The sequence below is a fragment of the Actinoplanes cyaneus genome (assembly GCF_016862095.1).
Classification (GTDB): domain Bacteria; phylum Actinomycetota; class Actinomycetes; order Mycobacteriales; family Micromonosporaceae; genus Actinoplanes; species Actinoplanes cyaneus.
The window spans coordinates 1-113,020 of record NZ_BOMH01000028.1 but is presented as its reverse complement, the minus strand read 5'-3'; the positions used below and the strand labels follow the sequence as shown (position 1 = coordinate 113,020).

The following is a 113,020-nucleotide window of genomic DNA, read 5'->3' as shown; positions in this document are numbered from 1 at the left end:
TCGTCGGGATCAGCGGCATCGACACCCGCGCGCTCACCCGCCACCTGCGCGAGCGCGGCGCGATGCGGGTCGGCATCTCGTCGGTCGAGCTGGACCCGAAGGCTCTGCGGGAGCGGGTCCTGGCCCAGCCGCAGATGCTCGGCGCCGACCTCTCCGCGCAGGTCACCACCGGCGAGCGCTACACCGTCCCGGCGCAGGGCGAGCACCGCTACACGGTCGCCGCGCTGGATCTGGGCATCAAGCGCAACGTCTCCCGGCGGCTGGCCGCCCGCGGCGTGACCACGCACGTCTTCCCGGCCTCGTCGAGCATCGAGGACCTGCTGGCGGTCAGCCCGGACGCGGTGTTCTTCTCACCCGGCCCGGGTGACCCGGCCACGGCCGACGGCCCGGTCGCGCTCGCGCAGGAGGTGATGCGCCGCGAGGTGCCGTTGTTCGGCATCTGCTTCGGCAGCCAGATCCTCGGCCGAGCGCTCGGCTTCGGGACGTACAAGCTGGGCTACGGCCACCGTGGCATCAACCAGCCGGTGCTCGACCGGACCACCGGCAAGGTCGAGGTGACCAGCCACAACCACGGGTTCGCCGTCGACGCCCCGCTGAACAAGGTGATCGACACCGACTTCGGCGGCGTCGAGGTCTCGCACGTCTGCCTCAACGACAACGTGGTCGAGGGGTTGCGCGGCATCGAGGTGCCCGCCTTCACCGTCCAGTACCACCCCGAGGCCGCCGCCGGCCCGCACGACGCGGACTACCTGTTCGACCGGTTCGTCGAGCTCGTGGAAAAGAAGGGCTGAGAACAGTGCCGAAGCGTGAGGATCTCAAGCACATCATGGTGATCGGGTCCGGCCCGATCGTCATCGGCCAGGCCTGCGAGTTCGACTACTCCGGCACCCAGGCGTGCCGGGTGCTGCGCGCCGAGGGGCTGCGCGTCTCGCTGGTCAACTCGAACCCGGCCACGATCATGACCGACCCGGAGTTCGCCGACGCCACCTACGTCGAGCCGATCACCCCGGAGTTCGTCGAGCTGGTCATCGCCAAGGAGCGCCCGGACGCGATCCTGCCGACCCTGGGCGGCCAGACCGCGCTGAACACCGCGATCGCGCTGCACGAGAGCGGCGTGCTGGAGAAGTACGGCGTCGAGCTGATCGGCGCCAAGGTCGACGCCATCCGCAAGGGCGAGGACCGCCAGCTGTTCAAGGAGATCGTCGCGATCGCCGGCGGGGAGACCCCACGCTCGCGGGTCTGCCACTCGATGGACGAGGTCCGCGAGACGGTCGCCGAGATCGGGCTGCCGGTCGTCATCCGCCCGTCGTTCACCATGGGTGGCCTCGGCTCCGGCATGGCCCACTCGCCGGAGGACCTGGAGCAGATCGCCGGCGCCGGCCTGGCCGCCTCCCCGGTGCACGAGGTGCTGATCGAGGAGAGCGTGCTCGGCTGGAAGGAGTACGAGCTCGAGCTGATGCGCGACAAGCACGACAACGTCGTGGTGGTCTGCTCGATCGAGAACATCGACCCGATGGGTGTGCACACCGGCGACAGCGTGACCGTGGCCCCGGCCATGACGCTGACCGACCGGGAGTACCAGAAGATGCGGGACCTGGGCATCGCGGTGCTCCGTGAGGTCGGCGTGGACACCGGCGGCTGCAACATCCAGTTCGCGATCAACCCGGACGACGGCCGGATGATCGTGATCGAGATGAACCCGCGGGTCTCCCGCTCCTCGGCGCTGGCGTCGAAGGCCACCGGCTTCCCGATCGCCAAGATCGCCGCGAAGCTGGCCATCGGCTACACGCTGGACGAGATCCCGAACGACATCACGCTCAAGACGCCGGCCGCGTTCGAGCCCGCCCTCGACTACGTGGTCGTGAAGATCCCGCGGTTCGCGTTCGAGAAGTTCCCGGGCGCGGACAAGGAGCTCACCACCACGATGAAGTCGGTCGGCGAGGCGATGAGCCTGGGCCGCAACTTCGCCGAGGCGCTGAACAAGGCGATGCGCTCGATGGAGACCAAGGCCGCCGGCTTCTGGACCGCCCCGACCTTCGAGAACGTGGACGAGGCCCTCGAGGCCCTGAAGATCCCGCACGACGGCCGGCTCTACACCGTCGAGGCGGCGCTGCGGCTCGGCGCGACGGTCGAGCAGGTGCACGCGGCCAGCGGCCGGATCGACCCGTGGTTCCTCGACGAGATCCAGGCGCTGGTGGACCTGCGCGCCGAGATCCTGGCCGCGCCGGTGCTCGACGAGGAGCTGCTCCGCAAGGCCAAGCGCTCCGGGCTCTCCGACCTGCAGCTCGCGGCGCTGCGCCCGGAGCTGGCCGGCGAGGACGGCGTGCGGGCGCTGCGGCACCGGCTGGGGGTGCGCCCGGTCTACAAGACCGTGGACACCTGCGCGGCCGAGTTCTCCGCGAACACGCCGTACCACTACTCGTCGTACGACTCCGAGACCGAGGTCGCGCCGAGCGACCGGCCGAAGGTGCTGATCCTGGGCTCCGGGCCGAACCGGATCGGGCAGGGCATCGAGTTCGACTACTCCTGCGTGCACGCCGTCCAGGCGCTCCGCGGGGTCGACTTCGAGACCGTGATGGTCAACTGCAACCCGGAGACGGTCTCCACCGACTACGACACCGCGGACCGGCTCTACTTCGAGCCGCTCACCTTCGAGGACGTCCTGGAGGTCTTCCACTCCGAGGACAGCTCCGGCAAGGCGGCCGGCGGTCCCGGCGTGGTCGGCGTGATCGTGCAGCTCGGCGGCCAGACCCCGCTCGGCCTGGCGAACCGGCTCAAGGCGGCCGGTGTCCCGATCGTCGGCACCTCGCCCGAGTCGATCGACCTCGCCGAGGACCGGGGACTGTTCGGCGCGCTGCTGGCCGAGTACGACCTGCGCTCGCCCGAGCACGGCACCGCCACCTCGTTCGACGAGGCCAAGGCGATCGCCGACACGATCGGTTACCCCGTGCTGGTCCGCCCGTCGTACGTGCTGGGCGGCCGTGGCATGGAGATCGTCTACGACGAGCCCACGCTGCGCGGCTACATCGAGCGGGCCACCGAGATCTCCCCGGACCACCCGGTGCTGGTCGACCGCTTCCTGGACGACGCCGTCGAGATCGACGTGGACGCGCTCTGCGACGCGACCGGCGAGGTCTACCTCGGCGGCGTGATGGAGCACATCGAGGAGGCCGGCATCCACTCCGGCGACTCGGCCTGCTCGCTGCCGCCGATCACGCTCGCCGCCTCGCACCTGGCCGAGGTCCGCCGCTACACCGAGGCCCTGGCCCGGGGCATCGGCGTGCGCGGCCTGATGAACGTGCAGTACGCGCTGAAGGACGAGACCCTCTACGTCCTGGAGGCCAACCCGCGCGCGTCGCGGACCGTCCCGTTCGTCTCCAAGGCGACCGGCGTGCAGCTCGCCAAGGCGGCCGCCCGGATCATGCTCGGCGCCACCATCGCCGAGCTGCGCGCCGAGGGTCTCCTGATCGCGGACCGGGACGGCGGGTCCGTCCCGGCCGGCGCGCCGATCGCGATCAAGGAGGCGGTGCTGCCGTTCAAGCGGTTCCGCACGCTCGCCGGCAACAACGTGGACAGCCTGCTCAGCCCGGAGATGAAGTCGACCGGCGAGGTGATGGGCATCGACACCGGGTTCGGCCAGGCGTTCGCCAAGTCGCAGGCCGCGGCGTACGGGTCGCTGCCGACCAGCGGCAAGATCTTCGTGTCGGTGGCGAACCGGGACAAGCGGTCGATGATCTTCCCGGTGAAGCGGCTCGCCGACCTCGGCTTCACGATCGTCACCACGGCCGGCACCGGCGAGGTGCTCAGCCGGTACGGCGTGGACTGCGAGGTCGTCCCGAAGCACTACGAGAGCGCCGGCAAGAACGCCGTCGAGCTGATCCTGGCCGGCGAGATCGCCCTGATCATCAACACCCCGCAGGGCTCCGGCGCCAGCGCCCGCCAGGACGGGTACGAGATCCGCAGCGCCGCCGTCACCGCCGACGTCCCGTGCGTGACCACGGTGCCGGGCGCGGCCGCCGCGGTGATGGGCATCGAGGCCCTGATGCGCGGCGACCTGGCCGTCCGTCCGCTGCAGGACCTGCACAAGATGCTCCGGGGCACCGAGTGAACCTCTTCCGCAGCGCCGTCCGGCCGGTCCTGTTCCGGCTGGGCGGCGGTGACGCCGAGGCCGCGCACGAGTGGACCCTGCACCGGCTGGCCTCGATGCCGCCGGCCGCCCGTGAGGTGATGCGCCGCCGCTACGCGTTCTCCGCCCCGGTGGAGGCGTTCGGCGTCCGCTTCCCGAACCGGGTCGGCCTGGCCGCCGGCATGGACAAGAACGGCCTGGCACTGCCCGCCTGGCCGGCCCTCGGGTTCGGTTTCGTCGAGGTCGGCACGGTCACCGCGAAGCCGCAGCCGGGCAACGACAAGCCGCGTCTGTTCCGCCTGCGCGACAGCGAGGCGATCATCAACCGGATGGGCTTCAACAACGCCGGCGCGGCAGCTCTCGCCGAGCGGCTGGCGGAGTTGGGTCCGATCGGTGTGCCGCTCGGCGTCTCGCTGGGCAAGTCCAAGGTCACCCCGCTGGACGAGGCGGTCGGGGACTACCTGGAGTCGTACCGGCTGCTGCACCCGTACGCGGACTACATCGCGGTCAACGTCTCCTCGCCGAACACGCCCGGCCTGCGCAGCCTTCAGGACCGGGACTTCCTGACGACGCTGCTCAAGGAGCTCGGCGGCCCCGTCCCGGTGCTCGTCAAGATCGCTCCGGACCTGACCGAGCCGGCCATCGCCGAGCTGCTCGAGGTGTGTCTGGAGCACGGCGCGGCGGGCCTGATCGCCACCAACACCACGCTCGCGCGCGACGGTCTGGCCCCCGGTGACCAGCACCTGGCCGCCGAGACCGGCGGGCTGTCCGGCAAGCCGCTCACCGAGCGGGCCCGTCAGGTCGTGGAGTTCGTCCACGACGAGACCGGCGGCCGGCTGCCGATCGTCGGGGTGGGCGGGATCATGTCGGCCGACGACGCCTCCCGGATCCTGGACGCCGGCGCCACGCTGGTGCAGCTCTACTCCGGCTTCATCTACAAGGGGCCGGACCTGGTGAAGGCGGTCGCACAGGGCGCCCGCCCGGCCCGGGCGCACGCGGCGCGATGATCCCGGCCGGGCGCGAGGACCTGATAGCGCTCGACCGGGCGCACGTCTGGCACCCGTACGGCCCGATGCCCGGCCGCAGCGACCCCTACCTGGTCCAGAGCGCGGCCGGGGTCCGGCTGCGGCTGGCCGACGGCCGGGAACTGGTCGACGGCATGTCGTCCTGGTGGGCGGCGGTGCACGGCTACCGCCACCCGGTGCTGGACGCGGCGCTCGCCGAGCAGGCCGGCCGGATGAGCCACGTGATGTTCGGCGGCCTCACCCACGAGCCCGCGATCACGCTGGCGAAGACCCTTGTCGATCTGACCCCGCCGGGCCTGGAGCACGTCTTCCTGTGCGACTCCGGCTCGATCGGGGTCGAGGTCGCGATCAAGATGGCGCTGCAGGCCCAACGGGCGCTCGGCCGCCCCGGCAGGCAGAGGCTGGCGACCTGGCGTGGCGGGTATCACGGGGACACGTTCCACCCGATGAGCGTCTGCGACCCGGTCGGTGGCATGCACGCGCTCTGGACCGGGGTGCTGCCCGCCCAGGTCTTCGCCGGTCCGCCGCCCGCCGAGTTCGATCCCGTCTACGCCGAGTCACTCAGAAGCATGATCTCGGCGTACGCCGATCAGGTCGCCGCCGTGATCGTCGAGCCCGTGGTCCAGGGCGCCGGCGGGATGCGCTTCCACCATCCGGAGTACCTGCGGGTGCTGCGGGAGGCGACCACCGAGCACGGCATCTTCCTGATCTTCGACGAGATCGCCACCGGCTTCGGGCGGACCGGTCGCTTCTTCGCGGGCGAGCACGCCGGCGTGAGCCCGGACATCCTGTGCCTGGGCAAGGCGCTCACCGGTGGCTACCTGACGCTCGCCGCCACGCTGTGCACTCCCGCGGTGGCCGGGGCGATCTCGGCCGGTGAGGGCGGGGGACTGGCGCACGGGCCGACGTTCATGGGCAATCCGCTCGCCTGCGCGGTCGCCAACGCGTCCCTGGGGCTGCTGGCCGACGGCGGGTGGGCGGATCGCGTACGGCTGATCGAAAACGGTCTCAGGAGCGGTCTGGAGCCGCTGCGCGATGCTCCGGGCGTCACTGATGTCCGCGTCCTGGGCGCCATCGGCGTCGTCCAGCTCGACCACGACGTCGACGTTCCCCGCGCCACCGCGGCCGCCGTCGCGCGGGGCGTGTGGCTGCGGCCGTTCCGGGACCTGATCTACACCATGCCGCCGTACGTGACCGACGAGACGGACGTGGCCCGCATTACCGCGGGAATCGCCGCCGCGGTGGCGGCCGGCTGACACAGAAGGAGTGAGCGCGACATGGAAACGTTCGGCGAACGGCTGCACGCGGCGATCGAGACCCGGGGACCGCTGTGTGTGGGCATCGATCCGCACGCGGGTCTGCTCGCCCGATGGGGCCTTACCGACGATGTCGCCGGCCTGGAACGCTTCGCCCGTACGGTGGTCGAGGCGCTGGCCGATCGGGTGGCGGTTCTGAAGCCGCAGTCCGCGTTTTTTGAGAGATTTGGGTCACGTGGCGTCGCGATTCTTGAGTCAACTATCCGACAGTCCCGGGAGGCCGGGGCGCTCGTCATCCTCGATGTGAAGCGGGGCGACATCGGCTCGACGATGGCCGCGTACGCCTCCGCGTACCTGGATCCAGCGAGTACTCTGCGCGCCGACGCGATTACTGTGAGTCCCTACCTCGGGGTCGGCTCGTTGCGGCCGGCTTTCGATCTCGCGACCGCCACGGGGGCCGGAATTTTCGTTCTCGCGCTGACGTCGAACCCGGAGGGCGCTTCCGTCCAGCACGCCGTCGGCCCAGGTGGGAAGACCGTCGCGCAAACCGTCATAGATGAGATTTCCCAGCTCAACGCGGGTATGAGCCCTCTCGGAAGTTTCGGCTTGGTGGTCGGCGCGACGATCGGGAAGACCGGCCACGACCTCGCCGGCGTCAACGGCCCGCTGCTCGCGCCGGGCCTCGGAGCGCAGGGCGGGACTCCCGATGACCTGCGTTCCGTCTTCGGCGAAAGCCTGCACAACGTGTTGCCGTCGTACTCACGCGAAGTCCTCTCGGAAGGCCCGGAGATCGCCGGTCTGCGGGCCGCCGCGGACCGTGTTCTGGACGACTGCCGAGCCGCGCTCGGGTGAAACAGCCTGCGTAGCGGGCCGGGCGCCGGGGTACCCCCACGTTGCCGAACGCGCCGATGACCGCTAGTTTTCCCGGCGCCGGGAACCACATGCCCCTTTGGTTCCCTGGCACACCACGTTTCACAGAAGCGCCGGTATTGAACTACCGCCGCGATAGGGACCTGAGGAGAACTGGTGCCGCTCCCGTCACTGAGCCCCGAGCAGCGCGCTGCCGCGCTGGAGAAGGCTGCGGAAGTTCGCAAGGCTCGGGCTGAGCTGAAGGAACAGCTCAAGTCCGGCAAGACCACCCTCGCCGCCGTGCTTGACCGCGCGGAGGGCGACGAGGTCGTCGGCAAGCTGAAGGTCTCGGCCGTGCTTCAGGCGCTGCCGGGCATCGGCAAGATCCGCGCGACCCAGATCATGGAGAAGCTGAAGATCGCCGAGAGCCGCCGGCTCCGGGGTCTCGGCGACCAGCAGCGTAAGGCCCTCCTGGGGGAGTTCGCTGCGAACTGACTCATCGGCTCGTGTAGGAATGAGCCGTGAGCATGGATGACGACGCGCGCCCGGCAGCACGCCTCACCGTCCTGTCCGGCCCCTCCGGGGTCGGCAAGGACAGCGTGATCGAGCTGATCCGGGCGCGCTCGCCTTGGATCCGGTTGTCGGTGTCGGTCACGACACGCAAGAAACGCGACTACGAGACCGACGGCGAGCACTACCACTTCGTGACCCGGTCCGAGTTCCAGCGCCTGATCGATGGCGGACAGCTGCTGGAGTGGGCGGAATTCGCGGGCAACCTCTACGGGACGCCCCGCGCGCAGGTCGAGGGCTGGCTCCAGCAGGGCCGGCCCGTTTTGCTGAAGATCGACCTGCAGGGCGCCCGCCAGGTGCGGGCCTCCTCGCCGGACGCTCAGCTGGTGTTCCTGGCTCCACCGAGCAAGGAGGAGCTGCAACGCCGCCTGATCGGCCGGGGCACCGACGACGAGGAGACGATCCGCCGCCGCCTGGCCCACGCCGACGAGGAACTGGCCGCCGAGGCCGAGTTCGACTACACGGTCGTGAACGACTTCGTCGAGCGTGCCGCCGACGAGCTGGTAGGCTTGCTCGGTTCGTCATTCTTAGCGCCAGCTAGCATTAAGGAATTCTGAAAAGTGGGAACTGTCGCGAACCCCGAGGGCATCACCAACCCGCCGATCGACGAGCTGCTCGACAAGACCTCGTCGAAGTACTCGCTGGTGATCTTCGCGGCCAAGCGCGCCCGCCAGGTCAACGCCTACTACAGCCAGCTCGGTGAGGGTCTGCTCGAGTACGTGGGGCCGCTGGTCGAGACCACGCCGCAGGAGAAGCCGCTGTCGATCGCGATGCGCGAGATCAACGCGGGTCTCCTGACCGCAGAGCCGACCGACCACCCCTGAGCCGAACGCCTGGATGCCCTCAGTTCGCGGAAATCGCGAGCCGGGGGCATTCGCATTATTTGCCGGTCCGGGGGTGGCTCCCGCGAAGCAGCGGGTGCTGTCGCCCGTCGTGAACCTGGAGTCGTGACGTGACCGAAGTCGTCCTGGGTGTGTGCGGCGGGATCGCCGCCTACAAGGCGTGTGAGCTGCTGCGCCTGTTCACCGAGTCGGGGCACGGGGTCCGCGTCGTGCCGACCGCCTCGGCACTGAAGTTCGTCGGCGCGCCGACCTGGGCCGCGCTCTCCGGCCGCCCGGTCGCCACCGAGGTCTGGGACGACGCGCACGAGGTCCCGCACGTGCGGATCGGCCGGGTCGCCGAGCTGGTCGTGGTCGCCCCGGCCACCGCCGACATCCTCGCCAAGGCCGCCCACGGGATCGCCGACGACCTGCTCACCAACACGTTGCTGACCGCGACGTGCCCGGTCGTCTACGCCCCCGCCATGCACACCGAGATGTGGGAGAACCCGGCGACCAGGGCCAACGTGGCGACTCTGCGCTCGCGTGGCGCGCTCGTCATCGAGCCGGCCGTGGGGCGGCTCACCGGCAAGGACACCGGCAAGGGCCGGCTTCCGGAGCCTTCGGCGATCTTCGAGTACGCGCTGGGCGTACTGAGGAATGGCCTGAAGAAAGATCTTGAGGGCCGGCACGTGGTGGTGACCGCCGGCGGGACGCGTGAGCCGCTCGACCCGGTCCGTTTCCTCGGCAACCGCTCGTCGGGGAAGCAGGGTTACGCCCTGGCCCGCGCCGCGCTCGCCCGGGGCGCCCGGGTGACTCTCGTCGCGGCGAACGTGACGCTGCCCGATCCGGCCGGCGCCGAGCTGATCCGGGTGGGCACCACCGAGGAGCTGCGCAAGGCCACGGTCGAGGCGTTCGCCTCGGCGGACGTGGTGGTGATGGCCGCCGCGCCCGCGGACTTCCGACCCGCGACGGTCGCCGATCAGAAGATCAAGAAGTCCGACGACGGTACGCCGGCGCCGATCACCCTGGTCACGAACCCGGACATCGCCGCGGAGCTGGGCGCCGCCAAGCGTCCCGGGCAGGTGCTCGTGGCGTTCGCCGCCGAGACGCACGACGCGATCGAGCACGCCCGGGTGAAAATGGTAAGAAAACGGGCAGACCTCATCGTCGTCAACGAGGTGGGCGTCGATCGCGTCTTCGGCCAGGATCGGAACACGGTCACGGTGCTGGGCGCGGACGGTCTCACCGAGGCCCACGACGAACTCTCCAAAGACGATGTGGCGGGTAGGATCCTCGACCACGTCGTGGACCGGCTCGATGCCCAGGTCGGTGACGGTCAGCCGCTCTGATTACACTTCCGCGTTACCTGTTTTCGACAACTGAGGAGCACCGTGGCACGCCGCCTGTTCACTTCCGAGTCGGTCACGGAAGGCCACCCGGACAAGATCGCTGACCAGATCAGCGACGGGATTCTCGACGCCCTGCTCGCGCAGGACCCGCGCAGCCGTGTCGCGGTCGAGACCCTGATCACCACCGGCCAGGTGCACGTAGCGGGCGAGGTCACCACCCAGGCCTACGCCGATATCCCCAGCATCGTGCGCGACACCATTCTGCGGATCGGTTACGACTCGTCGAAGAAGGGCTTCGACGGCGCGTCCTGCGGCGTCTCGGTCTCCATCGGCTCCCAGTCGCCGGACATCGCCCAGGGCGTGGACAGCGCCATCGAGCTGCGCGAGGGTGACTCCGAGCACATCCTGGACCAGCAGGGCGCCGGCGACCAGGGCATGATGTTCGGCTTCGCGTGCTCCGAGACGCCCGAGCTGATGCCGCTGCCGATCGCGCTCGCGCACCGGCTGGCCCGCCGCCTGTCGGTGGCCCGCAAGGACGGCCTTATCCCGTACCTGCGCCCGGACGGCAAGACCCAGGTCACCATCGAGTACGACGGGCTGCGCCCGGTCCGCCTCGACACGGTCGTCGTCTCCTCGCAGCATGCCGCGGACATCTCGCTGGACTCGCTGCTCACCCCGGACGTGCGGGAGCACGTGATCAACCCGGAGCTGGAGGGCCTCGGGATCGACACCGAGGGCTACCGGCTGCTGGTCAACCCGACCGGCCGCTTCGAGATCGGTGGCCCGATGGGCGACGCCGGCCTGACCGGCCGCAAGATCATCGTCGACACGTACGGCGGTTACGCCCGGCACGGCGGCGGCGCGTTCTCCGGCAAGGACCCGTCCAAGGTCGACCGTTCCGCGGCGTACGCGATGCGCTGGGTCGCCAAGAACGTCGTCGCCGCGGGCCTGGCCGAGCGGTGCGAGACCCAGGTGGCGTACGCGATCGGCAAGGCCCACCCGGTCAGCCTGTTCGTCGAGACGTTCGGCACCGAGAACGTCCCGGTCGACCGCATCGAGAAGGCCATCAAGGAGGTCTTCGACCTGCGCCCGGCCGCGATCATCCGCGACCTGGACCTGCTGCGCCCGATCTACCAGCAGACCGCTGCGTACGGCCACTTCGGCCGTGAGCTGCCGGACCTGAAGTGGGAGAGCACCGAGCGCGCCCAGGACCTGAAGAACGCCGCTTCCTGACCCACCCGCATACGCAAAACGGCGCCCATCGACGGGCGCCGTTTTGCGTTGCACCCCTCAGCACCAGCTCGGCTTGTCCGGCTGGTGTTGACGGTTGTGTTGGCGTCGTGTTGCAGCCGTGAGTGCCAGCTCGCGCTGCTCGGCTGGTGCTGAGGGTTGCTTCGGTGTGGTTTTGCAGCCGTGAGTGCCAGCCGACCGCGTACCCCCCAAATCGAGAGCGATGTGAGCGGACCGGAACGGGCCCCGCGGCCGCGACCGACAACGGCGATCGCCCGGCGAGCGAACGGTGACCGGCGGCGGGCATTGGATGGCGGCCGGAGCCGTGACCAGCGGCGGATGGTGGCTGGGAAGCAACGAACGGTGACCGGCGGCGGGTAGTGGGTGGCGGCCGGGGCGGTGACCAGCGGCGGATGGTGGCTGGGAAGCAGGGACGGTGACCGCCGACGGGCAGTGGGTGGTGGCTGGGGGAGACCGGCGGCGGACGGTGGCTGGGGAGTTGGCTGGCTCACTGATCGGGGCCGCGCCTGATCTCCGCCCGGAAGTTGTCGGAGGGGCCGGGCAGAATGTTCGGCGATGGGTGCCAGGGGTGTGCGAGCGGAACGAGAGCCGGCAGAGCGTCTGCCGGTGGCGCGAGTGTGTGTCGACGTCCAGCTCCCGCATCTGGATCGCCCGTTCGACTATCTGGTCCCGAGCGCGGATGACGAGGCCGCGCAGCCGGGCGTCCGGGTCAAGGTGCGCTTCGCCGGGCAGCTGGTGAGCGGGTTCCTGCTGGAGCGGGCCGAGGCCTCCGATCATCAGGGCAAGCTGGCCTATCTGGAGAAGGTCGTCTCCGCCGAGCGGGTTCTCGACCCGGAGATCGCCCGGCTGGCGCGCGCGGTGGCGGACCGCTATGCCGGCAGCCTGGCCGACGTCTTGCGTCTGGCGGTCCCTCCGCGGCACGCCCGGGTGGAAACGCAGTCGATCAAGGCCACCGGCTCGGGGGAGCGCGCCGACCCGGCGGATGACGGTGTGCCCGACGCGCCCGGAGAGTCCGAATTGCCGGCGCGGGAGGAACCCGGCACCGGGTCATTCACGGGGGAAGGATCAGGCCCGGCCGCGGCTGATCGACCGGTGTCAATGGTGGCGGACGAATCCGGGTCGGCCGCGCTGGATGGGCCGGGGTCGGCCGTGGCGGACGGATCAGCGTCGGGGCCGGTCGCGGCGGAGGGATCGGTGCCGGTTGCGGTCGACAGATCCGGGTCGATAGCGGTGGAGGGCCCCGGGCCGGCCGTCGCAGACGGATCCGGCCAGGTCACCGCCGCGCTCAGTGGTGACGCGCCCCCGGAGTTCCGGCCCCCGGCACCCGGCGGCTGGGATGCGTATGCGACCGGCCCGGCCTACCTGAAAGCGCTGGAGGAGGGCCGCCCCGCCCGGGCGGTCTGGTCCGCCCTCCCGGGGGAGGACTGGCCGGCCCGGATCGCCGAGGCCGCCGCCGCCACCGTGCGCGGCGGCCGTGGCGTGGTGATCGTCGTCGCCGACGCGCGGGACCTGGACCGGGTCGACCGGGCGCTCGGCGCGGTGCTGGGCGAGGGCCGGCACGTCGCGCTGAACGCGGCTCTCGGCCCGGCCGAGCGTTACCGGCGGTTCCTGGCGGCGAGCCGCCACCAGGTGCCGGTCGTCGCCGGGACCAGGGCCGCGATGTGGGCCCCGGCGCGTGATCTCGGGCTGGTGGTGATCTGGGACGACGGGGACGACCTGCACGCGGAGCCGCGCTCGCCCTACCCGCACGCGCGGGAGGTGCTGCTCACCCGCTCGCAGCTGGCGGATTCGGCCGCGCTGGTCGGCGGCTTCGCCCGTACCGGGGAAGGTCAGCTCCTGCTGGAAACCGGATGGGCGCGGGAGATCGTGGCCGAGCGTGGTGTCCTGCGGCGACGGCAGCCGGCCATCTCGCCGACCGGGGACGATCCGCAGCTCGCCCGCGATCCGGGCGCGGTGACCGCCCGCCTGCCGAGCCTGGCCTGGCTGACCGCGAAGCAGGCGCTGGAGGCGGGGCATCCGGTGCTGGTCCAGGTGCCGCGGCGGGGCTATCTGCCGTCGGTGGCGTGCGCCGAGTGCCGCACCCCGGCGCGCTGCCCGCACTGTTCCGGGCCGCTGGGTCTGCAGGGCGCGCACGACGTGCCGATCTGTCACTGGTGCGGGCGCGGCTCGGCGGCCTACGAGTGCCCGGCCTGTGGCGAGCGGCGGCTGCGCGCCTCGGTCGTCGGCGCCCGGCGCACGGCGGAGGAGCTGGGTCGCGCGTTCACGGGTGTGCCGGTGCGCACGTCCGGACGGGACGAGATCTTGGACACGGTGAAGGGCACCCCGGCGATCGTCGTGGCGACCCCGGGCGCCGAGCCGGTGGCCGAGGGGGGTTACGGGGCGGTGCTCCTGCTCGACACGTGGGCGCTGCTGAGCCGGGCCGATCTGCGCGCCGCGGAGGAGACGATGCGCCGCTGGCTGAACGCGTCGGCGCTGGCCCGTCCCGCCGGGCAGGGCGGCCGGGTGATCGTCGTGGCGGACGGCTCGCTGGCCCCGGTACAGGCCCTGCTCCGCTGGGATCCGGGCTGGTTCGCCGCCCGTGAGCTGGCCGAACGTCGCGAGTTGGGCTTCCCGCCGGCGGCCCGGATGGCGAGTGTGACCGGCCCGGCGCCGGCTGTCGCCGAGCTGCTGACGATCGCCGATCTGCCGGACGGCACCGAGCAGCTCGGCCCCGTCCCGGCCCGTGACGACCAGGAGCGGATGCTGCTGCGGGTGTCCCGTTCGCGGGCCGCCGGCCTGGCGCACGCGCTGCACGTGGCGGCCGGGGTGCGCAGTGCGCGTAAGGCCGCGGTCGCGGTCCGCATCCAGGTGGACCCGGCCGAGCTCTTCTAGGTCCGTAGACTGTTCGGCAGCCGTTTTTTCATAGTCAGGAGTTCCGCCGAGTGACTGTCCAGCCCATCCGTCTCTTCGGCGACCCGGTGCTGCGCACTGAGGCCGACGCGGTTGTCGACTTCGACAAGGAACTGCGCAAACTGGTCAAGGATCTGACCGACACGATGCTCGACGAGGGCGGCGCCGGCCTGGCCGCCCCGCAGCTCGGCGTGGGTCTGCGCGTGTTCACGTTCGACGTCGACGACGTGGTCGGGCACATCGTCAACCCGGTGCTGTCGTTCCCCGACGAGGAGGAGCAGGACGGGCCCGAGGGCTGCCTGTCCATCCCGGGGGTCTACATCGACACCAAGCGCCGGCAGAACGTGGTGGCGAACGGTTTCAACGAGCACGGCGACCCGATCCAGCTGGTCGGCACCGGCCTGATGGCCCGCTGCGTGCAGCACGAGACCGACCACCTGGACGGTGTGCTCTTCCTGGACAGGCTGGACTCGGCCGCCCGCAAGGAAGCGATGAAGCAGATCCGCTCCGCGGAGTGGTATGACGCCGCGAAGCCCCCGACGGTCAAGGAGAGCCCGCACGGCCGGGGCATCTTCGGGCTGGGACGGTGAGCTGATGCGCCTGGTCTTCGCCGGCACGCCCGAGGTGGCGCTGCCCAGCCTGGACGCGATCGCCGCCTCCGGTCACGAGCTGCTCGCCGTGGTCACTCGGCCGGACGCCCCGGCCGGTCGTGGCCGTCGCCTGCTGCGGTCCCCGGCCGGCGCGTGGGCCGACGAGCGTGGCATCGAGGTGCTCACGCCGGAGAGACCGCGCGAGCCCGAGTTCCAGGCTCGGTTGCGCGAGCTCGCGCCCGACTGTGTCCCCGTCGTGGCGTATGGGGCGCTGGTTCCCCCGTCCGCGCTGGAGATCCCTAAGCACGGCTGGGTGAACCTGCACTTCTCGCTGCTGCCGGCCTGGCGTGGTGCCGCGCCCGTGCAGCACGCCGTCCTGCACGGCGACGAGGTGACCGGCGCGAGCGTCTTCGAGCTGGAGGCGGGCCTGGACACGGGTCCGGTCTACGGCACGCTCACCGATCAGATCCGCTTCAACGACGCGTCCGGTGACCTGCTGGGCCGGCTTGCCCACGAGGGTGCCGGCCTGCTCGTCGCGGTGCTGGACGCGATCGAGGCGGGCACCGCCCGGGCGCACCCGCAGCCGCACGACGGGGTCAGCCTGGCGCCGAAACTCACCGCCGAGGACGCGCGGGTCCGCTGGACCGATCCGGCGTTCGCGGTGGACCGGCGGATCCGGGCGTGCACCCCGGCGCCGGGCGCGTGGACGACACTGCGCGACGACCGGCTGAAGCTGGGCCCGGTCCGGCCGATTGCGAACGCGCCGCACCTGGAGCCGGGCGAGTTGCGGGTCGAGCGCACCCAGGTGCTGGCCGGCACGGCGACGACGCCGGTGCAGCTGGGTGAGGTCCGCGCGGCGGGCAAGAAACCGATGGCCGCGACCGACTGGGCGCGGGGAATGCGTATCGAAGCAGGGGAGCGGCTGGCGTGATCGACTGCACCGCAGCGGAGCAAGAGCCAGAAGAGCACGCCGATGGAGGCCCTCAGTGACCGAGCACAGGGCTTCACGGCCGCACAGCGCAGGCCCCCGCCGGCCGTCCGGGCCGGGCGATCATCGTGATCAGCGCAGCGGCCGGGCGCCGCGGGCCGGGCGGCCGCCGTCCGACCCCGCGCGCCAGGCGGCGTATGAGGCGATCGCCGCCGTCAACCGCGACGACGCGTACGCGAACCTGGTCCTCTCCGACATCCTCGACGGGTTCGGCCTGCACGGGCGGGACGCGGCGTTCGCCACCGAGCTGACCTACGGGACGCTCCGCGCGATCGGCACCCTCGACCTGATCATCGCGCAGGCCGCCGGCCGTGAGGTCGCGCGGATCGACCCGCCGGCCCGGGACGCGCTGCGCCTCGGGGCGTACCAGTTGCTCTACACCCGGGTCCCGTCGCACGCCGCTGTCAACCAGACCGTCGACCTGGTCCGCTCGGTGGCCCCGGGCGCGTCCGGCTTCGCGAACGCGGTGATGCGCACCATCTCCGAGACGACCCTCGACGCGTGGCTGGAGCGGGTCACCCCGAAGTACGAGGACGATCCGGTCGGCAGCCTCGCGGTGCAGCACCACCATCCGCAGTGGATCGTGCGGGCGTTCGCCGAGGCGCTCGGCGGCGACCTGGAGGAGACCGCGCGCCTGCTGATCGAGGACAATCAGCCGCCGGCCGTGCACCTGTGCGCCCGTCCGGGCCGGTCCGACGCGGTCGAGCTGGCCGACGAGGTCAACGGCGTCCCGGGCGCCTTCTCGCCGTACGCGGTGTACCTGAACGGCGGCGCCCCGCGTGACCTCGCGGCGATCCGCGACGGCCGCGCCCACGTCCAGGACGAGGGCTCCCAGCTCGTCGCCGCGGCCCTGCTCGCCGCCCCGGTCGAGGGCCGCGACACGAAATGGCTGGACCTGTGCGCCGGCCCGGGTGGCAAGACCGGCCTGATCGGCGCGATCGCGGCCGGCCGTGGCGCCGAGGTGACCGCCGTCGAGGTGGCCGAGCACCGGGCCCGCCTGGTCGAGCAGGCCACCGAGGGCATGCCGGTCACGGTCTTCCCGATGGACGGGCGTTCGGTCGGCCGTGACCCGGACCTGCCGGAGGAGGCGTTCGACCGGGTGCTGGTCGACGCGCCGTGCACCGGGCTGGGCTCGCTGCGCCGCCGTCCGGAGTCGCGCTGGCGCAAGCAGCCGGCCGACCTGCCGCCGCTGACCCGGCTGCAGCGGGAGCTGCTGGTCGCGGCCTTGCGCGCGGTCCGCCCCGGCGGCGTGGTGGCGTATGTGACGTGTTCCCCGCACATGGTCGAGACTCAGGTGACGGTGAGCGAGGGCGCCCGCCGCAGCGGCGTCGAGGTGGACTTCGTCGACGCCCGCCCGCTGCTGCCGCCGGGCATGCCGGGCCTGGGCGCCGGCCCGACGGTGCAGCTGTGGCCGCACCGCCACGGCACCGACGCGATGTTCCTGGCGGTCCTGCGCCGCACGAGTTGACCGGTGGAGAGGGCCGCCTTCGGGTGGCCCTCTCCCGGCGGGGTCATACACTTTTCCGGTGACGTCATCGCCGATCATCGCGCCGAGCATCCTCGCCTCCGACTTCTCCCGGCTCGCCGAGGAAGTGCACGCCATCGAGGGGGCGGCGGACTGGGTGCACGTGGATGTCATGGACAACCACTTCGTGCCGAACCTGACGCTCGGCCTGCCGATCGTGCAGAGCCTGCGCAAGGCGACCACGATCCCGTTCGACGTGCACCTGATGATCACCGACCCGGAGCGCTGGGCGCCGGGTTACGCGGAGGCGGGGGCGTACAACGTGACGTTCCACGCCGAGGCCTGTGACAACCCGGTGGCGCTGGCGAAGACGCTGCGCGCGGCGGGCGCCAAGGCCGGCCTGGCGATCGACCGGGACACCCCGGTGGAGCCGTACCTGGAGTTGTTGCCCTATCTGGACACGGTCCTGATCATGACGATCAAGGCCGGCTTCGGCGGGCAGAAGTTCATGCCCGAGATGCTCGACAAGGTGCGTGACGTGCGCCGGCGCATCTCCGTGGGCCACCTCGACATCCGGCTGGAGGTCGACGGCGGCATCGCGGCGGACACCATCGCCCAGGCCGCCGAGGCGGGTGCGGACGCGTTCGTGGCGGGCACCGCCGTCTATGGGGCTGCCGATCCGGCCGAGGCCGTGCGTAAGCTTCGTGCACTGGCCGCCGAGCGCATGGGGAACTCGATGTGAGTACTGCCGAGCCGGGGCCCGTGGTCGACGACCTCGGGCTCGACGCCGAGGAGCAACGACCCGACCTCATCCTGGTCGTCGACGACGATCAGGACATCGCGAGCTTCGTCGAGTTCAACCTCAAGGTGCACGGCTTCGAGGTGATCCGCGCCCGGGACGGGCAGGAGGCGCTCGACCTCATGGAGGATCACCGCCCCGACCTGGCCGTCGTCGACTGGATGATGCCGCGGATGGACGGCGTCGAGCTGATCCGCGCGCTCCGCGCCGACCCACTGACCTCCGCGCTCCCGGTGATCATGCTGACCGCCAAGAGCATGACCGGCGACAAGGTGGTGGGTCTCACCACCGGCGCCGACGACTACCTGACCAAGCCGTTCGACACCGCCGAGCTGATCGCCCGGGTCTCCACGACGCTGAAGCGCAACAAGGAGTTCCGCGAGGTCTCGCCGCTGACCGGCCTGCCCGGCAACGCCCGCGTGCGGCGTGAGATCGCCGACCGGATCCGCAACGGCGGGGACTACTCGGTCGGTTACATCGACATCGACCGGTTCAAGAGTGTCAACGACGTCTACGGCTTCGACCGCGGCGACGAGTTCATCGGTGCCATGGCCCGCAGCCTGCAGCGCGCCAGCGCCTCCACCGGCAAGCCGTCGATCTTCCTGGGCCACATCGGCGGTGACGACTTCGTCTTCATCTGCCACCCGGATCAGGTGCTGCCGCTCACCAAGAGCATGGTGACCGATTTCGAGTCCGCCGCCGACCGGCTCTACGACCAGAAGGACGCCCAACGCGGCTACATCGAGGTCCCCGACCGCCGCGGCAACAAGCAGCGCGCCGCCCTGGTCACGCTCTCGATCGGTGTCGCCCAGGCCACCGCCGGCGGCCGCCAGTTCGCCGACCCGCGCATGGTCATCGCGGTCGCCTCGGAGATGAAGAAGGTCGCGAAGTCCCAGCCGGGCTCCTACGTCGCGATCGACCGCCGCCGGGAGACCGAATAACCCGGAGATCAAGGTCAAGATCTTCCTTGCCTGCCTCCGCTGTGGTCCGGACCGTCGCTCCCGCGGGGACCCTTCCGGGCCGAGCAGGGCGCTGGCGCGCCCAGAACGCTCAGCCCTCCAGGGCGGCCTCCGTGGCGGGGCACGGTCAGAGCAGAAACCCCGTCCACCCCGGTCCCGGCGTGGTGCGGTCGACGGCGTCCGCCTGGATGGCCGACCCGGACCGCAGCGTGGCCGGCCGGATCGACCCCGCCGGCAGGCCCCGCCCGTCGAAGCCCGCGGCGAAGGCGGTGGTCCCGGCGGCGGCGCGGCTCCCTCTCCCGGCTGGCGCTCATGGTCGTTATGAGGCACGAATAACGACCATGAGCACCAGCCGGAGACCGCGAGCCGCGCCGCTGGCCGATCCCGGAGCGCGGCTCGCGGCCCGTCGCCTGGGGCGCGGCTTGTTGCGTGGGGCGCGGCTCGCGACCCGTCGCCTGGGGCGCGCTTCGCGGCTTGTTGCGTGGGGCGCGGCTCGCGGCTTGTGCGTGGGGCGGGGCTTGTCGTCTGGGCGCGCGGGTCGCGGGATCGGCGTGCTCGGGGTCAGGCGGGGCGTGGGGCGTAGGCCGGGACGTACTCCTGGGCGGTCAACGATTGGATCGCGGCTATCAGGTCGTCCGTGAGGCGGCGCGCATCCAGGGCGGAGTTCACCTCGACCGGGATCGGCGGCCCGAAGGACAGGCTGATCGGGTGACGCCGGGGCAGGCGCCGGCCGGCGGGGCGGACCTGGTCGGTGCCACGGATGCCGACCGGCACGACCGGGACGCCGGCCTGCGCGGCGAGCCGGACCGCGCCGGTGCGCCCGCGGTAGAGCCGGCCGTCCGGTGACCGGGTGCCCTCGGGGAAGACCGCGACCAGGCCGCCGGCCCGCAGGATCGGGATCGCCGCGTCGAAGGCGGCCAGCACGGCCCGCCCGCCGGCCCGTTCGACGGGGATGGCGCCCATCCCGGTGACGACCCGCCGGGTCAGGTTCCCGCGGACGCCGGGCGCCCGGAAGTACTCCGCCTTCGCCCAGAACGCGATGTGCCGTGGCGTGTTGACGCCGAGGAAGAGCTGGTCGGCGATGGCGTGGTGGTTGGAGCACAGGATCGCGCCGGTGTCCGCCGGGATGTTCTCCAGCCCGGTGACGGTCGTCGGCCAGAGCGTGCGCAGCAGGGCGCCGATGGTCCGGTGGGCGCCGGCGTAGAGGGGCGGCATGCGGGTCATCGGGAACCTTCCGGGCCGAGGTGCGCGGTCAGGGTGGCGTCGACGAACGGGATCGGGTCGGTGGCCTCGGTGGCGAGGGTCAGCGAGCCCCAGTTCCACAGCTGGGCGGTGCCGTGCAGGGCGGCCCACAGCGCCGCGGCGGTCACCTGCGGCGGCACCTCGCAGGAGGCCGGACGCGCGGCCCCGACCAGGTCGGTGAAGAGCCGGAAGAGCGGGAGGGAGGCGTCACGCAGGCCGAGCTCGCCACCGCTGGACAACAGGTCGTGCCGGAACATCAGCTCGAACATGCTGCGGTTGGCGGCGGCGAACCGTACGTACGTCTGGGCAATGGTCCTGATCTTCGATCGTGGATCTTCCGGGGTGGACCGCAGGGCTGTCGTGATCTGCGTGGAGAGCTCGGCGAACCCGGATCGGGCGATGGCCGACAGCAGTGACAGGTGGGTCGGGAAGTAGCGGCGGGGGGCGCCGTGCGAGACGCCGGCACGGCGCGCGATCTCACGCAGTGAGAGGGACCCGGGACTTTCCGTACGCAACAATTCTGCCCCGACGCGGACCAGTCGATCACGTAAGGCGTCGTCAGGAGGCATAGACAGTGTCTACCAGAGTGGGTAGACACTGTCTACGCAGTCGCGCGGCGCCGCCCGGTCTGAAATTCTCGGGGCATGGACGTCGACGCGCTTCGTGCCGGCACTCCCGGGTGCCGCCATCGGATCCACCTGAACAACGCGGGCGCGGCTCTGATGTCGCAGGAGACCCTGGACGCCGTCGTCGGGCACCTGCGGCTCGAGGCCGAGCTCGGCGGCTACGAGGCGGCGGGCGCGGCAGCCGGCCGGGTGGCCCGCGTCCACTCCGGGCTGGCCGAGCTGCTCGGCGGCCGCTCCGACGAGATCGCGCTCTTCGACAACGCGACGCATGCCTGGCAGGCGGCGTTCTACGCGGTGCCGCTGCGGGCCGGCGACCGGGTGCTGACCGGCCGTAACGAGTACGGCAGCAACGTTCTGGCCTACCTGCAGGCAGCGCGGCGGACCGGCGCCGAGATCGTGGTCGTGCCCAACGACGAATCGGGGCAGATCGACACGTACGCGCTGGGTGAGCTGATCGACGACCGCACGAAACTGATCGGGATCACCCACGTGCCGACCGCCGGTGGCCTGGTCAACCCGGCCGCCGAGGTGGGGCGCATCGCCCGCGCCGCCGGCGTCCCCTATCTGCTGGACGCCACCCAATCGGTCGGGCAGTTCCCGGTCGACGTGGAAGAGATCGGCTGCGACTTCCTCTGCGGCACCGGGCGCAAGTTCCTGCGCGGGCCGCGCGGCACCGGGTTCCTGTGGGTGCGCGGCGGCATCCTGGACCGGCTCGACCCGCACCTCGTCGAGATCCAGTCGGCCGACTGGGACGGGGCCCGCGGGTTCGAATGGGTGCCCGGCGCGCAGCGGTTCTCCACGTGGGAGATGAACTACGCCGCGGTGCTCGGCCTCGGCGCGGCCGTCGATCAGGCCCTCAACCTGGGGCTGGACGAGATCGGCAAGCGCAACGCCGAGCTCGGCGACCGGATGCGCGGGCTCCTGGAGGACACTCCCGGCGTGACCGTCCACGACCTCGGGCGCCGTCAGTGCGCGATCGTCACCGCCACGGTCGAGGGGGTGGGGTCCGAGGAGGTGATGGCCCGGCTGGCCACCTCGGGCGTGAACGTGACCAGCACCGTCCCGGCGCACCAGCAGTTCGACACCGAGGATCGGAATCCGCCGCCGATGGTCCGGTTCTCGCCGCACTACTACAACACCGAGGACGAGATCGAGCACGCTGCCGCCCTGGTCAGCGCCATGGTGGGCAAGCCTTTGTGAGATCGGCGACGCCTGGGGTGGCAAAAACGCGATCGCGTGCAAGACTCGGGGGTAACCCACCACGCGCTGGCGGGACTCGGTGAAATTCCGAACCGGCGGTGATCTGCTGCGCAAGCGGCGGTAAGCCCGCGACCCGGACGCTGCTACCACCAGCGGCCGGTGGACCTGGTGAGACTCCGGGGCCGACGGTTGATCGGGCACAAGCTCGGTCAGACAGTCCGGATGGGAGACAGCGCGCGGAATCGGACGGGTGTGCCCTCGGCAGGGCCACATCCGCGGGTGCGTCCTCGATGAGGGCGACATCCGGCCGGGGTGCGCGAAGCGTACCCACCGTGCCCGATTCCTGGCGTTTTCTCCCCTCAAGCTCGTCGCGCGTGAAACGGCCGCGCGGCGAAAGTCACGCGGCTACCAGGGCCGCGCGAGCTCCGATGCGCGGCTGTCACGGCCGTGTGGTTCTCCTCGCGGCTACCAGGGCCGCGAGCTCCGGTGCGCGGCTGTCACGGCCGCGCGATCCTCGCGTGGCGCACGGCGCGAGAGGACGACGACGCAGATGGTGACCGAGGACGAGGCGATGCGCCGCGCGATCGCGCTGGCCGGCCGGGGCCTCGGCACGACCAGCCCGAACCCGGTCGTCGGCTGCCTGCTGCTCGGTCCTGACGGCGAGGTGGTCGGCGAGGGCTTCCACGCGTACGCCGGTGGCCCGCACGCCGAGATCGTCGCGCTCGCCCAGGCCGGCGAACGTGCCCGCGGCGGCACCTGCGTCGTGACGCTGGAGCCGTGCAACCACACCGGCCGCACCGGCCCCTGCTCGGAGGCGCTGATCCAGGCCGGCCTGCGCCGCGTCGTGATCGCCGTCGACGATCCGAACCCGGTGGCCTCCGGCGGCGCCGCCACCCTGCGAGCGGCCGGCCTGCAGGTCGAGACCGGGGTGCGCCGCGCCGAGGCCGAGCTCGGCAACATCGCCTGGCTGACCGCCGTGCGCCGCACCCGCCCGTTCGTGACCTGGAAGTTCGCCGCCACGCTGGACGGCCGCTCGGCCGCGGCGGACGGGACGAGCCAGTGGGTCAGTTCGGCCGAGTCCCGCTTCGACGTGCACGAGTTGCGCAGCACGGTCGACGCGATCGTCGCCGGGGTCGGCACGGTCATCGCCGACGACCCGCAGCTGACCGTTCGTGACCTGCGGGACGGCTCGCTGGCGATCAAGCAGCCGTTGCGGGTGGTCGTCGACTCCCACGGGCGTACCCCGGAGAACGCCCGGGTCCGTGACGCGGCAGCGCCCACCTGGATCGTGACCGCGGCCGAGGCAGGCACCGGGCCGGACGGCCGCGTCGATCTGACCGCGGTCCTGGCCGGCCTCTACGCCCGCGGCATCCGCAACGTGCTGCTGGAGGGCGGCCCGACCCTGGCCGGCGCGTTCCTCGCGGCCGGCCTGGTCGACCGGGTGATCGGTTACGTCGCGCCGAAACTGCTCGGCGCCGGCCGTCCCGCCCTGGTCGACGCGGGCATCGGCACCATCGCCGACGCCCTGGAGCTCGACTTCACCGACATCGCGCAGATCGGGGGCGACCTGCGCTTCACCGCCACGCTCCGTTCCGCTAAGGAGAACTGAGGAATGTTCACCGGCATCGTCGAAGAACTGGGTGAGATCGTCCGTCTCACCGAGGGCGCCGAGGACTCCGCCGTCATCGCCGTCCGGGGGCCGCTGGTCACCTCGGACGCCCGCGATGGCGACTCGATCTCCGTCAACGGCGTCTGTCTCACCGTGATCGACAACGTCGACGGCGTGTTCACCGCCGACGTGATGGGCGAGACGCTGCGCCGCTCGTCGCTGGGTGCGCTGCAGGTCGGCAGCAACGTGAACCTGGAGCGGGCCGCCGCGCTCGGCAGCCGGCTCGGCGGTCACCTGGTGCAGGGCCACGTGGACGGTGTCGCGAAGCTCGTGTCCCGCGAGCCCGCCGACCAGTGGGAGGTCGTCACCTTCTCACTTCCGGCCGAACTCGCTCGATATGTGGTGGAGAAGGGTTCGATCACGGTGGACGGGGTGTCGCTGACGGTCATGGCGGTCACCGACGACACGTTCTCGGTCGGGATGATCCCGGCCACCTCCAAGCACACCGTGCTGGGCAGCAAGGCCATCGGCGAACCGGTCAACCTCGAGGTCGACGTGATCGCCAAGTACGTCGAGAAGATGCTGGGGAGCCGCAATGTCTGAGAGCATCGAGCGCGCGATCGCCGAGATCCGCGCCGGCCGTCCGGTGATCGTGGTGGACGACGAGGACCGGGAGAACGAGGGCGACCTCATCTTCGCGGCCGAGCACGCCACCGCGGAGCTGGTCGCGTTCATGGTCCGGTACACCTCGGGCTACATCTGCGTGGCGATCACCGAGTCCGAGGCGGACCGGCTGGACCTGCCGCCGATGTACCACACGAACCAGGACAAGAAGGGCACCGCGTACGCCGTGGCCGTCGACGCCCGGCACGGCGTGAGCACCGGCATCTCGGCCGCCGACCGGGCGCGCACGATCAGCCTGCTCGCGGCCGCCGACACCGAGCCGGCTGATCTGTCCCGCCCCGGTCACGTCGTGCCGCTGCGGGCGAAGGCCGGTGGCGTGCTGCGCCGTCCGGGTCACACCGAGGCCGCCATCGACCTGGCGGTGCTGGCCGGGTGCCGCCCGTCCGGCGCGCTCTGCGAGATGGTCAACGACGACGGCACCATGCAGCGCCGCCCCGACCTGGAGAAGTTCGCGGTCGAGCACGACCTGGTGCTGGTCACGATCGCGGACCTGGTGGCCTACCTGCGGGAGCGGGAGGGCAAGCAGGTCGAGCGCGTGGTGGAGACCAGCATGCCGACCGAGCACGGTGTCTTCACCGCTGTCGGCTACCGCACGTCGGCGGACAACGGCGAGCATGTCGCCCTGGTCTACGGCGACCTCGCCGACGGGGAGGACGTGCTGGTCCGGGTCCACTCCGAGTGCCTGACCGGTGACGTGTTCGGCTCCCGGCGCTGCGACTGCGGCCCGCAGCTGGACGCGGCCCTGGAACGGGTGGCGGCTGCCGGGCGCGGGGTGGTGCTCTACATGCGCGGTCACGAGGGGCGCGGCATCGGGCTGCTGCACAAGCTCCAGGCGTACCAGTTGCAGGACCGGGGCTTCGACACGGTCGACGCGAACCTGGAGCTGGGTCTGCCGGCCGACGCGCGGGACTACGGGACCGGCGCGCAGATCCTCTACGACCTGGGGGTGCGCTCGATGCGCCTGCTCACCAACAACCCGGCGAAACGGGCCGGGCTGGAGGGTTACGGCCTGCGGGTCACCGGCCGCGAGGCGCTGCCGGTCCGGCTGCACCCGGAGAACGTGCGTTACCTGCGGACCAAGCGGGACCGGATGGGCCACCTGTTCGAGGCGTTGGGCTGACCGGCGCACCCGACAGGCGGAAAATGACGACAGAGGGGGATTCCTATGGCCGGCTTCGGTGATCCACACACCCAGCCCGTCGACGCGGCCGGGCTGCGGCTCGGCATCGTCGGCTCGCGCTGGCACAACGACCTGGTCGACCACATGGTCGAGCGGGCGAAGGCGGCCGCCGAGGCGTGCGGCGTCACCGACGTCGTCGTGGCGCGGGTGGCCGGCTCCGTCGAGCTGCCGGTGGTCGCCCAGGCGATGGCCAAGCGGTTCGACGCGGTGGTCGCGCTCGGCGTGGTGATCAAGGGCGAGACCCAGCACTTCGAGTATGTGTGCGACGCCGTCACGTCCGGCCTGACCCGGGTCGCGCTGGACGAGCAGACGCCGGTCGCGCACGGGGTGCTGACCGTGCAGAGCCTCGGGCAGGCGCGGGACCGGGCCGGCCTGGAGGACTCGATCGAGGACAAGGGGTGGCAGAGCACGGTCGCCGTCCTCGACGCCGCGCTCGCCATCCGCGAGATCGAGAAGAGTTAGAGCCGTCCGGCTTCGATGATCCGGCTCAGGAACTGACGGGTCCGGGGCTCGGTGGGGTCGCCCAGCACCTGCTCGGGCGGCCCTTGTTCGAGCACCTTCCCGGCGTGCAGGAAGGCGACCCGGTCGGCGACCTGCTTGGCGAAACCCATCTCGTGGGTGGCCAGCACCATGGTCATGCCCTCGCTCTTGAGGTCCCGGATCATGGTGAGCACCTCGCCGACCAGTTCCGGGTCGAGCGCCGAGGTCACCTCGTCGAGCAGCAGCAGCCGCGGGCTGTTGACCAGCGCGCGGACGATCGCCACGCGCTGCTGCTGGCCGCCGGAGAGCCGATCGGGGTAGGTCCTGGCCTTGTCCGCGAGCCCGAGCCGTTCCAGCCAGGTCATGGCCTGGGCGCGGGTCTCGTCGGCGGCCCGCCGGTGCACCCTGGTGGGCGCCAGCGTGATGTTGTCCAGCACGGTCATGTGCGGGAACAGGTTGTAACTCTGGAAGACCAGGCCGATCTTCCGCCGTACGAGATCGGCATTGATCCTGGGGTCGGTGATCTCCTCGCCGTCGAGGCGGATCGTCCCGTCGTCGATCTCGGCGAGCAGGTTCACGCAGCGCAGCAGCGTCGACTTGCCCGAGCCGGAGGCCCCGATCAGCGCCACCACCTCGTGTTCCGCGACGTCGAGGCTGAGGTCGTCGAGGACCACGTGATCACCGAAGACCTTGCGTACGTCGGTGCAGGACAGCAGCACGTCAGGCTCCCGCGTTCTGGGCTCGGACCGCGTTGAGCGTCACCCGGTCGGTGATCGCGATCAGCGGCAGGGCGAGCAGGATGAAGAGCACGGCGGCGACGACGTACGGCGTGAAGTTCGCGCTCTGCGCCGCCCCGATCTGCGCGGCCCGGATCGCGTCGATCGACCCGGCGAGCGAGATCAGCCCGACGTCCTTCTGGAGGGCGACCACGTCGTTGAGCAGTGCCGGGGTGACCCGTCGCACCGCCTGCGGCAGCACCACGTGACGCATCGCCTGGCGGCGGGTGAGCCCGAGCGAGCGCGCCGCCGCGACCTGGCTGGGGTGCACCGACTCGATGCCGGCCCGGAACACCTCGGCGAGGTACGCCCCGTAGGTGACCACGATGGCCGCCGCCCCGAGCACCACCACGTCCGGGGTGCCCTGCAGCCGGAGGCCGGGGATCCCGAACGCGAACAGGTAGATCGTGATGATCAGCGGCAGGCCGCGGAACGTGTACGTGTACCCGCCGGCCAGCACCCGCACGGGGAAGGCGACCGGCCCGCGCGAGGTGCGCAGAATCGCGATGAGCAGCCCGAGCACCAGCGCGAGCGGGGCGCAGACCACGAACAGCCGGACGTTGAGCCAGAAACCCTCGAGCACGTCGGGCAGGTACTTGGTGGCGGTGTCCAGGTCGAAGAACGACCGCTTGACCCGTGGCCAGCCGGGCGAGCCGGTGACGGCCACGGTCAGCAGGACCCCGACGACGACGGTGGATCCGGCAGCGAGCAGGACCGAGCGGATCGCCTGCCGGCGACGAAAGGCGATCCGCTCCTGCTGCCGTTCACTTGGCGCGTAGGTCACCGGAGCTCAGGCGCTCCCGCGTCGGCCAGCCAGGTCTTCTCCTGCTCGGCGAGGGTGCCGTCCTGGCGCAGCTGGTCGACGGCGGCGCTGACGCAGCCGGTCAGCTTCGAGCCCTTGTCGAGCACCAGGCCGAACTGCTCGGGCACGCCGACCTGGGGCAGCTGGCCGAGGATCACGCCGTCCTTCAGCTCGGCCCCGGTCATGTAGAACGCGGTCGGCAGGTCCACCACGATGCCGTCGACGGTGCCGTTCTCCAGCGCCGCCTTGGCGTCGTCGTTGGTGTTGTACACCAGCGGCTTCGCGGCCGGCTTGATGATGTCGGTGACCGCCTGGTAGCTGGTGGTGCCGACCTGGGCGCCGAGCTTCGCGCCGTTCAGGTCGGCGAGCGACTTGGCACCCGCGATCTTGGACTTCTCGGTGGTGATGACGGTCTGCCGGACCAGGTAGTACGGCGAGGAGAAGTCGACGGCCTGCTTGCGCTCGTCGGTGACGGAGAACTGGTTGATGTCGAAGTCGAACGTCTTCGGCCCGGGCGCGATGGCGTTGTTGAACGTCACCGACGTCCAGACCACCTGCTCCTTGGTGTAGCCGAGCCGTTCGGCGACCTTGTAGGCGACCGCGGACTCGAAGCCCTGGCCGTTGTCCGGCTTGTTGTCCTTGAACCACGGCTCGTACGCCGGGTTGTCGGTCCCGATCGTGATCTTGCCGGCGGTGACCGTGCCGGTGAGTGCGCCGGACGGGCAGGGGTTCACCGACGCCGACGGGGAGGTGGATGTGGTGGTGTCGTCCTCGACCGGGGAACAGGCCGTGACGGTGGCGAGCGCCAGCACGGCGCCGCCGAGGAGGATGGGGGTGAGACGGCTGACCATGACGGCGAGCTTAAAAGACGTCCCACGGGCTGGGGCCGTTCGTAGTCGGACCGTAATGAGCTGCAACAATCGTTCCCCGTGAAGACGTTCGAAGAACTGTTCGCCGAGTTGCAGCGCAAGGCGGCGGAACAGACCCCCGGTTCGGGCACGGTCGCCGCGCTCGAACGTGGAGTCCACTTCATCGGGAAGAAGGTCGTCGAGGAGGCGGCCGAGTCCTGGATGGCCGCCGAGCACGAGGGCCCGGAACGAGCCGCCGAGGAGATCTCGCAGCTCTTCTACCAGGCACAGGTCCTGATGATCGCCACCGGTCTCGAGCTGAAGGACGTTTACCGACATCTCTGACGTGCGCCCCTGACCCGTCCGTGAGAACGAAGGAGCACGTCAATGCTGCGCATCGCCATTCCCAACAAGGGCAACCTCTCCGCGCCGGCCTCGCAGATGCTGAAGGACGCCGGTTACCGTCAGCGCACCGACCTCAAGGACCTGGTCTGTCGTGACGAAGCCAACAACGTCGAGTTCTTCTACCTCAGGCCCCGGGACATCGCGACGTACGTCGGCTCGGGTGACCTGGATCTCGGTATTACCGGCCGGGACCTGCTGATCGACTCCGGGGTCCCGGCCACGGAACTGCTCGACCTGAACTTCTCCGGCGCCACGTTCCGCTGGGCCGCCCCGGCCGGGACGATGACGTCGGTGGACCAGATCGGCGGCAAGCGGATCGCCACCGCGTTCCCGGGCCTGGTCGGTGGCTACCTGAAGGAGCACGACCTGAAGGCGGAGGTGGTCCGCCTCGACGGCGCGGTGGAGAACGCCGTCCGCCTCGGCGTCGCCGACCTGATCGCCGACGTCGTGGAGACCGGCGCGACGCTGCGCCAGGCCGGCCTGGTTACGCTCGGCGAGCCGTTGATGCGCTCGTCGGCCGTCCTGATCGGGCGTCAGGTCGAGCCGCCGGCCGGCAGTGCGCAGCTGCTGCGCCGGCTCAACGGCGTGCTGGTGGCCCGCAACTTCGTGATGCTCGCCTACGACGTCCGCGCCGACCTCCTGGAGCAGTCCACCGCCCTGACCCCGGGCATCGAGTCGCCGACCGTCTCCCCGCTGCACCGCGAGGGCTGGGTTGCCGTCGAGGCGATGGTCCAGCGCAGCCAGGTGCACAGGGTGATGGACGAGCTGTACGACCTCGGCGCGCGTGCCATCCTGGTGACGGATATCGCGAATTGCAGGTTGTGATGGCTGACATGGTCTTTCGTCCGCAGCGGATCCGCTGGGTCGCCGGCTCGCTGGCGGCCAGCGTGGTCGTGCTCTTCACCGTGCTGAGCTTCGGGCTGCACGGTCAGGCCGGTTTCGAGAACGCCGGCCAGCCCGGCTCGGGCAGCTTCCAGCGCGGTGACCAGGCCGCGATGATCGGTCTGGGCGTGCTGATCGGGCTGGGCATCCTGGCGTTCTGCCGGCCACGTGTGGTCGCCGACGACCAGGGCGTGCACGTACGCAACGTGGTTGGTGGCTACGACCTGCCGTGGACCGTGGTGCGTGCCGTCCGGTTCGACCGGAACTCGCCGTGGGCGCAGCTGGAGCTGCTCGACGACGAGCAGGTGTCGATCCACGCTCTGCAGGCGGTCGACAAGGACTACGCGGTGGACGGCGTCCGTACCCTCCGGGCCCTGCATTCGGCCTCGCAAGAAGCCTGACACCAGGCTCGGCATCAGGGTTGATGCGGAGCCTGGTAAGGTAGCGGGTAGTCGACCACGCCGTGCTTTGCCTCTTGATCGTGAGAGGGTCTCTTGATCGTGAGAGGGTCTCTTGATCGTGAGAGGGTCTCTTGATCGTGAGAGGGCGAAGCGCGACGCGAAAGAGGAGCCCGCTGGTTCCCACCCGAGTCACCGACGTGGCTGGGTCCGGTCATCCGAGCAGGGAATTCTCCCTGTCCGGGGCACGTTCCTCGTTGGGACGTCGATGACCGGTCGAGCGGGCCTTGGCATGCGCGTCTGAGTTTGTTCAAACCAGCGCGCGGCTGAGGCCTTCTGCTTTCCCGGCCGTTCCGCATGTCAGCGGAGCGGTGATTCGGGGCCGACCGACATTGACAGCGCCCGGCCTCTTCCGGCCGGGTGAGGATTGCAACTGAGGAGGCCCCATCAGCGTCGAACCACGCGTGAACGAACAGATCCGGGCGCGAGAGGTCCGTCTGGTCGGTCCGGAGGGTGAGCAGGTCGGCATCGTGCCGGTCGAGCGCGCGCTCCAGCTGGCCGCGGATGTCGATCTGGACCTGGTCGAGGTTGCTCCGATGGCCCGGCCGCCGGTGTGCAAGCTCATGGACTTCGGCAAGTTCAAGTACGAGAGCGCACTGAAGGCCCGCGAAGCGCGGCGCAACCAGCAGCAGACCGTCATCAAGGAAATGAAGCTTCGGCCGAAGATCGACCCGCACGACTACGAGACCAAGAAGGGTCACGTGGTGCGGTTCCTCAAGGCGGGCGACAAGGTCAAGGTGACGATCATGTTCCGCGGTCGTGAGCAGAGCCGCCCCGAGCTGGGGTTCCGGCTGCTCCGCCGGCTCAGCGAGGAGATCTCTGAGCTCGGCTTCGTGGAGGCCAGTCCGAAGCAGGACGGCCGAAACATGATCATGGTGCTGGCGCCGCACCGGGCCACGAAGGCCGCGGCGGTCGCCGCCACCGCGGCTGGAGCCAAGCCTGTCCGTGAGCCGCGCGAGGGCGACGGCACCGAGGTTCCGTCGGCCGAACCCGCCGACAGCACAGCAGCAGCAGAGTAGTCAGCTTTTCCCCACGGCCCCGGTCGTGGGGAAAGATCAGAAAGAGGCGTTCTAAGTGCCGAAGATGAAGAGCCACACCGGCATGGGTAAGCGGGTGAAGGTCACCGGCAAGGGCAAGATCGTGCGTGAGCTGACCGGCAAGCGCCACCTGCTCGAGCACAAGTCCTCCCACGTCACCCGCCGGATGACCGGCACTGTCGTGGTGGCCAAGGTCGACGTCCCGCGAGTGAAGAAGCTTCTGGGCCGCTGACGCGCGCCTGACACGTTCCCCTGTAAGGAGTACTTGAAATGGCACGCGTCAAGCGGGCGGTAAACGCCCAGAAGAAGCGCCGCACCCTGCTCGAGACCGCGAGCGGCTACCGCGGTCAGCGCTCCCGCCTGTACCGCAAGGCCAAGGAGCAGGTGCTGCACTCGATGCAGTACGCGTACCGCGACCGCCGTGACCGCAAGGGCGACTTCCGCCAGCTGTGGATCACGCGCATCAACGCGGCGGCCCGGTCCAACGGCATGACCTACAACCGCCTCATCCAGGGTCTGAAGCTGGCTGAGGTCGAGGTCGACCGGAAGATCCTGGCCGACCTGGCGGTCAACGACGCGGCGGCGTTCGCTGCCATCGTCGAGGTCGCCCGCGCTGCTGTCGCGGCCGAGGGCACCGGCGGCGCGGCCGCTCAGGCTGCCTGATCTCGCGCAAGCGAAGGAACGCCCCCCGAGCGATCGGGGGGCGTTTTCCGTTCCTGACGTCCTCCGCGGCACGCCCAGCGGGTCGCGGAGCCGAAGCGGCACGCCCAGCGGGTCGCGGAGCCGACACGAAACCTCCGGAGCACATGTTCACACCGCGTACCCCCAGAATCGTCGCCGCCCGGCGTCTGCAGCGCCGCCGCGACCGTGATCAGGCCGGCCGCTTCCTCGCCGAGGGGCCGCAGGCGGTCCGTGAGGCGCTCGCCGCCGGCGTCGTGCTGGAGCTCTTCGGCACCCCGGCCGGGCTCGACCGGCACGCCGAGCTCACCGCGCAGGCGCCCGAGGTGTCCCCGGTCACCGAGGAGGCCCTGGAGGCGCTCGCCGAGACGGTCAGCCCGCAGGGCCTGGTCGCGCTCTGCGAGCAGGTGAACGTGCCGATCGCCGAGGCGCTGGCGAAGTCGCCGAAGCTGGTCGCGGTGGTCGCCGAGATCCGCGACCCGGGCAACGCCGGCACGATTCTGCGCACCGCGGACGCGGCCGGCGCGGGGGCGGTGATCTTCGCGGGGGACGCCGTGGATCCGTACAACGGGAAATGTGTTCGTGCCTCGGCGGGCTCGCTCTTCCACGTCGACGTGGTCCGTGCCCCGCTGGATGTGCTGGACCTGCTCCAGGACTCCGGCCTGCAGGTGCTGGCGACCAGTGGCACCGGGTCGGACGACGTGGACTCGCTGCTCGACGGCGGTCTGCTGAGCGCCCCGACGGCGTGGCTGTTCGGCTCCGAGGCGCACGGACTCTCCGACGGCCTGCTGCAGAAGGCCGATCGGCGGGTACGGGTGCCGATCTACGGCGGCGCGGAAAGCCTGAACCTGGCCGCCGCGGCCGCGGTCTGCCTGTATGCGAGTGCTCGCGCCCAACGCTGAGAGGTAGACTGGCCGCCATGTCAGGTCCGAGGGAACTGTTTATCCGGCCCGCTGGTCGCGGGCGCCGGATCTGACCCATCTGCGCGACTCCTTGTGACCGGCGGGCTGCGGCTCAGCCGTGCCTCCGTACACTGCCCGATGGCAATCCGGTGTGAGGGAGTTCGCCCAGTCATGTCCTACCGCAACGATCCGTATGATCCGAAGCAGGCCGTCCTGCTGTCGCCGGAGTCGCTCGAAGCTGCCGTCGCCGATGCGGAGAAGGCGTTCGCCCAGGCCGCGGACCTCGACGCGCTCGTCGCGCTGAAGCCCGCGCACCTCGGCGACCGCTCGCCGGTGTCGCTGGCCCGCCGGGAGATCGGCTCCCTGCCGCCGGCGGCGAAGTCCGACGCCGGCAAGCGCGTCAACATCGCCCGCCAGGCCGTGCAGGGCGCCTACGACGCCCGCCAGGCCGAGCTCGAGGCGGACCGCGCCGCCCGCGTCCTGGTCGAGGAGCGGGTCGACGTCACCCTGCCGTGGAACCGCCGGCCACGCGGCGCGCGTCACCCGCTGACCACCCTGATGGACCACATGGGCGACCTGTTCGTCGGCATGGGTTACGACATCGTCGACGGTCCCCAGCTGGAGCTGGAGTGGGCCAACTTCGACGCGCTGAACATCGGGCCGGACAATCCGGTCCGCGGCGCCTCCGACACGTTCTTCGTGGACGTGCCCGGCCTGGTCATGCGCACCCACACGTCGCCCGGCCAGGTGCGCACCATGCTCAGCCGCAAGCCGCCGATCCGGGTCGTCAGCCCCGGCCGCGCCTACCGGACCGACGAGCTGGACGCCACGCACACCCCGGTCTTCCACCAGATCGAGGGCCTGGTCATCGACGAGGGCATCACGATGGCCCACCTGCGCGGCACCCTCGACCACTTCGCCAAGGCGATGTTCGGGCCGGACGCGCGGACCCGCTGGCGCCCGCACTACTTCCCGTTCACCGAGCCCTCCGCGGAGTTCGACGTCTGGTTCGCGCAGCACCGCGACGGCCCGCGCTGGGTCGAGTGGGGCGGCTGCGGCATGGTCAACCCGCGGGTGCTCACCGCCTGCGGGATCGACCCGGCGACGTACTCCGGGTTCGCCTTCGGCATGGGTGTCGAGCGGACCCTGATGTTCCGCAACGGCGTCAGCGACATGCACGACATGGTCGAGGGTGACGTGCGGTTCACCACGAACTTCGGAATGGAGTCCTGAAGCGATGAAGACGTCACTGTCGTGGCTGCGCGAGTACGTGGCGCTGCCCGCTGACCTCACCGCCGAGCGGCTCGACCAGGCGCTGACCAACCTCGGCATGGAGGTCGAGTCGATCGTCGACCAGGCCGCCACCATCCAGGGTGACCTGGTCGTCGGCCGGGTGCTGACCATCGAGGAGCTGACCGGGTTCAAGAAGCCGATCCGGTTCTGCACCGTCGACGTCGGGCGCGAGGCGCCGCAGGAGATCGTCTGCGGCGCGCGCAACTTCGCCGAGGGCGACCTCGTCGTGGTCATCCTGCCCGGCGGCGAGCTGCCCGGCGGGTTCAAGATCGGCGCCCGCAAGACGTACGGGCGCAACTCCAACGGCATGATCTGCTCCGCCCGTGAGCTGGGCATCTCCGACGAGCACGAGGGCATCATCGTGCTGCCCGCGCAGGCCGGCGCCCCGGGCGTCGACGCGCGTCCGGTGGTCGGGCTCGACGATGTCCTGGTCGAGGTCGAGATCACCCCGGACCGGGGGTACGAGATGAGCGTCCGCGGCATCGCCCGCGAGCTGGCCACGCACTTCGGGGTGTCCTACACCGACCCGGCGGCCATCGAGCACAAGAAGGGCACGGCCGACGTGCCGTACGCGGTGACCGTCGAGGACACCGTCGGCTGTGACCGGTTCTCCGCCCGGGTCGTGCGCGGCATCGACCCCGCGGCGAAGTCCCCGGAGTGGATGCAGCGCCGCCTCCTGCAGGCCGGCATCCGCACCATCTCGCTGCCCGTCGACATCACCAACTACCTGATGCTCGAGCTCGGCCAGCCGATGCACGTCTTCGACCTCCAGCGGATCAGCGGTGGCCTGGTCGTGCGCCGTGCCCACCCGGGGGAGAAGCTGACCACCCTGGACGGTGTCGCGCGTGTGCTCGACGCCGAGGACATGGTGATCTGCGACGAGACCGGGCCGATCTCGCTGGCCGCGGTCATGGGCGGCGAGACCAGCGAGTGGCAGCAGGGCACCGTCGACGTGCTCCTCGAGGCCGCCCACTGGGACCCGGTGATGGTGGGGCGCACCGCCCGCCGGCACAAGCTGTTCAGCGAGGCGGCGAAGCGCTGGGAGCGGGGCGTCGACCCGCAGCTGACCCTCGCCTCGCTGGAGCGCGCGGTCGCCATCCTGACCGAGCACGCCGGCGGGACCCCCGACGAGCGGGTCCTGGACCTCGACCACGTGGCGCCGCCGGCCGCGATCCACCTGCCGGCCGACCTGCCGTCCCGGATCATCGGCCTGCCCTACGCCCAGGACCGGATCGCCGAGCTGCTCACCGCTGTCGGCTGCACGGTCGCCGGCAGTGACGTCGTCCCGCCGAGCTGGCGGCCCGACCTGCTCACCCCGATCGACCTGGTCGAGGAGGTGGCGCGGCTCGGTGGCTACAACGACATCCCGAGCGTGCTCCCGCCCACCGGCGCCAGCAACGGCCTCACCCCGGCCCAGCGCCGCCGCCGGTCGGTCGGGCGTGCGCTGGCCGAGAACGGCTACGTCGAGGTGCTGTCCTACCCGTTCGTCGCGCCCGGCTCGGCGGACCAGCTCGGGCTGCCCGACGGCGACCCGCGGCGCAGTGCGGTGCGGCTCACCAACCCGCTCTCCGAGGAGGAGCCGCTGCTGCGCACGAGCCTGATCGGCCCGCTGCTCGGCACGCTCAAGCGCAACCTGGGCCGTGGCCACCGCGACGTCGCCCTCTTCGAGACCGGGACGGTGTTCCTGCCGCACCTGGCCGAGACCGCGCCGCCGGTGCTGGGCGTCGACCGGCGCCCCACCGACGAGGAGTGGGCGCAGGCCAACACGATCGTCCCCGAGCAGCCGTGGCACCTCGCCGCGGTCCTGTCCGGCGACGTCGAGCCGGCCGGCTGGTGGGGCCAGGGCCGTGCCGCGACCTGGGCGGACGCGATCGAGGCCGCCCGCGTCGCGATCAGCGCCGCCGGGGTTCCGGACGCCCGCGTCACGGTCCGCGCGGCCGAGCAGGCCCCGTGGCACCCGGGCCGGTGCGCCGCGATCGTCGTCGACGGCACTGTCGTCGGCCACGCCGGCGAACTGCACCCGGCCGTCGTCTCCACGCTGGAGCTCCCGAAGCGCACCAGCGCCATGGAGCTCGACCTGGACGCCCTCCCGGACGCCCAGGTCGTCGACGCGGTCCACATCTCCACGTTCCCGCCGGCCCTGATCGACGTGGCCCTGGTCCTCGACGCCACGGTCCCGGCCGAGGAGGTCCGCACGGCCCTCGCCGAAGGCGCCGGCTCGCTGCTGGAGTCGGTCGCGCTCTTCGATGTCTACGAGTCCGCGCAGGTAGGGGAGGGGAAGCGGTCGCTGGCCTACAAGCTGACGTTCCGTGCCCCCGACCGCACGCTCACCTCCGAGGAGACCATCGCCGCCCGCGACGCCGCGGTCACGCTGGCTTCCTCCCGCTTCGGTGCCACGCTGCGCGGCGCCTGATCCGCTCGACACCGGGAAGGCCCGCGGCTCCATGCCGCGGGCTTTTCGTTTCCCGTACGTCGTCCGTGCGCGCCCGCCCAGCCCCCTGCGCGAGCCCCGCTGAACTCACGCAATCCCGCGGCTCCCGGTCCGGGCTGGCTCTCATGGGCGCTATGAGGCACGAATAGCGCCCATGAGAGCCAGCCCGGACCGTGCGTCCCGCTGGGGTCCGAGGCGTGCCAGGCTCCGTGGCCAGGGCTGCGCCACTCGTGGTCAGGCTGCCACCATGTGTCCGATGATCACTTTCCCGGTCGATGCCGTCACCCCCGCCACGGGTCTCCTGCCCACGCGCTCGCTCGCCGGGCTGCACGAGGACGCCCTGTGGACCGGCGGAGATCCGGACCTGCGCGTGCTGAAGCCCACCGGCATCCATCCGCTGCTCGGCGCGGTGACGCGGGCGTTCTCGGACCACCGGCCGCTGACCCTGTCCCCGGACGTGGTCTGGCTGACCGTGCTGCAGGGCGTCGCCCGGCACCTGCGCGTGCACGCCGACCGACTCCGTGATCGTCTGGTCGGCCATCGGGGTCGTGAACTGCTCACCGTCGTCATCTCCGGCGCGCCGGACTGGCCCGAGGTGGTGGCCGCGTTCGAGGCGAAGCTTCCGGACAGCTTCGGCGAAGTCTTCACCGTCGGCTTCTCGACCAGTTCCGCCGTCGATCGGATGGCCGGACGGGTGGTGCTGATGGACGCCTGGTCGTCGTACTTCGCCTACCGCGTGGTGACACTCTGCGGCATCCCGTCGATCACCCTGACCGGCACGGTCGAGGACTGGACCGTGATCCGGGAGCGGGTGGACCGGCTCGCCGCGATGGATCTCGGCCTGGAGAAGTGGTGCCGTTCGCTGGCCCCGATCGCCGATCACTTCGTGCGGGCGTCCAGGGGCGACGCGGACCGGTCCTTCTGGCAGCGGATCCTCAAGTTGCGCAGTGCGTCCGGAGGCGACCGGGCACCCGGCTGGATCACCCGCCTCTATCCGTATCTGGGCGACGAGGACGAGCCCAATCCGCTGCTCGACCTCCCGATCGACGACATGACGGGCCCGGGGATCGTGACCCTCGATGTGCCGGCCACCCTGTCCCGGGTGAAGGTGGCCTACGAGAATCGGGTCACCGGTCAGACGAGCCTGTTGGCCCTGAATGCCGGGGTGGTTGCGGTTGCGCAGGAGAGCGACGGCTCGCTACGGCCGGTCGTGGGCTGTCATCTCACCCGCGGTGTCCCCGAGTTGGACGAGATGCTCAACCGGGTCGGGCGCGAGGGCCGGATGGGCGCCCCGGCGGAGTTCCTGCCGTGGGTCGACTCCGCGGACCTGAACGCGTTGTACCGGCGATTCGCGTCGGGGACCCTGTTCGACGGCGCCTGGCGACTGCGCGGGTTCGTCGACCTGGCTGATCTCGGCAACGGCACCGGAGGTGAGTGGTGGGCTTCGCCGATCTTCGACCTCGGTGACGACCGGTTCGTGTCCGTGGCCGGCGAGTTCGGCAGCGAGCGCCGGTACTGGTTCGTCGCGCGCTGGCAGGGCCGGCTGATGCTGGACGACCCCGCCGAGGTCCGGGTCTGCGCGACCTCATTGGCCGCCCTGCTGGAGGGCGCACTGGACAACGGCGGGGACGTCACTCAGCTGGACAGCGGTTCGCTGGCCGACTACTTGGCGATATAGAGGCGCTGGCCGGCGGGGCGGAAGCCGACCCGCTCGTAGACTCGCCAGGAGTCCTCGCCGGATGCCTCCAGCCAGGCCACGTCACCGCCGGCCGCGAACAATCGTGACGTGATCGCGGCGGTGATCGCGCCGGCCAGGCCGCGCCGGCGGAACTGGGGGCGGACGGCGATGCCGGCGACCTCGCTGAGCCCTTCGGCGGGCGCGACAGCGGTGCCGCCGCCGGCGTACTGCCCGTCCGCCGTCCGGGCGGCGATCAGCACCGCGCCCGCCGAGCGGTTGCGCCGGTACCGGTCGACGTCCGCCGCGGTGGCGCTGAACCCGCCGCCGAACGCCTCGTTCTGTGCGGAGATCATTCCGGCGAACTCGTCGTCGGTCGTCGGCTCGAAGAGCGCGAAGCCCTCCGGGGCCGGTGGGACGGCGAGGGTCGACGGCGTGCAGATCAGGTACTCGGTGCGGGACTCGACGGTGAAACCCTCGTCGAGCAGCAGCTTCTCCAGCTCGGGAGCGCAGCTGACGACGTACTCCAAGCGGGGTTTGCGAGCACCGAACGCCTGGACCAGTCCGCTGACGTCTCTCGCGGTGATCTCGATGCCGGGGACCGGCGTCGCGTAGTTGATGTGGGGACTGTCGGTGCTCAGGTCCAGCCCGAGCACGAACGGCCCGGAGACGACCGGGTTCGGCCGGTTACGCAGGTTGGCGACGACAGAGCGCTGAATGCGCAGATCCATGGTGGGATGACCCTTCCGAGGGCTCACGAACGAAAGAGGGAAGCAGGAAGCCACTGGTGGGCACCGGGGCAGTCATTGGCTTCACTCTTTCGAGCACTCGGGGATCACGCGCGGGGTGTACGGATCTCGACGCGAATCTATCAGGACGACGGCTTCGGCGCTGCCGCGGGACTGCGGTGTCCGGAAGTGTCCACCGCCCGTACGCCGAATTGCACGTTGTCCTTGGAAACGTCGACGGTGGCCGTCGCGACCTTGCCGACGGTCACGGCGTGGGTCCAGTCGGGCGCGGTCGTCTCCCGCCAGACCACCTCGTAGCCGGCCAGGTCGGGCTCGGTGCCGAGGGTCCAGCGCAGTGTCGTCGCGTTGGTGAGCAGGGTGGTGTCGATGACGACGTTCTTCGGCGTGCCGGGGGCGTTCGCGAGGGTCCACAGCGTGGCCGCGTTCACGCGCGCGACGCGGGCGATGTAGCCGAAGTCGCAGAACTCGACGAGGTCGCCGAACTGCACGCCGTCGACGACCCTGACGTCCTGGTGCTCGTGGTCGAAGTTCTCCCGCGGCTCGGTGAAACGCCCCGCCGGGTAGCCCCTGAGCAGGAACGACACGTGGTCGCTGCCGCGCAGGTAGCGGTCGCGCCGCCAGACGACGCGCACGTCCATGCCGGTGTGCGGGTTCGCCGCGACCTCGCTCACGTGCCGCCCGAGCTGCCGGGACGCGCCGTCGTTCTCCCCGCCGACGCTGCGCCGGGCGTTCCCCTCGGCCGTGGTCTCCGCGGTGGGCACGCCCTCGACGAAGAGCCGGACGGTGTGCGGCGCGGGACGGCTGCCGTCGTGGGCGTCACCGGTCCCCACGATGTCGTTGCTGAACATGCCCTGGATGTCCGCCCCGGCGTCCTTGTAGGCCTGGGCCAGGTGGTCGGAGCCGTAAAGTCCCTGCTCCTCACCAGCGACCGCGGCGAGGACCAGGGTCGCCTCCGGCTCTCGCCGGGCCAGGACGCGGGCCAGCTCGAGGACGACGGCCACCCCGGAGGCGTCGTCGTCAGCGCCCGGGGCGTCGCTGGTGAAGTCGAGGACGTCGGTGGCGCGCGAGTCGTAGTGGCCGGTGACGACGTAGATCCGCTCCGGGGTGACGCTGCCGCGCAGGGTCGCGATCACGTTGGTGATCACGGTGGGCGTGGGGACGCGCGGGGAGACCGGCTGGACGAACGACTGCAGCTCGACGGTCATCCGGCCTTGCGAGGCTTCGGCGTACGTCCGGAATTGTTCATGGATCCAGTCGCGAGCCGCACCGATGCCGCGCGCCGGGTCGTCCTGCGCGGAGAGGGTGTGCCGGGTCCCGAAGGCGGCCAGCCGGCGTACCGTCGCCTCGATCCTCTTCTCGTCGATCTCCCGCAGCACGGCCCGTAGCCCGGCGTCGGGCGGACGCCGTCGCGGGCCTGCCGCCTGCGCGGCTTGTGCCGGGGTGAGCAGGGGCGCCGCCACCGCGGCGGACAGGAGCACACGCCGTCTCGTCATGCGTGCCACTCTCGTCCACCCCGGCCGAGATGTCCATGCTCATCGATGTCACACGCTGTCGTGCAGGTAGCGCTGCACGGTCGGGCCGAGCCAGGCGATCGCCGCGTCCCGGTCCAGGTCGACGACCGGGGGCAGGCGCAGCACGAAGCGGCACAGCGCGAAGCCGAGGATCTGCGTGGCGATGAGCCCGGCCCGGGTCGCGGCCGAGGCCGGGTCGGGCGCGAGCCGGGCGGCGAGCGGGCCCACCTGGGCGGCGAAGATCTCCCGCATCCGCTCGGCGGCGGCCTCGTGGGTGACCCCGGAGCGCAGCAGCGCGAGCAGTTTCTCGTCGCCGGCCCAGCGGTCCAGGAAGTGCGCCACCATCGCGGCGCCCCAGCCCTCCGGCGGCACCCCGTCGAGGTCGGGCAGGCGCAGATCGAACTCGGCGGCGGCCGCGAACAGCTTCTCCTTGTTCCCGTAGTAGCGCATGACCAGGGACGGGTCGATGCTCGCGTCGGCGGCGATGGCCCGGATGGTGGCCCGCTCGAAGCCGTCGGCGGCGAACCGTTCCCGGGCGGCGGTCAGGATCGCGGCGCGGGTGGCGTCGGAGCGGCGTGGTGCTGTCATGTCCCCATCATGCCAACAAGCGTTGACACCCGCCATGGCTGCTCCTACTGTTGTCAACAAGTGTTGGCCAACAACTGTTGACAGGAGAGGTCATGCACACCACCGTGGCGATCGTCGGAGCCGGCCCGACCGGCCTGCTGCTGGCCGGGGACCTGGCCCGAGCCGGGATCGACGTGACCGTTTTCGAGCGTCGGTCCGAGACGTCCAACCTGACCCGGGCGTTCGGCGTCCACGCCCGCACCCTCGAGGTGCTCGACGCCCGCGGCCTGGCCGACGAGCTGATCGCGACCGGGGCCGAGATCTCGCGGCTGCGCCTGTTCGACCGGATCCGGGTCGACCTCGTCTCCCTGCCGAGCCGGTTCCCGTTCCTGCTGATCACCCCGCAGTACAACGTCGAGCGACTGCTGGAGGAGCGTGCGCTGAAGGCCGGCGCGCGGTTCGTCCGCGGCGCCGAGGTGACCGGGGTGACCGGCGATTCCCTGATCTTCGCTGACCGCGTCGTCACGGCGGACTGGATCGTCGGCGCCGACGGGGTGCACAGCGCCGTCCGTCAGGCGGCCGGGCTGCCCTTCCCCGGCCGGTCCGTGCTCACGTCGATCATGCTCGCCGACGTGCGCCTGGCCACCCCGCCGGCCGACGTGCTCGCCGTCAACGCGGTCGGGGACGCCTTCGCGTTCGTCGCCCCGTTCGGCGACGGCTGGCACCGGATCTTCGCCTGGGACCGTCGTCACCAGGTCAGCGATCAGGAACCGGTCACCCTCGACGAGATCCGCGAGGTCACGCTACGTGCGCTCGGCACCGACTTCGGCATCACGGAGAGTCGCTGGATGTCGCGTTTCCACAGCGACGAGCGGCAGGCCCCGTCGTACCGCGCGGGCCGGATCCTCCTCGCCGGCGACGCCGCGCACGTCCACTCGCCGGCCGGCGGCCAGGGCATGAACACCGGCCTGCAGGACGCCGCGAACCTCTCGTGGAAACTCGCCGCCACGATCCAGGGCTGGGCGCCGGCCGGGCTGCTCGACTCCTACCAGGCCGAACGCCACCCGGTCGGCAGGATGGTCCTGCGCAGCAGCGGCGCGATCATCCGGCTCGCGATGATCCGCTCGGCGGGTGGGCGCTTCGCGCGGGACACGGCCGGGTCCGCGCTCATGTCCCTGCCGCCCGTGATGCACAAGGCCGCGGGCATCCTCTCCGGCGTCGGCATCGACTACCCGGGCGCGCCGCGCGCGGCAGATCTGACCCTGCGTGATGGCACTCGTCTCTACGAGGCGCTCCGTTCCGGCCGGCACGTCCTGATCGCGGAGGATCAGACCCTTCCCGCGTACGAGGATCGCCTGCGCATCGCCGCGCCGGGAACTCCCTCGGGGGTGGCCGCGCTGATCCGCCCCGACGGTCACGTCGCCTGGGAGGGGCCCGCCGCTGACGCCCCGGCCGCCGTCCGCCGTCACCTGGGCCCCGTGTCCTGACCGCCGCCTATCGAGGCCGGGTGTCCGCCTTTGATCATGTGCTACGTGCTGCGGGTGCCGATTGCGGTCGCGCGCCTGCTCGGGCTGCCGGGCTGGTGCTGACGGGTGCTATCAGCCCGGGAAGCACCCGTGAGTGCCAGCTCGGGCTGTCCGGCTGGTGTTGGCGGGTGTGATGGAGCGCTGAAGCACCCGTGGGCACCAGCCGAGCGGGGTGACCGGCGGCGGGGGTGTGGGTGGCGGCCGGGCGGTGACCGGCGGCGGCGTTGCGTGGTGAGCGCAGTGACCGGCAGGGTGTGGGCGGTGACCGGCGGGGTGTGGGCGGTGACCGGCGGCGGGCGTTGCCCGAGCGGGGTGACTTGCAGCGGGGGCAGGTCAGCCGTTTGCTACGGCGGTCTCCACCGCCGTTTCGTGCGGGCCAAGAAAGACCGGGTCGCGGTGGATGCTCACGTCCCAGACGGCCTTGACCGCCGCCGCCCACTCGCGTACCCGCCCCCGCGCCCACAACGGCCGGTAGGCCCGGGCGGTGTCGTCACCGACCCCGGTGCTCTCGATGCCCAGGGTGCGGCAGAGGGCCACCGCCCGCGGGACGTGGAAGGACTGGGTGACGACGATGGCCTGGCGCACCCCGAAGATCCGGTGGGCGCGGGCGCACGAGTCGTAGGTGTCGAATCCCGCGTGATCCATCACGATCCGGTCCGCCGGGACTCCGCGGGCGACCAGGTAGACCATCATCGCGCCGGGTTCGTCGTAGGACCAGGCGGCGTGATCGCCGGAGACCAGGATCGCCTTGACCTTGCCGGCCCGGTAGAGGTCCCGGGCGAGGTCCAGCCGCGCGGCCAGGAACGCGGACGGCTCGCCGTCGGGATTGACCTGCGCACCGAGGACCAGGGCGACCGGTGCCGAGGGCACCTCGGCCGCCGGGTGGAGCTGCCCGGCCGATTCCCGCAGGACCCAGAGGTTGCCGGCCGCCACGGTGATCATGGCGAGCGCGGCGCCGAGGCCGGCGAGGACGATCAGGCGGCGGAGGAACCGGGACCGGGCGACAGGGACCTTTGGCACGCGGCCCACTCTGGCAGGTCCCGGCGAAGCGACACCTCCCGGATCCGCGCCAAGCCTCCCGGGGCGAACGTCGTCACTCCGGCAAGGCACCATGGGCGCGTGGTTCAACAAGATCCTTTTGTACGGTGGGCCGCCGCCGCGGAGAACGCCAGAATCTTCCGGCATCCCGCCGCGACGGTCGTTGCCTGCGCGGGCCTCGCCCACTGGGATCGCCTGGTGATGAGTGGCGACCCGGATGCGCTGGCCGCCCTGGTTCGCGAGGCCATTCCCGAGGTGGGTACGACGTTCCGCCCGTTCGGTCCGGAGGATCTCGTCGCCGCGGTCGTCGCCCGCGTCCCCGAGTTGGAGCTCAGCGCCCGCTTCGCCTGGATGGAGATCACCGAGCCGGTCGGCGGGCAGGTCGGGAACGGTCCCCGATGGCTGGGTGAGGACGAATGGCCCGAGGTGACGGCTCTGCTCGACGAGTCGTTCCCGGACTCGTACGCCCGGCCCGGTCAGCCGCGCGTCCACCGCTGGGCGGGCGTACGGGACTCCGCCGGGCGGCTGCTCGCCGTGGCCGCCGACGCCTGGTCCACCGACGAGATCGGTTTCCTGGCCGGCGTGACGACCCGCCCCGACGCCCGGGGCCGGGGGCTGGCCGCCACGCTGTGCACGTTCGCCGCCGACGAGCTGCTGGCCGGTCGCGAACGGGTCGCTCTGCTGGCGGACTACTCGAATGTGGCGGCCGTGGCGACGTACCGCAAACTGGGTTTCGATCTTCGCCGAGTCGCCGCGGCGCGCCAGATTTCCCGGCCCGATGGATCGCGGCGTGCCGCCCGGGACGCACCGCGCTGACAATGCGCCCGGAGCGGTGCGAGGCCGGCGGCCGGGAGCCGCCCGGCGAGATGCCGCCGGGCGGTCCGAGGCAGGTCAGCTCAGCCGGAACTTCGCCGACTGCAGGGCGGACGGGCGCGAGTTCGGCCCGACCAGCAGCTCGAAGTCGCCGGCCTCGACGACCCGCTGCCCGTCCGCGGTGACCAGCGTGCAGTCCGCCGCCGGGATCTCGATCTCCACCGTCACGCTCTCGCCGGGCGGCACGGTCACCTGCCGGTACGCCTTCAGCTCCCGGTGCGCCCAGGTCACGCTGGTGACCAGGTCGCTCACGTAGGCCTGGACGGTTTCCAGCGCCGGCCGGGTCCCGGTGTTCGAGAGCCGCACGGTCGCCCGCACGGTCCCGTCGACCGGCACGTCCGGCTCCCCGATGGCGAGCCCGTCGTAGACGACGGTCGTGTAGCTGAGCCCTTCGCCGAACGCGAACAGCGGGTCCTGCGTCAGGTCCGCGTAGCGCGTCCCGTGCTGGCCGCGCAGCTGGTTGTAGTAGATCGGCTGCTGCCCGACGTGCCGGGCGGCCGAGACCGGCATGCGCCCGCTCGGCTCGATCAGCCCGAACAGCAGCTCGGCGAGCGCCTGGCCGCCGCGCATGCCGGGGTTGAAGGCCTGGACGATCGCGGCCGCGCCGAGCGCGGACGGGGGCAGGGACAGCGGCTTGGAGTTCACCAGCACGACGATGGTGGGCGTGCCCGTTGCGGCGACCGCGTCGAGCAGCGCGATCTGCCCGCCGATCAGCTCCAGCGTGGCGGTCGAGCAGCCCTCACCGGCCAGGTTGACGGTGTCGCCGACCACCACGACCGCGTAGTCGGCGCCAGCCGCGAGGCGGGCCGCCGCGGCGATCCGCTCCGGGTCGGCCGGCGCGGGCTCGGAGATCCACGGGCGGGGCTGCCCGTCCGGGAACGTCTCGCCTTCCGGGTCCGGCACCAGGTGCTCGACGTCGGCGCCGCGCTCGTGCACGACCTCCCAGCCGGCCGGGACCGTGGCCCGGATGCCGTCCAGCACGGTCGTGGTCAGCTCGCGCGGGTGCCCGTCCGGCATCCAGGTGACCTGGCCGGAGTTGCCGGCCCAGTCGCCGAGCTGCGCGGAGACGTCGTCGGCGTTCGGGCCGAGCACCGCGATCCGGCGGGTGGCGGCCGTGGCGTCCAGCGGCAGCGTCCCGTCGTTGCGGAGCAGGACCAGTGAGCGCCGGGCCACTTCGAGGTTCAGCTCGGTGTGCTCGGCGCGGCCGATGACCTCGCGCTGGCGGTCGGCGTCCGGCGTCCGCGGGTTCTCGAAGAGACCGAGCTCGAACTTCAGGCGCAGGATCCGCCGTACGGCGGAGTCGATGTCCTCCTCGGTGAGCAGGCCCCGCTGGATCGCCTCCTGCGCGCCCTCGAAGAACCCCGGGGTCGTCATGACCAGGTCGTTGCCGGCTTTGACGGCGACCGCGGCGGCCTCCGCGTAGTCGGCGCACACCTTCTGCTCCCAGACCATCCGGCCGACGTTGTCCCAGTCGGTCACGAGCGTGCCGGTGAAGCCCCACTCGCCCTTGAGCACGTCGTTGAGCAGCCATTTGTTGGCCGTGATCGGCACGCCGTCCATCGACTGGTAGCCGAGCATGAAGATCCGGCAGCCCTCCTTGGCGGCCCGCTCGAACGGCGGCAGGAACCACGACCGCAACTTCCGGCGGCTGATGTCGGCCTCGGTGGCGTCGCGGCCGCCGAGCGTCTCCGAATACCCCGCGAAGTGCTTGGCGGTGGCCAGGATGCCGGTCGGGTCGGCCAGGCCGGTGCCCTGGTAGCCGCGGATCATGGCCGCGCCCAGGTCGCTGATCAGCAGCGGGTCCTCGCCGAAGGTCTCGCCGACCCGGCCCCACCGCAGATCCCGTGTGATGCACAACACAGGCGAGAAGGTCTGGTGGATGCCGGTCGCGGAAGCCTCCACCGCGGTCACCCGTGCGACCCGTTCCAGCAGGTCAGGGTCCCAGGAAGCGGCCATGCCGAGTTGGGTGGGGAAGATCGTGGCGCCCGGCCAGAACGAGTGGCCGTGGATGCAGTCCTCCGCCGTGAGGAGCGGAATTTTCAGCCTGGTACGGCTCAGGAGCTCACTCGCCTCGATCAGCTTGGCCGGCGAGGTGTGCAGGATCGACCCGGCGAGCTTGTCCTGGATGATCTCGGCCAGGTCCCCGCGGGCGTCCAGCTGCAGCATCTGCCCCACCTTCTCGGGCAGCGTCATGCGGCTGAGCAGGTCGTCGACGCGCTGCTCCACGCGCAGGGCGGGGTCGAGATAGGGGAAGTCGGCGGGCACGCGGGCCTCCGGTCGTCGTGACCGCGAAGCACGGTCTGTGAAACACGAACGTCACGGAGTCTTCCAGCCCGGAACCGGTTCCGGCACCCCACCCCGGTTCCGGAACTTTTAGACCCGGTGGACGAGACGTGAAACACCGGGAAACCGTGCCGGCCCCAGCGGCGGATCGGCGTCGATCCGGGTAATGTCCGGAGAGGTTCCTGCGGATCGGAGTTTTTCGATGACTCTACGTAATCATCCGGGGGGAAGTGTGAGCAAGAGCGACACGGTGCTGAACGGCGCCGCGGCGGCGATCGAGCACATCGAGGGCATCTGCTTCAAGACCGGCCCGCCCCGATGGATCGGCGCCGAACTGGAATGGACCACCCACCGCGCCGGTGACCCGGCCGCGTACCTGCGGCCCGAGGAGCTGAGCGCCGCCCTCGGCGGGCACGCGCCCGCCAGCCTCGGGAATCCGGAGCCCCGGCCACTGCCCGCCGGTGGCACGGTCACCGTCGAGCCCGGCGGCCAGGTCGAGATCTCGTCCGCTCCGGCGGAGTCGCTGACCGCCCTGCACGCCGCCGTCACCGCCGATCACGCCAGCCTCGCCGATCTGCTCGGCCGCAGCGGGATCGCGCTGGGCGAGCACGGCATCGACCCGCACCGGGCGCCCCGCCGCATCCTCGACACCCCGCGGTACGCGGCGATGGAGCGTGCCTTCGACCAGCACGGCCGGAACATGATGGGCAGCACCGCCGGCCTTCAGGTCTGCCTGGACGCGGGGGAGCCCGGCGCGGTCGCGGCCCGCTGGGCGGCGCTGCACGAGTTCGGGCCGCCGCTGGTGGCCCTCTTCGCGAACTCGCGCCGGCACGCCGGCCGGGACACCGGCTGGGCCTCCGCCCGGATGGCCGCGTGGCACGGCATCGATCCCCGGCGCACCGCCCCGGCGCACAGCGGCGGCCCCGACCCGGCGAAGGACTGGTCGGGGTACGCGCTGGACGCCCCGCTGCTCTGCGTGCGCCGCGACGGTGACGTCTGGGACGCCCCGCCCGGGTTCACCTTCGCCGACTGGCTCGCCGGCAGCGGGCCGATCGGGCGGCCGCCCACCGTGGCCGACCTGGACTATCACCTCAACACCCTGTTCCCGCCGGTGCGGCCCCGCGGTTACCTGGAGGTCCGCTACCTGGACACCCAGCCGGGCGAGCAGTGGATCGCGCCGGTCGCGGTCGTCGCGACGCTGATGGCGGACGACGCGATCACCGGGCAGGCGCGGGAGATCGCCGCCCCGGCCGCCGGTCGCTGGGAGGAAGCGGCGCGGGAGGGGCTCGGCGATCCCGTGGTGCGGGCGGCCGCGACCGGGCTCGCGGAGCTGGCCTGCCGGCACATCGAGCGGACAGGGCTGGCAGAGCCCGTACGGGAAAAGGTCTTGGCCGGGATCCTCCGGCGGCTGCGAACGAGAACCGGCGTGGAGGCAAGCGCGTGATGACGACCCCTGACAAGAACGCGATCGCGGCGGAGCTGACCCGGAGCCGGGCACGCACCGCCCTGCTCACCGACGCAGTCGGCGAGGACGACCTGACCCGGCAGCACTCCCCGCTGATGTCGCCGCTGGTCTGGGACCTGGCGCACGTCGGCAACCAGGAGGAGCTGTGGCTGGTCCGGGACGTCGGCGGCCGGGAGCCGGTCCGGCAGGACATCGACCATCTCTACGACGCGTTCAAGCACGCCCGCAGCGACCGGCCGGCGCTGCCGCTGCTCGATCCGGCCGAGGCCCGGCGGTACCTCGCGCAGGTCCGCGACAAGGCGCTCGACGTGCTGGACCGGGTGCGGCTGGACGAGCGGCCGCTGCTCGCCGGCGGGTTCGCGTTCGGGATGATCGTGCAGCACGAGCAGCAGCACGACGAGACCATGCTCGCGACGCATCAGCTGCGCGCCGGCGGGCCGGTGCTCTCCGCGCCACCGCCCCCGCCCGGCAACCGCCGGGTGCGCGGCGAGGTGCTGATCCCCGCCGGGCCGTTCACGATGGGCACCGACACCGACCCGTGGGCGCTGGACAACGAGCGGCCGGCCCATGTTGTCGACGTGCCGGCCTTCCTGATCGACGCCGCGCCGGTGACCAACCTCGACTACCTGGCCTTCATCGACGCCGAGGGTTACGACGACCCGCGCTGGTGGTCGCCGCGGGGCTGGGCACACCGCAACGAGGCGGGCCTGACCGCGCCGATGCACTGGTTCCGGGAGGGCGCCGACTGGCACTACCGCCGTTTCGGCCGCGTCGAGCCGGTCCGCAAGGACGAGCCGGTCGTGCACGTCGGTTACTTCGAGGCCGAGGCGTACGCGACGTGGGCCGGGAAACGACTGCCCACCGAGGTGGAGTGGGAGAAGGCGGCCCGCTGGGACCCGGAGACCGGACGCTCCCGCCGCTACCCGTGGGGTGACGACCCGCCCGGCCCCGAGCACGCCAACCTGGGACAGCGGCACCTCGCGCCCGCGCCGGTCGGGGCGTACCCGGCGGGCGCGTCGCCGCTCGGCGTGCACCAGCTGATCGGCGACGTCTGGGAGTGGACGTCGTCGGACTGGCACGGATATCCGGGGTTCTGCGTGTTCCCGTACGCGGAGTACTCCGAGGTGTTCTTCGGCGGCGACTACAAGGTGCTGCGCGGCGGCTCGTTCGGCACCGACGCGGCGGCCGTCCGCGGGACGTTCCGCAACTGGGACCATCCGATCCGGCGGCAGATCTTCAGCGGCTTCCGCTGCGCCCGGTCCCTCGCCTGATGTGCCGTCACCTGGCCTACCTGGGTCCGCCCGTGCCGCTGTCGTCGCTGCTCTTCGACCCGGAGCACGGGCTGGCCCACCAGGCGTGGGCGCCGCGGGACATGCGCGGCGGCGGGACGATCAACGCCGACGGCTTCGGGGTCGGCTGGTTCCCGCCCGGCTCCGATCAGCCCATCCGTTACCGGTCGGCGATGCCGATCTGGAGTGATGCGGCGCTGCCCGCGCTGGCGGCCGCGACGACGTCGGGGGCGATCCTGGCCGCGGTCCGTTCGGCGACGGCCGGCATGCCGGTGGTCGAGACCGCTGCCGCCCCTTTCCGGCACGACCGCTGGCTGTTCAGCCACAACGGCGTCGTGCGCGGCTTCCCGGGTGCGCTCGCCGGGCCGGCCGCCGCGCTGCCGGTCGAAGATCTGCTGACCCTGGACGCTCCGACCGACTCGGCGGCCTTGTTCGCGCTCGTCCGGCATCGGCTGCGCGCGGGCAAGAGCGCCGAGGACGCGATCGGCTCGCTGGTCGGCGACATCTCCGGGATCTCGCCCACCTCGCGCCTGAACCTGCTGCTCACCGACGGCGAGCGCATCGTGGCGACCACGGCCGGCCACTCGCTGTCGATCCGGGTGCTGCCCGGCTCGGTCCTGATCGCCTCCGAACCGCTCGACGACCATCCCGCCTGGCGGCCGGTGCCCGACCGGCATCTGCTGACCGCCACCGGATCCGACGTGACCATGGGAGAACTGTGACCTCGCTGGAGAAGCACCTCGACGAGCGTGACCTGGCCCGATCGCTGCGCGCCGACGTGCGCGACGGGCTCACCGCCACCCCGAAGAGGCTGCCGCCGAAGTGGTTCTACGACGCCCGGGGCAGCCGGCTCTTCGAGGACATCACCCGGCTGCCGGAGTACTACCCGACCCGGACCGAACGAGCGATCCTCGCGTCCTCAGCGGCGGAGATCGCCCGGCTCACCGACGCCAAGACCCTGGTGGAGCTCGGTTCCGGCTCGTCGGAGAAGACCCGGCTGCTGCTCGACGCGATGCTGCGCCAGGGCACGCTCGGCTCGTTCGTCCCGCTCGACGTGTCCGAATCCGCCCTGCGCGAGGCGGTCGACGCGCTGGGCGTCGCCTACCCCGGCCTGGCGATCACCGGCGTGGTCGGCGACATGACCCGCCACCTGCGGCAGCTGCCCGACGGGGACAACCGGGTGGTGGCGTTCCTGGGCGGGACGATCGGCAACCTGGTCCCGTCCGAACGCGCCGCGTTCCTCGGCGACCTGCGCTCGGCGCTGCACCCGGGGGAGTGGCTGCTGCTCGGCGCCGACCTGGTCAAGGACCCCGGGACGCTGGTGCCCGCCTACGACGACGCGGCCGGGGTGACCGCCGAGTTCAACAAGAACGTGCTGCGCGTGATCAACCGGGAGCTGCGGGCCGATTTCGATCCGTCGGCGTTCGAGCACGTCGCGGTCTGGGACCCGGAGCGGGAGTGGATCGAGATGCGGCTGCGCTCGGGGCGGGACCAGGTCGTACACGTGAAGGACCTTGATCTTGACGTGGCCTTCGCCGAGGGTGAGGAGATGCGGACCGAGATCTCCGCGAAGTTCCGCCGGGCCGGGCTGACCGCGGAACTCGCCGCGTCGGGCTTCGCCCTGCGGCACTGGTGGTCCGACCCGCAGGACTGGTTCGGCCTCGCTCTGGCCCAGGCCGAGACGATTCCGCGCGTACGGCCGTGAGCCGCCCGTGACCACCCGCGTGCCCGTGCGAACTCGCGCGAGGCCCGCCGCGGGCCGGGCTCGAACCGCGGCTCACCGTCTCCGGCTGGTCCTCATGGACGTTATGAGGCACGAATAACGTCCATGAGGACCAGCTCGAACCGTGACGCGCTGCTGGGGCTGAGCCCGGCGTGGGGTCGCGGGCTCTTACTCGTCGGGGCTGTTGTCGATGCTCGGAGCCGCGATGCCCGCCGCCTCCAGCGCGTCGAGACGGTTCTCCGCGGCGATCTTCTCCTGCTCGGCGAGCGCGGCGTACTCCGCGAGGACGGCCGGGTCGTCGGTGTCCTCGAGCCGGTCGAAGAAGCGCTGGGTGGTGCGCACGGCCTCGGCGTAGGCGGACGAGGCTTGGCGCAGCGTGATGATGGTGGTGTCGGTCATGCGTCCGGCTTACCCGTTTCCGGGCGGTGATGTCGACCGCGGGGAGGGTGACGCCGCTCGCATCATCCGTGAGGATGGAGCCATGAGGTTCGATGCGCCGCGGCAGCCCGGGTGGCGGGACCTGCGTGCCGAGTTGCGGCGCGGGCTCGCCGAGGGCCGGCTGCCGGTGCTCGGGGTGCCGGACCGCGGGGATGCCCGGTTCCAGGGGTGGGAGAGCTCGGGCGAGCTGCTGATCGCGGTGACCGTGGAGTACGGCGATCCGCAGGAGTCCTGGCTCGGCGTCGAGGCGGCGTGCTGGACGGGCACGATCCGGTCGACGCCCGATCTGCGCGAGACGTTGAAGGATCACCTGCGGATCGCCGGGATCCGGTTCGCGGACGTGACGTGGACCGAGTCCGAGGCGTCGATCACCCTGGACGGGCGGGAGCTGCCCGCCCGGGTGGTGCGCGCCGGTGACGACTGGTGGGCGGCTCGGGCGGTTCTCGATGACATCGAGGTGGGCCTCACGGCGTACCGGACAGAGATTGATCTCCGGGTTGTCACCCTGCCGGACGCGATGGTGGCGACGATGCTGAACGCGCCCCTGGTCCGGCAGCAGTGGCCGGTGCCGGAGCCGGCGGGGGAGCCGGCGGATCCCGGGGGTGAACCGCATCGCCGGCTGGTGCACTCGGTCCTGCGCAGTGCCCGGGAGACGCTCGTCTGGCTCGACGAGGGTGGTCCGTCGCCGCGCCAGCCGCAGGCCTGGCCGGAGATCTGGCGGTCGGCGATCCGTCGTCAGGCCGAGCTGTCCGGCGAGTCCGAGGCGGTCGCGGAGGTCGCGGTCCAGAGCCTGTTGTCGCACCTCACCAGCCTGCAGACGGATGCCGCCTGGTTCCGTGAGGACGAGCGGCTGCGGGAGCGGGCGATCAGCGAGACCCTGCTGTATGCGACCGGACTGTCCGAGGACGTGCCGAGTCGTCCCGCGCAGGAGGCCTGGCTGGAGCGGCAGGGCATCCGCCCGCAGACCGCCCGCCCGGAGACCGGCGACCTGTGGCGTGACGCCTGGTCGGCCTGGGCCGATCAGGTCCGCTGAATCCGCATTCCTCCGCCCGGAGGCGCCTGACGGCGCGATCGTGACCCCCGGCACGCCATGGTTGCCGTGGGCTATGCGAGTTGATACGGTTCTTTGCATAGTCATGCGGAGGTAGGTGTTCTTATGGGAGTCCGGGTAGCGGTCGCCGGGGCAAGTGGTTACGCGGGCGGGGAGTTGCTGCGCCTGCTGGCCGGCCACCCCGGGTTCGACCTGATCGCGGCGACCGCGCACAGTCAGGCCGGTCAGCACGTGACGTCCGTGCACCCTCAGCTGGCCGGGCTCGACCTGACCCTCGGCACCACCGACGCGGCCACGCTCGGTGAGGCTGACCTGGTCTTCCTGGCCCTGCCGCACGGGCAGTCGGGTGCGGTCGCGGCCCAGTTGCCGGCCGGGGTTAAGGTCGTCGACCTGGGCGCCGACTTCCGGCTGGAGAGCGCCGAGCAGTGGACGCGGTATTACGGCGGCGGCCACGCCGGCACGTGGACCTATGGGCTGCCCGAGCTGCCCGGCGCCCGGGAGGCGATCAAGGCCTCCGACCGGGTGGCCAACACGGGTTGTTATGCGGCCACGATCATCCTGGCCCTCGCCCCGCTGATCGCCTCCGGCGTGGCCGACCCGGAGGACGTGGTCGTGGTGGCCAGCTCCGGCACGTCCGGCGCGGGGCGCAACGCCAGGGTGAACCTGCTGGCCAGCGAGATCATGGGTGACCTGTCGCCCTACAAGGTGGGGGCGCACCAGCACGTCGCCGAGATCAAGCAGGCCACCGGCGCCGCGTCGCTGTCGATGACCCCGATCCTGGCGCCGATGCCGCGCGGCATCCTGGCGACGATCACGGCGAGGCGGCTCAACGGCGGCGACCCGCGCGAGGCGCTGCAGGCGGCGTATGCGCAGGAGCCGTTCATCCACGTCCTGCCCGAGGGCGTCTGGCCGCACACCGCCGCCACCGCCGGTTCCAACTCGTGCCACCTGCAAGCCACCGTCGATGTCGACTCGGGCCGCATCATCGTGGTCAGCGCGCTCGACAACCTCGGCAAGGGCGCCGCCGGCCAGGCGGTGCAGAACGCCAACATCATGGTCGGCCTGCCCGAGACGGCCGGCCTCAGCGTCTTCGGAGTGGCCCCGTGACCGTCACCCATCCCAAGGGCTTCAAGGCTTCCGGCGTCGCCGCCGGGCTCAAGACCAGTGGGAACCCCGATGTCGCCCTGGTCGTCAACGACGGCCCCGACTACACCGCCGCCGCCGTCTTCACCGGCAACCGCGTCAAGGCCGCGCCGGTGCTGTGGAGCCAGCAGGTGCTCAAGGGCGGCGTGATCCGCGCGGTCGTCCTCAACTCCGGCGGCGCGAACGCGTGCACCGGCTCGCAGGGTTTCCGCGACACGCACGCCACCGCCGAGCACACCGCGTCGGTGCTGCGCTCGGCGCGGAAGCTGATGATCGGCCCCGGTGACATCGCGGTCTGCTCGACCGGCCTGATCGGCGAGCTGCTCCCGATGGGCAAACTGCTCCCGGGCGTGAACGCCGCGGTCAAGGCCCTGTCCGCGGACGGCGGCCCGAGGGCGGCCGAGGCGATCATGACCACCGACACGGTGGCCAAGAACGCGGTCGCCCAGCGCGACGGCTGGTCGGTCGGCGGCATCGCCAAGGGCGCCGGCATGCTCGCCCCGGCCCTGGCCACCATGCTCGTGGTGATCACCACGGACGCCTCGGCGGACAACGAGACCCTCGACGCGGCGCTGCGCGCGGCCACCCGGGTCACCTTCGACCGCATCGACGCCGACGGCTGCATGTCGACGAACGACACCGTGCTGCTGCTGGCCAGCGGCGCCTCGGACCGGCAGCCCACGCTCGCCGAGCTGACCGCCGCGGTCACCGAGGTGTGCCACGACCTGGCCCAGCAGCTGATCGCCGACGCCGAGGGCGCCACCAAGCACATCGCCATCGAGGTGGCCGGCGCCGCGAGCGAGGCTGACGCGGTGCAGGTGGGCCGCTCGATCGCCGGAAACAACCTGGTGAAGACGGCGTTCTTCGGCAACGACCCGAACTGGGGCCGGATCCTCGCCGCGGTCGGCACCACGTCGGCCGCCTTCGAGCCGGACCGGATCGACGTCGCGATCAACGGCGTCTGGGTGTGCAAGAACGGCGCCGCGGCCGAGGACCGGACGAAGGTCGACCTCTCCGGGCGCGACGTCAAGGTGGTGGTCAACCTGCGCGAGGGCGAGATGAGCGCGACCATCTGGACCACGGATCTCTCGCACGCCTACGTCCACGAGAACTCGGCGTACTCCTCGTGAAAGCGCATCAGAAGGCAGAGATCCTGATCGAGGCGCTGCCCTGGCTGGAGCGTTTCCACGGCGCGACGATCGTGATCAAGTACGGCGGCAACGCCATGATCGACGCATCGCTCCAGGCCGCCTTCGCCGCGGACATGGTGTTCCTGCGTCATGTCGGGATCAAGCCGGTCGTCGTGCACGGCGGCGGCCCCCAGATCAACCGCATGCTCCAGCGGGTCGGCATCGAGTCGGAGTTCCGCGGCGGCCTGCGGGTCACCACGCCGGAGACGATGGAGATCGTCCGGATGGTGCTCACCGGCCAGGTCGGTCGCGAGCTGGTCGGCCTGATCAACCAGCACGGGCCGTACGCGGTGGGCCTCTCCGGTGAGGACGCCCGCCTGTTCACCGCGGTCCGCCGCGGCGCGACGATCGACGGCGAGGCGGTCGACCTCGGCCAGGTCGGTGACGTCGAGAAGGTGGACACGTCGGCGGTCGACGACCTGATCGCGGCCGGTCGCATCCCGGTGATCGCCACCGTCGCGCCGGACGCCGCCGGGGTGACGCACAACGTGAACGCGGACACCGCCGCCTCCGCGCTGGCAGTCGCGCTCGGCGCCCGCAAGCTCGTCGTCCTGACCGACGTGCCGGGCCTCTACACCAACTGGCCGGACACGTCGTCGCTGACCAGCGAGATCGACGCGGACGCGCTGGAGAAACTGCTGCCGTCCCTGGAGTCCGGGATGGTGCCCAAGATGGAGGCGTGCCTGCGCGCGGTGCGCGGCGGGGTCCCGTCGGCGCACGTCGTCGACGGCCGGGTCGCCCACTCGACGCTGCTCGAGGTCTTCACGGAAGAAGGAATCGGAACGATGGTGGTCCCGTCATGAGCACTTTGTCCGAACGCTGGCAGCAGAGCATGATGAACAACTACGGCACGCCGGCGATCGGCCTCGTCAAGGGCGAGGGCGCGGTGCTCACCGCCGAGGACGGCAAGCAGTACGTCGACTTCCTCGGCGGCATCGCCGTCAACGCCCTGGGCCACGCCCACCCGGCCGTCGTCGCCGCGGTCACCGCCCAGATCCAGCAGCTGGGGCACGTCTCCAACTTCTTCGTCTCCGAGCCGTCGGTCGCCCTGGCCGAGCTGCTCCTCGCGCTCGCCGGGCGGCCAGGCCGGGTGCTGTTCTGCAACTCCGGCGCCGAGGCCAACGAGGCCGCCTTCAAGATCTCCCGCCTCACCGGCCGGACCCACGTCGTGGCGACCGAGGGCGCGTTCCACGGCCGGACCATGGGGGCGCTGGCCCTGACCGGCCAGCCCGCGAAGCAGGATCCGTTCCGGCCGCTGCCGGGCGAGGTCAGCCACATCCCGTACGGCGATGTCAGCGCCCTCGAAGCGGCCGTCACCGCGGACACGGCGATGGTGATCCTCGAGCCGATCCAGGGCGAGAACGGCGTGATCGTCCCGCCCGCCGGCTACCTGAGCGCGGCCCGGGAGATCTGCACCCGCCACGGCGCCCTGCTCGTGCTCGACGAGATCCAGACCGGCATCGGGCGCACCGGCCACTGGTTCCACCACCAGGGCGAGAGCGTCGAGCCGGACCTCGTGACGCTGGCCAAGGGGCTCGGCGGTGGCCTGCCGCTCGGCGCCTGCATCGCGTTCGGCCCGGCCGCCGACCTGCTCACGCCCGGCCTGCACGGCAGCACGTTCGCCGGGAACCCGGTCTCGTGTGCGGCCGGCCTCGCGGTGGTCCGCACGATCGCCGGCGAGGGACTGCTCGACCACGTCAAGCGGATCGGCGAGCAGCTCCGGCGGGGGATCGAGGGCCTGAACCACCCGTACGTGAAGAAGGTCCGCGGCGCCGGGCTGCTCCTCGGCATCGTCCTCGACCAGCCGAACTCCGCCGACCTCGCGGCACGGCTGCGCGACGCGGGTTTCCTGGTCAACGCCGCGAAACCGGACGTCATCCGGCTCGCCCCGCCCCTGATCATCTCCTCCGGTCAGGCCGACGCCCTGATCGCTGCCCTGGACGGTATCCGGTGACTCTGCGCCACTTCCTCCGTGACGACGACCTGACCCCGCAGGAGCAGTCCGACGTCCTCGACCTGGCCGCCGAGATGAAGGCGAACCGGTTCGGCTTCACGCCGCTGGCCGGGCCGCGCTCGGTCGCGGTCTTCTTCGACAAGGCCAGCCTGCGCACCCGGCTGTCGTTCGAGGCCGGCATCGCCGAGCTGGGCGGCCAGCCGATCATCGTGGACACCCAGAACACGCACTTCGGCCGCGGCGAGAGTCTCGCCGACGCGGGCCGGGTCGTGTCACGCTACGTGAGTGCCATGGTCTACCGCACCTTCGAGGACGAGCGGCTCGCCGAGCTGGCCTCCGGGGTCGGCGTGCCGGTGATCAACGCGCTCTCCGACGGGTACCACCCGTGCCAGTTGCTCGCCGATCTGCTGACCGTCCGGGAGCGATTCGGAACCACGAAGGGCCGGATCCTGGCGTACGTCGGTGACGCCGCCAACAACATGGCCCATTCGTACCTGCTGGCCGGGGCGACCGCCGGGATGCACGTGCGGGTCTCCGGTCCCTCCGGTTTCGACCCGGACCCGGCCGTGGTCGGGCGCGCGTCGGAGATCGCGGCGTGGACCGGGGGTTCGGTCGAGGTGCTGCGCGACCCGCGGGAGGCGGCCGACGGCGCGCACGTGGTCGCCACTGACACCTGGACGTCGATGGGCCAGGAGAGTGACGGGAAGGACCGGCTCACGCCGTTCCGGCCGTACCAGATCAATGATGAGCTGCTCGCCGTCGCGTCACCGGAGGCGATCGTGCTGCACTGCCTGCCGGCGCACCGCGGCGAGGAGATCACCGACGAGGTGATGGACGGCCCGCAGAGTGTCGTCTTCGACGAGGCGGAGAACCGCCTGCACGCGCAGAAGGCCCTGCTGGCCTGGCTCGTGGCGGTCAACGCGGCATGAGCGGCGGCGGGGAGCCCGTCATCGGGCTCGGTTTCCAGGCTCGTCCCGGCGCGGAGCGAAGCGGGGCGGCGCGATGAGCTCTCCGGTCACACGCGCGGGGCGGCACGCCCGGATCGTGGAGCTGATCCGGAGCCGCACTGTGCACTCCCAGACCGAACTGGCCGACCTGCTCGCCGCCGAAGGCGTGCAGGTCACCCAGGCGACGCTCTCCCGCGACCTGGAGGAGCTGAACGCGGTCAAGGTCAGCGGCGCCTACCTGATCCCCGAGGACGGCAAACGGCCGTTGCGCGAGACCACCGGTCAGGGCCCGGCCCGGCTGATCCGGCTGCTGCGGGAACTGTTGACGGGTGTCGACTCGAGCGGCAACATCGCGGTCCTGCGCACGCCGCCCGGCGCCGCGCAGTTCCTGGCCAGCGCGTTGGACCGCTCCGGGCTCTCGGACGTGGTCGGCACCATCGCCGGCGACGACACCATCCTCGTCGTGGCCCGTGACGCCGGGCCCACGTCGGGCGCCGCCCTCGCCGCGAAGCTCGACAACTGGAGCCGGGCGGACAACAACCTGGAGGACCGATGACCATCTTCCCGCCCTCGGTGGAGACCCGGTTCCCGGATTTCGCCGATCACACCGGCAAGCTCGCCGGGCTCGGCGTGGAGTTCTTCCTCGCCTCGAACGAGACGGTCCGGCCGCAGCTCAACGAGCTCCCGTACGGCTACAAGCTGAACTGGCTCGACTTCACCGACACGTCCGAGCGCGACTGGTCGGTCCGGGAGTTCCTGAACCTGTTCAACGTGATCAACGGCATCGCGTTCGGTGACCGGGGCATCCCGATGCCGCAGTGGGTGATGGTCGACCTGATCCTGATGCCGGCCGCGGCGCTGATCGCGAGCCTGCCGCAGCAGGAGTTCGCGGCGATGGTCGAGCGGTCCACGTTCCGCTTCGACACCGACGTCAAGCAGCTGCTGCGCAAGGTGCAGGAGGACATGCGGGCCAGCGGGTACACCGGGCCGGTGCCGGTCGGCGGGTACTGCGCGGCGCCCTCGGCCGAGCCCGGCCGCTGGGTCGGCTGGTCACTGTGGTCGCTGATGCCGGCGGTCGGGCTGGGCAAGGCGGCCAAGGCGCTCGCGCTCTCGGCGTACCGGGCGCAGAAGCTCGACGGCGTCACCCAGTACGACAACAGCGCGCTGAAGGTCCACACCGAGTTCGGCGCGCTGAAGGTCCTGGTCGCGACCGTCCCGTTCCACACCTCGCCGGGCTCGTTCGTCTACCAGTCCGACCTCACCCTGCCCGCCGGCGCGGTGCTTCCCGAGCCTTCGTTCCTGCTCGACCCGTTCGACTACGAACGGCAGCAGACGATGCAGAAGGCCATTGAGGCGGGGGACTGTGAGTTCTATGTCCTGCCGCCCGGCCACGTCCGCCAGGACGGGAAGACGTACGTGCCGATTCTCCAGAAGGAACTGTCCCGATGACCAAGCGCAAGATCGTTCTCGCCTTCTCCGGTGGGCTGGACACCTCGTACGCCCTCGTGGACTTCCGCGAGAAGGGCTGGGACGTGGTGACCGCCAACATCGACACCGGTGGCCTGCACAGCGGTGAGGCCGAGGTCGTGTCCGCCCGCGCCGAGGAGCTGGGCGCCGTCGAGCACCACGTCGTCGACGCGCGTTCCGAGCTGTACGACCGCGTAGTCACGTACGCGATCAAGGCGAACTACCTGCGCAACGGTGCCTACCCGTCGTGTGTCGGCGCCGAGCGGCTGATCCAGGCCGAGAAGGTCGTCGAGGTCGCCCTACAGGTCGGGGCGGACGCGGTCGCGCACGGCTCGACCGGCGCCGGCGCCGACCACGTCCGCTACGACGCGGTGATCCGGGCGCTCGCGCCGCATTTGGAGATCATCACGCCGGTACGCGACGAGCGCCTGGTCCGCGAGGAGGAGGCCGAGTTCTTGCGCAGCCGGGGCTTCGCGGTCAGCGAGAAGGTCAAGAAGTACTCGATCAACGAGGGGCTCATCGGCACCTCGATCGGCGGCGAGGAGACGTACGGGAGCTGGGACTATCTCCCCGAGGACGCCTGGACCTACACCAGGTCGATCGCCGACGCCCCCGACCAGGGTGTCGAGCTGCACCTGACCTTCGAGAAGGGCGAGGTCGTCACGGCCACCTACGCCGGTGGCGACTCGCTGGTCGAGGCGGACGCGCCGAACTACGCGATCCTGCAGGCGCTCAACGTCCTCGGCGGCGAGCACGGCGTCGGCCGCGGCATCCACATGGGCTCCACCATGGTCGGCAACCTGGCCCGCGTCGGCTTCGAGGCGCCCGGCATGCTGATCCTCATCGCCGCCCACCGTGAGCTGGAGAAACTCGTCCTCTCCAACCGTCAGCAGGCGACCAAGGCGACGCTCGGCAACACCTACGGCGACCTGCTCCACGAGGCCGTCTACTTCGACCCGATCATGGACGACTTCCGCGCGTTCCTGGACTCCAGCCAGACCCGCGTCACCGGCACCGTCCGGGTGCTGCTGCACAAGGGCACCATCGTGCTGCTGGGCAGCAAGAGCCCGTACAGCCTGCTGGACGCCGCCACCCGCGCCGGCATCGTCTACGGCCACGGCTCGTCGGCCTGGACCGGCGAGCAGGCCCGGGCGTTCGCCCACATGTACGCCATGCCCGGCAGCATCGCCCGCCTCGCCGCCCACCCCGCCGAGTAGCCCGCCGCCAGCTCCTCGCCGCCGGGCGTTCCGAGCCCGCACAACAGCCATCAGCGCCAGCCCGACGTCAGCGGCTGGCGCTGATGGCTGTTTCAGTCCCACGTTCCAACCGTGAGCACCAGCCGACCGCCCGCAGCTGGCCCTCACGGTCGTTTCGCGGTGCAGTTACGACCGTGAGTGCCAGCTGGGCGGTCGCGGCTGGTGCTCACGGTTGTTTCGCGGCTCGGATACGACCGTAGGCGCCAGCCGGTTGCGCGCTCACCGGCGTACCGCTGGAGCAGGCTAGCCATCCGCCCGCCTCGACCGGCGGCAGCAACAGCGACCAGCGCGGGGGCCGCCTGGCAAGCCGCCGCAACCATCGAGCCACCGCGACTGGCGGCAGCAACAGGGACCAGCGCGGGGGCCCGCCTGGCAAGCAACAAACATCGACGTCCACAGTTGACACTTCTAGCACCTGCCAATAATCTTTTGCACGTGCCGAGAGCAGTTATGCAGACGGACGATCTGACCGGTGACGACCTGGTAGGGGTGCTGGCCACCCTCGCCAACCCACATCGGATGCGGGTCCTGGCCGCCCTGGCCGGCGGCCGCAACTACGTCAGTCAGCTGGCCCGCGAGCTCGGCATCAGCAGAGCCTTGTTGCAGGTGCACCTCAAGCGGCTGGAGAAGGCCGGGCTGGTCTCGGCCACGCTCGAGCTCTCCGAGGACGGCAAGGCGATGAAGTTCTACGAGGTGACGCCGTTCGAGCTGCACCTGACCCCACAAGCGCTGGCCGCCGCGGCCCTGACACTGACCGATCCGAACGACGTCGAAAAGGACTAGCAGAATGCCCAGTTACCTTGTCGAAGAAATGGCGCTCCTCCTGGTGGTCGGCGCCATCACGGTGGTGGTGATCTGGCAGTTCGGGGCGAGCCGCCGCGCCAAGGCCGCGATGGCGCGCGACACCGAGCTCCGGCAGATCGCCGAGCGGGCCGTCGCGACCCAGGAGGAGACAGCGGGCCGCCTGGCCCAGGTCACGAACCAGCTCGCCGAGATGGACGTGCGGGTCGCCACCGTGGAGCGCATCCTCAAGGACGCCGAGTGAGCCTCACCCTGGTGGCTCGGGCCCGGCCCGGTCCGACCGGCACGGCGCTGCTGCTCGCGCCGGTCGGCGTCCTCGCCGGCTGGGCGATCATGCGGCTGGGCGGGAGCCGCAGCGCCGGCGCCGGCTGGGTCGCGGCACATGCGGTGTGGATCGTCGGGTGGGGACTGTTCGGCCTGATCATCACCGAGTTGTGGCGCCGGGCCGGAGGGTCCCGCCCGGCTGGAGGGTCACCCCGGGCGGAAGGGTCGCGCCCGGCTGGAGGGTCACCCCGGGCTGGAGAGTCGTCGGCTCCGACAGCTCCAGCCCGGCATAACCCAGCCGGCCGGGCTGGAGGGTCGGGCCGGGCCGCCGTGGCCGCGACCGCGGGCGCTGTCGTCGCGGCCGCCGGGCTGCTGGCCGTTCTCGGTCAAATGGTCGTGGACATCGTCGTCGGGGTCGCCGCGCCAGACCGGGCCCGGATGAACGAGCTGTTCGAGCAGGCGTTCCGGATTCCCGGCGTGCACCCCGTGCTGTACGGCTTCGGGCCGCTCCTGCTGATCGCCGGTCTGGTCGCGCTCTTCGTCCAGCTGGCCGTCCTGCACCGGGTCCGGCCCGGCACCACGGTTCTCGCCGTGCTGGGGTTGCTGCTGATCTCCGCGGACACCACCGTCGGCCCGGTCGCGCGACTGGTCGTCATGCCCGCCGGCCTGCTCTGCCTGTGGCTGTCCTTCAGCGCGCTGGTGGACGCAGACACTGCCGGCCGTGGACGGGAGCGGGCCCCGGCGTGACGAACGCCGAGGCCCACCGGACGAGCGGACGTCAGCGCGGAACGGCCTTCTCGACCGCCCACTGCCGCCAGGTGTCCAGCTTGTGCTGCACGGTGGCGAGCTGATCGCGGACCGGGCCCGGGCCGGTCGAGCCCGGCGTCGTGCGGGCCGCCAGCGCGGACGAGACGGAGAGGACCTCGCGCACCGACGGGTCGAGGTGGTCGCTGACCGTCGTCAGGTCGTCGTCGGTCAGATCCTCCAGCTCGCACTCGCGCGCCGAGCAGAGGGCGACCAGCTTGCCGGTGATCTCGTGGGCGTCGCGGAACGGCACCCCCCGGCGGACCAGCCAGTCGGCGACCTCGGTGGCCAGGGAGAAGCCGACCGGGGCGGCGGCCGCGAGGCGGTCCACCCGGACGGTCATCGTGGAGATCATGCCGGCCAGCGCCGGAAGCAGCAGCTCCAGGGTGTCGACCGCGTCGAAGGCCGGCTCCTTGTCCTCCTGCATGTCCCGGTCATACGTCAACGGGAGGCCCTTGAGCATGGTCAGCACGGCCACCAGGCCACCGATGAGCCGCCCGCTCTTGCCCCGGGCCAGCTCGGCGATGTCCGCGTTCTTCTTCTGCGGCATGATCGACGAACCGGTGGCGAACGCGTCGTCGAGCTCGACCCAGCCGAACTCGGTGGAGGTCCAGAGCACCACCTCCTCGCCGAGGCGGGACAGGTGGACGCCGATCAGGGCGGTGGTGAAGAGGAACTCGGCGACGAAGTCACGGTCGGCGACGGCGTCCATCGAGTTCGCCGCGGGGGCGGAGAAGCCCAGTTCCTTGGCGACGGCGGCCGGGTCGAGGGGGAGCGACGAGCCGGCCAGCGCGCCGGAGCCGAGCGGGCTGATCGCGGTGCGCACGTCCCAGTCCCGCAGGCGCTCCAGGTCGCGCAGCAGCGGCTGCACGTGCGCCAGCAGCCAGTGGCCGAAACTGACCGGCTGGGCGTGCTGCACGTGGGTCATGCCGGGCGCCGGGGTGTCGACGTTGCGGGCCGCCTGCTCGGTGAGCGCGTCGGCCAGCTCGATCAGCGCAACGGCCACGCCGCGGGCGTGATCGCGCAGGTAGAGCCGCAGGTCGGTGGCGACCTGGTCGTTGCGGGACCGGCCGGCGCGCAGCTTGCCGCCGAGAGTGCCGAGACGCTCCAGCAGGCCGCGCTCCAGGGCGGTGTGGACGTCCTCGTCCTCGATCGTCGGGCGGAACTCGCCGGTCGCGCACGCCTGCTCCAGGTCGTCGAGCGCGGCCAGCATCCTGCCCAGCTCCTCCGCGTCGAGCAGGCCCGCGTTGGCCAGCACGCGGGCGTGGGCCCGGGAGGCGAGCAGGTCATACGGCGCCAGCCGCCAGTCGAACTGGACGCTGACGCTCAGCCGGGCCAGGGCTTCCGCCGGCCCACCGGCGAAACGGGCACCCCAGAGCCGGGTCGGCTCGTCACTCTCCGGCACACCTACTCCTCGTTCGTTCGCTTCGCGCGGGCCCCAAGACCCTATCGCCGCGGCGATGCCACCGCGGGGCCCGGGCCGGGACCGTACGCATAATAATTCTTCGTCTCTGATAATATTACATCATGGCTGATCTCGATCTCACCGGCGACGTGGTCGCCCTCACCCGCGTCCTCTGCGACATCCCCTCGGTCAGCGGCGACGAGAAGCAGCTCGCCGACGCTGTCGAGAGCGCGCTGCGCGGCTTCGCCCACCTGGAGGTGCTGCGCGACGGTGACGCCGTGGTCGCCCGGACGACGCTGGGCCGCCCGACCCGCGTGGTGCTCGCCGGTCACCTCGACACCGTGCCCATCGCGAACAACCTGCCGGTCGTCGAGGACGGTGAGCTCCTGCGCGGCCGCGGCACCGTCGACATGAAGGCCGGCGTCGCCGTCATGCTCCAGCTTGCCGCTGTCCTGACCGCGCCGCGCTACGACGTCACCTATGTCTTCTACGACCACGAGGAGGTCGCCGCCGCGCTGAACGGGCTGGGCCGTCTCGTCCGCCATCATCCGGAGTGGCTGGCCGGCGACTTCGCGATCCTCGGCGAGCCGTCCGACGGCACCGTCGAGGGCGGCTGCCAGGGCACCATGCGCGTCAAGATCACCGTGCCGGGCGTGGCCGCGCACGCCGCCCGCTCGTGGCGTGGCAGCAACGCGATCCACTCGGCCGGTGGGGTCCTCGACATCCTGCGGGCCTACGAGCCGCGGCAGCCGATCGTCGACGGTCTGCAGTACCACGAGGGGCTCAACGCGGTGAAGATCGAGGGCGGGATCGCCGGCAACGTCATCCCGGACCTGTGCACCATCTTCGTGAACTACCGTTTCGCGCCGGATCGGGACACCGACGCCGCCGAGGCCCACCTCCGCGAGGTCTTCGCCGGGTTCGAGCTGGAGGTCACCGACCGGGCCCCGGGCGCGCGTCCCGGCCTCGACCAGCCGGCCGCCAAGGAGTTCGTCGAGCTCGTCGGCCGCGAGCCGCAGGCCAAGCTGGGCTGGACGGATGTGTCCCGCTTCGCGACGCTGGGCGTCCCCGCCGTCAACTACGGGCCCGGCGACCCGCTGCTCGCCCACACGGACGGCGAGTTCGTCCCGGTTCCGGAGATTCGCACGGCCCTGCACAATCTGACAACCTGGCTGAGCTGACCTTTCCCCTCACGGTCCGCCCTGCTCGCGGCCGCGATTGCTCCGGTACGGCGGTGGTGCGCGCCGAGTAGGTTGACGACGTGACCGAAGCAGACGCGAGCTGGGCGGACCGCATCGTCGCCGAGTTCGGCGACGGTCACCCCGTGGAAGCGATCGCGGCGCGGTACGGCCTGACCGTGGCGCAGGTGTATGCGGTGGTCCAGGGCGAGGTGGGCCCCGCCGCCCCGGCGCAGTATCCGCCGGCCGCGCCCCACTACGCGCCACCGGGTTACTACGCGCCGCCGGTCTATCCGCCACAGCCGCCGCCCGGTTACCCGCCACAGCCCCCTCCGGCCGGGTACCCGCAACAGCCGCCTCCTGGTTACCCGCCCCAGCCCCCGCCGGCCGGTCAGCCCGCGCAGGTCTATCAGCCGGCTCAGCCCTACACCGCGCAGCCGCCGCCCGCCTTTCCGTGCGAGGACGCCGTCGTCGCCGAGTATGCGGACGGTCACGACGTGAACGCGATCGCCTACCGCTACGGCCTCACCGCCGACCAGGTCTACTGGGTGGTCCAGCGGGCTCTGCACGACGACCGGCAGCCGCCGGACCCGGCCGGGTGACGCGCCGGACGCGCGGCCCGATGCCGGTCAGGATCTCGTGCGGGATCGTCTCCGCCCAGCGCGCCCACTCGGCCACCGTGGGCTCCCCGCCGGTTCCCGGCCCGAACAGCACCACCCGGTCCCCGGCGCGCACCGGCAGGTCCCCGGCGTCCACGACGACCTGGTCCATGGCGATCCGCCCGACGATCGGGCATCGCCGGCCGTGCACGGCGACCTCGGCACGCCCGGCCACCCGCCGGGGCACGCCGTCCGCGTATCCGACCGGCACCAGCGCGAGCGTGGTCTCACGGCCGACGACATGGTCGTGACCGTAGGAGACCCCGGCGCCCGGGCCGACCCGCTTCGTGAGGATGACAGTGGATTCCCAGGTCATCGCGGGCCGCAGCCCGAACGTGCGCCCGGGCACCGGCTCGACGCCGTAGAGGGCGATCCCCGCCCGGACGAGATCGAAGCGCGCTTGCGGCACCTGGAGCGCGGCCGCGGAGTTGGCCAGGTGAACCAGTGGCCGGTCGAAGCCCGCCGCGGCGGCCTGGGCGCGGGCGTGACCGAAGGCGATCAGTTGACGGGCCAGCCCGGGGTCGGCCGGGTCCTCGGCGGTCGCGAGGTGGGACCAGACCCCGCGTACCGTGATCGATCCTTCGGCCTGAAGCTTGCCGGCGACCGTGAGCAGATGTGGCCACTCGGCGGCGGTGGCGCCGCCGCGGGAGAGCCCGGTGTCCGCCTTGAGGTGCACGACCGCCGGCCGGCCACGGCGTCGCGCGGCGCGGGCCACGGCTTCCAGCGCGAGCGTCGAGCTGACCGAGAGATCGACGTCGGCGTCGGGGGGTACGTCGTCCGGCCCGTACAACCACATGAGGATCGGCGCCCGGATCCCGGCGGCCCGCAGCTCCCGCGCCTCGGCCCAGGACGTCACGCCCAGCCAGGACGCGCCGCCGGCCAGTGCCGCGCGGGCCACCTCGACACTGCCGTGACCGAATCCGTTCGCCTTGACCACGGCCATCACGCCGGCGCCCGCGGCGGCTCGCAGCAGCAGTGCGGTGTTGTGCTCGATCGCGTTCAGGTCGATGACCGCGCGGGTCATCGAGCGGTGCTCAGCAGGTGGTCGAGCAGTTCCGGGTACGGCATCCCGGCCGCCCGCCAGATCCGCGGGAACTGGGACAGCTCGGTCAGCCCGGGCAGCGTGTTGACCTCGTTCAGCACCACTCCGCCCGCGGTCAGGAAGAAGTCGGCGCGCAGGAGCCCGGCACAGCCCAGCGCCGTGAACACCCGCCGCGCCGCGTCCTCGAGTTGCCCCCGCTGAACCTGATCGAGATCGGCCGGGATGACGAACTCGGCGGCGCCCGGCGTGTACTTGGCGTCGAAGTCGAAGAACGACGCCCCGTGACGAATCTCCAGCGCCGGCCCGACGTCGAGCGTCCCGTCCGTGCGTTGCAGCACCGCGAGGTCCACCTCCCGGCCGTCGACCGCGGCTTCCACCAGGACTTTCGTGTCGTGCTTACGGGCCAGCACGAGGGCCTGCTCGAGGTCGGCCCAGTCGTCGACGCGGGAGACCCCGACGCTGGAGCCACCACGGGCCGGTTTGACGAAGACCGGCAGCCCGAGCCGTTCCCGATCCGGATCGGTCACGTCGTCGTCCCCGTCGCGCAGCACGACGCCGGGGGCCACCGCGACGCCCTCGGCCGCCACGATCGTTTTCGTGAACTGCTTGTCCATGCCGGTCGCGCTGGCGAGCACACCACTGCCGACGTACCGGATGCCGGCCGTCTCCAGCAGACCCTGCACCGTGCCGTCCTCGCCGAACGGCCCGTGCAGCACCGGAAACGCGACGTCGGCCGTGCGCAGCGCGCCGAGGGCGGCGATCATGCTGGTCAGCGGTGAGGTGGAGCCGGCCGGGAAGACCGCGGACGTGCCGGTGTCCGTGCCGATCTGCCAGACCCCGTCGCGGGCGATCCGGATCGGCAGCACCTCGTACCGGCCGCGATCGAGGAACCGCAACACCGACGCGGCGGACCCGCAGGAGATGTCATGCTCCGCGCTGCGCCCGCCGAAGATCACCGCGACTCGGGTCCTGCCCGCAGATCTGTGCATGCCGGTCATCCTGTGGATCAGGTTGTCCGCTCCGCGTCAGCGTCGCCCTTATGGCTCGCTTATCAACACCCGGGACGCGCAGTGGCGCGGGTCACATCAACAATCCGTGAACAGTGCTGCCCACGGCTCGTTCGCCCTGCGCCGCGTTGCAAGCGGAGCGCATGTCCTTGCGGTGGATGACCGGAAACGTCGTACATCCCGGGGCTGTTTCCGGCGGGAAGGGGCGCGGGCTGCGATGATGGTGGTCGCGTGAAGGAGTCCAAGAACACGCTCTCCCGCGCGTCCGTCATGTTGATCACGCATTTCGCGCAAGAACTTGCAGCAAGTTTCTTCCAAAGACGACGCAGGGCGGCCGAGTGCCGACGGTCGGCATGTCGCGCAGGAGGCGGGTGAGGGCGACCCGCCGCCGGCCGGATCGGCGGGGCTCAGGCTGCGGAGATGTCGGCGGTCAGGGCCCGCCGGGCCGGCGCCATCGCCGTCGAGTTGCGCACCACCAGCTCGGGCCGGAAAAGGTACTCCGACCTGGGCGAACCGTGCCCGTTGATGTCGTCGACCAGCGAGCGGACCGCCGCCACCGCCATGGCCGCCACCGGCTGGCGCAGGGTGGTCAGGGGCGGGTCGGTGAACGCCATCAGCGGCGAGTCGTCGAACCCGATGATCGAGACCTCGCCGGGCACGTCCATCCCGCGCCGGCGGGCGGCCCGGATCGCGCCGAGCGCCATCAGGTCGGAGCCGCAGATGATGCCGGTGACGCCCTTGGTCAGCAGTCGCTCGGCCGCGACCTCACCACCCTCGACGCCGAAGAGGGTCAGCTCGACCAGGTCGTCCGCCTCGGAGGAGAGGATGCCGAGCTCGCGCTGCATGGCGGCGCGGTACCCGGCGAGCTTGCGCTGGACGGGGCTGAACCGGTGCGGCCCGGAGATCATGCCGATGTGGCGGTGGCCGAGGGAGGCGAGGTGGCGGACGGCGAGGTCGCCGGCCATCTGCTCGTCGCAGGAGACGAACGGGGCGGCGATGCCGTCGGTGTGCCCGTTGACCAGCACGATCGGCAGGGGCCGCTCGATCAGCCGGTGGTAGCGCTCGACGTCCATGGTGGTGTCGGCGTGCAGGCCGGAGACGAAGACGATGCCGGAGACCTGCCGGTCGAGCAGCATCTCCACGTACTCGTCCTCGGTGACGCCGCCGGGGGACTGGGTGCAGAGCACCGGCGTGTAGCCCTGCTGGGCCAGCGTCGACTCGATGACCTGCGCGAACGCCGGGAAGATCGGGTTGTCCAGCTCGGGCACGACCAGGCCGACCAGGCCGGCGCTGCGTTTGCGCAGCCGCTCGGGGCGCTCGTAGCCGAGCACGTCGAGAGCGGTGAGGACCGCCTGCCGGGTTTCGGCGGAGACGCCGGGACGGTCGTTGATGACGCGAGAGACCGTCGCCTCGCTGACCTGGGCTTGACGGGCGATGTCCGCCATCCGTGCACGCATGGTGCCACTGTAGTGCCGCGCCGTTTCCGGTCAGCGCTCTGCAAGCTCTTCCATTGACTGCAAGAGCTTGCTAACGTCCCCGCAACAAGGACGTCACCTTACCCATCCTGTGGGCGCTGAGCTGTCTTCGCGCCCAGGTCATCCCTTTTGTAGCGCTGAATCCGTATAAGAACGGGAGCTTCACCATGCGCATCCGCACCGCCGGAGTGATCGCGGCCAGCCTGCTCTGCCTGGTCGGCGCCGCCGCTTGTGGCGACAGCACAGAGACGCCCAGCAGCACCCCGTCCGCCGACAAGGCCGGCGGCGAGCTGGTGATCTGGGCCGACGACAAGCGTTCGGCCGCCCTCAAGCCGTTCGCCGACAAGTTCGGCCAGGAGAACGGCGTCACCGTCAAGATCCAGGCGATCTCGAAGGACCAGCAGACCACCTTCCTCACCGCCTCCCAGCAGGGCAGCGGCCCGGACGTGATGGTCGGCGCGCACGACTGGATCGGCAACCTGGTGCAGAACGGCGCCATCGACCCGGTCCAGCTGACCGACGCGCAGAAGACCGGCCTGCAGGCGGGCGCGCTCAAGGCGGTCACCTTCAACGGCCAGACGTACGGCGTGCCCTACGCGACCGAGAACCTCGGCCTGATCCGCAACACCGAGCTGGCCCCGGCCGCCCCGGCCACCATGGAGGACCTGGTCGCGCAGGGCAAGAAGCTGGTGGCGGCGAAGAAAGCCTCCGAGATCCTCTGCCTGCAGTCCGGCCCGACCGGGGACGCCTACCACGCGTACCCGCTCTACGCCTCGGCCGGCGGTTACCTGTTCGGCACCACCTCCAGCGGCGACTACGACGCCAAGGACCTCGGGGTCGGCAAGCCGGGCTCGGTCGCCGCGTTCGAGAAGCTGCGGTCGCTGGGGGAGAAGGGTGACGGCGCCCTGAAGCGCTCGATCACCCCGGACAACGCGGTCGCCACGTTCACCGGCAAGAAGTGCGCGTTCCTGGTCTCCGGCCCGTGGGCGACCGCGGACGCCAAGAAGGCCGGCATCGCGTACGACATCAGCGCCGTCCCGCCGTTCGCCGGCGGCAAGGAGGCCACCCCGTTCCTCGGCGTGCAGACCTTCTACGTCGCGGCGAAGGGCAAGAGCAAGGCGCTCGCCCAGGAGTTCGTCACCAACTACGTGACCACCCCTGAGCTGGCCGTCGCGCTCTACCAGGCGGACCCGCGCCCGCCGGCGCTGACCACCGCGCTCGACCAGGTCAAGGCGACCGACCCGGACGTGGCGAAGTGGGCCGACGCCGGGAAGAACGCCCTTCCGCTGCCGGCGATCCCCGAGATGGCCGCCATCTGGGAGCCGTTCGGCAAGGCCGAGGCCGCCGTCATCGGTGGCGCCGACGCCAAGGCCACTGTCGACGCCGCGGCCAAGACCATCTCGGCCGCGATCACCAAGTAATGACGACGCTGCTCGAGGGGCCCGCCACGCGGGCCCTTCCCGCCCCCGACGAGAAGAGTGCCTCGGCCCTGGGCCAGGGCATCAAGATCGTCCTGCTCGGCCTTGTCGTCGCGATCGCCGTCTGGGCCGCGTTCCCGCTGGTGCAGGCCGAGTACTGGGCCGGTCTGGGCCTGCTGGTGGCGGCCACGGCCGGGTTGCTCTACCTGTACCTCACGCCGCGGCACGTCCCGGCGAAGTACCTGGTCCCGGGCACGATCTTCCTGGTCGTGTTCCAGATCTTCCCGGTGCTCTACACGGCGAGCACCGCGTTCACCAACTTCGGGGACGGTCACCGGGGCAGCAAGGCCGAAGCGATCACCGCCATCCAGACCGCTTCGGTGACCCGGGTGCCCGGCTCCACCGAGTACCAGCTCAAGATCATCACCAAGGGTGACGCGCTGGCGTTCCTGATCACCGATCCGAAGTCCGGCCAGGTGTCGATCGGTGACGCGACCGGGCTGAAGCCGGTCGGCGAGAACCCGCCGACGGGCTGGACGGTGCTCACCGCCGGGCAGGCGAGCGCCCGGAGCAGGGAGATCACCGACTTCGCGGTGCCGACCAGCACGGGCGCCATCCGGTCGTCGGGGCTTTCCCGCGCGTACGAGGGAAAGGCTGTTCGTGCCTTTGATCCTGCCTCGGACAGCATCAGGGACACGGCCACCGGCAAGGTGTGGAAGGCCGACGACGCGATCGGCGCGTTCGTCGCCGAGGACGGTGACCGGCTCGCGCAGGGCTGGAAGGTCGGCGTCGGGCTGGCCAACTTCACCCGGGTGATCACCGACGACACCATCGCGTCGTCGTTCCTGGGCACGCTGATCTGGGACTTCGTGTTCGCGATCGGCTCGACCGGCGGCACGTTCCTGCTCGGCATGTGCTGCGCGATCGCGCTGCAGTCGACCCGGATGCGGTTCCGCGGGCTGTACCGGATCCTGATGGTCCTGCCCTACGCCATGCCGTCGTTCGCGATGCTGCTCGTCTGGCGGGACATGTTCAACACCGACTTCGGCCTGATCAACAACGTGCTCGGCATCCACGTCGACTGGCTGGGGACACCGATCACCGCGCAGCTGGCGGTGCTGCTGGTCCAGCTCTGGCTCGGCTATCCGTACATGTTCCTGGTGACCACCGGGGCGCTGCAGGCGATCCCGGCCGAGCTGACCGACGCCACCAAGGTCGACGGCGCCGGCCCGTTCCAGGCGTTCCGGGCGATCAAGCTGCCGCTGCTGCTGGTCGCGCTGACGCCGCTGCTGATCTCGTCGTTCGCGTTCAACTTCAACAACTTCAACGCGATCTACCTGACCACCGAGGGTGGCCCGTTCCCGGCCGACAACCCGAACGCGGGCGCCACCGACCTGCTGATCACCTACACGTACCGGCTGGCCTTCGGTGGTTCCGGCGCCCAGTACGGCTTCGCCGCCGCCATCTCGATCTTCATCTTCCTGATCGTGGCCGTGGTCTCCACGGTGAGCTTCCGCCGCACCCGCGCGCAGGAGGAGGTGTATTCATGAAGTGGTTTCGTGACACCGGGTGGCGTCATCTGGTCGCCGTGCTGGCGGTGATCTTCTCGCTCGGGCCGATCCTGTTCGTGCTGTCGGCGGCGCTGAACCCGCTGGGCACGCTGTCGTCGAGCACCCTGGTCCCGAGCGGGGCGTCGCTGGACAACTTCACCCGGCTGCTCTCCGGCACGAGCTTCCCGCACTGGTTCCTCAACTCGGTGATGATCGCCGGGCTGGCCAGCCTGACGTCGATCTTCCTCTCCGCGCTCGCGGCGTTCGCGTTCAGCCGGCGGCGGTTCACGGGACGCCGTACGGGATTGCTGTTCCTGTTGTTGATCCAGATGTTCCCGCAGTTCCTGGCCGTCGTCGCGCTGTTCCTGATCTTCTCCGAGATCACCGACCTGTGGCCCGGGATCGGCTTCAACACCTGGTGGGGCATGATCCTGCTCTACCTCGGCGGCGCGCTGGGCGTGAACACCTGGCTGATGAAGGGCTTCTTCGACACCGTGCCGAAGGAGCTCGACGAGTCGGCCACCGTGGACGGCGCCTCGCACACCGGGATCTTCTTCAGGATCCTGCTGCCACTGGTCTCGCCGATCATCGCGGTCGCCGGGCTGCTCGCGTTCATCGGCACGATCAACGAGTTCCTGCTGGCCAACCTGTTCCTGCGGGACGGCGCCTCGAAGACCCTCGCGGTCGGCCTCTACGGCCTGGTGCAGGGCTCGGACCGGAACACCAACTTCGGGATGTTCTGCGCCGGCACGCTGCTCACCGCGATCCCGACCGTCGGCGTCTTCCTGTATCTGCAGCGCTACATCGTGGAGGGCCTGAGCGCCGGCGCGGTGAAAGGATGAGCCCGCACCGATTGATGTATCGACATGGAAGAACTCCCGATCGGAAGGGTGCATAGTGGCATCGAGTCCATCGCGGTGGGGAACCGCGCTGCTCAGCCTTCTCCTCCCACTTCTCGTGGTCCCGGCGGGCGAGGCGACCGCGGCTCCCGCGGAGCCCAGCGCGTCGGTCATCGCCAACTGGGGCTCCGACCGGCCCGCGACCAGCGAGCAGTACTACTTCGTCCTGCCGGACCGGTTCGCCGACGGTGACCGGGCCAACAACCGGGGCGGGCTCGCCGGCGACCGGCTCGCGACCGGCTACGACCCTGCTGACAAGGGCTTCTACCACGGCGGTGACCTCAAGGGTGTGATCGACAAGCTCGACTACATCCAGGGGCTGGGGACGACCGCGATCTGGCTCGCGCCGGTCTTCAAGAACCGTCCGGTGCAGGGCAGCGGCAACGACATCTCAGCCGGTTACCACGGGTACTGGATCACCGACTTCACGCAGGTGGACCCGCACTTCGGGACCAATGCCGACCTGAAGAGGCTGGTCACGCTCGCGCACCGGCGGGGCATGAAGATCTTCCTGGACATCATCGTCAATCACACGGCTGACGTGATCAAGTACCAGGAGAACAAGTACTCGTACGTCGACAAGACGACCTCGCCGTACACGGACACCGAGGGCCAGCCGTTCGAGGACCGGAACTACGCCTCCTCGGGCCGATTCCCGCACACCGATGTCACCAGCTACCCCTATACGCCGATCTTCGCGAACAAATCGGACGCCACGGCGAAGGTCCCGGCCTGGCTGAACGACGTGAACATGTACCACAACCGCGGCGACTCCACGTTCTCCGGCGAGAACAGCGAGTACGGCGACTTCTACGGCCTCGACGACCTGTGGACCGAACGTCCCGAGGTGGTCCGGGGGATGACGAAGATCTACGCCGACTGGATCGGCTCGACAGGCATCGACGGCTACCGCCTCGACACGGTCAAGCACACCGACCTGGACTTCTGGCCGCAGTTCTCGCAGGGCATCCAGAAGGCCGCGAAGAAGGCCGGCAAGGACGACTTCTTCATGTTCGGCGAGGTCTACAGCGCCGATCAGGAGATCGAGTCCACCTACGTACGGCAGGGTGAGCTCCCCGCCACGCTGGACTTCTCGTTCCAGGCGGCGGCGCAGGCGTTCGTCGCCGGCGCCGGCACCGCGACAGCGCTGTCGGACGTCTACGCCAAGGACGACCTCTACACCACCGCGACGACCGGTGCCGATCGGCTGCCGACGTTCCTCGGCAACCACGACATGGGCCGGATCGGCTCGTTCATCGCGAGCACCGCGACCGCCGACACCCAGCTCCAGCGCGACCGACTGGCACACGAGCTGATGTTCCTGACCCGCGGGCAGCCGGTCGTCTACTCCGGCGACGAGCAGGGCTTCACCGGGCCGGGCGGCGACAAGGACGCCCGTCAGGACATGTTCGCCAGCAAGTCCGCGGACTACCTGGACGACGACCTGATCGGCACCGACCGCACGCACGCGGTGGACAACTACGACACCTCGCACCCGCTCTACCGGACGATCGCGTCGCTCGCGAAGCTCCGCAAGGCGAACCCGGCCCTGGTCAGTGGCGTACAGACGACCCGCTACGCGTCCGGGAGCGTCTTCGCGGTCTCGCGCACCGACACGTCGAAGCGGGCCGAGTACGTGGTCGCGGCCAACAACGCCACCACCGCCCGGACGGTCAGCTTCGCGACCTCGTCGCCGGGCGCCACCTTCACCGGCCTCTACGGCGCGTCGTCGCCGGTGACCGCCGGGGCCGACGGCCGGATCACGATCACCGTGCCCGCCCTCGGCACGCTCGTCCTCCGCGCCGGCACCCCGGTGGAGAAAAGCGCCGCCGCGCCGACCGTGAGCCTCAAGCCCGCCGCCGGCACCCCGGTCGCGACCCGCACCGAGCTCACCGCGGAGACCACCGGCGACCCGCTCGCCACGGTGACCTTCGCGGCGCAGGCCGGCAACGGCCCGTGGAAGCTGCTCGGCACCGCGGACAAGGCGCCGTACCGGATCTACCACGACCTCGACGGTCTGGCCGGCGGCACGCCCGTGCGGTACAAAGCGGTGGTGCGCGACAGCAAGGGGCGCCTCGCCTCCTCGGCCACGACCATCACGGTGGGTACGGCGGCAGCACCCTCGACCGTCGACTACGCGATCGTGCACTACCAGCGCCCGGCCGGCGGCTACGACGACTACGGCCTCTACACCTGGGGCGACGTGGACCCGTCGATGTCCACCACGTGGCCCGCCGGTCAGCCCTTCGCGGGCGAGGACGCGTACGGCCGCTTCGCGTACGTCAAGCTCGCCCCGAACGCCAAGAGCGTCGGGTTCGTCGTGGTGAGCAAGGACGGCGTGAAGGACACCGACGCCGACCGTGCACTGGATCCGGCGAAGAACCCGGAGGTGTGGCTCAAGCAGGGCGACCCCGCCGTCTACACGACCCCGCCGGCAGTGGAACAGGACCGATCGAAAGCGGTCATCCACTGGCGTAAGGCGGACGGGAACTACGACGGCTGGGGCCTGCACGTCTGGGACGGCGCGGCGACCGGCACGGACTGGGGCAGCCCGCTGAAGCCGGCGCGGATCGACTCGTACGGCGCGGTCTTCGAGGTTCCTCTCGCCGAAGGCGCGGCCGGGCTGAACTACATCCTCCACAACGGCGACACCAAGGATCTGCCCACGGATCAGCGGCTCACCTTCGCCGAGTCGGGACACGAGGTCTGGCTGCTCGCCGGGCAGGCGAACCGGTTGCTGCCACTGGTCAAGAGCGCGGGCGGCGGCGGGACGATCGACGTGACCAAGGAGTCGGCGGTCTGGATGGACCGCTCGACGATCGCCTGGAAGACCAGCACCGGCACGACGCTGCAGGAGGTCGGCGCCGGGACCGACGGCAAGGTCTACGACCTGGTCCACTCGCCGACCGGCGGGATCGGCGTCGCGGACGGTGAGCTGACCGGTTCGTTCTCCTCGGTGCGGTTGAGCGCGCGACGCAACGGCTTGACCGAGGCGCAGCGTTCCCGCTTCCCGCACCTCTGGCAGTACGGCGCCTTCACGGTTCCGCCGTCCGGCATCCAGGACATCCTGCGCGGTCAGGTCGTGGTCACCGAGCGGGACGCCACCGGCAAGCTGCTCGCCGCGACGGGGGTGCAGACCGCCGGCGTGCTCGACGACGTCTACTCCCCGGCCGTGGACGCGGACCTCGGCTACGTCAACGGCAAGGTGTCCGTCTGGGCGCCGACCGCTCGCAGCGTCGACCTGGAGGTCTACGACGCCGTGGGGGCGAATCCCGTGGTCACGCCGATGACCAGGAACGACCGGACCGGCGTCTGGTCCCTGCCCGTTCCCCGCGCGACCTACGGCAAGTACTACAAGTTCCGGGTCACGGCCTGGCAGCCCGCCGTCGACAGGATCGTCACGGCGTCGGTGACCGACCCGTACTCGGTGGCCCTGTCGACGGATTCCCGGCTGAGCCGGTTCGCCGATCTGAACGACCCGGCGCTGGCCCCGGCGGGGTGGAGCTCGCTGAAGAAGCCGGCCGCCACCGCGCCTGCGAAGATCCAGATCCAGGAATTGTCCGTACGGGACTTCTCCATCTCCGATTCGTCGGTGCCGGCTGCCCAGCGGGGCACGTACGCGGCGTTCACGGGTTCTTCCGCGGGCATGAAACACCTGGCGGACCTGGGGAGGTCCGGCGTCACGCACCTGCACCTGCTGCCGGTGTTCGACTTCGCGACCATCCCCGAGAACCGTGCGGACCAGGCCCAGCCGCCGTGTGACCTGGCCTCCCTGCCGCCCGATTCCGATCAGCAGCAGGCGTGCATCGCGAAGGTCGCGGACCGGGACGGCTACAACTGGGGCTACGACCCGCTGCACTACACGGTCCCCGAGGGCGGCTACGCGGTCGACCCGGCCGGGCGCACCAGGGAGTTCCGCACCATGGTCGCCGGGATCAACAACGCCAGCCTGCGCGTGGTGATGGACGTCGTCTACAACCACACGTCGGCGGCCGGGGTCGACGACAAGTCGGTGCTCGACCAGATCGTCCCCGGTTACTACCAGCGGCTGCTCGCCGACGGCACGGTGGCCGACTCGACCTGCTGCGCCAACACCGCGCCGGAGAACGCGATGATGGGCAAGCTCGTCGTCGACTCGATCGTGACCTGGGCCAAGCAGTACAAGGTCGACGGGTTCCGCTTCGACCTGATGGGCCACCACCCGAAGGCGAACATCCTGGCCGTCCGCAAGGCGCTGGACAAGCTCACCCCGGCACGTGACGGCGTCGACGGCAAGAACATCTACCTCTACGGCGAGGGCTGGAACTTCGGCGAGGTGGCGAACAACGCCCGCTTCGTCCAGGCCACCCAGGTCAACATGGCCGGCACCGGGATCGGCACGTTCAACGACCGGCTCCGGGACGCGGTCCGCGGCGGCGGGCCGTTCGACGAGGACCCGCGCGTCCAGGGCTTCGCGTCGGGGCTGGCCGAGAGCTCCTCGAGCGCGGACCGGGCGCGGCTGCGGCACTACCAGGACCTGATCAAGGTCGGTCTGACCGGCAACCTCGCCGGGTACTCGTTCACCGACTCGTCCGGCACCGTCGTCACCGGGTCGCAGGTCGACTACAACGGCTCACCGGCGGGTTACACCGCCGCGCCGGACGAGGCGATCACCTACGTGGACGCGCACGACAACGAGATCCTGTACGACGCGATGGCGTACAAGCTGCCGCAGGCGACCCCGGCCACCGACCGGGCCCGTTCGCAGTCGGTGGCGCTGGCCACCACCGTCCTCGGGCAGGGCGTCGGGTTCGTGGCGGCCGGCAGCGAGCGGCTGCGCTCCAAGTCGCTCGACCGCAACTCGTTCAATTCTGGGGACTGGTTCAACGAGATCGAATGGGACTGCACCCGGGGCAACGGCTTCGGCAGGGGACTGCCGCCCGCGGCCGACAACCAGGCGAAATGGCAGTACGCGAAGCCGCTGCTCGCCGACCCGGCCCTCACACCGGACTGCGCGGCGATCGGCCTGGCCGACAGCCGCTACCAGGAGCTGCTGAGAATCCGCCGGTCGTCGCCGGTCTTCGGCCTGGCCACCGCTGCCGAGGTGCAGCGGCGGGTGGCGTTCCCGCTCTCCGGCAAGGACGAGACGCCCGGCGTGATCACGATGACGCTGGACGCCCGCGGCCTCGACGGGAAGTGGAAGTCGATCACCGTGGTCTTCAACTCCACGGCCTCGGCCGCCACGCAGCGGGTGCCGTCGCTGGCCGGGGCGAGGATCGCGGTACACCCGGTGCAGCAGTCCTCGGCCGACCCGCTGGTCCGGACCGCGTCGTTCACCCCGGCGTCCGGTACGTTCACAGTCCCCGCGCGTACCGTCTCGGCCTTCGTCCAGAGCTAGGAACGCACGGACCGGATCCCCGGCCCCGCTCACCCGATCAACCCGGGAGGGCGGGGCCGGCTGGCGTTGAGGGTTGCCCGCGCCCGTTTTGTGAACCGTGAGTGCCAGCCGGAGGGTGCGAGCCGGGTACCTGCGGTCAGGCGCGCAGGCTGGGGGTGGACAGGCGGCTGATCAGGGCCTCGGCCGGCTCGGGGCGGCCCAGGTGGTAACCCTGGGCGAACTTGCAGCCCATCACGGTCAGCAGGCTCAGCTGCGAGGCGTCCTCGATCCCCTCGGCCACCACCCGCAGCCCGAGCGTGTGGCCGAGTTGGATCACCGCGTTCACCAGCTCCTGCTGACGCCCGTTGCCGGCCATCCCGTCGATGAACGAGCGGTCGATCTTGAGGACGTCCACCGGGATGTCCCGCAGGTACCCCAGCGACGAGTACCCGGTCCCGAAGTCGTCGATGGCGATCTTCACCCCCAGTTCGCGCAGTTCCTCGAGGCGGACCGAGGTCACCGCCAGGTCACGCATCATCACGGTCTCGGTCAGCTCCAGGACCAGGCACTGTGCGGAGAGACCGGTGCTGGACAGTGCGTACGCCACCTGGTCGGTCAGATCCGGCACCTCCAGGTGCGCGGCGGAGAGGTTGACGCTCACCCAGGCCGGGGCGGTGGCCGGGTCGTCGTCCTGCCAGCGTTTGACCGCGCGGCACGCCTCGAACAGCACCCACCGGTCGATGTCCACGATCACGCCGGTCTCCTCGGCGAGCGGGATGAACGAGCCGGGCATCCGCAGCCCCCGCTCCGGGTCCTGCCAGCGGACCAGGGCCTCGGCGCCGGCCATCTGCCCGGCCGGCACACCGACCACGGGTTGCAGGTGCAACCGCAGCTCGCCCCGGCGCACCGCGTCGCGCAGCCGCGCCTCCTCGTCGAGCCGGTTCAGCAACTGCTCGTGCATCTGGGTCTCGAAGGTCAGGAACCGGTTCTTGCCCTGCTCCTTGGCCGCGTACATGGCCACGTCGGCGTTGCGCAGCACCTCGTCGGCGTCGCCGTACCGGGCCGCGTCGGGGACCACGCCGACGCTCACCGAGACCAGCGACTCCCGGTTGTGGATCAGGAACGGCCGGGCCAGCACCGTCAGGCACTCCCGGGCGAGCCGCTCGACCGTTTCCGGGTCGGCGTCCTCCAGCAGTACGGCGAACTCGTCCCCGCCGAGCCGCGCCACGGTGTCCTGCGGGCGCAGCGCGTGGGTGAGCCGCTCGGCCGCGGTGCGCAGCAGCAGGTCACCGGCGTTGTGGCCGAGGCTGTCGTTGACCCGCTTGAAACCGTCCAGGTCGAGGTAGAGCACGGCGAGCGGCCCACCGGTGGCCCGGGCCCGGGCGAGCGCGTGCTCCAGGCGGTCCAGCAGCAGCTTGCGATTGGGCAGGTTGGTCAGCCCGTCGTGCAGGGCCTGGTGCCGCAGGTCGTGCTCGAGGGCGCGCTGCCGGCTGACGTCCCGCAGCACGATCACCGCGCCGATCGGGCGACCGGCCTTCTCGATCTCGCTGGCCGTGTACTCCACCTGCACGCTCGTGCCGTCCGGCCGCTGCAGGGCCACCTCGCGGGTGCCCGGGGTCAGCCCGTCCCCGGCGTCCGGCAGGACCGCGGTGGCCTCCCGCCCGAGCAGCCCGCTGACGCCGAGCCCGGTGATCCGCCCGGCGGCCGCGTTGGCGAACGTGATCCGCCCGGCCGGGTCGACGCCGCAGATGCCCTCCCCGGCGTTGGCCAGGATGCTGTCGGTGTACTCCTTGGCCAGGATCTCCCGCGCCGACGAGTCCAGCTGCTCGGCCATCGCGTTGAAGGCCGTCGCCAGGCGGCTGATCTCGTCGGCGTCGCCGTCGGTAGGCACCCGGTGGGAGTAGTCGCCGGTGCGGACCACGTCGACCGCTGTGGTCAGCGAGGTGATCCGCCGGGTGAGCGAACGGGCCAGCAGGTGCCCGACCAGCAGGACCAGAACGAAGGCGACAGCGGCGACGACCATGACGATGATCTGGGTCTGCCGCGCGGTGGCGAGCATGTCGTCGTAGAGCGGGGTGTACTCCAGGACGACCGCGCCGATCGTCGTCCCGGCGGCGTTCTGCATGGGCACCACGACCTGCTTGATGCCGGCCGGGTAGTCCACGCTCTTCTCGACGAAGATCCGGGACTCGCCGTCGGCGATGCTCCGGCCGATCTCGTCGCCGGTGTCGTGGTCGAAGAGCGAGCCGACGTTCTCCGGCACGGCGTCGCCGAGGATCCGCTTGCCGGTGTCCACCGCGACGACGTCCCGGTGCTGGGTGTCGTGCAGCCGCTCGATGTAGTTGGCGAGCGACCTCGGGCTCTTGTACAGCGGCTCGACGTCCTCGCCCGGGGTGTCGATCGGCAGGCCGAGGGCGATGTCCTTGCCGATGCCCCGGGCCACCTGCGCGGCCTCCTTGGCGGCGGCACGGCGCGCCGAGTACAGGTCGGCATACCAGGCGGCGCCCGCGGTGGCGATGACGAGGCAGGCCACCACCAGGTATCCGGCCAGCAGCTTCCGTCGAACGCTCATCCGACCTCCCACTGGTGAAGATCGGCAGGAGCCGCCCGGAGATGAGTGCGCGCCGGGAGGCCGGCGAGGCTCCCGGGAGAACCGGCGGTGCGCCTGATCGCCGGGTCAGACGGAGACGGTCTCCCGCTCGCGCTCCACGGCGGCGGACTTCCTCCTGCCGGTCAGCCCCACGGCGACGGCGACGACGACCGCGATGCCGGTGATCACGCCCACCAGCAGGGTGGACACGTCGAAGAGCTTCAGCGAGCTGGCCAGCAGCACGATGATCAGCGCGGAGCGGACCAGGCCGCCCGGCGCCCGTGAGGAGATGCGGGAGCCGATCAGCACGCCCGGGATCGAGCCGAGCACCACCGCCCCGGCGATGTCCAGGTGCAGGTCGCCGAAGATCGCGTGCCCAAGCGCGGCCGCGGTGACCAGCGGGATCGCCTGCACCAGGTCGGTGCCGACCAGGTCGTTGGCGCGCAGCCGGGGGTAGAGGGCGAGCAGCGCCACGATGATCAGCGAACCGGAGCCGACCGAGGTCAGGCCCACCACGAGGCCACCCATCACGCCGATGAGCAGGGTGGGCAGCGGCTTGACGACGATCTCGGCGGGCGGCCCGTCGCCGTTGCGGCGGCCGATCCACGCCTTCGCGGCCATGCCGGCGGCGGCCAGCAGCAGCGCCACGCCGAGGCTGATCTTAACGACGTGCTGGACGCTCTCGTCGTCACCGAGCAGGCGCAGCAGCAGAACGCCGAGGAACGCGCTCGGCACGCTGCCGGCGCAGAGCCAGGCGACCAGCTTCCAGTTCACCGTGCCGCGCCGGGCGTGCACCGCGCCGCCGAACGGCTTCATCACCGCGCTGGCCGCGAGGTCGCTGCCGATCGCGGCGACCGGGTTGACGTGGAAGAGCAGCACCAGGATCGGGGTCATCAGGGCACCGCCGCCCATGCCGGTCAGACCGACGATGATCCCGACGCCGAGGCCCGCGAGCGCCATGGTCGGGTCCATGGGCAGGAATTCTGCTCGACCATCGCCCACCTTGTCTACTAAATCAGTTGAGATTGTCGAGATTCCCGGGACGTGGGAAGCCGCGGTTCCTTCAGTCGCCCGCGCGGCAGCCGATGTGACTCTCCGTGGATGAGCCTCTGCTGCACATGATGCGTGACGACCTGACCCGCCGGGTGGAGTCCGCCGCCGCGAACATGACCGACACGCTGCGATTGCTCGTCATGGCCCGGGAGATGGCCGGCGACGGGCCGGGCGCCGACAAGCTGACCGCGGCGATCGAGGAGCTGACCTCGGCCCGGGACGGGCTGCTCGTCAGGAGTCGGTGAACGACTCCCAGTCCAGGCCCAGTTTCCGCAGCCGGCGGAGCAGGCCCGGATGGCGGACGCCGACAAACATCTCGAACCAGTCAGCGTCGTCCTCGCCGAGCAGGACGACCGTGCCCGGGCCGGCGTAACAGCGCGTGACCAGCGACGGCCAGCGCATCGGGCGCAACGGCACCCGGCGCAGCGGGGCGACGACCCGGCGCGCCTGGGGCCGGTCGACGAACGCCATCCCGCCGAGCGGGCCGTCCATGGCGGCTCGCGCGAGGGTGGACTGCAACAGGTGGCCGCTGAGACGTTCGCGTTCCTCCAGGAGGGTGTCGCTCAACCCGTCGTACCAGATCCGCGGGTCCTGCTCGTCCGGCTCCATGACGAGGGTGAAAACGCCGTCACCCTCCTGGCCGAAAGTGATCAGACTGTCGGGCCGTCCGGCAACCGGCTCGGGCAGGATCCGCGAGGAGGAGCCGAGCACCTCCGGCCGGCCCGCTGCCGCCCGGTAGAACGCTTGCAGCGCCGGGGGACCGGTCACCACCGGATAAGCGCCGCTCATCGGTACGTCCTGGTACCACCCGGCGATGAACCTCTCCATCGCCCCGGCCGGGTCGGAGCCCACCTGCGCCAGCCAGTCCAGCCCCGGCGCGACCCGGCCGAGCAGGCCGGGCGGCACCGGCGCCTCGAAGGTCAGCCGGATGTCGTGCAGCGCTCCGCGCCGGTAACCGAGCTCCGCCGACCGGGCCACCCCCAGGGCGAGGCAACCGTCGGGCAGCCGGGCGAACGCGCGCACCGGCGGCCGCAGCACCGCGGCCAGGCGTTGCTCCACCACGTCGGGGAAGGGCCCGGGCAGCGTCAGCTCGCCCGCGTCGCCGGCCGCGGGGGTGACGACCACGATGGTGTCCGTGCCGATCGCGAACGCCGCATCCGCCCCGGTCAGCAGCGTCGCACCCGGGCCGGCCAGGGCGAGCGCCTCCGGTTCGGCGACCACCGACCCGAGTTCGATCTCCACCGCCACACGGTAGACGGCCCGGCCCAGCCGGGTGCGAACAGTGACGCAGGCCTCATGGGCGGAGGACGGTGTCTTATCGCGCTGTTGGTCGTATGTACACATCTCTTCGGTAAACCAGTCGGTATGGGCGAAGTGCGCTGTGTGATCCACCGCAATCCGGGCAAGACCGGCTCGACCGTCTTCCTGCACCTGGACGGCTGCTTCGACCGCGGCTCCAGCGGGGACCTGCGCCGTGAGCTGCGGCAGGCCTTCGATCGGGCGCGCGGCGCCCGGGTCGTCGTCGACATGGCCGGGGTGGACCTGATCGGCAGCGAGTGCATCGAGGTGCTGCTGGTCGGCTACACCCGGGCGATGCGTACCGGTCACGGGTACGAAGTGGTGAACGCCGAGGGCCACGTCCGGCGGGCGCTCGAGGCCACCGGCCTGTGCCCGCGCAGCGACGACAACCTGTATGCGCCGTCCACCGGGGACGCCGTCGAGGCGGCTCTCTCCTGACCCGGCCCGGCCTTCTTCAGCACACCACAGGGCGCGCGGTGTCCGCGCTGTGGTCATGCGTCCCGCGAAACGGGAATTCACGAACACCTAACCGGGAGAACAAAAAGTAAACGTAGGATCGACCATGGGTGACCAAAGGACTTCGCCGGCTCGATGGCGAGCCTGCGATCGAGCCGGTCGTCACCGCCGGCCGGGAGGGACGACCCATGGCGAAGCAGGACACGAAGTGACGCGCTCCTGGTCGCCACCGTGCCGACGCCGGCCCGATCGCGGTAGGTCGCAACGGGAGGCGCCGCCATGCACGATCAGGTGATCGGCCTGCTGGATGACTGTGTCACCAGGTTGATGGCGCTGCGCGCCGAGCTGGCCGCCGCGCGATGCGTCCGCCCAGGGGAGCGGCGCGGCATCGTCGTCGAGGCGATCGACGCGGCCGAGGAGTTCGCGGCGTCGGCCGGCGACGCGATCGGCGAGACCACCCGAGGCGACCTCGCCGCCGTGACCGCTCTGCCGGGCGCCGGCGACCCGGCCCGCGGCGTGACACCCGTGACCTTCCGCGAGACCGCCTGCTGAGCTTCCGGTGAAGCTGCCGGCGAGTTAACCAAGATGAAGCCCGGCCGAACATCTGCCGGTTCGCGTTCCGGGCCGTGCCGGGCTCTTGCTACATAGAACGGCATGACTGTCCTCCCCCGCTCTGCGGTCGACCGCCGTACCGTGCTGCTCGCCGGTCTGTCCGCCGGCGCCGGCGCGGTCGCGGCCGCCGCACTGCCCGTCGGCGCCTCCGCCGCCGACACGTACTTCCAGCACGGGGTCGCCTCCGGTGACCCGCTCCCTGGCGGCATCCTGCTCTGGACCCGGGTCACGCCGACGCCCGAGTCGATCCCGGCCTCCGGCGCCGGCCCCCAGGTCGACGTGACCTGGCAGGTCGCCACCGACGCCGGGTTCGCCGGGGTCGTGCAGTCCGGCACGGTCAGCACCGGCCCGGCCCGCGACCACACGGTCAAGGTCGACGTGAGCGGGCTGAGCGCGGCCACCACGTACTGGTACCGCTTCGGCCTGGCCGGCACCTGGTCGTCCGTCGGCCGGACGATGACCGCACCGGCCGCCACCGACGCCGTCGCGCGGCTGCGGGCCGGTGTCGTCAGCTGCGCGAACTGGGAGGCCGGGTACTTCGCGGCATACCGGCACCTGGCTGAGCGCGGCGACCTCAACCTGGTCGTGCATCTGGGCGACTACCTCTACGAGTACGGCACCGGCGAGTTCGGCGCGGCCGGCAAGGTGGTCCGCAAGACCGCCCCGGAGCACGAGACGGTGTCACTGGCCGACTACCGGACCCGGCACGCGCAGTACAAGACCGATCCGGATCTGAAGGCGCTGCACGCATCCGTTCCGTGGATCATCACGTGGGACGACCACGAGGTGGCCAACGACATGTGGAGCGGCGGCGCGGAGAACCACACGCCGGGCGCCGAGGGGGACTTCTCCACGCGGGTCGCGGCGGCGCGCCAGGCGTACGCCGAGTGGATGCCGGTGCGCCTCGCCGCGGACGGGCACATCTACCGGCGGCTGCGCTACGGCGACCTGTTCGAGCTCTCCATGCTGGACCTGCGGACGTACCGCTCGGAGCAGGCCGACGGCGCCGGCGTCGACGATCCGGCCCGCACGATCGCCGGCGCCGCGCAGCTGTCCTGGCTCACCGACGGCCTGGTCAACTCGACCGCGCTGTGGAAGATCGTCGGCAACCCGGTGATGATCTCCCGCCTCGACGTGCTCGCGCTGCCGGCCTGGTTGCTCGGCCCGCTCGGCGAGCTGATCGGGGTTCCGCAGAACGGTGTCGTCCTCAACGCCGACCAGTGGGACGGCTACAACGCCGACCGCGAGCGTCTCGTCGACACGCTGCGCGCGCACCGGACCAAGGACGTCGTCTTCATCACCGGCGACATCCACACCTCGTGGGCGAACGAGCTGACCACCAAGGACACCGGAACCGCCGACCCGGCCGCCGCCGAGTTCGTCGTCCCGTCGGTGACCAGCGACAACATCAACGACTACCTCGGCACCGGCGCCGGCGGCCCGCTCAGCCTGCTCGCGGCCGGCCTGATCAGGTCCACGAACCCGCACGTCAAGTGGGTCGAGACGGACGGGCACGGCTTCGGCGTGCTGGACATCACCCGCACCCGCTGCCGGATGGACTGGTACCACCTGGCCGACCGCACCAGGAAGGACACCGCCGCGAAGTGGGTCCAGGGCTGGTCGGTCGGCCGCGGCTCCGCCAAGATCCGCAAGGAGTCCGCCCCCTCCTGACCCGCGGCGCGACTCACGATCCCGGCTGGTGCTCACGGTTGTCATGAGGCACGAATGACAACCGTGAGCACCAGCCCGGAACAGCGAGCCGCGCCGCCCGGGTGAGTCGGCACGGCCTCGCGTCAGCCGGCCGACCGGGTCGCCGGCGACCTACCGGGAGCGGGCCTACCGCCGTACCGGGGAAGGAAGGCCGGTGGCGGGGGTGGTCAGCCGGCCGGTGGGAGTTTGCAGATGCGGCGCAGCATCGTGTCGAGGGTCTTCCTGTCGGCGTCGGGCACCGGGACGTCCGTGACCAGCTTGTCGCCGCCGTCCAGGGTGACCGTCGCCAGGAACTCGAACGGCTTCTTGATCTCGGCGAGCGCATGCGGGTCACAGCGGCCCGGCGTGGCCGTCAGCGGCACCGAGGCCGTGGGCGCGGCGGCGGTGACCGAGGCGAGCGGGGTACGGGCCGGGAGCCGCAACGCGTACATCACGTTGCCGTCCAGCTCGTGGACCGTGATCGTGCCGGTCGCGGCCGCGGTCCGCTCGACGACGAGGCTGCCGCGCAGGCCGGAGGCGCCCGCGTCGGTCCACGGGCCGAAGCGCAGCGTCACACTCTGCTCGATCCGCTGGGTCGCGCAGTCGGCGCGGAGCAGTTTGTCCAGCAGGGGGTTGGGGTCGGGCAGCGGCAGGGTCAGCCGCTCGACGACGGTGGAGCCTTCCGCGCGGGCGTCGACCACGACGTGCGACGCGGCGGCGGCAGCCACGCAGGAACCGGTGCCGTAGGGGACCGGGACGTCGACCCGCAGCCCGCCGACCGGCAGCAACGCGTCGGTGTCGACGCCGCTCTCGCCGTCGAAGGAGGGGAGCACCGGCTCGACCCGGGTCACGTGGACCGGCACGTCACCGTTGTTGTGCAGGGCGATCGCGAGTTGCCGGTTGACCTCGTGGACGCGCCACTGCTCGGCGGTGGCGGTCAGATGCAGCTCGGGGCCGGGCTCGGGGCCGGCGCCGGCCCGGACGGCAACCGCCGCGGCGAGGGCGAGCAGCACGGCAGCGCACGTCACGAGAAGGGCAGGCCGCCATCGCATGCCGGTGACTCTAGGTCCTGCCATGCGGTTCGGGCGAGCCTGAGCCGATCGGGACGGGGAGGGGCAGCGTTCAGGCGGGCTCGTGGTCGGTGGCCCGGGCCGCGCAGAGGAACGCGCCGCCGACCGCGAACGCGCCCAGCACCCCGAGCGAGATCTGCTGCTGGTGATCGACCTGGCGCTCGTACGTCTCCCGGCTCACGACGGTGGTCTCGTCCAGGATGTAGGTGCCGTCCGGCCGTACCCCCGGATTGCCCTTCAAGGTGACGAACGCGAGCACGATGGCCAGCCAGAAGCCGAAGAACACCACCCCGGCCGCGATCGCCGCCCAGACCGGGACGTGCGGCGGCACCCAGGAGGCCAGCGCCCACAGGCGGCGGGGCTGCCTGGTGCGGTAACCGCGGCGGTTGGACAGGATCCCGGACGCGAAGCCGGGGACGGTCAGCAGCGCGGCGAGCCCCACGGCGACGACCTTGTCGACCGGCCGGTGGCCCAGCGCGAGCGCCACGATCAGCCCGCCCGACCACAGCACCCCGGCCCCGCACAGCACGCTGTACAGCAGCAGCCCACGACGCGACATCATCACCGACAGACGCTAGTGCCCGCCCGGGGGCCGCGGGACCGTTTCAGCGCACCCGCACCGGCAGGTCGTACGTATCGCCGCGGACCAGCGGGTGCACGCCTTCCCGGCAGCGCGTCAGGTAGTCGCTGAGCGGCGACTTCATGACCCGGTAGTCGTCGTAGTGGATGGGCAGCGCCACCTTCGGCCGGATCAGCTCGGTGAGCGCCGCGCCCTGCCGCCCGTCCATGGTCACCAGCATGCCCAGGACGCGGGTGCCGCCCAGGTGGATCAGCATGGCGTCGATGTCCCCGCAGCGCTGCTTGATCTCGCCGAGGAACGGCCGGTACAGGGTGTCGCCGGTGATGTAGAGGCGCAGCATCGGCTCGCCGTCGCGCTCCCACTCGACGAGGGAGCCCATCACGTCCGGCAGCATCACGTCGAGCAGGCCGGGGCCGTGGCGGCCGGGGAGCGCGGTGACCCGCAGGGTCTCGCCGGCGCGCTGCCATTCCTGGGCGTCCCAGACCGGCAGGCCCTGGGCCTTCGACCACGAGCGGCGCAGTCGCCGCTGCGCCTGCGGGGTGGTGAGGATCGGCAGGTCGCGCGGGATCGCCCGGCGGGCGGCACGGTCGAAGTGGTCGCCGTGCAGGTGGGAGAGCAGGATCGCGTCCGGGGCGGGGAGGTCCGCGTACGCCGAGGCGGGGTCGGTCAGACGCTTGGTCCACATCCCCTTGCCGAGGTAGACCCGGCTGCCAGCGGATCCGAAGGCGGGGTCGGTGAGCAGCGTGAACGCGCCCAGCCGCAGCAGAGTGGTGGCGTTACCGATGAAGGTGACGGTCGCTGTCATGACGCGCGGCTACCCGTGCGGGACACGGCGAAACTCTGCTAGCCTGGCTAGTTGCCGCACATTTCAGCTAGAAGGCCGAGAGAACCACTCTCAGAATACGTCTTGGGGGCAACGGTGTCAAGTCTGTCAAGCCTCGCCGAGGAACAATCCTGCCTCGGCGTGATCTACGGCCGCCTCGACGAGCTCCGGGAGCAGGTCCGGGGCCGGCTCGCCGAGGCCCGCCTCCGCGCCGGTGAGCTGTTCCAGCGGGACGCGACCATCTACGCGTACGCCGAGCGCCTCGCCCAGTACGAGGCCGTCGAGGAAGGACTCTGCTTCGGCCGGCTGGACCTGCGCGACGGCGGGCGCCTGCACATCGGGCGGATCGGCATCCACGACACCGGCGAGCCGCTGCTCGTCGACTGGCGGGCGCCGGCCGCGCGGCCGTTCTACGTGGCGACCGCGATCAGCCCGTTCGGCGTGACGGTACGGCGGCACATCCGCACCAAGGGCCGTACCGTCGTGGCGCTCGACGACGAGATCCTGGACCTGGACGCCGCCTCGCCCGGCGCCTCGATCGTCGGGGAGGCCGCGCTGATCGCCGCGCTCAGCGCGAACCGGACCGGCCGGATGCGCGACATCGTCGAGACCATCCAGGCCGAGCAGGACCGCGTGATCCGGGCCGAGGCGGGCGGCGTGCTCGTCGTCCAGGGCGGCCCCGGCACCGGGAAGACCGCTGTCGCGCTGCACCGCGCGGCGTACCTGTTGTACACGTACCGTGAGCAGCTCTCCGCCCGTGGGGTGCTGATCGTCGGGCCGAACGCCACCTTCCTGCGCTACATCTCCCAGGTCCTGCCCTCGCTCGCGGAGACCGGCGTGCTGCTCGCGACGATGGGTGACCTCTACCCCGGGATCACGGCGCGTCACGCCGAGGCCCCGGAGGTGACCGAGATCAAGGGTCGCGCCGTGATGACCGGCCTGCTCGCCGCGGCCGTCCGCGACCGGCAGCGGGTGCCCGCGCAACCCCTCGAGATCGAGGTCGACCGGAACGTGCTCCGGCTGACCGCCGGCGACTGCGAGCCGGCCCGGCGGCGCGCCCGCGACTCCGGACTGCCGCACAACCTGGCCCGCCCGATCTTCGTCGCCGGCGTCCTCGACGTGCTCGCCGCCCAGGTCGCCGACCGGATCGGCGACGACCCGTTCTGGGACGATCCGCTCGGCGAGGACGACGCGCTGACCTCACCCAACCTGCTCGGCGAGAGCGACCGTGCTGACATCCGCGGCGACCTCGCCGCCGATCCGGTGGTCACGGCCGCCATCGACTCGCTCTGGCCGGTGCTCACCCCCGCTGAACTGCTGATCGACCTGTACGGCGTGGCGGGCGCCCTGGAATCGGCGGCCTCCGGCCTGCTCCCCGCGGCCGAGGCGGTGCTGCTGCGTCGGGCGCCGGGCGAGGACTGGGCGCCGGCTGACGTGCCGCTGCTCGACGAGGCGGCCGAACTGCTCGGGGAGGACAACCGGGCGGCCCACGCGGCGGCGGTCCGGGAGCGGGGGCGGCGCCTGGCGTACGCGCAGGGCGTTCTGGACATCACGGCAGGCTCGAAAGCGTACGAGCTGGAGGACGACGACGAGGCCGCGATCCCCAACATCGCCGACATCATGCAGGCCGACATGCTCGCCGAACACCTCGAGGAGCGGGAGTTCCGCACGGCCGCCGAGCGCGCCGCCGCCGACCGGAACTGGGTCTTCGGCCACGTGATCGTCGACGAGGCGCAGGAGCTGTCCCCGATGGCGTGGCGCCTGCTGATGCGGCGCTGCCCGAGCCGCTCCATGACGGTCGTCGGCGACCTGGACCAGAGCGGCGCGCTCGGGGCCCCGGCGAGCTGGGCCGACGTGCTGTCGCCCTACGTCGCGGACCGGTGGCGGCTGGCCGAGCTCACGGTCAGCTATCGCACGCCGGCCGAGATCATGGACTACACCGAGCGTGCCCTCGCGGACGCCGACCCGCCGATCGTCGCGCCGAAGCCGGTCCGCTCCACCGGCGTCGAACCGTGGGAGGCGACCGGCACGCTCACCGCCCTGGCATCGTGCGTCGCCCGGGAGATCGCCTCCGTCGACGACGGCCGCCTCGCCGTGATCGCCCCCGACGGCCTCGTCCCCGCCCTGGCCACGGCCCTCCCGGCGCTGACCACCGGCCCGTCGCCGGATCTGGAGGACCGTGCGGTGCTGCTCACCGTCGCCCAGGCCAAAGGACTGGAGTTCGACACCGTCGTGGTCGTCGACCCGGCCCGCATCCTGACCGGCTCGCCGCGCGGCGCCAACGACCTCTACGTGGCGCTGACCCGGCCGACCCGTCGGCTGGGAGTGTTCACCGTTAAGGTCGACGTCGATGAGTCTTGACGTCTATCCCTGCCGCATCCTGCCGGACGGCTCGTTCGACATGGTCGACCTGCCCGGGTTCAACTCGTCCGCCGGAGGGGAGGGCAGTCGCCAGTGGCTGTACTCGTCGGCGGCGGTCCGCGCGCTGGGCGCCACCTATCTGCCGCGGCTCGCCGACCGGAACCTGCTGGTGCCACCCGAGGAGACGCTCGCGTTCCTGCGGGAGTGCGGGCTGCTGCTCGCCCACCTGCCGCACCTCGCGACGGCGGCCACGGCGCTGACGTCGAAGACGTACGACGAGCTGGAGTTCCTGATCGAATCCAACCTCGTCACGATCATCGCGGTCACCCACCGCGCCCGTCGCGAGGAGGACTGGGGCGTGATGATCTCCTGACCGCGGGGCGGACCTTCGGGATGTGACGCCGGTACGCGCTGACCGTCGGGTCTCCGGAGATCCAGAAACGCCACGGGACGTCGTGCGCGGACGTGACCCCGACGCGCGGCCCCGCCTCGATCGCACCCGGCTCGGTGGCCGGCGGGCTGAGCGTGGCCGGGCCGCTCCCGTCGATCACCGAGGTGTCGTTGGCGGCCCGGTTCAACGCCAGGACCTGCATCAACTTGGCCGGCCCGGCGGCCAGGCCGGCGTCGTCACGGGCGGCGGGCCGGCGCTCGCGAGCCGTCTCGAGCCCGTCGACCACCTCACCGGCGCGGAGCAGCACGGCCGCGGCCCGGCCCTCCTCGCCGCAGACGATGTTCGCGCAGAAGTGCATGCCGTAGATCTGGTAGACGTAGAGCCGACCGGCGGGCCCGAACATCACCGCGTTCCGGTTCGTGACCCCACGGTGGGCGTGGCTGGCCGGGTCGGCGCCGAGCCCGCTGTAAGCCTCGACCTCGGTCAGCCGGACCGTCACCCCGTTCGCGGAAAGCCTCCAGCCCAGCAACTCCCGAGCCGCCGTGTCCACCGCCTCGGCCGGCAACTCCATCCACCCGTAAGTCACCACCCCACCCAACCACAACCCCCACGCCCGCCCCGGCGACCCCACCCCGACCCCAGAAGATCAACTTCAAGATCCTCATGTCCCAGGTCCGCTGTGGTCCCTCTCCGCTGCTCCCGCGGGGACCCTTCCGGGCCGAGCAGGGCGCTGGCGCGCCCAGAACGCTCACCCCGAAAGGGCGATCTCCATGGATGGGCACGGTCAAAGCAGCAAACCCGGTCACCGGCCGAGCCGCAGACCCGGTCACCGGCCGAGCCGCAGACCCGGTCACGCGCCGGGCGGCAGTGCCGGTGGCGTGCCGAGCCGGCAGGACTCGCCCGCCCGTGAACGTCCGCGACCGGCTGCCCACGCAAGGTCCCGGCGCGCCTCCCCGTTCCGGCTGGTTCTCATGGGCGTTATTCGTGCCTCATAACGCCCATGAGAACCAGCCGGAACCGCACGTCGCGGCCGCAGCCCCGGCCGGATCGCGTCGGCGGGTCCGGGTGGGCGGTCAGCCGGAGGTGACGCGGGTGGCGCCGCACGGGTCGTCGGGGTCGACGGCGCGCATGATGCGGCGGCCGATGTCGCGCAACTGCCGGGTCTGCGCCTTGGTCAGCTGGTCGAAGACCAGGTTGCGGACCTCGGTGACATGTCCCGGAGCGGTCGCCACCACCTTGTCCCAGCCGTCGTCGGTGAGCATCGCGAGCGTGTACCGCCCGTCGTCCGGGTCGGGTGTCCGCCGCACCCAGCCACGTTTCTCCAGGCGGCCGACGGCCTGGGACAGGCGTGCCAGCGATCCCTCGGCCAGCACCGCCAGCTCGCTCATCCGCAGTGTCCGGCCGGGGGACTCGGAGAGGCCGGCGAGTATTCCGTACTCAAAGTTGCTCAGCCCCGCGTCGCGCTGCAGCTGCGTGTCGAGTGCCGACGGGAGCCGCATGAAGAGGCTCAGCAGGACCAGCCAGGCTTCGCGTTCCTCGCTGCTCAGCCACTGCGGCTCGGATGTCTCCATGCCCCGAGGATAGCTCAAGCGTTTAACCGCCAGACGCTTGCACGCTTAAGTGATCCGAGCTAGCTTTCACTCAACTGTTGAAGTGAATTGAGGAATCATGAACGTCGTACTGTGGATCATCGCGGGTCTGCTCGCGGCTGCCTTCCTGGCCGCCGGCGTGATGAAGATGCTGCAGCCGAAGGAGAAGCTGATCGCGTCCGGGATGGGCTGGGCCGCTGACTTCGGTGACGGCCAGGTCAAGCTGATCGGCCTGGTGGAGGCGCTCGGTGCGATCGGCCTGATCCTCCCGGCGCTGCTGGACGTCGCCCCGGTGCTGGTCCCGCTGGCCGCGACCGGCCTGGCGATCACGATGATCGGGGCGATCGTGGTGCACGTGCGCCGCAAGGAGAACCAGGCGGTGCTGCCCAGCCTGGTCCTGCTGCTGCTCTCCGCGGTGGTCGCCTGGGGCCGGTTCGGGCCCTGGTCGTTCTGATCCCTTCCGGACCGGTGGCGCGCTCCTGGTGACGAGCGTGTTACCGGTCGGTATAGTTCGCCGCCATCGGGACGGGCTGGGGGCTGGCGATGGTGCAGGCAGGGGAGCCGCGGGAGAACGACGAGCCCGCGTCGGCGGGGGACGCGGCGGACAGCGGGCGGGGCTTCCTCCGTACCGGGAAGATCGGGAGATTCGCGACCCGCCGCACCGCCCTCGTCGCCGGCGGCCTCGCGTCGGTCGTGGTCGTGCTCTTCTGCCTGGCCTGCAGCGGCGTCTTCACCTCGGACCCGCCCGGCCCGCAGGCGGCGTCACCGTCGGCCTCCGACGCGGCGTCGACGGCCGCCTCCCCGTCGGCCACCGCCGCGCAGCCCGCTGCGAAGCCGGTCGGCGCTGTCACCGACCTCGACGCGGTGTGCGGCAACACCTACTATCCGGCCGCGCCGAAGTATGCCGGCAAGGGCCCGCACCCGGTCGTCATCAGCGCGAAGGAGCGTCTGGACCTCGGTGACCGCTCGGCCCGCACGCTGAACCGGTACGCCTACTCGGGGTCGCCGGCCGCGAAGAAGGCCTGGGCCCCGGCTGCCAAGCAGGCCCAGCTCGTCGCGTGTCTGGATCTGATCGGTGGCGGCACGAAGGTCAAGGACTGCGCGACCGATCTCGCCGCCTCCCCGAAGATGCCGCTGATGGTCGGCCGGTACCGGCTCACCGTGTACGAGGTCGCCACCGGCCGCAAGGTCGTCGAGTCCACCCTGAACGGCGCCGCGAAGACCTGCCCGTGGGTGGTGCTGACCGGTTCCGATTCCACGCTCTACACCACTGTCGACGACGCCCAGCTCTACCGGGCGTTGCAGGCGAAGGTGGTTCAGGGCGCCCCGGGCCCGGCCCAGCCCAGGAAGCGGTCGTAGAGGTCGGCGGGCGGCCCGCCGGAGCCGGCCGCGCAGTCGTCGATCGCCTCGATCAGGCACGACCCGAGGTAGACGGCGAGCCCGTGGGGGAACTTCTGGTACTGCTCGGCGAGTTCCACCTTGGCGGTGGCGCACGGCCACGGCAGGCCGCAGACCCGGCAGTCCCACGCGGGGCGCTCGCCGACGTGTTCGGTCCGCGGCACGAGCATGTCGACCCTTACCTTCCGCAGTGTGACGACTACACAATGGAGAGTTCCGTGCTTTAGGCTCGGGCTCAAGCCGCGGTGGCGAGAATCCCGCGAATGGATTCTCGTCGTCTCGATGCAGTCGTTCGGATCGTCTCGTTCGAGACACCCCGGGGCCGCGGCGGGCGGTCCGGCTCCGTGACGCGGGCGGGCCGCCGCAGGCGATGGGCACGCGGTCAGGCGGGGCGGCGTGCGACGGGAGGAGGTCGCCGGCATGTCCGAGACGGGGTCGACGGTACCGAGGCGGCAGGTCGGGCGGCTGCTCAAGCAGTTGCGCGAGCAGGCCGGCGTCTCGCTCATGGCGGCGGCACAGGAGTTGGAGTTCTCCCGCGCGCGGATGTACCGGATCGAGAACGGTGAGGTTCCGGTCCGCAAGCACGACGTGATCGCGATGTGCGGGGTGTACGGGGCTCCCAGTCACATGACCGAGGTGCTGATCGGCCTGGCGCAGGAGTCCAAGGCGAAGGGCTGGTGGCATGCGTACGGCGATGTCGTCCCCGCCTGGTTCGAGCTCTACGTCGGCATGGAACAGGCCGCGTCCCGTCTCCGGCAGTACGCGCCGAGCGTGATCCCGGGCCTGTTGCAGACCAGGGAGTACGCGGAGTTCGTCTTCGGCCGCTGGCTCGGCGACGATCCGGCCGCGGTGGAGAACGCGGTGGCCGTCCGGCTGGAACGCCAGTCCCTGCTGGCTCGCAGCCGGCCCAGGGCGCCACGACTGGAAGTGATCATCGACGAGGGTGTGCTGCGCCGCGCGGTGCCGGACACGCTGGGCATGCAGAAGCAGCTCGCCCATCTGGTCAACGTCTCCACCTGGCCGGACATCAGCGTCCGGGTCGTCCCGTTCGCGGCCGGCCCGCACCAGGCGTCCAGCTCCGGGCAGTTCACGGTCCTGGAGTTCCCGGCTGTCGGGACGGCGTCGCCGGAGCCGACCACCATCTACTGCGAGAACCTCACCGGCGCGCTCTACCTGGATAAGCTCACCGAGGTCGAGTCCTACGAGAACATCTGGGCCGCGCTCGATGCGACAGCGCTGAGCCAGTCCGCTTCCGACGACCTCATCGGCGCGATCATCAAGGAGAGCGATGGCTGACCTGACCGGTGCCGTCTGGCACAAGAGCACCCGGAGCGGCGGCAACGGGGGCGACTGCGTCGAGGTGGCCGGCAACCTTCCGGGCATCGTGGCGCTGCGCGACACCAAGGATCCGGACGGGACGGTCCTGGTCTTCACCCGCGCGGAGTGGGCCGCCTTCATCGACGGGGTTCGAGCCGGCGAGTTCGATCTCGGCGGTCGCTGATCTCTGTCCGGACTCGACCTTTATGAGTCCGTGAGCCGTTCCTTAAGGAATCCTTTCCGGCACTGCGGTCACCCGGCCGGTCGCGCATAGTCATGGGGCGTCGTCCCCCTGTCCGGCCACCCGAGGTGAATGTCCCGTGTCGCTCCCCGCTGCCCGCCGTCTTCGATACACCGTCGTGACGGGATCGGCGGCAGTAGCCCTCGGCGCCGGAATGATCGTCATGGGCCTGGGTCAGCAGGCTTCCGCCGAGCCGCGGCCGGCCGAGATCCCCCTCGCCGCCCCGGCCTCCCCGAGCGTCGTCCCCCTCCCGTCGGTCGCGCTGACGTCGGCTGCCCCGGCACCGTCACTGTCGCCGTCACCATCGCGGTCGCCGTCACCATCGGTGACCAGGACGAGCGCGACCCCGACGAGGAAGCCGGTGACGACGAAGGTGTCCACGCAGTCCCCGCCGTCCACCGACGAGCAGATCGTCGAAGAGGTGCTCGCGCACATCAACGCCGCCCGCAAGGCCGAGGGGCTGGCCGCGCTCCAGCTCGACGACGACCTCTCCCGGGCGTCCGCCCTGCACAACAAGCTGATGATCAACGGCTGCGGGCTGTCGCACCAGTGCTCCGGCGAGGGCGACATCGGCAAGCGGTTCAGCGCGCAGGGCGTCAGGTGGAGCAGCGCCGGCGAGAACATCGGCTTCGGCTCCAGCGGCAGCAGCGCCGCCGCGATGATCAAGGCGGCCAACGGGCTGACCGACTCGATGCTGGCCGAGACCCCGCCGAACGACGGGCACCGCAAGAACCTGCTCAGCAAGGGCTTCACCCGGATCGGCCTGAGCATCGTGCGCGACAGCAAGGGCGTGACCTGGATGACCCAGGACTTCGTCGGCTGACGACCCGGCCGGCCGGTCCGGGTGGTAGACATGGCCGGTGGTGAGGCGGTCGGCGGCCAGGCGGGTCGAGGTGCTCGCGGCGGCCGGTGAGGTGGTCGCGGCGCGCGGCGCCGACGCGACCCGGTTCACCGACGTGAGCGCGGCCACCGGCGTCGGCGTCTCCACCTTGCAGTACTACTTCGGCACCCGCGAGGACATGCTCATCGCGGTCTTCCGGCACGCCGCCGAGCGGGACTTCGCGCTGGTCGGTGAACGCCTTGCCACGCTGACCGACCCGTGGGAGCGGCTGCTCGCGATTGCCACGCACCTGGGCAACGACACCACGTGGCGCCTCTGGGTGGAGAGCTGGCGATGGGCGTCGCGTGACGCCGAGGTGCGGGCTGACGTCCTGCGCGACTACACCCGATGGCGCGAGCTGCTCGCCGGGAACATCACCACCGGCGACCCGATGCGCACCGCCCGGCAGATCCTCGCCCTCATCGACGGGCTCGCCCTGCCGGTGGTCCTCGGCGACCCGGCGATCGACCGGGCCGCCGCCCGCGACCTGCTGGAAGACGCGCTAGCCCGGTTGCTGGGTCGTCCCGCGGCCCTCTAGCAGCGGGGTCGAGCGCTTCCACCGCGGCCCGTCACCGTCCTTGCGCCGCCGCGCCATCCCGGACAGCGCCTCGAGCACCACCCGGTTCCCGAGCATCGCGGTGATCTCCGCGTGGTCGAACGGCGGCGACACCTCGACGATGTCCATGCCGACGACCGGCAGCTCGTGGCAGATCCGGGAGACGCTGTCGAGCAGTTGCCGCGCGGTGAACCCGCCCGGCTCCGGCGTGCCCGTGCCCGGCGCGTGCCCCGGGTCGCAGACGTCGATGTCGACCGACAGGAAGACGCCGTCACATCCGTCCATCGCGATCTCGAACGCGCGGTCCAGCACCGCGTCGAGCCCGCGCTCGACGATCTCGCTCATGTGGAACGAGTTCATCCGCTGGTCGGCCATCCAGTCCAGAACCTCCGGGCCGGGCCAGTACCCGCGCAGCCCCAGCTGCAGGAACCGGTCGCCGCGCACCGCGCCGGACTCGATCAGCCGCCGCATCGGCTGCCCGTGGCCGTAGAGCGAGCCGAACTCGATGTCCCCGGTGTCCGCGTGCGCGTCGAAGTGGATCACCGAGATCCGCTGCGGGGCGTGCGCGCTCGCCACGCCGGCCACGTCCGGCCAGGTCACGGTGTGGTCGCCGCCCAGGGTCAGCGGGATCGCGCCGTGCCGGGCGATGAAGCCGACGCCCTCCTCGATGGCGGTGCAGCTGCGCTGGATCTCGCCGCTGAACACCTCCAGATCGCCGGCGTCCTTGACGGTCAGGTCGGCGCCGAGCGCGTCGACGCGCATCGCCAGGTGCGGGCGGGTGCCGTCGTGGGCCAGGTAGTCGGTGCCGCGGATGACCTGCGGGCCGAACCGGGCGCCGGGGCGGTGCGACGTGCCGCCGTCGAACGGCGCGCCGATGATCACCACGTCGGCGTCGGCGTAGGACGACGGCTCCCGCCAGTCGCACGCGGGCACGCCGAGGAACGTGTGGTCCGGCCCGAACATCGGTCCATAACGCGTCATGTCCTGCATCCTTCCGGGCTGACGATGCCGCCGGGGACTGTATCGCCATACTGTATGGCCGTACAGTTCTGGGCAGGCCGTAAGGTGCAGCGGTGCTCGAAACGCTGATCTCCTTCCTTCGCCGGCTGTTCGGCGGGGAGGCCCCCAAGTCCACGGCCCGCACCACCCGGCCGGCCGCCCCCCAGCCCACCGCTTCCCGGCCCACCGCCACGAAACCCCGGCCGCCCCGGCACGTCCCCACCCGGGACCGTGGCCGCACCATCTCCTACGCCCCCGACCTCGACGGCGGCGCCGACCCCGGGGAGATCGTCTGGTTCTGGGTGCCCTACGAGGACGACCCGAGCCAGGGCAAGGACCGCCCGGTGCTGGTGATCGGCCGCGACGGCCGTACCCTCCTCGGCCTGATGCTCTCCAGCCAGAGCGAGCGCGACGGTCAGCGCAACTGGCTCGCTCTCGGCGCCGGCGATTGGGACCGCACGGGGCGCCCGAGCTGGCTGCGCCTCGACCGCGTCCTGGAGATCGAGGAGGACGGCATCCGCCGCGAGGGCGCGATCCTCGACCGGGGTCGCTTCGACCGGGTGGCGGACACGCTCCGCCGCGATTACGGCTGGGCATAATCGGACAACCGGATAGCGTTGCTGCCATGGATACGGACGTCATGACCGGTTTCGGCGGCAAGCAGGCGTGGCTGGCGGTCGCCGACGCGCGGCCCGAGGCCGTGCTCGCCGCTCTCGGCCTGCGCGACCTCGGCACGATCCGCTGGCGCGACGGCCTGGACGTGACCCACCTCAACGACGACCGGGTGGCGGTGACCCCGCCGCTGCCCGGCGCCCGCGGCACGTCCTGGGTGCTGGCCCCGGGCCGGTGGCTGATGACGCCGGGCCCGGACGTGGTGACGCTCTCCGCCACACTCGGCACCGAGGTGCAGTACTTCGCCACACATCGGGTAACGGAGTTGCATCGATGGCAGCGCGCGGTGAAAGGTGATCTCGTTCGCGCTTTCGGGTATGTCGGGCAGACCGGGGAGGTCACCTCCTGGTTCGGCGAGCCCGGCCCGGCGGAGCGGGAGGCCGGCCTGCCGGGGGAGTTCGACCCGGAGGAGTCCACGATCCTGGTCTCCGAGCGGGACGTGTTCCGGGTCGCCGCGGCCTGGAGCATCGACCCGACCACCCTGACCGGCCCCGCGCCCGGCCCGTTGCGGATCGGCGCGGCTGACTGAGGAGGCCAGCCACATGCGCAAGTACGTGATCATGGGGGTTCAGGGCAGCGGCAAGGGCACCCAGGCCCAGTTGCTCGCCAAGGACCTCGGCCTCGTCCACATCGGCGTCGGCGACATCTTCCGCTGGAACGTCCGCAACCACACCAAGATGGGCGCCCAGGTCCGCCGGGTCATGGCGTCCGGCGAGCTGATCGGCGACGACGTCGTTGAGTCGGTCGTCCGCGACCGCCTGGAGCAGCACGACTGGAACTTCGGCTTCATCATCGACGGCTTCCCGCGCAACGGCCGGCAGGCCGAGTTCTTCATGGAGAGCTACGACATCGACGCCGTGATCCACCTCGAACTGCCCGACGACGAGGTCCGCCGCCGCGTGCTCAGCCGCCGGCTCTGCCCGAACTGCGGCATGGACTACAACCTGATCGCCGACCGCCCGGAACACGAGGGTTGCTGCGACATCTGCGGCCACGAGCTGATCACCCGCGCCGACGACACGCCCGAGGCGCTCGAGGCGCGGCTGCGCGACTACCACGAGAAGACGCGCCCGGTCCTCGAACTGTTCCGGCGCAAGGAAGTCGTCCACGACGTCGACGGACGCCCGCCGGTCGACGAGGTCCAGAACGCCATCCGCAAGACCCTCGGCCTGCCTCTCTACGTCCCGGCCGAGGACCGATAGAAGATCAGAATCAGTCGGCGGTACGGCCGGTCCGGCCGCCGACCACACTCACCCGTCCCCGGTCCACGGACGCGAGCCATTCCCGGTGCCGGCCCGCCCGGCGACCCTCCGGCGTCGCCGGGCCACCACCCTCCCCACGCGCGGGGTGAGCCGGCCGGGCGGCAGGGCGCGAACCTCCGCCCGCGGGCCGGCGTCCGGGCTCAGGCCGGCGCGGACACCTTCTCCGGGTCGCGGGCGGGCGCCGGCCACATCGTCACCACGAGCACCGTCGCGACCACGAGCACTCCGGCCAGCACCCGGTACCCGACGGCGAGACCGGCCAGGAAGTCGTCCGCCGAGCGCAGCGCGTGGTGCGCGTTCAGCACCGTGCCGATCACCGCCACGCCGAGCGCCGCCCCGACCTCCCGCGCCGCCGAGTTCAGCCCCGAGCCCAGCCCGGCGCTGCCGGCCGGCAGCCCGGCGAGGATCCCACCGGTCAGCGCCGGCGCGCACAGTCCCATCCCGGCCGCCATGAGCAGCAGGCAGACGGCGTACACCGGGTACGGCGTGCCGGCGTCCACCATGGAGAGCAGCGCCAGCCCGACGACGATCACGGACAGCCCGGTGGCGATGACCGGCCGCGGCCCGTACCGCTGGACCAGTGGCACGGCCCGCCGCGACATCACTCCCATCCCGATCGCCAGGGGACCGATCGCCACGCCGGTGAGCAGCGGCGAGTACCCCTTGACGCCTTGCAGGAACTGCGCGTTGACGTAGAACAGCCCGAACAGCGCGAAGAACGTGGCGCCGACGCCGAGCGCCCCGGCCCGTACCGTCGCAATCCTGAAGATCCGTGGGTCGAGCAGGGGCTTGCGGGCTCGCAGCGACCAGAGCGTGAACGCCGCGAGCAGGAGCAGCCCGGCGGCGAAGGACACCAGCACCACGGGGTCGCTCCAGCCCTTCCCCGGGCCCTCGATGATGCCGTAGAGCAGCGCGAACAACCCTCCGGTCAGCAGCACCGTGCCGATCGGGTCGGTCGGCGCGTCGTGGCGGGGGACACGCGGCACGTACGCCGCCACGCCGGCCACCAGCAGCACGGCCACCGGGACGAAGGTGAGGAACAGGGCGGGCCAGTCGAAGTACTGCAGCACCGCACCGGCGATCAGGTTGCCGGCCATCCCGCCGAAGCCCATGCAGGCGGTCCAGAGGGCGATCGCGTACGGACGCCGTTCCGGCCGGGTCGTCTGCAGCAGCAGCGCCAGGGTGGCCGGCTGGGCGAGCGCCGCCGCGACGCCGCCGAGCGCGCGGCCGGCCTGGAGCACGGCGACGTTCGGGGCGAGGGCGCTGATCAGGTTAGCCACGCCGAACAGCGCCAGCCCGGCGATCAGCACGCCTTTGCGGCCGAGCCGGTCGCCGAGCGCGCCGGCCGGGATGAGCAGCCCCGCGAAGGCCAGCACGTACGCGTCGACGATCCAGACCAGGTCGCTCGCGTCCGGGTGCAGGTCGCTCGCGGCGAGCTGCGCAATGGCCAGGTTGATGCCCGCGACCAGCGACTGGAGGGCCAGCACCGTCAGGCACATCAGGGCCAGTGTCGGGTTCTCACGTCTCATGCGATCGACGCTAGGATCGGCCATACCTAACGTCAAATGCATGCTTTGCAGGGAAAGGTTGCGTGCGGCGCATATGAATCTGGACTTGAACCTCCTGACCGCGCTCGACGCCCTGCTGGAGGAGGGCAGCGTCGGCGGCGCCGCCCGTCGCCTGCACCTGTCCGAGCCGGCGGCCAGCCGCGCCCTGGGCCGGATCCGGACGGCGATCGGCGACCCGATCCTGGTCCGCGCCGGCCGTCAGATGGTCCTCACCCCGCGCGCCCAGGAGCTGCGCACCGAGGTGCACGCCCTGGTCGAACGCGCCCGCGCGGTCTTCACGCCACCCGGTCCGCCCGATCCCGGCACGCTGCGGCGGGTCTTCACCGTCCTCGCCGACGACGTGGCGACCGCGCTCGGCCCGGAGCTGCTGGCCCGCGTCCGCGGCGAGGCGCCCGGCGTGAGCCTGCGGTTCCTCGGCGAGGATCCGGCGTCCGACGGCAGCTCGCAGCTCCGTGACGGCCAGGCCGACCTGGACATCGGTGTGGTGCAGGACGCCCCGCCGGAGATCGTCGTCGAGCCCCTGTTCACCGATCGCATGGCCGCCGTCGTCCGGGCCGGCCATCCGCTGACCTCCGGCCGGCTGACCCCGGAGCGGTACGCGGCAGCGGCACACGTCAGCGCCTCCCGCCGGGGCAAGCTGACCGGCCCGATCGACGACGCCCTGGCCGAGCTGGGGCTGTCCCGTCAGGTGGCCCTCGCCGTCCCGACGTTCGGCGCCGCGCTGATCGTCGTGGCCCGGACCGATCTCGTCGGTCTCATGCCCGCGCTCCTGGGCAGTCGTGCGGTCGAGGCCCTGGGCCTGGTCGCGCTGGATCCCCCGATCGACCTGCCGTCGAAGGAGATCGCCATGGCCTGGCACCAGCGCTACGAGGCCGACGGCGCCCACGCCTGGCTCCGCTCCCAGGTCCGCTCCACCGTCGCCACCCTCACCACCGCCTGACCCCGAACCCATGAGCGCCGGCCGGGGCGTCGGTCGGCCTCCGTCGCACAGCGCGAGGCCCCGGCTGGCACTGGTGGTTGTTTCGAGGCCCGCTTCACGACCGTGAGCGCCAGCCGGCAAGCGTGAGTCGCGGCTGGGGCGCACCCCGTATCCGGCTGGCGTCGAGGGACGCGATGGAGCCGCTTCCCGACCGTGGAGCCGGCCGACGTCCGTCTCTTGGGGAAACCAACACAAGCGGGCATCGCCGAGGCTTACGCCGGGTGCGGGGGAGATAGCCATATGCGCCGGATTTGTCCCCCACGACTTCCCATGTAAGGAGACCGAAATCTCTTTGACATATTGCGCTCGGACAGAAGCGGGCGTAAACAAAGACAAAGCAAAATCAAAGCCAGGGCGGTGAATGGATGTACGCGGAGGAACGGCAGCAGGAGATCGTGCGGCGCGCCCGCGCCGAGGGCCGGGTCGACGTGGTGGCGCTGGCGGACAGCTTCACGGTCACGGCCGAGACGATCCGGCGGGATCTGACCGTGCTGGAACGGGCCGGCGTGCTGCGCCGGGTGCACGGTGGAGCGATCCCGGTCGAGCGGCTCGGCTTCGAGCCCGCCCTCGCCGCCCGCGACGCCGTGCTGATCAGCGAGAAGGAGCGGATCGCGAAGGCCGCGCTGGCCGAGATCCCGGAGGACGGCGCGATCATCCTGGACGCCGGGACGACCACCGCCCGGCTCGCCCAGTTGCTGCCCGCCGACCGGGAGCTCACCGTCGTGGTCAACTCCCCGGTGCTGGCCGCGATGCTCGGCATCAAGCCGAACCTGACGGTCCTGCTGCTCGGCGGCCGGGTCCGCGGCAAGACCCTCGCGACGGTGGACGACTGGGCGATGCGGCCACTGTCCGAGATGTACGTCGACGTCGCGTTCATGGGCACGAACGGCTGCACCGTCGAGCGCGGCATGACCACTCCCGACCCGGCCGAGGCGGCGGTCAAGCGCGCGATGATCGCCGCGGCCCGCCGGGTGGTGCTGCTCGCCGACCACACGAAGATCGGCAACGACTATCTGGCCCGGTTCGGCGGCCTCGCCGAGCTGGACCTGCTGATCACCGACAACGGGCTGGACCACGAGCTGGCCGCCGAGGTCGAGGCCACCGGAGTCCGGCTGGTGAAGGCATGATCCTCACCGTCACCCTCAACCCCAGTGTCGACCGGGCGCTCGAAGTCGACGAGCTGCTCCGCGGGGCCGTCCTGCGGGCCGCGGACTCGCACATCGACCCGGGCGGCAAGGGCGTCAACGTCTCCCGCGCGCTGCTGGCCAACGGCGTCCGCTCCACCGCGGTCGTGCCGGCCGGCGGTGCCGAGGGCGAGCAACTGGTCGACCTCCTCAAGGGGGAGGGCGTCGACCTGGTGGCCGTCCCGATCACCGGACGGACACGTTCCAACATCACGGTGGCCGAGCCGGACGGCACGGTCACGAAGATCAACGAAGCCGGCCCGGTGCTCTCCACCGCCGAGTTCGCGCAGGTCAGCGACGCTGTGCTGGCCGCCGCGCTGGAGGCGGACTGGGTGGTGATCTGCGGCAGCCTGCCGCCCGGCCCGTCGGTGCGGGCGTTTGCGGCGCTGTGCGAGCGGCTGGTCTCGGCCGGCGCGCGGCTCGCCGTCGACTCGAGCGGCCCGGCGCTGCTGGCCGGGGTCGACGCCGGCGCGGCCCTGGTCAAGCCGAACCGGGAGGAGCTGGCCGAGGCGGTCGGCGCGGAGCTCACCACGCTCGGCGACGTGCTGGACGCCTGCGACCGGCTGCGCAAGGCCGGCGCCGGGACCGTGCTGGCCAGTCTCGGCGCGGACGGCGCGGTGCTCGTCGAGGAGTCCGGCGTGCTCGCCGGCATCTCCCCGGTCACCACGCCGCGCAGCACGGTCGGTGCCGGTGACGCCCTGCTCGCCGGGTTCCTCGCGGCCGGCGCGCGCGGCGAGACGGCGCTGATCGAGGGCCTGGCCTGGGGCGCGGCCGCGGTGAGCCTGCCCGGCAGCCGGATGCCACGACCACAGGATCTGGACCGCACGACCGTCCGCCTCGACACGCACCCCGACCCGTCCCGGCCGATCAGCCCGCACTGACGTACCCCCGGCAATGGATCAGCGGCCGCAAGGTCGCGGCACAGCTCTACCCCCAGCAAACCCGAAATGCAGTAACAAAAACCGATTTCAGTACGGGGGACCGGCACGACCCCAGTCCATATGAATGGAGATCCTCATGGCCTCTTCGTACACCCCCGAGGTCGCCGGCGGCGGTTTCCGGGCTTCGGTGCAGAAGCTCGGCGGCTACCTCGCCGGGATGGTGATGCCCAACATCGGCGCCCTGATCGCGTGGGGCTTGATCACCGCCCTGTTCATCCCGGTCGGCTGGATCCCGAACGAGAATCTGGCCCAGCTCGTCGACCCGATGATCAAGTACCTGCTGCCGGTCCTCATCGGTTACACCGGTGGCCGGATCGTCCACGGGCAGCGCGGCGCCGTCGTCGGCGCGATCGCCACGTTCGGCGTCGTGGTCGGCGCGGACGTGCCGATGTTCCTCGGTGCCATGATCATCGCGCCACTGACCGCGTACGTGCTGAAGCTCTTCGACGGCGCGATCGAGGGCAAGGTCAAGCCGGGCTTCGAGATGCTGATCGACAACTTCTCGGCCGGCATCATCGGCGCGGGCTTCGCGATCCTCGGCAAGCTGGCGATCGGCCCGGTCGTCGACGGCCTGACCAAGGGCGCCGGCAACGCGGTCGACTGGCTGCTCGACCACAGCCTCATGCCGCTCGCGTCGATCCTGGTCGAGCCGGCAAAGGTGCTCTTCCTGAACAACGCCATCAACCACGGCGTGTTCGGCCCGCTCGGCGTGCAGCAGGTGCAGGAGCACGGCAAGTCGATCCTGTTCATGATCGAGTCGAACCCCGGCCCCGGTCTGGGCCTGCTCGCCGCGTACCTGTTCTTCGGCCCGAAGTCGCTGCGTCCCAGCACCCCGGCCGCGATGATCATCCACTTCCTCGGCGGCATCCACGAGATCTACTTCCCGTACGTGCTGATGAAGCCCCGCCTGATCCTCGCCATGATCGCCGGCGGCATGTCCGGCGTGGCCACCTTCATGATCACCGGCACCGGCACGGTCGCCACCCCGGCCCCCGGCAGCATCTTCGCCTACTTCGCGGTCACCGCGAAGGACGGCTACGTCGGCATGATCCTCGGCGTCGTCATCGCCGCCGCGGTCACCTTCGGCGTCGCGTCGCTGCTGCTCGGCTTCGGCAAGCTGAAGTCCGATCAGGAGATCGACGAGGCCGAGTCGGACGAGGCCATCCTCGCCGCCGAGACGGCCGGCACCCAGCACCCGGCCGCCGCCTCGGAGGCGACCACCACCGCCAAGGAACAAACCGCCTAACCACCACGAACGGAGGTCCGGCCATGGCCACCATCAACGGCAAGGACATTCACAAGCTCGTCGTCGCCTGCGACGCCGGCATGGGCAGCAGCGTGATGCTCGCCAGCACCCTGCGCAAACAGCTCGGCAAGAGCGGCGTCTCGGTGGAGCACACCCCGGTGAACTCCATCCCGGCCGACGCCGACCTGGTCATCTGCCACAACGGGCTGGCCGCGCGGGCCCGCTCGATCGCGCCCGGCACGCCGATCGTGCCGTTCCAGATCTTCCTGGGCGACCCGGCGGTCACCAAGGTGGTCAAGGCCATCCAGCAGGGCACCGACCTCAATGTCTGAGCTGCTGGACCGCCGGGCGATCAGGCTAGCCGAGAAGGCGGCGGACAAGACCGAGGCGATCCGCCGCACCGGACAGGCGCTCGTGGAGATCGGCGCGGTCGAGCCCGGCTACGTCGACACGATGCTCGCCCGCGAGCAGTCGATCTCCACGTACGTCGGTGAGGGTGTCGCGATCCCGCACGGCACCCTCGGCGGCAAGCAACTGGTGAACCGGGACGCGCTGTCGGTGCTGCGCTTCCCGGAGACCGTGGACTGGGACGGCGAGCCGGTGACGCTCTGCGTCGGCATCGCCGCCAACGGCGACGGGCACGTCGAGCTGCTCGCCGCCCTCGCCGAGATCCTGCTCGACGAGGACGCGGCCCGCGAACTGCGCGAGGCCACCGATCCCGACACCGTGATCCGGCTGCTCGGGGCGTTGAAGGAAGAGGACAGCAACTCATGAAGGTCGTGCGATTCCATGCCCCCGGCGACGTCCGCTTCGAGGACGTTCCGGAGCCCGAGGCCGGCCCGGGCGAGGTGAAGATCCGGGTCCGGAACTGCTCCACCTGCGGCACCGACGTGAAGATCTCCAAGTTCGGTCACCACCACATCCACCCGCCACGGGTGATGGGCCACGAGATCGCCGGCGAGATCGTGACCGTCGGCGACGGCGTCGACGGGTGGGCGCCCGGCGACCGGGTGCAGGTGATCGCGGCGATCCCCTGCGGCGAATGCGACGAGTGCCGGCGCGGACGGATGACGATCTGCCCGAACCAGGTCTCGATGGGCTATCACTTCGAGGGTGGCTTCGCGCAGTTCATGGTCGTACCCAAGGAGGTCCTGAAGGTCGATGGCCTGAACCGGATCCCGGAGGGAGTGTCGTTCGCCGAGGCGTCGGTGGCCGAGCCGCTCGCCTGTGCGCTCAACGCGCAGAATCTCGCCCGGGTCGGTGAGGGCGACGACGTCGTGGTGATCGGCTCCGGCCCGATCGGCTGCCTGCACGTCCGGCTCGCCCGGGCCCGTGGCGCCGCCCGGGTCTTCCTGGTCGAGCTCAGCCGGCAGCGCTTGGAGATGGCCGCGAACCTGGTCAAGCCGGACGCCGCGATCTGCGCGGCCGAGGTCGACCCGATCGAGGCGGTCCTCGAGCTCACCGGCGGGCGCGGCGCCGACGTGATCATCACGGCCGCGGCCTCCGGCAAGGCACAGGAGCAGGCGATCCAGATGGCCGCGCGGCAGGGCCGGATCAGCTTCTTCGGCGGGCTGCCCAAGGACAAGCCGACCATCACCTGCGACTCGAACCTCGTGCACTACCGCGAGCTGATGATCATCGGCGCGAACGGGTCGAGCCCGGCACACAACAAGCAGGCCCTCGACCTGGTCGCCACCGGCGCGGTGCCGGTCGCCGACCTGATCACGCACCGGCTGCCGCTGGACGGCGCCATCGACGCGTTCGGCATCGTCGAGCGCGGCGAGGCCATCAAGGTCACCATCGAGCCCTGAGGAGGGTCCATGCCCACGCGTACGGTCGCGGTCGGTTCCGCCAGCGGGCTGCACGCCCGTCCCGCCAAGATCTTCGTCGAGGCGGCGGCGAAAGCCCCGGTGAAGGTCACCATCCGGGTCGGCGAGAAGAAGCCGGTCCCGGCCAGGAGCATGCTGTCAGTGCTCGCGCTCGGCGCCAAGCAGGGCACCGAGGTCATCCTGGAAGCCGACGGCGACGGCGCGGATCAGGCCCTGGACGGGCTCGCCGCGCTGCTCGCCAAGGACCTGGACGCCGACGATGCCTGACCTCTCGGGGATCGGGGTGTCCGCGGGTGTCGCCGCCGGTCCGCTGCTGCGGATCGCGGCGGCCCCGGCCCTGCCCCCGCCGGCCCCGGTCACCGACGCCGGGGCCGAGGTGGACCGGGCGTTCGCCGCGCTCGCCGAGGTCGTGGCGGAACTCGGACGGCGCGCGGACCGGGCCTCCGAGGCGACCGTCGCCGAGGTGCTGCGGGCCGAGGCGCTGATGGCCGACGACGAGGAGTTGCGCGACGCCGTCCGGGAACAGATCGAGGATGGCACCGACGCGCCGCACGCGATCGCCGCCGCGTTCGGCACGTTCCGGGAGATGTTCGCCGAGGCCGGCGGCTACCTCGCGGAGCGGGTCGCGGACCTGGACGATCTGCGGGACCGGGCGGTGGCGGTGCTGCTCGGCCTGCCGATGCCGGGCGTGCCGCAGCCCGGGCACCCCTACATCCTGGCTGCTCGCGACCTCGCGCCCGCGGACACCGCCGACCTCGACCCGTCCCAGGTGCTCGCGCTGGTGACCGAGGTGGGCGGGCCGACCAGTCACACCGCGATCCTGGCGCGGGCGCTCGGACTGCCCGCGGTCGTCGCGTGCCGGGGCGTGCTGGAGCTTCCGGAGCACACGAAGGTGCAGGTGGACGGCGCCACCGGGCTCGTGGAGATCGGGGACTTCACGGTCCGGCGGGCGGCGCACGCCGCGAAGTCCGAGCTGACCGGCCCGGGGGCGACCTCGGACGGGCACGCGGTGAAACTGCTGGCCAACGTGGGATCGGCCAAGAACGTGCCGGCGGCAGACGAGGCTCACGCCGAGGGAGTCGGGCTGTTCCGCACCGAGCTGCTCTTCCTCGACCGCACCGCCGAGCCGGCGAGGGACGAGCAGGTCACGGCGTACCGCGAAGTCTTCCGCGGGATGGCCGGGCGGCGGGTCGTGATCCGGACGCTCGACGCCGGCGCCGACAAACCCCTGCCCTTCCTGAACCAGGACGGCGAGCCGAACCCGGCGCTCGGCGTCCGGGGCCTGCGCGTGGCCCGGCAGCGGCCCGAGGTGCTGACCACGCAGCTGGCGGCGATCGCGGCGGCGGCCGCGGACACCGGCGCCGACGTCTGGGTGATGGCGCCGATGGTCTCGACGCTGACCGAGGCCGCCGGTTTCGCGGCGGCGGTGCACGAGGCGGGACTGCCGAGAGCAGGCGTGATGATCGAGGTGCCGGCCGCTGCGCTGCGAGCCCGGGACCTGCTGGGAGTCGTCGACTTCCTCAGCATCGGCACCAACGACCTGAGTCAGTACACCTTCGCGGCCGACCGGATGTGCGGCGACCTCGCCGACCTGCTCGACCCGTGGCAGCCGGCGTTGTTGCAGCTCATCGCCATCTGCGGGGAGGCCGGCCGGGAGAGCGGGAAACCCGTCGGCGTGTGCGGGGAAGCGGCGGCCGACCCGGCTCTCGCCCCGGTGCTCGCCGGGCTCGGCATCGGCAGCCTGTCGATGTCGCCGCGGGCGATTCCCGCTGTCCGTGCCTCGCTGGCCCGGTACACGTACGACGAATGCCGCCGTCTCGCCGAGCTGGCGGTGGCGGCGCCGGACGCGGCCTCGGCGCGCAAGATCGTGGGGTGACGGGCGGCCTCCGCCGCGCAGGCGGAGGCCGTCACTCCCTCAGCTGAACGGGAAGCCCGGCGGGAAGTTGACCGACACGTCCGGTGCGTCCAGGTTCGTCATCATCCCGATCAGGTCCAGAGCCACCTTCGGCGTGCCCCTGGCGCCCTCCACGACGATCACCCGCTTCTTGCTGTTGTCCTGAAAGCCGACTTCCAGGTTGTACGTGTACCGGCCGCGCGTGTTCGCCGCCACGTACTTCGGGCGCAACGTCTGGAAAGCCGGCGTGGAGGCCAGCCGCAGGATGTCGGCCTCCTGCCTGGTGGACGAGCCGACCAGGGTGAACACCGACTGGCCGGTCTCCCCGGAGCGGGTGCGGACGACGACGACCGCGACCGCCTTCTTGCCCTTGACCGGAGCCTTCACCCGGGTCGGGGCCTTCGCCCGCGTCGGAGCGTCTCCCTGCGTCGGAGCGTTGGCCTGCATGGGGGCCTTCGCCTGCGTGGGGGCTTCTGCCTGCGTTGGGGCTTCTGCGTGCGGCGCGGCGGGCGCGGCCGCGGCCGGTGGTGCGGCCGTAACCTGCGGCGTGGGCTCGGTCGCGACAGCGGCCCCGGCGGCGCCTGTCACGCCCGCCACCACGGCGGCAAGACTCAACAGCAACTTACTCATGCCGTCAGAATATCGGGCAAAAGCGTCTAATCACTCCAATAGCCCGAGCTTGGCGAGCCGCTTCTCGATCACGTGGCAGACCTGCTCGACGACGGCGAGCCTGGCGTACGCCTTGTCGTCGCCGGGGATGACGTGCCAGCGGGCGCGCGGCTGATCCGTGCGGGAAAGCATGTCCTCGATGGCCTCCCGATAGGCCTTGCGCTTCTCCCGGTTACGCCAGTCCTCGTCGGTCAGCTTCCACGCCCGCAACGGATCGTTCTTCCGGTCCTCGAACCGTTTCAGCTGCTCGGCGTCCGAGACGTGCATCCAGAACTTGATCAGGATCGTCCCCTCCGCGGTCAGCATGCGCTCGAACTCGTTGATCTCGTCGTACGCCCGCCCCCACTGATCCGCAGTGGCGAACTCCTCGACCCGTTCCACCAGCACCCGCCCGTACCAGGAGCGGTCCAGCACCGTCATCCCGCCGGAGCCGGGCAGCACCTTCCAGAAACGCTGGAGGAAATGGTGGCGTTTCTCGTCGTACGTCGGAGCGGCGAATTGCGAGACCCGCACGTGACGAGGATCCAGCGGAGCCACGAGACGCTTGATCGCCCCACCCTTGCCGGACGCGTCCCAGCCCTCGAAGAGCACGCACAACGGCGGCCCGATCTTCTTGTCCCCGAGCTGCCCGCCGAGCATCAGCCGCAACCGCAGGAGCCGCTGCTGTGCCTCCTCCAGACGTGCCTCGGCCTTCTTCTTGCTGATCTCGATCGGCGGTTTCGCGCTTCCCAGGTGACCCATCCGCTCAGCATCCCCGAAACCCGGTGTGATCCGCATCGAGCGGTGCGGGAGAATCCGTGGGTGACTCTCGTAGACGATTTGATGTGGCGCGGACTGATCCAGGACTCGACCGACCCCGACGAGCTGCGCAAGGCACTCGACGGCGGCTCGATCACGTTCTATGTCGGCTTCGACCCGACCGCCGCCTCGCTGCACGTCGGTCACCTCATGCAGGTCTGCACCGCCCGGCGCCTGCAGCAGGGCGGGCACAAGCCGCTGCTGCTCGTCGGTGGCGCGACCGGCCAGATCGGCGACCCGCGCGAGTCCGCCGAGCGCACGCTGAACCCGCCCGAGGTGGTCGAGGGCTGGGTCCAGCGCATCCGCGAGCAGCTCTCCCCGTTCGTCACCTACACCGGGGACACCGCGGCGACCCTGGTCAACAACCTGGACTGGACCGGCACGGTGTCGGTCGTCGACTTCCTGCGCGACGTCGGCAAGCACTTCCCGGTCAACAAGATGCTGGCCCGCGACGTCGTGCGGAACCGGCTGGAGAGCGGGATCAGCTTCACCGAGTTCAGCTACCAGCTGCTGCAGTCCAACGACTTCTACGAACTGCACGTGCGCAACGGGTGCCTGCTGCAGTTCGGCGGCTCCGACCAGTGGGGCAACATCACCGCCGGCGTCGACTTCATCCGGCGTCGCGGCGCCGGCCCGGTGCACGCGTTCGTCACCCCGCTGGTGCTGAAGTCCGACGGCACCAAGTTCGGCAAGACCGAGGGCGGCGCGGTGTGGCTCGACCCCACCATGACCAGTCCGTACAGCTTCTACCAGTTCTGGATCAACAGCGACGACCGCGACGTCAGCAAGTACATGCGGTACTTCAGCTTCAAGACCCGCGAGGAGCTGGAGGAGCTGGAGAAGGCCACCGCCGAGCGCCCGCAGGCCCGTCTCGCGCAGCGTGCCCTCGCCGAGGAGCTCACCGCCCTGGTGCACGGCGAGGAGGCGGCCCGCCAGGCGATCGCCGCCAGCCAGGCACTCTTCGGGCGAGGTTCGCTCGACGAGCTCTCCGCCGACACCTTGCGCGCCGCTCTGGCCGAGGCAAACCTGCTTTCCGTACGGGGCGAGCTGCCGCCCGTCGGCACGCTGTTGAAGGACGCCGGTCTCGTGGCGAGCGCGAACGAGGCTCGCCGGACGATCAGCGAGGGCGGCGCCTACCTGAACAACGAGCGCATCACTGACGGTGAGGCGATCGTGCCGGAATCGGCGCTGCTGCACGGCAGGTTCCTGGTCCTGCGGCGCGGCAAGCGGACGTTTGCCGGCGTCGAGGTCACCGACTGAGGTTCTTCGTCGCGGCCCGGTCCCTTTCGGGGGACCGGGCCTTTTGTGTTCTGTCCGGTTTTGTTCCTGCCACCGGGCCTGCCCGTCCTCGGCCCGATCGCGGCAATAGGTGCGCTGACCTGAGGTTTTCCGGTCTCTCCGGGCTGTGACGGTGGTCGCGCCGCCCCGATTTGGCGTTGCCGGGAACGGAGGGTAATGTTTGTCGAGCCGCCAGGGAGACGGGCGAGCGAATGAGACCCGCAAGGGGCTCGGAGCGGCCGTCCTGGAGGAAACCTAGCCAACAAGATCACGCGATTTAGCGTCGCGGGATTTCTCGGTGCGGAAAATCCGGTTGCGAAACA

At 71.2% G+C, this 113,020-nt stretch carries 109 protein-coding genes and 1 riboswitch (1 of these 110 cut by a window edge); of the genes, 80 read left to right on the top strand and 29 right to left on the bottom strand.

Annotated features, from left to right (window positions below; all coding sequences use genetic code 11):
* The 16 genes from carA to Acy02nite_RS18310 all read left to right on the top strand — a co-directional run.
* Positions 1-791, top strand: the 3' portion of a protein-coding gene (gene carA, locus Acy02nite_RS18385; protein ID WP_203742161.1) for a glutamine-hydrolyzing carbamoyl-phosphate synthase small subunit. The gene continues 316 nt to the left of window position 1, outside the view; the window shows 791 of its 1,107 coding nt (coding positions 317-1,107); the start codon falls outside the window, past its left edge; it ends in the stop codon at positions 789-791.
* Positions 792-796: 5 nt separating this feature from the next.
* Entirely contained in the window at positions 797-4,108 is a 3,312-nt protein-coding gene (gene carB, locus Acy02nite_RS18380) for a carbamoyl-phosphate synthase large subunit (protein ID WP_203742160.1), read from the top strand.
* A complete protein-coding gene (locus Acy02nite_RS18375; RefSeq protein ID WP_203742157.1) occupies positions 4,105-5,133 on the top strand; it encodes a quinone-dependent dihydroorotate dehydrogenase in 1,029 nt (342 codons plus the stop codon). The genes carB and Acy02nite_RS18375 overlap by 4 nt, the downstream gene beginning before the upstream one ends.
* Entirely contained in the window at positions 5,130-6,407 is a 1,278-nt protein-coding gene (locus Acy02nite_RS18370; protein WP_203742156.1) for an adenosylmethionine--8-amino-7-oxononanoate transaminase, read from the top strand. The genes Acy02nite_RS18375 and Acy02nite_RS18370 overlap by 4 nt, the downstream gene beginning before the upstream one ends.
* 21 nt (positions 6,408-6,428) lie before the next feature.
* The gene (gene pyrF, locus Acy02nite_RS18365; protein ID WP_203742155.1) at positions 6,429-7,259 is read left to right on the top strand and encodes an orotidine-5'-phosphate decarboxylase; all 831 of its coding nucleotides are present in this window, start codon (positions 6,429-6,431) and stop codon (positions 7,257-7,259) included.
* Positions 7,260-7,433: 174 nt separating this feature from the next.
* Positions 7,434-7,751: an integration host factor, actinobacterial type gene (gene mihF / locus Acy02nite_RS18360; protein WP_067705076.1), complete on the top strand. Its 318-nt coding sequence runs from the start codon at positions 7,434-7,436 to the stop codon at positions 7,749-7,751.
* A gap of 32 nt (positions 7,752-7,783) precedes the next feature.
* Positions 7,784-8,383, top strand: coding sequence for a guanylate kinase (gene gmk / locus Acy02nite_RS18355; RefSeq protein WP_203742534.1), 600 nt, complete (start codon positions 7,784-7,786; stop codon positions 8,381-8,383).
* Positions 8,384-8,386: 3 nt separating this feature from the next.
* On the top strand, positions 8,387-8,650 hold the full coding sequence (gene rpoZ / locus Acy02nite_RS18350) for a DNA-directed RNA polymerase subunit omega (RefSeq protein WP_067705078.1): 264 nt from the start codon (positions 8,387-8,389) through the stop codon (positions 8,648-8,650).
* Positions 8,651-8,778: 128 nt separating this feature from the next.
* Positions 8,779-9,996, top strand: coding sequence for a bifunctional phosphopantothenoylcysteine decarboxylase/phosphopantothenate--cysteine ligase CoaBC (gene coaBC, locus Acy02nite_RS18345; protein ID WP_203742154.1), 1,218 nt, complete (start codon positions 8,779-8,781; stop codon positions 9,994-9,996).
* Positions 9,997-10,038: 42 nt separating this feature from the next.
* Complete coding sequence (gene metK, locus Acy02nite_RS18340; RefSeq protein ID WP_203742153.1) at positions 10,039-11,229, top strand: methionine adenosyltransferase; 1,191 nt, start codon at positions 10,039-10,041, stop codon at positions 11,227-11,229.
* Between the two features lie 573 nt (positions 11,230-11,802).
* Complete coding sequence (locus Acy02nite_RS18335; protein ID WP_203742152.1) at positions 11,803-14,118, top strand: primosomal protein N'; 2,316 nt, start codon at positions 11,803-11,805, stop codon at positions 14,116-14,118.
* Positions 14,119-14,168: 50 nt separating this feature from the next.
* On the top strand, positions 14,169-14,726 hold the full coding sequence (gene def / locus Acy02nite_RS18330) for a peptide deformylase (protein WP_203742151.1): 558 nt from the start codon (positions 14,169-14,171) through the stop codon (positions 14,724-14,726).
* Positions 14,727-14,730: 4 nt separating this feature from the next.
* The gene (gene fmt / locus Acy02nite_RS18325) at positions 14,731-15,657 is read left to right on the top strand and encodes a methionyl-tRNA formyltransferase (protein ID WP_203742150.1); all 927 of its coding nucleotides are present in this window, start codon (positions 14,731-14,733) and stop codon (positions 15,655-15,657) included.
* A 55-nt stretch (positions 15,658-15,712) separates the two neighbouring features.
* A complete protein-coding gene (locus tag Acy02nite_RS18320; RefSeq protein WP_203742148.1) occupies positions 15,713-17,182 on the top strand; it encodes an RsmB/NOP family class I SAM-dependent RNA methyltransferase in 1,470 nt (489 codons plus the stop codon).
* Between the two features lie 58 nt (positions 17,183-17,240).
* A complete protein-coding gene (gene rpe, locus Acy02nite_RS18315) occupies positions 17,241-17,921 on the top strand; it encodes a ribulose-phosphate 3-epimerase (protein WP_203742146.1) in 681 nt (226 codons plus the stop codon).
* The gene (locus Acy02nite_RS18310; RefSeq protein WP_425548170.1) at positions 17,918-18,919 is read left to right on the top strand and encodes a GGDEF domain-containing response regulator; all 1,002 of its coding nucleotides are present in this window, start codon (positions 17,918-17,920) and stop codon (positions 18,917-18,919) included. Before rpe ends, Acy02nite_RS18310 begins: the two co-directional genes overlap by 4 nt.
* A gap of 579 nt (positions 18,920-19,498) precedes the next feature.
* Here the strand turns inward: Acy02nite_RS18310 and Acy02nite_RS18305 are convergent.
* Both Acy02nite_RS18305 and Acy02nite_RS18300 read right to left on the bottom strand, forming a co-directional pair.
* Positions 19,499-20,152 carry a lysophospholipid acyltransferase family protein gene (locus Acy02nite_RS18305; RefSeq protein ID WP_203742532.1) on the bottom strand — a complete coding sequence of 218 codons (654 nt, stop codon included), beginning with the start codon at positions 20,150-20,152 and terminating at the stop codon, positions 19,499-19,501.
* A 5-nt stretch (positions 20,153-20,157) separates the two neighbouring features.
* Positions 20,158-20,748, bottom strand: a complete 591-nt coding sequence (locus tag Acy02nite_RS18300) for a TetR/AcrR family transcriptional regulator (protein ID WP_203742145.1) — start codon at positions 20,746-20,748, stop codon at positions 20,158-20,160.
* Positions 20,749-20,823: 75 nt separating this feature from the next.
* On the opposite strand from Acy02nite_RS18300, the gene Acy02nite_RS18295 reads away from it, so the two are divergent.
* The 5 genes from Acy02nite_RS18295 (at position 20,824) to ribH (ending at position 25,940) form a co-directional block, all read left to right on the top strand.
* Positions 20,824-22,005: an aminotransferase class V-fold PLP-dependent enzyme gene (locus Acy02nite_RS18295; RefSeq protein ID WP_203742144.1), complete on the top strand. Its 1,182-nt coding sequence runs from the start codon at positions 20,824-20,826 to the stop codon at positions 22,003-22,005.
* Between the two features lie 61 nt (positions 22,006-22,066).
* Positions 22,067-22,243, top strand: a riboswitch (FMN riboswitch).
* Positions 22,244-22,555: 312 nt separating this feature from the next.
* The gene (gene ribD / locus Acy02nite_RS18290) at positions 22,556-23,614 is read left to right on the top strand and encodes a bifunctional diaminohydroxyphosphoribosylaminopyrimidine deaminase/5-amino-6-(5-phosphoribosylamino)uracil reductase RibD (protein ID WP_203742143.1); all 1,059 of its coding nucleotides are present in this window, start codon (positions 22,556-22,558) and stop codon (positions 23,612-23,614) included.
* Between the two features lie 3 nt (positions 23,615-23,617).
* Positions 23,618-24,217, top strand: coding sequence for a riboflavin synthase (locus Acy02nite_RS18285; protein WP_203742142.1), 600 nt, complete (start codon positions 23,618-23,620; stop codon positions 24,215-24,217).
* Entirely contained in the window at positions 24,210-25,418 is a 1,209-nt protein-coding gene (locus Acy02nite_RS18280; RefSeq protein WP_203742141.1) for a bifunctional 3,4-dihydroxy-2-butanone-4-phosphate synthase/GTP cyclohydrolase II, read from the top strand. Before Acy02nite_RS18285 ends, Acy02nite_RS18280 begins: the two co-directional genes overlap by 8 nt.
* Before the next feature lie 45 nt (positions 25,419-25,463).
* The gene (gene ribH, locus Acy02nite_RS18275) at positions 25,464-25,940 is read left to right on the top strand and encodes a 6,7-dimethyl-8-ribityllumazine synthase (protein ID WP_203742129.1); all 477 of its coding nucleotides are present in this window, start codon (positions 25,464-25,466) and stop codon (positions 25,938-25,940) included.
* Here the strand turns inward: ribH and Acy02nite_RS18270 are convergent.
* The 3 genes from Acy02nite_RS18270 to Acy02nite_RS18260 are packed head-to-tail and all read right to left on the bottom strand — an operon-like array spanning position 25,937 to position 28,387.
* Positions 25,937-26,677 (bottom strand): amino acid ABC transporter ATP-binding protein, encoded by a 741-nt coding sequence (locus tag Acy02nite_RS18270; RefSeq protein ID WP_203742128.1) that lies wholly within the window; start codon positions 26,675-26,677, stop codon positions 25,937-25,939. The genes ribH and Acy02nite_RS18270 overlap by 4 nt on opposite strands.
* A 1-nt stretch (position 26,678) precedes the next feature.
* Complete coding sequence (locus Acy02nite_RS18265; RefSeq protein WP_203742127.1) at positions 26,679-27,518, bottom strand: amino acid ABC transporter permease; 840 nt, start codon at positions 27,516-27,518, stop codon at positions 26,679-26,681.
* Positions 27,515-28,387: an ABC transporter substrate-binding protein gene (locus Acy02nite_RS18260; RefSeq protein ID WP_203742126.1), complete on the bottom strand. Its 873-nt coding sequence runs from the start codon at positions 28,385-28,387 to the stop codon at positions 27,515-27,517. The genes Acy02nite_RS18265 and Acy02nite_RS18260 overlap by 4 nt, the downstream gene beginning before the upstream one ends.
* Positions 28,388-28,465: 78 nt before the next feature.
* On the opposite strand from Acy02nite_RS18260, the gene Acy02nite_RS18255 reads away from it, so the two are divergent.
* From Acy02nite_RS18255 to Acy02nite_RS18210, 10 genes are all read left to right on the top strand, one after another.
* A complete protein-coding gene (locus tag Acy02nite_RS18255) occupies positions 28,466-28,729 on the top strand; it encodes a phosphoribosyl-ATP diphosphatase (RefSeq protein ID WP_203742124.1) in 264 nt (87 codons plus the stop codon).
* Between the two features lie 42 nt (positions 28,730-28,771).
* Positions 28,772-29,614 (top strand): ATP phosphoribosyltransferase, encoded by an 843-nt coding sequence (gene hisG / locus Acy02nite_RS18250; RefSeq protein ID WP_203742122.1) that lies wholly within the window; start codon positions 28,772-28,774, stop codon positions 29,612-29,614.
* On the top strand, positions 29,614-30,072 hold the full coding sequence (locus Acy02nite_RS18245; protein ID WP_203742120.1) for a PH domain-containing protein: 459 nt from the start codon (positions 29,614-29,616) through the stop codon (positions 30,070-30,072). Before hisG ends, Acy02nite_RS18245 begins: the two co-directional genes overlap by 1 nt.
* Before the next feature lie 461 nt (positions 30,073-30,533).
* Complete coding sequence (gene infC / locus Acy02nite_RS18240; protein WP_203742118.1) at positions 30,534-31,148, top strand: translation initiation factor IF-3; 615 nt, start codon at positions 30,534-30,536, stop codon at positions 31,146-31,148.
* Positions 31,149-31,203: 55 nt separating this feature from the next.
* A complete protein-coding gene (gene rpmI / locus Acy02nite_RS18235; protein WP_014693393.1) occupies positions 31,204-31,398 on the top strand; it encodes a 50S ribosomal protein L35 in 195 nt (64 codons plus the stop codon).
* A gap of 38 nt (positions 31,399-31,436) precedes the next feature.
* Entirely contained in the window at positions 31,437-31,829 is a 393-nt protein-coding gene (gene rplT / locus Acy02nite_RS18230) for a 50S ribosomal protein L20 (RefSeq protein ID WP_203742117.1), read from the top strand.
* Between the two features lie 143 nt (positions 31,830-31,972).
* Positions 31,973-32,746, top strand: coding sequence for a TrmH family RNA methyltransferase (locus Acy02nite_RS18225; RefSeq protein ID WP_203742116.1), 774 nt, complete (start codon positions 31,973-31,975; stop codon positions 32,744-32,746).
* A gap of 171 nt (positions 32,747-32,917) precedes the next feature.
* Positions 32,918-33,979 carry a phenylalanine--tRNA ligase subunit alpha gene (locus tag Acy02nite_RS18220; RefSeq protein ID WP_203742115.1) on the top strand — a complete coding sequence of 354 codons (1,062 nt, stop codon included), beginning with the start codon at positions 32,918-32,920 and terminating at the stop codon, positions 33,977-33,979.
* Between the two features lie 4 nt (positions 33,980-33,983).
* A complete protein-coding gene (pheT, locus tag Acy02nite_RS18215) occupies positions 33,984-36,452 on the top strand; it encodes a phenylalanine--tRNA ligase subunit beta (protein ID WP_203742114.1) in 2,469 nt (822 codons plus the stop codon).
* Positions 36,453-36,726: 274 nt separating this feature from the next.
* Entirely contained in the window at positions 36,727-38,148 is a 1,422-nt protein-coding gene (locus Acy02nite_RS18210; protein ID WP_203742113.1) for a DUF4419 domain-containing protein, read from the top strand.
* On the opposite strand, the gene Acy02nite_RS18205 is transcribed toward Acy02nite_RS18210, so the two are convergent.
* The 3 genes from Acy02nite_RS18205 to Acy02nite_RS18195 form a co-directional block, all read right to left on the bottom strand.
* The gene (locus Acy02nite_RS18205) at positions 38,133-38,876 is read right to left on the bottom strand and encodes a GNAT family N-acetyltransferase (RefSeq protein ID WP_203742112.1); all 744 of its coding nucleotides are present in this window, start codon (positions 38,874-38,876) and stop codon (positions 38,133-38,135) included. The two genes, Acy02nite_RS18210 and Acy02nite_RS18205, sit on opposite strands and share 16 nt — an antisense overlap.
* Positions 38,877-39,016: 140 nt before the next feature.
* Complete coding sequence (locus tag Acy02nite_RS18200; protein WP_203742110.1) at positions 39,017-40,387, bottom strand: M20/M25/M40 family metallo-hydrolase; 1,371 nt, start codon at positions 40,385-40,387, stop codon at positions 39,017-39,019.
* A gap of 48 nt (positions 40,388-40,435) precedes the next feature.
* Positions 40,436-40,993: a TetR/AcrR family transcriptional regulator gene (locus Acy02nite_RS18195; protein WP_203742109.1), complete on the bottom strand. Its 558-nt coding sequence runs from the start codon at positions 40,991-40,993 to the stop codon at positions 40,436-40,438.
* A gap of 92 nt (positions 40,994-41,085) precedes the next feature.
* Here Acy02nite_RS18195 and Acy02nite_RS18190 point away from each other — a divergent pair, with 92 nt between their 5' ends.
* Positions 41,086-42,459: an FAD-dependent monooxygenase gene (locus Acy02nite_RS18190; RefSeq protein WP_203742108.1), complete on the top strand. Its 1,374-nt coding sequence runs from the start codon at positions 41,086-41,088 to the stop codon at positions 42,457-42,459.
* A gap of 372 nt (positions 42,460-42,831) precedes the next feature.
* On the opposite strand, the gene Acy02nite_RS18185 is transcribed toward Acy02nite_RS18190, so the two are convergent.
* Positions 42,832-43,518 (bottom strand): SanA/YdcF family protein, encoded by a 687-nt coding sequence (locus Acy02nite_RS18185; RefSeq protein ID WP_425548171.1) that lies wholly within the window; start codon positions 43,516-43,518, stop codon positions 42,832-42,834.
* 99 nt (positions 43,519-43,617) lie between these two features.
* Here Acy02nite_RS18185 and Acy02nite_RS18180 point away from each other — a divergent pair, with 99 nt between their 5' ends.
* Positions 43,618-44,352: a GNAT family N-acetyltransferase gene (locus Acy02nite_RS18180; RefSeq protein WP_203742107.1), complete on the top strand. Its 735-nt coding sequence runs from the start codon at positions 43,618-43,620 to the stop codon at positions 44,350-44,352.
* 75 nt (positions 44,353-44,427) lie between these two features.
* Here Acy02nite_RS18180 and Acy02nite_RS18175 read toward each other — a convergent pair whose 3' ends face one another.
* Positions 44,428-46,674, bottom strand: coding sequence for an exo-beta-d-1,3/1,6-glucosidase (locus tag Acy02nite_RS18175; protein ID WP_203742106.1), 2,247 nt, complete (start codon positions 46,672-46,674; stop codon positions 44,428-44,430).
* Between the two features lie 220 nt (positions 46,675-46,894).
* On the opposite strand from Acy02nite_RS18175, the gene egtA reads away from it, so the two are divergent.
* Genes egtA through egtD form a run of 4 tightly spaced genes read left to right on the top strand, consistent with a single transcriptional unit; the run spans position 46,895 to position 51,151 of the window.
* Positions 46,895-48,136: an ergothioneine biosynthesis glutamate--cysteine ligase EgtA gene (gene egtA / locus Acy02nite_RS18170; RefSeq protein WP_203742105.1), complete on the top strand. Its 1,242-nt coding sequence runs from the start codon at positions 46,895-46,897 to the stop codon at positions 48,134-48,136.
* On the top strand, positions 48,136-49,428 hold the full coding sequence (gene egtB / locus Acy02nite_RS18165; protein WP_203742528.1) for an ergothioneine biosynthesis protein EgtB: 1,293 nt from the start codon (positions 48,136-48,138) through the stop codon (positions 49,426-49,428). Before egtA ends, egtB begins: the two co-directional genes overlap by 1 nt.
* Positions 49,428-50,168, top strand: a complete 741-nt coding sequence (gene egtC / locus Acy02nite_RS18160) for an ergothioneine biosynthesis protein EgtC (protein ID WP_203742104.1) — start codon at positions 49,428-49,430, stop codon at positions 50,166-50,168. The genes egtB and egtC overlap by 1 nt, the downstream gene beginning before the upstream one ends.
* Positions 50,165-51,151: an L-histidine N(alpha)-methyltransferase gene (gene egtD / locus Acy02nite_RS18155; RefSeq protein WP_203742103.1), complete on the top strand. Its 987-nt coding sequence runs from the start codon at positions 50,165-50,167 to the stop codon at positions 51,149-51,151. Before egtC ends, egtD begins: the two co-directional genes overlap by 4 nt.
* Before the next feature lie 186 nt (positions 51,152-51,337).
* Here the strand turns inward: egtD and Acy02nite_RS18150 are convergent, their stop codons facing one another.
* On the bottom strand, positions 51,338-51,568 hold the full coding sequence (locus Acy02nite_RS18150) for a hypothetical protein (RefSeq protein WP_203742102.1): 231 nt from the start codon (positions 51,566-51,568) through the stop codon (positions 51,338-51,340).
* Between the two features lie 82 nt (positions 51,569-51,650).
* Between Acy02nite_RS18150 and Acy02nite_RS18145 the strand changes: the two genes are divergently transcribed.
* The 12 genes from Acy02nite_RS18145 (at position 51,651) to Acy02nite_RS18090 (ending at position 62,427) form a co-directional block, all read left to right on the top strand.
* Positions 51,651-52,640 (top strand): hypothetical protein, encoded by a 990-nt coding sequence (locus Acy02nite_RS18145; RefSeq protein ID WP_203742101.1) that lies wholly within the window; start codon positions 51,651-51,653, stop codon positions 52,638-52,640.
* A 123-nt stretch (positions 52,641-52,763) separates the two neighbouring features.
* Positions 52,764-53,765, top strand: a complete 1,002-nt coding sequence (gene argC, locus Acy02nite_RS18140) for an N-acetyl-gamma-glutamyl-phosphate reductase (RefSeq protein ID WP_203742100.1) — start codon at positions 52,764-52,766, stop codon at positions 53,763-53,765.
* Entirely contained in the window at positions 53,762-54,931 is a 1,170-nt protein-coding gene (argJ, locus tag Acy02nite_RS18135; protein ID WP_203742099.1) for a bifunctional glutamate N-acetyltransferase/amino-acid acetyltransferase ArgJ, read from the top strand. The genes argC and argJ overlap by 4 nt, the downstream gene beginning before the upstream one ends.
* On the top strand, positions 54,928-55,794 hold the full coding sequence (gene argB, locus Acy02nite_RS18130; RefSeq protein ID WP_203742097.1) for an acetylglutamate kinase: 867 nt from the start codon (positions 54,928-54,930) through the stop codon (positions 55,792-55,794). Before argJ ends, argB begins: the two co-directional genes overlap by 4 nt.
* A complete protein-coding gene (locus tag Acy02nite_RS18125; protein WP_203742096.1) occupies positions 55,791-56,945 on the top strand; it encodes an acetylornithine transaminase in 1,155 nt (384 codons plus the stop codon). Before argB ends, Acy02nite_RS18125 begins: the two co-directional genes overlap by 4 nt.
* A complete protein-coding gene (argF, locus tag Acy02nite_RS18120) occupies positions 56,942-57,874 on the top strand; it encodes an ornithine carbamoyltransferase (RefSeq protein ID WP_203742095.1) in 933 nt (310 codons plus the stop codon). The genes Acy02nite_RS18125 and argF overlap by 4 nt, the downstream gene beginning before the upstream one ends.
* 73 nt (positions 57,875-57,947) lie before the next feature.
* Positions 57,948-58,448: an arginine repressor gene (locus tag Acy02nite_RS18115; RefSeq protein ID WP_203742094.1), complete on the top strand. Its 501-nt coding sequence runs from the start codon at positions 57,948-57,950 to the stop codon at positions 58,446-58,448.
* A complete protein-coding gene (locus Acy02nite_RS18110; protein WP_203742093.1) occupies positions 58,445-59,341 on the top strand; it encodes a hypothetical protein in 897 nt (298 codons plus the stop codon). The genes Acy02nite_RS18115 and Acy02nite_RS18110 overlap by 4 nt, the downstream gene beginning before the upstream one ends.
* On the top strand, positions 59,338-60,576 hold the full coding sequence (gene argG / locus Acy02nite_RS18105) for an argininosuccinate synthase (protein WP_203742092.1): 1,239 nt from the start codon (positions 59,338-59,340) through the stop codon (positions 60,574-60,576). The genes Acy02nite_RS18110 and argG overlap by 4 nt, the downstream gene beginning before the upstream one ends.
* A 489-nt stretch (positions 60,577-61,065) precedes the next feature.
* Positions 61,066-61,398 (top strand): ArsR/SmtB family transcription factor, encoded by a 333-nt coding sequence (locus Acy02nite_RS18100; protein ID WP_203742527.1) that lies wholly within the window; start codon positions 61,066-61,068, stop codon positions 61,396-61,398.
* Positions 61,399-61,402: 4 nt separating this feature from the next.
* Positions 61,403-61,660, top strand: a complete 258-nt coding sequence (locus Acy02nite_RS18095; protein WP_203742091.1) for a hypothetical protein — start codon at positions 61,403-61,405, stop codon at positions 61,658-61,660.
* Positions 61,657-62,427 (top strand): hypothetical protein, encoded by a 771-nt coding sequence (locus Acy02nite_RS18090; protein WP_203742090.1) that lies wholly within the window; start codon positions 61,657-61,659, stop codon positions 62,425-62,427. Before Acy02nite_RS18095 ends, Acy02nite_RS18090 begins: the two co-directional genes overlap by 4 nt.
* 31 nt (positions 62,428-62,458) lie before the next feature.
* On the opposite strand, the gene argH is transcribed toward Acy02nite_RS18090, so the two are convergent.
* Positions 62,459-63,889: an argininosuccinate lyase gene (argH, locus tag Acy02nite_RS18085; protein WP_203742089.1), complete on the bottom strand. Its 1,431-nt coding sequence runs from the start codon at positions 63,887-63,889 to the stop codon at positions 62,459-62,461.
* A gap of 122 nt (positions 63,890-64,011) precedes the next feature.
* Here argH and dapE point away from each other — a divergent pair, with 122 nt between their 5' ends.
* Together dapE and Acy02nite_RS18075 are read left to right on the top strand one after the other, a co-directional pair.
* Positions 64,012-65,070 carry a succinyl-diaminopimelate desuccinylase gene (gene dapE / locus Acy02nite_RS18080; protein WP_203742088.1) on the top strand — a complete coding sequence of 353 codons (1,059 nt, stop codon included), beginning with the start codon at positions 64,012-64,014 and terminating at the stop codon, positions 65,068-65,070.
* 80 nt (positions 65,071-65,150) lie between these two features.
* Positions 65,151-65,669 carry a hypothetical protein gene (locus tag Acy02nite_RS18075; RefSeq protein WP_203742087.1) on the top strand — a complete coding sequence of 173 codons (519 nt, stop codon included), beginning with the start codon at positions 65,151-65,153 and terminating at the stop codon, positions 65,667-65,669.
* Here Acy02nite_RS18075 and alr read toward each other — a convergent pair.
* The 3 genes from alr to Acy02nite_RS18060 all read right to left on the bottom strand — a co-directional run bounded on the left by alr (position 65,593) and on the right by Acy02nite_RS18060 (position 69,232).
* Entirely contained in the window at positions 65,593-66,750 is a 1,158-nt protein-coding gene (alr, locus tag Acy02nite_RS18070) for an alanine racemase (RefSeq protein ID WP_203742086.1), read from the bottom strand. The genes Acy02nite_RS18075 and alr overlap by 77 nt on opposite strands.
* A complete protein-coding gene (locus tag Acy02nite_RS18065) occupies positions 66,747-67,757 on the bottom strand; it encodes a D-alanine--D-alanine ligase family protein (RefSeq protein ID WP_239174978.1) in 1,011 nt (336 codons plus the stop codon). Before Acy02nite_RS18065 ends, alr begins: the two co-directional genes overlap by 4 nt.
* A 425-nt stretch (positions 67,758-68,182) precedes the next feature.
* Positions 68,183-69,232, bottom strand: a complete 1,050-nt coding sequence (locus tag Acy02nite_RS18060) for a LacI family DNA-binding transcriptional regulator (RefSeq protein WP_203742083.1) — start codon at positions 69,230-69,232, stop codon at positions 68,183-68,185.
* Positions 69,233-69,417: 185 nt separating this feature from the next.
* Here Acy02nite_RS18060 and Acy02nite_RS18055 point away from each other — a divergent pair, with 185 nt between their 5' ends.
* From Acy02nite_RS18055 to pulA, 4 genes are read left to right on the top strand one after another with little or no spacing between them, the layout of a single operon-like run.
* Complete coding sequence (locus Acy02nite_RS18055; RefSeq protein ID WP_203742081.1) at positions 69,418-70,671, top strand: sugar ABC transporter substrate-binding protein; 1,254 nt, start codon at positions 69,418-69,420, stop codon at positions 70,669-70,671.
* A complete protein-coding gene (locus Acy02nite_RS18050; protein ID WP_203742079.1) occupies positions 70,671-72,218 on the top strand; it encodes an ABC transporter permease subunit in 1,548 nt (515 codons plus the stop codon). The genes Acy02nite_RS18055 and Acy02nite_RS18050 overlap by 1 nt, the downstream gene beginning before the upstream one ends.
* The gene (locus tag Acy02nite_RS18045) at positions 72,215-73,060 is read left to right on the top strand and encodes a sugar ABC transporter permease (protein WP_203742077.1); all 846 of its coding nucleotides are present in this window, start codon (positions 72,215-72,217) and stop codon (positions 73,058-73,060) included. The genes Acy02nite_RS18050 and Acy02nite_RS18045 overlap by 4 nt, the downstream gene beginning before the upstream one ends.
* A gap of 55 nt (positions 73,061-73,115) precedes the next feature.
* The gene (gene pulA, locus Acy02nite_RS18040; RefSeq protein WP_203742075.1) at positions 73,116-78,494 is read left to right on the top strand and encodes a pullulanase-type alpha-1,6-glucosidase; all 5,379 of its coding nucleotides are present in this window, start codon (positions 73,116-73,118) and stop codon (positions 78,492-78,494) included.
* Positions 78,495-78,630: 136 nt separating this feature from the next.
* Here pulA and Acy02nite_RS18035 read toward each other — a convergent pair whose 3' ends face one another.
* Positions 78,631-81,045: a putative bifunctional diguanylate cyclase/phosphodiesterase gene (locus tag Acy02nite_RS18035; protein ID WP_203742073.1), complete on the bottom strand. Its 2,415-nt coding sequence runs from the start codon at positions 81,043-81,045 to the stop codon at positions 78,631-78,633.
* A 105-nt stretch (positions 81,046-81,150) separates the two neighbouring features.
* A complete protein-coding gene (locus Acy02nite_RS18030) occupies positions 81,151-82,035 on the bottom strand; it encodes a sulfite exporter TauE/SafE family protein (RefSeq protein ID WP_203742071.1) in 885 nt (294 codons plus the stop codon).
* A 125-nt stretch (positions 82,036-82,160) separates the two neighbouring features.
* Here Acy02nite_RS18030 and Acy02nite_RS18025 point away from each other — a divergent pair, with 125 nt between their 5' ends.
* Positions 82,161-82,361, top strand: a complete 201-nt coding sequence (locus Acy02nite_RS18025; protein ID WP_203742069.1) for a hypothetical protein — start codon at positions 82,161-82,163, stop codon at positions 82,359-82,361.
* On the opposite strand, the gene Acy02nite_RS18020 is transcribed toward Acy02nite_RS18025, so the two are convergent.
* On the bottom strand, positions 82,348-83,358 hold the full coding sequence (locus tag Acy02nite_RS18020) for a hypothetical protein (protein WP_239174977.1): 1,011 nt from the start codon (positions 83,356-83,358) through the stop codon (positions 82,348-82,350). The two genes, Acy02nite_RS18025 and Acy02nite_RS18020, sit on opposite strands and share 14 nt — an antisense overlap.
* 123 nt (positions 83,359-83,481) lie before the next feature.
* Here Acy02nite_RS18020 and Acy02nite_RS18015 point away from each other — a divergent pair, with 123 nt between their 5' ends.
* The 3 genes from Acy02nite_RS18015 (at position 83,482) to Acy02nite_RS18005 (ending at position 86,154) form a co-directional block, all read left to right on the top strand.
* The gene (locus tag Acy02nite_RS18015) at positions 83,482-83,853 is read left to right on the top strand and encodes an STAS domain-containing protein (protein ID WP_203742065.1); all 372 of its coding nucleotides are present in this window, start codon (positions 83,482-83,484) and stop codon (positions 83,851-83,853) included.
* A gap of 297 nt (positions 83,854-84,150) precedes the next feature.
* The gene (locus Acy02nite_RS18010; protein WP_203742063.1) at positions 84,151-84,423 is read left to right on the top strand and encodes a hypothetical protein; all 273 of its coding nucleotides are present in this window, start codon (positions 84,151-84,153) and stop codon (positions 84,421-84,423) included.
* Positions 84,424-84,525: 102 nt separating this feature from the next.
* Positions 84,526-86,154 (top strand): alkaline phosphatase D family protein, encoded by a 1,629-nt coding sequence (locus Acy02nite_RS18005; protein WP_203742061.1) that lies wholly within the window; start codon positions 84,526-84,528, stop codon positions 86,152-86,154.
* Between the two features lie 206 nt (positions 86,155-86,360).
* On the opposite strand, the gene Acy02nite_RS18000 is transcribed toward Acy02nite_RS18005, so the two are convergent.
* The 3 genes from Acy02nite_RS18000 to Acy02nite_RS17990 all read right to left on the bottom strand — a co-directional run bounded on the left by Acy02nite_RS18000 (position 86,361) and on the right by Acy02nite_RS17990 (position 88,627).
* Positions 86,361-87,224 carry a hypothetical protein gene (locus tag Acy02nite_RS18000; RefSeq protein ID WP_203742059.1) on the bottom strand — a complete coding sequence of 288 codons (864 nt, stop codon included), beginning with the start codon at positions 87,222-87,224 and terminating at the stop codon, positions 86,361-86,363.
* A 70-nt stretch (positions 87,225-87,294) separates the two neighbouring features.
* Entirely contained in the window at positions 87,295-87,804 is a 510-nt protein-coding gene (locus Acy02nite_RS17995; protein WP_203742526.1) for a hypothetical protein, read from the bottom strand.
* 43 nt (positions 87,805-87,847) lie between these two features.
* On the bottom strand, positions 87,848-88,627 hold the full coding sequence (locus tag Acy02nite_RS17990; protein ID WP_203742057.1) for an MBL fold metallo-hydrolase: 780 nt from the start codon (positions 88,625-88,627) through the stop codon (positions 87,848-87,850).
* Between the two features lie 114 nt (positions 88,628-88,741).
* Between Acy02nite_RS17990 and Acy02nite_RS17985 the strand changes: the two genes are divergently transcribed.
* Complete coding sequence (locus tag Acy02nite_RS17985) at positions 88,742-91,006, top strand: HelD family protein (protein ID WP_203742055.1); 2,265 nt, start codon at positions 88,742-88,744, stop codon at positions 91,004-91,006.
* Positions 90,996-91,379: a hypothetical protein gene (locus Acy02nite_RS17980; protein WP_203742053.1), complete on the top strand. Its 384-nt coding sequence runs from the start codon at positions 90,996-90,998 to the stop codon at positions 91,377-91,379. Before Acy02nite_RS17985 ends, Acy02nite_RS17980 begins: the two co-directional genes overlap by 11 nt.
* Here the strand turns inward: Acy02nite_RS17980 and Acy02nite_RS17975 are convergent.
* Positions 91,330-91,968, bottom strand: coding sequence for a DNA-3-methyladenine glycosylase (locus Acy02nite_RS17975; protein WP_203742525.1), 639 nt, complete (start codon positions 91,966-91,968; stop codon positions 91,330-91,332). The genes Acy02nite_RS17980 and Acy02nite_RS17975 overlap by 50 nt on opposite strands.
* Before the next feature lie 502 nt (positions 91,969-92,470).
* Positions 92,471-92,968: a MarR family winged helix-turn-helix transcriptional regulator gene (locus Acy02nite_RS17970; protein ID WP_203742051.1), complete on the bottom strand. Its 498-nt coding sequence runs from the start codon at positions 92,966-92,968 to the stop codon at positions 92,471-92,473.
* Between the two features lie 97 nt (positions 92,969-93,065).
* On the opposite strand from Acy02nite_RS17970, the gene Acy02nite_RS17965 reads away from it, so the two are divergent.
* Both Acy02nite_RS17965 and Acy02nite_RS17960 read left to right on the top strand, forming a co-directional pair.
* Positions 93,066-93,440 carry a DoxX family protein gene (locus Acy02nite_RS17965; RefSeq protein WP_203742049.1) on the top strand — a complete coding sequence of 125 codons (375 nt, stop codon included), beginning with the start codon at positions 93,066-93,068 and terminating at the stop codon, positions 93,438-93,440.
* Between the two features lie 89 nt (positions 93,441-93,529).
* Positions 93,530-94,345, top strand: a complete 816-nt coding sequence (locus Acy02nite_RS17960) for a hypothetical protein (protein WP_203742047.1) — start codon at positions 93,530-93,532, stop codon at positions 94,343-94,345.
* Here Acy02nite_RS17960 and Acy02nite_RS17955 read toward each other — a convergent pair.
* Positions 94,303-94,554: a hypothetical protein gene (locus tag Acy02nite_RS17955; protein WP_203742045.1), complete on the bottom strand. Its 252-nt coding sequence runs from the start codon at positions 94,552-94,554 to the stop codon at positions 94,303-94,305. The genes Acy02nite_RS17960 and Acy02nite_RS17955 overlap by 43 nt on opposite strands.
* A gap of 250 nt (positions 94,555-94,804) precedes the next feature.
* Here Acy02nite_RS17955 and Acy02nite_RS17950 point away from each other — a divergent pair, with 250 nt between their 5' ends.
* Positions 94,805-95,680 (top strand): helix-turn-helix domain-containing protein, encoded by an 876-nt coding sequence (locus tag Acy02nite_RS17950; RefSeq protein WP_203742043.1) that lies wholly within the window; start codon positions 94,805-94,807, stop codon positions 95,678-95,680.
* Positions 95,673-95,885, top strand: coding sequence for a DUF397 domain-containing protein (locus Acy02nite_RS17945; RefSeq protein WP_203742041.1), 213 nt, complete (start codon positions 95,673-95,675; stop codon positions 95,883-95,885). The genes Acy02nite_RS17950 and Acy02nite_RS17945 overlap by 8 nt, the downstream gene beginning before the upstream one ends.
* A gap of 231 nt (positions 95,886-96,116) precedes the next feature.
* Here the strand turns inward: Acy02nite_RS17945 and Acy02nite_RS46545 are convergent, their stop codons facing one another.
* Entirely contained in the window at positions 96,117-96,323 is a 207-nt protein-coding gene (locus tag Acy02nite_RS46545) for a hypothetical protein (protein WP_239174976.1), read from the bottom strand.
* On the opposite strand from Acy02nite_RS46545, the gene Acy02nite_RS46540 reads away from it, so the two are divergent.
* Together Acy02nite_RS46540 and Acy02nite_RS17935 are read left to right on the top strand one after the other, a co-directional pair.
* Positions 96,304-96,765: a CAP domain-containing protein gene (locus Acy02nite_RS46540; protein ID WP_239174975.1), complete on the top strand. Its 462-nt coding sequence runs from the start codon at positions 96,304-96,306 to the stop codon at positions 96,763-96,765. The two genes, Acy02nite_RS46545 and Acy02nite_RS46540, sit on opposite strands and share 20 nt — an antisense overlap.
* A gap of 37 nt (positions 96,766-96,802) precedes the next feature.
* Complete coding sequence (locus tag Acy02nite_RS17935) at positions 96,803-97,360, top strand: TetR/AcrR family transcriptional regulator (protein ID WP_239174974.1); 558 nt, start codon at positions 96,803-96,805, stop codon at positions 97,358-97,360.
* On the opposite strand, the gene speB is transcribed toward Acy02nite_RS17935, so the two are convergent.
* Positions 97,325-98,359, bottom strand: coding sequence for an agmatinase (speB, locus tag Acy02nite_RS17930; RefSeq protein WP_203742037.1), 1,035 nt, complete (start codon positions 98,357-98,359; stop codon positions 97,325-97,327). The genes Acy02nite_RS17935 and speB overlap by 36 nt on opposite strands.
* 125 nt (positions 98,360-98,484) lie before the next feature.
* On the opposite strand from speB, the gene Acy02nite_RS17925 reads away from it, so the two are divergent.
* From Acy02nite_RS17925 to Acy02nite_RS17915, 3 genes are read left to right on the top strand one after another with little or no spacing between them, the layout of a single operon-like run.
* A complete protein-coding gene (locus Acy02nite_RS17925; protein WP_425548173.1) occupies positions 98,485-98,976 on the top strand; it encodes a type II toxin-antitoxin system PemK/MazF family toxin in 492 nt (163 codons plus the stop codon).
* 26 nt (positions 98,977-99,002) lie between these two features.
* Positions 99,003-99,578 carry a hypothetical protein gene (locus Acy02nite_RS17920; protein ID WP_203742032.1) on the top strand — a complete coding sequence of 192 codons (576 nt, stop codon included), beginning with the start codon at positions 99,003-99,005 and terminating at the stop codon, positions 99,576-99,578.
* Between the two features lie 13 nt (positions 99,579-99,591).
* Positions 99,592-100,251 carry an adenylate kinase family protein gene (locus Acy02nite_RS17915; protein WP_203742030.1) on the top strand — a complete coding sequence of 220 codons (660 nt, stop codon included), beginning with the start codon at positions 99,592-99,594 and terminating at the stop codon, positions 100,249-100,251.
* Between the two features lie 200 nt (positions 100,252-100,451).
* On the opposite strand, the gene Acy02nite_RS17910 is transcribed toward Acy02nite_RS17915, so the two are convergent.
* Complete coding sequence (locus tag Acy02nite_RS17910) at positions 100,452-101,840, bottom strand: MFS transporter (RefSeq protein WP_203742028.1); 1,389 nt, start codon at positions 101,838-101,840, stop codon at positions 100,452-100,454.
* A gap of 73 nt (positions 101,841-101,913) precedes the next feature.
* Here Acy02nite_RS17910 and Acy02nite_RS17905 point away from each other — a divergent pair, with 73 nt between their 5' ends.
* From Acy02nite_RS17905 to ptsP, 9 genes are all read left to right on the top strand, one after another.
* Positions 101,914-102,819 carry a LysR family transcriptional regulator gene (locus tag Acy02nite_RS17905; RefSeq protein WP_203742026.1) on the top strand — a complete coding sequence of 302 codons (906 nt, stop codon included), beginning with the start codon at positions 101,914-101,916 and terminating at the stop codon, positions 102,817-102,819.
* Between the two features lie 404 nt (positions 102,820-103,223).
* Positions 103,224-103,985: a DeoR/GlpR family DNA-binding transcription regulator gene (locus Acy02nite_RS17900; protein WP_203742024.1), complete on the top strand. Its 762-nt coding sequence runs from the start codon at positions 103,224-103,226 to the stop codon at positions 103,983-103,985.
* Positions 103,982-104,923, top strand: coding sequence for a 1-phosphofructokinase (gene pfkB / locus Acy02nite_RS17895; protein WP_203742023.1), 942 nt, complete (start codon positions 103,982-103,984; stop codon positions 104,921-104,923). Before Acy02nite_RS17900 ends, pfkB begins: the two co-directional genes overlap by 4 nt.
* Positions 104,924-105,059: 136 nt before the next feature.
* Positions 105,060-106,229, top strand: coding sequence for a mannitol-specific PTS transporter subunit IIC (mtlA, locus tag Acy02nite_RS17890; protein ID WP_239174973.1), 1,170 nt, complete (start codon positions 105,060-105,062; stop codon positions 106,227-106,229).
* A gap of 23 nt (positions 106,230-106,252) precedes the next feature.
* Entirely contained in the window at positions 106,253-106,561 is a 309-nt protein-coding gene (locus Acy02nite_RS17885; RefSeq protein ID WP_203742022.1) for a PTS sugar transporter subunit IIBC family protein, read from the top strand.
* Positions 106,554-107,003, top strand: a complete 450-nt coding sequence (locus Acy02nite_RS17880) for a PTS mannitol transporter subunit IIA (RefSeq protein ID WP_203742021.1) — start codon at positions 106,554-106,556, stop codon at positions 107,001-107,003. The genes Acy02nite_RS17885 and Acy02nite_RS17880 overlap by 8 nt, the downstream gene beginning before the upstream one ends.
* Positions 107,000-108,040 carry a zinc-dependent dehydrogenase gene (locus Acy02nite_RS17875; protein ID WP_203742020.1) on the top strand — a complete coding sequence of 347 codons (1,041 nt, stop codon included), beginning with the start codon at positions 107,000-107,002 and terminating at the stop codon, positions 108,038-108,040. The genes Acy02nite_RS17880 and Acy02nite_RS17875 overlap by 4 nt, the downstream gene beginning before the upstream one ends.
* A gap of 9 nt (positions 108,041-108,049) precedes the next feature.
* A complete protein-coding gene (locus tag Acy02nite_RS17870) occupies positions 108,050-108,325 on the top strand; it encodes an HPr family phosphocarrier protein (RefSeq protein WP_203742019.1) in 276 nt (91 codons plus the stop codon).
* The gene (gene ptsP, locus Acy02nite_RS17865) at positions 108,318-109,934 is read left to right on the top strand and encodes a phosphoenolpyruvate--protein phosphotransferase (RefSeq protein WP_203742018.1); all 1,617 of its coding nucleotides are present in this window, start codon (positions 108,318-108,320) and stop codon (positions 109,932-109,934) included. The genes Acy02nite_RS17870 and ptsP overlap by 8 nt, the downstream gene beginning before the upstream one ends.
* Before the next feature lie 39 nt (positions 109,935-109,973).
* Here ptsP and Acy02nite_RS17860 read toward each other — a convergent pair whose 3' ends face one another.
* Positions 109,974-110,582 (bottom strand): hypothetical protein, encoded by a 609-nt coding sequence (locus Acy02nite_RS17860; RefSeq protein ID WP_203742016.1) that lies wholly within the window; start codon positions 110,580-110,582, stop codon positions 109,974-109,976.
* Positions 110,583-110,612: 30 nt separating this feature from the next.
* On the bottom strand, positions 110,613-111,362 hold the full coding sequence (locus Acy02nite_RS17855) for a polyphosphate kinase 2 family protein (RefSeq protein ID WP_203742014.1): 750 nt from the start codon (positions 111,360-111,362) through the stop codon (positions 110,613-110,615).
* A 60-nt stretch (positions 111,363-111,422) separates the two neighbouring features.
* On the opposite strand from Acy02nite_RS17855, the gene tyrS reads away from it, so the two are divergent.
* Positions 111,423-112,679, top strand: coding sequence for a tyrosine--tRNA ligase (gene tyrS, locus Acy02nite_RS17850; protein WP_203742011.1), 1,257 nt, complete (start codon positions 111,423-111,425; stop codon positions 112,677-112,679).
* Positions 112,680-113,020: the final 341 nt, after the last annotated feature.

Coding starts and splice junctions, on each gene's coding strand:
- Acy02nite_RS18100 (WP_203742527.1), top strand. CDS start 61,066: ATGCAGACGGACGATCTGACCGGTGACGACCTGGTAGGGGTGCTGGCC.
- Acy02nite_RS18125 (WP_203742096.1), top strand. CDS start 55,791: ATGAGCACTTTGTCCGAACGCTGGCAGCAGAGCATGATGAACAACTAC.
- Acy02nite_RS18110 (WP_203742093.1), top strand. CDS start 58,445: ATGACCATCTTCCCGCCCTCGGTGGAGACCCGGTTCCCGGATTTCGCC.
- Acy02nite_RS18030 (WP_203742071.1), bottom strand. CDS start 82,035: ATGGACCCGACCATGGCGCTCGCGGGCCTCGGCGTCGGGATCATCGTC.
- Acy02nite_RS18095 (WP_203742091.1), top strand. CDS start 61,403: ATGCCCAGTTACCTTGTCGAAGAAATGGCGCTCCTCCTGGTGGTCGGC.
- Acy02nite_RS17965 (WP_203742049.1), top strand. CDS start 93,066: ATGAACGTCGTACTGTGGATCATCGCGGGTCTGCTCGCGGCTGCCTTC.
- Acy02nite_RS18145 (WP_203742101.1), top strand. CDS start 51,651: ATGAGGTTCGATGCGCCGCGGCAGCCCGGGTGGCGGGACCTGCGTGCC.
- Acy02nite_RS18065 (WP_239174978.1), bottom strand. CDS start 67,757: ATGCACAGATCTGCGGGCAGGACCCGAGTCGCGGTGATCTTCGGCGGG.
- Acy02nite_RS18370 (WP_203742156.1), top strand. CDS start 5,130: ATGATCCCGGCCGGGCGCGAGGACCTGATAGCGCTCGACCGGGCGCAC.
- Acy02nite_RS18335 (WP_203742152.1), top strand. CDS start 11,803: ATGGGTGCCAGGGGTGTGCGAGCGGAACGAGAGCCGGCAGAGCGTCTG.
- pfkB (WP_203742023.1), top strand. CDS start 103,982: ATGATCCTCACCGTCACCCTCAACCCCAGTGTCGACCGGGCGCTCGAA.
- Acy02nite_RS17855 (WP_203742014.1), bottom strand. CDS start 111,362: ATGGGTCACCTGGGAAGCGCGAAACCGCCGATCGAGATCAGCAAGAAG.
- alr (WP_203742086.1), bottom strand. CDS start 66,750: ATGACCCGCGCGGTCATCGACCTGAACGCGATCGAGCACAACACCGCA.
- Acy02nite_RS18220 (WP_203742115.1), top strand. CDS start 32,918: ATGTCCTACCGCAACGATCCGTATGATCCGAAGCAGGCCGTCCTGCTG.
- gmk (WP_203742534.1), top strand. CDS start 7,784: ATGGATGACGACGCGCGCCCGGCAGCACGCCTCACCGTCCTGTCCGGC.
- Acy02nite_RS18000 (WP_203742059.1), bottom strand. CDS start 87,224: ATGCGATGGCGGCCTGCCCTTCTCGTGACGTGCGCTGCCGTGCTGCTC.
- Acy02nite_RS18150 (WP_203742102.1), bottom strand. CDS start 51,568: ATGACCGACACCACCATCATCACGCTGCGCCAAGCCTCGTCCGCCTAC.
- Acy02nite_RS17910 (WP_203742028.1), bottom strand. CDS start 101,840: ATGAGACGTGAGAACCCGACACTGGCCCTGATGTGCCTGACGGTGCTG.
- Acy02nite_RS17945 (WP_203742041.1), top strand. CDS start 95,673: ATGGCTGACCTGACCGGTGCCGTCTGGCACAAGAGCACCCGGAGCGGC.
- Acy02nite_RS17920 (WP_203742032.1), top strand. CDS start 99,003: ATGGATACGGACGTCATGACCGGTTTCGGCGGCAAGCAGGCGTGGCTG.
- Acy02nite_RS17970 (WP_203742051.1), bottom strand. CDS start 92,968: ATGGAGACATCCGAGCCGCAGTGGCTGAGCAGCGAGGAACGCGAAGCC.
- pheT (WP_203742114.1), top strand. CDS start 33,984: ATGAAGACGTCACTGTCGTGGCTGCGCGAGTACGTGGCGCTGCCCGCT.
- Acy02nite_RS17950 (WP_203742043.1), top strand. CDS start 94,805: ATGTCCGAGACGGGGTCGACGGTACCGAGGCGGCAGGTCGGGCGGCTG.
- rplT (WP_203742117.1), top strand. CDS start 31,437: ATGGCACGCGTCAAGCGGGCGGTAAACGCCCAGAAGAAGCGCCGCACC.
- fmt (WP_203742150.1), top strand. CDS start 14,731: ATGCGCCTGGTCTTCGCCGGCACGCCCGAGGTGGCGCTGCCCAGCCTG.
- Acy02nite_RS17915 (WP_203742030.1), top strand. CDS start 99,592: ATGCGCAAGTACGTGATCATGGGGGTTCAGGGCAGCGGCAAGGGCACC.
- Acy02nite_RS18305 (WP_203742532.1), bottom strand. CDS start 20,152: ATGCCGCCCCTCTACGCCGGCGCCCACCGGACCATCGGCGCCCTGCTG.
- Acy02nite_RS18190 (WP_203742108.1), top strand. CDS start 41,086: ATGCACACCACCGTGGCGATCGTCGGAGCCGGCCCGACCGGCCTGCTG.
- Acy02nite_RS18300 (WP_203742145.1), bottom strand. CDS start 20,748: ATGCCTCCTGACGACGCCTTACGTGATCGACTGGTCCGCGTCGGGGCA.
- Acy02nite_RS17900 (WP_203742024.1), top strand. CDS start 103,224: ATGTACGCGGAGGAACGGCAGCAGGAGATCGTGCGGCGCGCCCGCGCC.
- speB (WP_203742037.1), bottom strand. CDS start 98,359: ATGACGCGTTATGGACCGATGTTCGGGCCGGACCACACGTTCCTCGGC.
- Acy02nite_RS18225 (WP_203742116.1), top strand. CDS start 31,973: ATGTTCACACCGCGTACCCCCAGAATCGTCGCCGCCCGGCGTCTGCAG.
- argG (WP_203742092.1), top strand. CDS start 59,338: ATGACCAAGCGCAAGATCGTTCTCGCCTTCTCCGGTGGGCTGGACACC.
- Acy02nite_RS18195 (WP_203742109.1), bottom strand. CDS start 40,993: ATGACAGCACCACGCCGCTCCGACGCCACCCGCGCCGCGATCCTGACC.
- Acy02nite_RS17885 (WP_203742022.1), top strand. CDS start 106,253: ATGGCCACCATCAACGGCAAGGACATTCACAAGCTCGTCGTCGCCTGC.
- pyrF (WP_203742155.1), top strand. CDS start 6,429: ATGGAAACGTTCGGCGAACGGCTGCACGCGGCGATCGAGACCCGGGGA.
- Acy02nite_RS17870 (WP_203742019.1), top strand. CDS start 108,050: ATGCCCACGCGTACGGTCGCGGTCGGTTCCGCCAGCGGGCTGCACGCC.
- Acy02nite_RS18010 (WP_203742063.1), top strand. CDS start 84,151: ATGCACGATCAGGTGATCGGCCTGCTGGATGACTGTGTCACCAGGTTG.
- egtB (WP_203742528.1), top strand. CDS start 48,136: ATGACGACCCCTGACAAGAACGCGATCGCGGCGGAGCTGACCCGGAGC.
- Acy02nite_RS18050 (WP_203742079.1), top strand. CDS start 70,671: ATGACGACGCTGCTCGAGGGGCCCGCCACGCGGGCCCTTCCCGCCCCC.
- Acy02nite_RS17995 (WP_203742526.1), bottom strand. CDS start 87,804: ATGATGTCGCGTCGTGGGCTGCTGCTGTACAGCGTGCTGTGCGGGGCC.
- hisG (WP_203742122.1), top strand. CDS start 28,772: ATGCTGCGCATCGCCATTCCCAACAAGGGCAACCTCTCCGCGCCGGCC.
- Acy02nite_RS18295 (WP_203742144.1), top strand. CDS start 20,824: ATGGACGTCGACGCGCTTCGTGCCGGCACTCCCGGGTGCCGCCATCGG.
- Acy02nite_RS18005 (WP_203742061.1), top strand. CDS start 84,526: ATGACTGTCCTCCCCCGCTCTGCGGTCGACCGCCGTACCGTGCTGCTC.
- argC (WP_203742100.1), top strand. CDS start 52,764: ATGGGAGTCCGGGTAGCGGTCGCCGGGGCAAGTGGTTACGCGGGCGGG.
- Acy02nite_RS17905 (WP_203742026.1), top strand. CDS start 101,914: ATGAATCTGGACTTGAACCTCCTGACCGCGCTCGACGCCCTGCTGGAG.
- Acy02nite_RS18280 (WP_203742141.1), top strand. CDS start 24,210: ATGTCTGAGAGCATCGAGCGCGCGATCGCCGAGATCCGCGCCGGCCGT.
- ribD (WP_203742143.1), top strand. CDS start 22,556: ATGGTGACCGAGGACGAGGCGATGCGCCGCGCGATCGCGCTGGCCGGC.
- Acy02nite_RS18205 (WP_203742112.1), bottom strand. CDS start 38,876: ATGGATCTGCGCATTCAGCGCTCTGTCGTCGCCAACCTGCGTAACCGG.
- Acy02nite_RS18200 (WP_203742110.1), bottom strand. CDS start 40,387: ATGACGAGACGGCGTGTGCTCCTGTCCGCCGCGGTGGCGGCGCCCCTG.
- egtC (WP_203742104.1), top strand. CDS start 49,428: ATGTGCCGTCACCTGGCCTACCTGGGTCCGCCCGTGCCGCTGTCGTCG.
- Acy02nite_RS18210 (WP_203742113.1), top strand. CDS start 36,727: ATGATCACTTTCCCGGTCGATGCCGTCACCCCCGCCACGGGTCTCCTG.
- egtA (WP_203742105.1), top strand. CDS start 46,895: ATGACTCTACGTAATCATCCGGGGGGAAGTGTGAGCAAGAGCGACACG.
- ptsP (WP_203742018.1), top strand. CDS start 108,318: ATGCCTGACCTCTCGGGGATCGGGGTGTCCGCGGGTGTCGCCGCCGGT.
- ribH (WP_203742129.1), top strand. CDS start 25,464: ATGGCCGGCTTCGGTGATCCACACACCCAGCCCGTCGACGCGGCCGGG.
- mtlA (WP_239174973.1), top strand. CDS start 105,060: ATGGCCTCTTCGTACACCCCCGAGGTCGCCGGCGGCGGTTTCCGGGCT.
- Acy02nite_RS17980 (WP_203742053.1), top strand. CDS start 90,996: ATGAGTCTTGACGTCTATCCCTGCCGCATCCTGCCGGACGGCTCGTTC.
- Acy02nite_RS18045 (WP_203742077.1), top strand. CDS start 72,215: ATGAAGTGGTTTCGTGACACCGGGTGGCGTCATCTGGTCGCCGTGCTG.
- Acy02nite_RS17990 (WP_203742057.1), bottom strand. CDS start 88,627: ATGACAGCGACCGTCACCTTCATCGGTAACGCCACCACTCTGCTGCGG.
- Acy02nite_RS17860 (WP_203742016.1), bottom strand. CDS start 110,582: ATGAGTAAGTTGCTGTTGAGTCTTGCCGCCGTGGTGGCGGGCGTGACA.
- Acy02nite_RS18260 (WP_203742126.1), bottom strand. CDS start 28,387: ATGGTCAGCCGTCTCACCCCCATCCTCCTCGGCGGCGCCGTGCTGGCG.
- Acy02nite_RS18035 (WP_203742073.1), bottom strand. CDS start 81,045: ATGAGCGTTCGACGGAAGCTGCTGGCCGGATACCTGGTGGTGGCCTGC.
- Acy02nite_RS17975 (WP_203742525.1), bottom strand. CDS start 91,968: ATGGAGTTGCCGGCCGAGGCGGTGGACACGGCGGCTCGGGAGTTGCTG.
- Acy02nite_RS18115 (WP_203742094.1), top strand. CDS start 57,948: ATGAGCTCTCCGGTCACACGCGCGGGGCGGCACGCCCGGATCGTGGAG.
- Acy02nite_RS17955 (WP_203742045.1), bottom strand. CDS start 94,554: ATGCTCGTGCCGCGGACCGAACACGTCGGCGAGCGCCCCGCGTGGGAC.
- Acy02nite_RS18055 (WP_203742081.1), top strand. CDS start 69,418: ATGCGCATCCGCACCGCCGGAGTGATCGCGGCCAGCCTGCTCTGCCTG.
- Acy02nite_RS18015 (WP_203742065.1), top strand. CDS start 83,482: ATGGGCGAAGTGCGCTGTGTGATCCACCGCAATCCGGGCAAGACCGGC.
- Acy02nite_RS18285 (WP_203742142.1), top strand. CDS start 23,618: ATGTTCACCGGCATCGTCGAAGAACTGGGTGAGATCGTCCGTCTCACC.
- dapE (WP_203742088.1), top strand. CDS start 64,012: ATGGCTGATCTCGATCTCACCGGCGACGTGGTCGCCCTCACCCGCGTC.
- Acy02nite_RS18245 (WP_203742120.1), top strand. CDS start 29,614: ATGGCTGACATGGTCTTTCGTCCGCAGCGGATCCGCTGGGTCGCCGGC.
- Acy02nite_RS18060 (WP_203742083.1), bottom strand. CDS start 69,232: ATGCGTGCACGGATGGCGGACATCGCCCGTCAAGCCCAGGTCAGCGAG.
- Acy02nite_RS17880 (WP_203742021.1), top strand. CDS start 106,554: ATGTCTGAGCTGCTGGACCGCCGGGCGATCAGGCTAGCCGAGAAGGCG.
- Acy02nite_RS17875 (WP_203742020.1), top strand. CDS start 107,000: ATGAAGGTCGTGCGATTCCATGCCCCCGGCGACGTCCGCTTCGAGGAC.
- Acy02nite_RS17960 (WP_203742047.1), top strand. CDS start 93,530: ATGGTGCAGGCAGGGGAGCCGCGGGAGAACGACGAGCCCGCGTCGGCG.